At 60.1% G+C, this 115,343-nt stretch carries 95 protein-coding genes and 2 pseudogenes (2 of these 97 running past the window's edge); 33 read left to right on the forward strand and 64 right to left on the reverse strand.

The features are described from left to right. Together RAD04_RS21735 and RAD04_RS21740 are read right to left on the reverse strand one after the other, a co-directional pair. Positions 1 to 756, reverse strand: a pseudogene (locus tag RAD04_RS21735) (flavin-containing monooxygenase); it reaches 710 nt to the left of the window's first position. 50 nt (positions 757 to 806) lie between these two features. Further along, complete coding sequence (locus RAD04_RS21740) at positions 807 to 938, reverse strand: hypothetical protein (RefSeq protein ID WP_461625384.1); 132 nt, start codon at positions 936 to 938, stop codon at positions 807 to 809. 229 nt (positions 939 to 1,167) lie between these two features. Here RAD04_RS21740 and RAD04_RS21745 point away from each other — a divergent pair, with 229 nt between their 5' ends. Both RAD04_RS21745 and RAD04_RS21750 read left to right on the forward strand, forming a co-directional pair. Next, positions 1,168 to 2,163, forward strand: a complete 996-nt coding sequence (locus RAD04_RS21745) for a fatty acid desaturase (protein WP_461625385.1) — start codon at positions 1,168 to 1,170, stop codon at positions 2,161 to 2,163. After that, positions 2,156 to 3,175, forward strand: a complete 1,020-nt coding sequence (locus RAD04_RS21750) for a methyltransferase domain-containing protein (RefSeq protein ID WP_461625386.1) — start codon at positions 2,156 to 2,158, stop codon at positions 3,173 to 3,175. Before RAD04_RS21745 ends, RAD04_RS21750 begins: the two co-directional genes overlap by 8 nt. A gap of 75 nt (positions 3,176 to 3,250) precedes the next feature. On the opposite strand, the gene ahcY is transcribed toward RAD04_RS21750, so the two are convergent. From ahcY to RAD04_RS21765, 3 genes are all read right to left on the reverse strand, one after another. Further along, the gene (ahcY, locus tag RAD04_RS21755) at positions 3,251 to 4,672 is read right to left on the reverse strand and encodes an adenosylhomocysteinase (RefSeq protein ID WP_461625387.1); all 1,422 of its coding nucleotides are present in this window, start codon (positions 4,670 to 4,672) and stop codon (positions 3,251 to 3,253) included. 124 nt (positions 4,673 to 4,796) lie between these two features. Further along, positions 4,797 to 5,993, reverse strand: a complete 1,197-nt coding sequence (gene metK, locus RAD04_RS21760) for a methionine adenosyltransferase (protein ID WP_461625388.1) — start codon at positions 5,991 to 5,993, stop codon at positions 4,797 to 4,799. Positions 5,994 to 6,055: 62 nt separating this feature from the next. Beyond that, positions 6,056 to 7,411 (reverse strand): hypothetical protein, encoded by a 1,356-nt coding sequence (locus RAD04_RS21765; protein WP_461625389.1) that lies wholly within the window; start codon positions 7,409 to 7,411, stop codon positions 6,056 to 6,058. Between the two features lie 193 nt (positions 7,412 to 7,604). Between RAD04_RS21765 and RAD04_RS21770 the strand changes: the two genes are divergently transcribed. Both RAD04_RS21770 and RAD04_RS21775 read left to right on the forward strand, forming a co-directional pair. Beyond that, positions 7,605 to 8,693 carry a TIGR02281 family clan AA aspartic protease gene (locus tag RAD04_RS21770; protein ID WP_461625390.1) on the forward strand — a complete coding sequence of 363 codons (1,089 nt, stop codon included), beginning with the start codon at positions 7,605 to 7,607 and terminating at the stop codon, positions 8,691 to 8,693. Between the two features lie 102 nt (positions 8,694 to 8,795). After that, a complete protein-coding gene (locus RAD04_RS21775) occupies positions 8,796 to 10,520 on the forward strand; it encodes a caspase family protein (protein WP_461625391.1) in 1,725 nt (574 codons plus the stop codon). Positions 10,521 to 10,676: 156 nt separating this feature from the next. On the opposite strand, the gene RAD04_RS21780 is transcribed toward RAD04_RS21775, so the two are convergent. The 6 genes from RAD04_RS21780 to RAD04_RS21805 all read right to left on the reverse strand — a co-directional run bounded on the left by RAD04_RS21780 (position 10,677) and on the right by RAD04_RS21805 (position 16,500). After that, positions 10,677 to 11,795, reverse strand: a complete 1,119-nt coding sequence (locus tag RAD04_RS21780) for a cobalamin-independent methionine synthase II family protein (protein ID WP_461625392.1) — start codon at positions 11,793 to 11,795, stop codon at positions 10,677 to 10,679. A 24-nt stretch (positions 11,796 to 11,819) separates the two neighbouring features. Continuing rightward, the gene (locus RAD04_RS21785) at positions 11,820 to 12,536 is read right to left on the reverse strand and encodes an ABC transporter ATP-binding protein (protein WP_461625393.1); all 717 of its coding nucleotides are present in this window, start codon (positions 12,534 to 12,536) and stop codon (positions 11,820 to 11,822) included. Continuing rightward, positions 12,529 to 13,284: an ABC transporter ATP-binding protein gene (locus RAD04_RS21790; RefSeq protein ID WP_212250633.1), complete on the reverse strand. Its 756-nt coding sequence runs from the start codon at positions 13,282 to 13,284 to the stop codon at positions 12,529 to 12,531. Before RAD04_RS21790 ends, RAD04_RS21785 begins: the two co-directional genes overlap by 8 nt. Further along, positions 13,281 to 14,309, reverse strand: coding sequence for a branched-chain amino acid ABC transporter permease (locus RAD04_RS21795; RefSeq protein ID WP_461625394.1), 1,029 nt, complete (start codon positions 14,307 to 14,309; stop codon positions 13,281 to 13,283). The genes RAD04_RS21790 and RAD04_RS21795 overlap by 4 nt, the downstream gene beginning before the upstream one ends. A gap of 8 nt (positions 14,310 to 14,317) precedes the next feature. Next, on the reverse strand, positions 14,318 to 15,187 hold the full coding sequence (locus tag RAD04_RS21800; RefSeq protein WP_212250637.1) for a branched-chain amino acid ABC transporter permease: 870 nt from the start codon (positions 15,185 to 15,187) through the stop codon (positions 14,318 to 14,320). A gap of 134 nt (positions 15,188 to 15,321) precedes the next feature. Next, complete coding sequence (locus RAD04_RS21805) at positions 15,322 to 16,500, reverse strand: ABC transporter substrate-binding protein (protein WP_461625395.1); 1,179 nt, start codon at positions 16,498 to 16,500, stop codon at positions 15,322 to 15,324. Between the two features lie 575 nt (positions 16,501 to 17,075). Between RAD04_RS21805 and RAD04_RS21810 the strand changes: the two genes are divergently transcribed. After that, positions 17,076 to 17,369: a hypothetical protein gene (locus tag RAD04_RS21810; RefSeq protein ID WP_461625396.1), complete on the forward strand. Its 294-nt coding sequence runs from the start codon at positions 17,076 to 17,078 to the stop codon at positions 17,367 to 17,369. Between the two features lie 70 nt (positions 17,370 to 17,439). Here RAD04_RS21810 and purU read toward each other — a convergent pair whose 3' ends face one another. Continuing rightward, entirely contained in the window at positions 17,440 to 18,303 is an 864-nt protein-coding gene (gene purU / locus RAD04_RS21815; RefSeq protein ID WP_104463655.1) for a formyltetrahydrofolate deformylase, read from the reverse strand. Positions 18,304 to 18,510: 207 nt separating this feature from the next. Here purU and RAD04_RS21820 point away from each other — a divergent pair, with 207 nt between their 5' ends. After that, on the forward strand, positions 18,511 to 19,350 hold the full coding sequence (locus RAD04_RS21820) for a uroporphyrinogen-III synthase (protein WP_461625397.1): 840 nt from the start codon (positions 18,511 to 18,513) through the stop codon (positions 19,348 to 19,350). Positions 19,351 to 19,355: 5 nt separating this feature from the next. Here the strand turns inward: RAD04_RS21820 and RAD04_RS21825 are convergent, their stop codons facing one another. From RAD04_RS21825 to RAD04_RS21840, 4 genes are all read right to left on the reverse strand, one after another. Further along, positions 19,356 to 20,801, reverse strand: a complete 1,446-nt coding sequence (locus RAD04_RS21825) for a DUF5939 domain-containing protein (protein WP_461625398.1) — start codon at positions 20,799 to 20,801, stop codon at positions 19,356 to 19,358. A 138-nt stretch (positions 20,802 to 20,939) separates the two neighbouring features. Further along, a complete protein-coding gene (locus RAD04_RS21830) occupies positions 20,940 to 21,620 on the reverse strand; it encodes a redoxin domain-containing protein (RefSeq protein WP_104463652.1) in 681 nt (226 codons plus the stop codon). Between the two features lie 21 nt (positions 21,621 to 21,641). Continuing rightward, positions 21,642 to 24,959 carry an adenylate/guanylate cyclase domain-containing protein gene (locus tag RAD04_RS21835; RefSeq protein WP_461625399.1) on the reverse strand — a complete coding sequence of 1,106 codons (3,318 nt, stop codon included), beginning with the start codon at positions 24,957 to 24,959 and terminating at the stop codon, positions 21,642 to 21,644. Between the two features lie 183 nt (positions 24,960 to 25,142). Next, the gene (locus tag RAD04_RS21840; protein WP_461625400.1) at positions 25,143 to 28,277 is read right to left on the reverse strand and encodes a CHAT domain-containing tetratricopeptide repeat protein; all 3,135 of its coding nucleotides are present in this window, start codon (positions 28,275 to 28,277) and stop codon (positions 25,143 to 25,145) included. Positions 28,278 to 28,651: 374 nt separating this feature from the next. Between RAD04_RS21840 and RAD04_RS21845 the strand changes: the two genes are divergently transcribed. After that, positions 28,652 to 29,914 carry an MFS transporter gene (locus RAD04_RS21845; RefSeq protein WP_461625401.1) on the forward strand — a complete coding sequence of 421 codons (1,263 nt, stop codon included), beginning with the start codon at positions 28,652 to 28,654 and terminating at the stop codon, positions 29,912 to 29,914. Between the two features lie 6 nt (positions 29,915 to 29,920). On the opposite strand, the gene RAD04_RS21850 is transcribed toward RAD04_RS21845, so the two are convergent. Further along, positions 29,921 to 30,595, reverse strand: a complete 675-nt coding sequence (locus tag RAD04_RS21850; RefSeq protein WP_038949013.1) for a Crp/Fnr family transcriptional regulator — start codon at positions 30,593 to 30,595, stop codon at positions 29,921 to 29,923. A 337-nt stretch (positions 30,596 to 30,932) separates the two neighbouring features. Between RAD04_RS21850 and RAD04_RS21855 the strand changes: the two genes are divergently transcribed. The 6 genes from RAD04_RS21855 to RAD04_RS21880 all read left to right on the forward strand — a co-directional run bounded on the left by RAD04_RS21855 (position 30,933) and on the right by RAD04_RS21880 (position 38,082). Beyond that, positions 30,933 to 31,754, forward strand: coding sequence for an ABC transporter ATP-binding protein (locus RAD04_RS21855; RefSeq protein WP_104463664.1), 822 nt, complete (start codon positions 30,933 to 30,935; stop codon positions 31,752 to 31,754). Then, the gene (locus RAD04_RS21860; protein WP_461625402.1) at positions 31,751 to 33,682 is read left to right on the forward strand and encodes an AMP-binding protein; all 1,932 of its coding nucleotides are present in this window, start codon (positions 31,751 to 31,753) and stop codon (positions 33,680 to 33,682) included. Before RAD04_RS21855 ends, RAD04_RS21860 begins: the two co-directional genes overlap by 4 nt. A gap of 118 nt (positions 33,683 to 33,800) precedes the next feature. Beyond that, positions 33,801 to 34,694 (forward strand): branched-chain amino acid ABC transporter permease, encoded by an 894-nt coding sequence (locus RAD04_RS21865; RefSeq protein WP_018317428.1) that lies wholly within the window; start codon positions 33,801 to 33,803, stop codon positions 34,692 to 34,694. Positions 34,695 to 34,697: 3 nt separating this feature from the next. Further along, positions 34,698 to 35,771, forward strand: coding sequence for a branched-chain amino acid ABC transporter permease (locus tag RAD04_RS21870; RefSeq protein WP_461621737.1), 1,074 nt, complete (start codon positions 34,698 to 34,700; stop codon positions 35,769 to 35,771). Positions 35,772 to 35,815: 44 nt separating this feature from the next. Then, positions 35,816 to 37,099, forward strand: a complete 1,284-nt coding sequence (locus RAD04_RS21875) for an ABC transporter substrate-binding protein (protein ID WP_028143366.1) — start codon at positions 35,816 to 35,818, stop codon at positions 37,097 to 37,099. A 143-nt stretch (positions 37,100 to 37,242) separates the two neighbouring features. Then, complete coding sequence (locus RAD04_RS21880; protein WP_461625403.1) at positions 37,243 to 38,082, forward strand: ABC transporter ATP-binding protein; 840 nt, start codon at positions 37,243 to 37,245, stop codon at positions 38,080 to 38,082. A gap of 4 nt (positions 38,083 to 38,086) precedes the next feature. Here RAD04_RS21880 and RAD04_RS21885 read toward each other — a convergent pair whose 3' ends face one another. Beyond that, positions 38,087 to 39,241, reverse strand: a complete 1,155-nt coding sequence (locus RAD04_RS21885) for an AGE family epimerase/isomerase (RefSeq protein ID WP_461625404.1) — start codon at positions 39,239 to 39,241, stop codon at positions 38,087 to 38,089. A gap of 86 nt (positions 39,242 to 39,327) precedes the next feature. Here RAD04_RS21885 and RAD04_RS21890 point away from each other — a divergent pair, with 86 nt between their 5' ends. Beyond that, complete coding sequence (locus RAD04_RS21890; protein WP_461625405.1) at positions 39,328 to 40,551, forward strand: phenylacetate--CoA ligase family protein; 1,224 nt, start codon at positions 39,328 to 39,330, stop codon at positions 40,549 to 40,551. Between the two features lie 145 nt (positions 40,552 to 40,696). Here RAD04_RS21890 and RAD04_RS21895 read toward each other — a convergent pair whose 3' ends face one another. Further along, positions 40,697 to 41,257, reverse strand: coding sequence for a hypothetical protein (locus RAD04_RS21895; RefSeq protein ID WP_461625406.1), 561 nt, complete (start codon positions 41,255 to 41,257; stop codon positions 40,697 to 40,699). Beyond that, on the reverse strand, positions 41,247 to 41,804 hold the full coding sequence (locus tag RAD04_RS21900) for a hypothetical protein (protein WP_461625407.1): 558 nt from the start codon (positions 41,802 to 41,804) through the stop codon (positions 41,247 to 41,249). Before RAD04_RS21900 ends, RAD04_RS21895 begins: the two co-directional genes overlap by 11 nt. A gap of 476 nt (positions 41,805 to 42,280) precedes the next feature. Here RAD04_RS21900 and RAD04_RS21905 point away from each other — a divergent pair, with 476 nt between their 5' ends. Next, a complete protein-coding gene (locus RAD04_RS21905) occupies positions 42,281 to 42,706 on the forward strand; it encodes a hypothetical protein (RefSeq protein WP_461625408.1) in 426 nt (141 codons plus the stop codon). 24 nt (positions 42,707 to 42,730) lie between these two features. Here RAD04_RS21905 and RAD04_RS21910 read toward each other — a convergent pair whose 3' ends face one another. Continuing rightward, positions 42,731 to 42,991: a helix-turn-helix domain-containing protein gene (locus RAD04_RS21910; protein ID WP_461625409.1), complete on the reverse strand. Its 261-nt coding sequence runs from the start codon at positions 42,989 to 42,991 to the stop codon at positions 42,731 to 42,733. 98 nt (positions 42,992 to 43,089) lie between these two features. Here RAD04_RS21910 and RAD04_RS21915 point away from each other — a divergent pair, with 98 nt between their 5' ends. The 4 genes from RAD04_RS21915 to RAD04_RS21930 all read left to right on the forward strand — a co-directional run bounded on the left by RAD04_RS21915 (position 43,090) and on the right by RAD04_RS21930 (position 48,127). Continuing rightward, complete coding sequence (locus RAD04_RS21915) at positions 43,090 to 43,890, forward strand: YqaJ viral recombinase family nuclease (RefSeq protein ID WP_461625410.1); 801 nt, start codon at positions 43,090 to 43,092, stop codon at positions 43,888 to 43,890. A 115-nt stretch (positions 43,891 to 44,005) separates the two neighbouring features. After that, positions 44,006 to 45,112 (forward strand): DUF968 domain-containing protein, encoded by a 1,107-nt coding sequence (locus tag RAD04_RS21920; protein ID WP_461625411.1) that lies wholly within the window; start codon positions 44,006 to 44,008, stop codon positions 45,110 to 45,112. A 418-nt stretch (positions 45,113 to 45,530) separates the two neighbouring features. Next, positions 45,531 to 47,204: a recombinase family protein gene (locus RAD04_RS21925; RefSeq protein ID WP_461625412.1), complete on the forward strand. Its 1,674-nt coding sequence runs from the start codon at positions 45,531 to 45,533 to the stop codon at positions 47,202 to 47,204. A 716-nt stretch (positions 47,205 to 47,920) separates the two neighbouring features. Continuing rightward, entirely contained in the window at positions 47,921 to 48,127 is a 207-nt protein-coding gene (locus tag RAD04_RS21930; protein WP_461625413.1) for a hypothetical protein, read from the forward strand. A gap of 547 nt (positions 48,128 to 48,674) precedes the next feature. Here RAD04_RS21930 and RAD04_RS21935 read toward each other — a convergent pair. The 7 genes and pseudogenes from RAD04_RS21935 to RAD04_RS21965 form a co-directional block, all read right to left on the reverse strand. Beyond that, positions 48,675 to 48,818, reverse strand: coding sequence for a hypothetical protein (locus RAD04_RS21935; protein WP_183232971.1), 144 nt, complete (start codon positions 48,816 to 48,818; stop codon positions 48,675 to 48,677). A gap of 120 nt (positions 48,819 to 48,938) precedes the next feature. Continuing rightward, positions 48,939 to 49,436 (reverse strand): hypothetical protein, encoded by a 498-nt coding sequence (locus tag RAD04_RS21940; protein ID WP_461625414.1) that lies wholly within the window; start codon positions 49,434 to 49,436, stop codon positions 48,939 to 48,941. Next, positions 49,381 to 49,944: a D-glycero-alpha-D-manno-heptose-1,7-bisphosphate 7-phosphatase gene (locus RAD04_RS21945; protein WP_461625415.1), complete on the reverse strand. Its 564-nt coding sequence runs from the start codon at positions 49,942 to 49,944 to the stop codon at positions 49,381 to 49,383. The genes RAD04_RS21940 and RAD04_RS21945 overlap by 56 nt, the downstream gene beginning before the upstream one ends. A gap of 46 nt (positions 49,945 to 49,990) precedes the next feature. Then, positions 49,991 to 50,519: pseudogene (locus tag RAD04_RS21950) on the reverse strand (NAD-dependent epimerase/dehydratase family protein). Positions 50,520 to 50,558: 39 nt separating this feature from the next. After that, on the reverse strand, positions 50,559 to 51,629 hold the full coding sequence (gene gmd / locus RAD04_RS21955) for a GDP-mannose 4,6-dehydratase (protein WP_461625416.1): 1,071 nt from the start codon (positions 51,627 to 51,629) through the stop codon (positions 50,559 to 50,561). Between the two features lie 1,224 nt (positions 51,630 to 52,853). After that, a complete protein-coding gene (locus RAD04_RS21960) occupies positions 52,854 to 53,876 on the reverse strand; it encodes an NAD-dependent epimerase (RefSeq protein WP_461625417.1) in 1,023 nt (340 codons plus the stop codon). 22 nt (positions 53,877 to 53,898) lie between these two features. After that, entirely contained in the window at positions 53,899 to 55,173 is a 1,275-nt protein-coding gene (locus RAD04_RS21965; RefSeq protein WP_461625571.1) for a nucleotide sugar dehydrogenase, read from the reverse strand. Between the two features lie 180 nt (positions 55,174 to 55,353). Between RAD04_RS21965 and RAD04_RS21970 the strand changes: the two genes are divergently transcribed. Further along, positions 55,354 to 56,334 (forward strand): GDP-mannose 4,6-dehydratase, encoded by a 981-nt coding sequence (locus RAD04_RS21970; protein WP_461625418.1) that lies wholly within the window; start codon positions 55,354 to 55,356, stop codon positions 56,332 to 56,334. A gap of 27 nt (positions 56,335 to 56,361) precedes the next feature. Here RAD04_RS21970 and RAD04_RS21975 read toward each other — a convergent pair whose 3' ends face one another. From RAD04_RS21975 to RAD04_RS22005, 7 genes are all read right to left on the reverse strand, one after another. Next, entirely contained in the window at positions 56,362 to 57,315 is a 954-nt protein-coding gene (locus RAD04_RS21975) for an NAD-dependent epimerase/dehydratase family protein (protein WP_461625419.1), read from the reverse strand. After that, on the reverse strand, positions 57,312 to 58,433 hold the full coding sequence (locus RAD04_RS21980) for a glycosyltransferase family 4 protein (RefSeq protein ID WP_461625420.1): 1,122 nt from the start codon (positions 58,431 to 58,433) through the stop codon (positions 57,312 to 57,314). Before RAD04_RS21980 ends, RAD04_RS21975 begins: the two co-directional genes overlap by 4 nt. 29 nt (positions 58,434 to 58,462) lie before the next feature. Next, entirely contained in the window at positions 58,463 to 59,236 is a 774-nt protein-coding gene (locus tag RAD04_RS21985) for a methyltransferase domain-containing protein (protein WP_461625421.1), read from the reverse strand. 83 nt (positions 59,237 to 59,319) lie between these two features. Beyond that, on the reverse strand, positions 59,320 to 61,254 hold the full coding sequence (asnB, locus tag RAD04_RS21990) for an asparagine synthase (glutamine-hydrolyzing) (RefSeq protein WP_461625422.1): 1,935 nt from the start codon (positions 61,252 to 61,254) through the stop codon (positions 59,320 to 59,322). Further along, positions 61,254 to 62,339: a glycosyltransferase family 4 protein gene (locus RAD04_RS21995; RefSeq protein WP_461625423.1), complete on the reverse strand. Its 1,086-nt coding sequence runs from the start codon at positions 62,337 to 62,339 to the stop codon at positions 61,254 to 61,256. The genes asnB (RAD04_RS21990) and RAD04_RS21995 overlap by 1 nt, the downstream gene beginning before the upstream one ends. 583 nt (positions 62,340 to 62,922) lie before the next feature. Further along, complete coding sequence (locus tag RAD04_RS22000; protein WP_461625424.1) at positions 62,923 to 63,798, reverse strand: class I SAM-dependent methyltransferase; 876 nt, start codon at positions 63,796 to 63,798, stop codon at positions 62,923 to 62,925. A 903-nt stretch (positions 63,799 to 64,701) separates the two neighbouring features. Continuing rightward, on the reverse strand, positions 64,702 to 65,499 hold the full coding sequence (locus RAD04_RS22005; protein ID WP_461625425.1) for a YdcF family protein: 798 nt from the start codon (positions 65,497 to 65,499) through the stop codon (positions 64,702 to 64,704). Positions 65,500 to 66,424: 925 nt separating this feature from the next. Between RAD04_RS22005 and RAD04_RS22010 the strand changes: the two genes are divergently transcribed. The 4 genes from RAD04_RS22010 to RAD04_RS22025 all read left to right on the forward strand — a co-directional run bounded on the left by RAD04_RS22010 (position 66,425) and on the right by RAD04_RS22025 (position 71,257). Next, the gene (locus RAD04_RS22010) at positions 66,425 to 66,664 is read left to right on the forward strand and encodes a hypothetical protein (protein WP_461625426.1); all 240 of its coding nucleotides are present in this window, start codon (positions 66,425 to 66,427) and stop codon (positions 66,662 to 66,664) included. 1,252 nt (positions 66,665 to 67,916) lie between these two features. Continuing rightward, positions 67,917 to 68,576: a hypothetical protein gene (locus RAD04_RS22015; protein ID WP_461625427.1), complete on the forward strand. Its 660-nt coding sequence runs from the start codon at positions 67,917 to 67,919 to the stop codon at positions 68,574 to 68,576. A 247-nt stretch (positions 68,577 to 68,823) separates the two neighbouring features. Continuing rightward, positions 68,824 to 70,275, forward strand: a complete 1,452-nt coding sequence (locus tag RAD04_RS22020) for an MBOAT family O-acyltransferase (protein WP_461625428.1) — start codon at positions 68,824 to 68,826, stop codon at positions 70,273 to 70,275. A 28-nt stretch (positions 70,276 to 70,303) separates the two neighbouring features. Then, positions 70,304 to 71,257 carry a hypothetical protein gene (locus RAD04_RS22025; protein WP_461625429.1) on the forward strand — a complete coding sequence of 318 codons (954 nt, stop codon included), beginning with the start codon at positions 70,304 to 70,306 and terminating at the stop codon, positions 71,255 to 71,257. Between the two features lie 99 nt (positions 71,258 to 71,356). On the opposite strand, the gene RAD04_RS22030 is transcribed toward RAD04_RS22025, so the two are convergent. Further along, positions 71,357 to 71,572 carry a hypothetical protein gene (locus tag RAD04_RS22030; protein ID WP_461625430.1) on the reverse strand — a complete coding sequence of 72 codons (216 nt, stop codon included), beginning with the start codon at positions 71,570 to 71,572 and terminating at the stop codon, positions 71,357 to 71,359. 685 nt (positions 71,573 to 72,257) lie between these two features. Here RAD04_RS22030 and RAD04_RS22035 point away from each other — a divergent pair. Further along, positions 72,258 to 72,578: a hypothetical protein gene (locus RAD04_RS22035; protein ID WP_461625431.1), complete on the forward strand. Its 321-nt coding sequence runs from the start codon at positions 72,258 to 72,260 to the stop codon at positions 72,576 to 72,578. A 625-nt stretch (positions 72,579 to 73,203) separates the two neighbouring features. Here the strand turns inward: RAD04_RS22035 and RAD04_RS22040 are convergent. From RAD04_RS22040 to RAD04_RS22070, 7 genes are read right to left on the reverse strand one after another with little or no spacing between them, the layout of a single operon-like run. After that, the gene (locus RAD04_RS22040) at positions 73,204 to 73,818 is read right to left on the reverse strand and encodes a class I SAM-dependent methyltransferase (protein ID WP_461625432.1); all 615 of its coding nucleotides are present in this window, start codon (positions 73,816 to 73,818) and stop codon (positions 73,204 to 73,206) included. Further along, positions 73,815 to 74,549, reverse strand: a complete 735-nt coding sequence (locus RAD04_RS22045) for a glycosyltransferase family 2 protein (protein WP_461625433.1) — start codon at positions 74,547 to 74,549, stop codon at positions 73,815 to 73,817. The genes RAD04_RS22040 and RAD04_RS22045 overlap by 4 nt, the downstream gene beginning before the upstream one ends. Next, positions 74,542 to 75,834, reverse strand: coding sequence for a glycosyltransferase family 4 protein (locus RAD04_RS22050; RefSeq protein WP_461625434.1), 1,293 nt, complete (start codon positions 75,832 to 75,834; stop codon positions 74,542 to 74,544). The genes RAD04_RS22045 and RAD04_RS22050 overlap by 8 nt, the downstream gene beginning before the upstream one ends. Further along, positions 75,831 to 76,889: a Gfo/Idh/MocA family protein gene (locus tag RAD04_RS22055; RefSeq protein ID WP_461625435.1), complete on the reverse strand. Its 1,059-nt coding sequence runs from the start codon at positions 76,887 to 76,889 to the stop codon at positions 75,831 to 75,833. The genes RAD04_RS22050 and RAD04_RS22055 overlap by 4 nt, the downstream gene beginning before the upstream one ends. Before the next feature lie 4 nt (positions 76,890 to 76,893). Beyond that, positions 76,894 to 78,144 (reverse strand): methyltransferase domain-containing protein, encoded by a 1,251-nt coding sequence (locus RAD04_RS22060; protein WP_461625436.1) that lies wholly within the window; start codon positions 78,142 to 78,144, stop codon positions 76,894 to 76,896. Next, entirely contained in the window at positions 78,141 to 79,142 is a 1,002-nt protein-coding gene (locus RAD04_RS22065) for an NAD-dependent epimerase/dehydratase family protein (RefSeq protein WP_461625437.1), read from the reverse strand. The genes RAD04_RS22060 and RAD04_RS22065 overlap by 4 nt, the downstream gene beginning before the upstream one ends. After that, a complete protein-coding gene (locus RAD04_RS22070) occupies positions 79,139 to 80,503 on the reverse strand; it encodes a nucleotide sugar dehydrogenase (protein WP_461625438.1) in 1,365 nt (454 codons plus the stop codon). Before RAD04_RS22070 ends, RAD04_RS22065 begins: the two co-directional genes overlap by 4 nt. Between RAD04_RS22070 and RAD04_RS22075 the strand changes: the two genes are divergently transcribed. After that, entirely contained in the window at positions 80,502 to 80,636 is a 135-nt protein-coding gene (locus RAD04_RS22075; RefSeq protein WP_461625439.1) for a hypothetical protein, read from the forward strand. The two genes, RAD04_RS22070 and RAD04_RS22075, sit on opposite strands and share 2 nt — an antisense overlap. A 160-nt stretch (positions 80,637 to 80,796) precedes the next feature. On the opposite strand, the gene RAD04_RS22080 is transcribed toward RAD04_RS22075, so the two are convergent. From RAD04_RS22080 to RAD04_RS22155, 16 genes are all read right to left on the reverse strand, one after another. After that, positions 80,797 to 81,354, reverse strand: coding sequence for an NUDIX hydrolase (locus RAD04_RS22080; RefSeq protein WP_461625440.1), 558 nt, complete (start codon positions 81,352 to 81,354; stop codon positions 80,797 to 80,799). A gap of 17 nt (positions 81,355 to 81,371) precedes the next feature. After that, entirely contained in the window at positions 81,372 to 82,928 is a 1,557-nt protein-coding gene (locus RAD04_RS22085) for an O-antigen ligase family protein (protein WP_461625441.1), read from the reverse strand. A 26-nt stretch (positions 82,929 to 82,954) separates the two neighbouring features. Then, on the reverse strand, positions 82,955 to 84,841 hold the full coding sequence (asnB, locus tag RAD04_RS22090) for an asparagine synthase (glutamine-hydrolyzing) (RefSeq protein ID WP_461625442.1): 1,887 nt from the start codon (positions 84,839 to 84,841) through the stop codon (positions 82,955 to 82,957). After that, a complete protein-coding gene (locus RAD04_RS22095) occupies positions 84,841 to 85,977 on the reverse strand; it encodes a glycosyltransferase (RefSeq protein ID WP_461625443.1) in 1,137 nt (378 codons plus the stop codon). Before RAD04_RS22095 ends, asnB (RAD04_RS22090) begins: the two co-directional genes overlap by 1 nt. A 108-nt stretch (positions 85,978 to 86,085) precedes the next feature. Next, positions 86,086 to 87,354 carry a glycosyltransferase gene (locus RAD04_RS22100; RefSeq protein ID WP_461625444.1) on the reverse strand — a complete coding sequence of 423 codons (1,269 nt, stop codon included), beginning with the start codon at positions 87,352 to 87,354 and terminating at the stop codon, positions 86,086 to 86,088. Beyond that, the gene (locus tag RAD04_RS22105) at positions 87,351 to 88,340 is read right to left on the reverse strand and encodes a class I SAM-dependent methyltransferase (RefSeq protein WP_461625445.1); all 990 of its coding nucleotides are present in this window, start codon (positions 88,338 to 88,340) and stop codon (positions 87,351 to 87,353) included. Before RAD04_RS22105 ends, RAD04_RS22100 begins: the two co-directional genes overlap by 4 nt. A 58-nt stretch (positions 88,341 to 88,398) precedes the next feature. Further along, a complete protein-coding gene (locus RAD04_RS22110) occupies positions 88,399 to 89,115 on the reverse strand; it encodes a class I SAM-dependent methyltransferase (protein ID WP_461625446.1) in 717 nt (238 codons plus the stop codon). Further along, positions 89,112 to 90,830 (reverse strand): hypothetical protein, encoded by a 1,719-nt coding sequence (locus RAD04_RS22115; protein WP_461625447.1) that lies wholly within the window; start codon positions 90,828 to 90,830, stop codon positions 89,112 to 89,114. Before RAD04_RS22115 ends, RAD04_RS22110 begins: the two co-directional genes overlap by 4 nt. After that, positions 90,830 to 91,525, reverse strand: a complete 696-nt coding sequence (locus RAD04_RS22120) for an acylneuraminate cytidylyltransferase family protein (protein ID WP_461625448.1) — start codon at positions 91,523 to 91,525, stop codon at positions 90,830 to 90,832. The genes RAD04_RS22115 and RAD04_RS22120 overlap by 1 nt, the downstream gene beginning before the upstream one ends. Before the next feature lie 28 nt (positions 91,526 to 91,553). Then, positions 91,554 to 92,711 carry a UDP-N-acetylglucosamine 2-epimerase gene (gene neuC / locus RAD04_RS22125; protein WP_461625449.1) on the reverse strand — a complete coding sequence of 386 codons (1,158 nt, stop codon included), beginning with the start codon at positions 92,709 to 92,711 and terminating at the stop codon, positions 91,554 to 91,556. Continuing rightward, complete coding sequence (locus tag RAD04_RS22130; RefSeq protein WP_461625450.1) at positions 92,708 to 93,706, reverse strand: N-acetylneuraminate synthase family protein; 999 nt, start codon at positions 93,704 to 93,706, stop codon at positions 92,708 to 92,710. Before RAD04_RS22130 ends, neuC begins: the two co-directional genes overlap by 4 nt. Positions 93,707 to 93,827: 121 nt before the next feature. After that, positions 93,828 to 94,634 (reverse strand): hypothetical protein, encoded by an 807-nt coding sequence (locus RAD04_RS22135; RefSeq protein ID WP_461625451.1) that lies wholly within the window; start codon positions 94,632 to 94,634, stop codon positions 93,828 to 93,830. 32 nt (positions 94,635 to 94,666) lie between these two features. Then, positions 94,667 to 96,109: an oligosaccharide flippase family protein gene (locus RAD04_RS22140; RefSeq protein ID WP_461625452.1), complete on the reverse strand. Its 1,443-nt coding sequence runs from the start codon at positions 96,107 to 96,109 to the stop codon at positions 94,667 to 94,669. A gap of 38 nt (positions 96,110 to 96,147) precedes the next feature. Continuing rightward, the gene (locus tag RAD04_RS22145; protein WP_461625453.1) at positions 96,148 to 96,948 is read right to left on the reverse strand and encodes a TylF/MycF/NovP-related O-methyltransferase; all 801 of its coding nucleotides are present in this window, start codon (positions 96,946 to 96,948) and stop codon (positions 96,148 to 96,150) included. Between the two features lie 93 nt (positions 96,949 to 97,041). Beyond that, positions 97,042 to 97,935: a hypothetical protein gene (locus RAD04_RS22150; RefSeq protein WP_461625454.1), complete on the reverse strand. Its 894-nt coding sequence runs from the start codon at positions 97,933 to 97,935 to the stop codon at positions 97,042 to 97,044. A 750-nt stretch (positions 97,936 to 98,685) separates the two neighbouring features. Further along, entirely contained in the window at positions 98,686 to 101,034 is a 2,349-nt protein-coding gene (locus tag RAD04_RS22155; RefSeq protein WP_461625455.1) for an FG-GAP-like repeat-containing protein, read from the reverse strand. 345 nt (positions 101,035 to 101,379) lie between these two features. Between RAD04_RS22155 and RAD04_RS22160 the strand changes: the two genes are divergently transcribed. From RAD04_RS22160 to RAD04_RS22170, 3 genes are all read left to right on the forward strand, one after another. Continuing rightward, the gene (locus RAD04_RS22160) at positions 101,380 to 101,538 is read left to right on the forward strand and encodes a hypothetical protein (protein ID WP_461625456.1); all 159 of its coding nucleotides are present in this window, start codon (positions 101,380 to 101,382) and stop codon (positions 101,536 to 101,538) included. A gap of 118 nt (positions 101,539 to 101,656) precedes the next feature. After that, a complete protein-coding gene (locus RAD04_RS22165) occupies positions 101,657 to 102,850 on the forward strand; it encodes a CaiB/BaiF CoA transferase family protein (protein WP_461625457.1) in 1,194 nt (397 codons plus the stop codon). Between the two features lie 533 nt (positions 102,851 to 103,383). Beyond that, positions 103,384 to 104,286, forward strand: a complete 903-nt coding sequence (locus RAD04_RS22170; protein ID WP_177237334.1) for an O-antigen ligase family protein — start codon at positions 103,384 to 103,386, stop codon at positions 104,284 to 104,286. Positions 104,287 to 105,728: 1,442 nt separating this feature from the next. Here RAD04_RS22170 and RAD04_RS22175 read toward each other — a convergent pair. Further along, on the reverse strand, positions 105,729 to 106,601 hold the full coding sequence (locus RAD04_RS22175) for an outer membrane protein (RefSeq protein WP_461625458.1): 873 nt from the start codon (positions 106,599 to 106,601) through the stop codon (positions 105,729 to 105,731). A 489-nt stretch (positions 106,602 to 107,090) separates the two neighbouring features. Between RAD04_RS22175 and RAD04_RS22180 the strand changes: the two genes are divergently transcribed. Both RAD04_RS22180 and RAD04_RS22185 read left to right on the forward strand, forming a co-directional pair. Beyond that, positions 107,091 to 107,267 carry a hypothetical protein gene (locus RAD04_RS22180; RefSeq protein WP_461625459.1) on the forward strand — a complete coding sequence of 59 codons (177 nt, stop codon included), beginning with the start codon at positions 107,091 to 107,093 and terminating at the stop codon, positions 107,265 to 107,267. 432 nt (positions 107,268 to 107,699) lie between these two features. Next, on the forward strand, positions 107,700 to 108,185 hold the full coding sequence (locus RAD04_RS22185; RefSeq protein ID WP_183232942.1) for a hypothetical protein: 486 nt from the start codon (positions 107,700 to 107,702) through the stop codon (positions 108,183 to 108,185). Positions 108,186 to 109,264: 1,079 nt separating this feature from the next. Here RAD04_RS22185 and RAD04_RS22190 read toward each other — a convergent pair. From RAD04_RS22190 to RAD04_RS22200, 3 genes are all read right to left on the reverse strand, one after another. Further along, positions 109,265 to 110,788 (reverse strand): tripartite tricarboxylate transporter permease, encoded by a 1,524-nt coding sequence (locus tag RAD04_RS22190; protein WP_461625460.1) that lies wholly within the window; start codon positions 110,786 to 110,788, stop codon positions 109,265 to 109,267. A gap of 11 nt (positions 110,789 to 110,799) precedes the next feature. Further along, positions 110,800 to 111,342, reverse strand: a complete 543-nt coding sequence (locus tag RAD04_RS22195) for a tripartite tricarboxylate transporter TctB family protein (RefSeq protein ID WP_461625461.1) — start codon at positions 111,340 to 111,342, stop codon at positions 110,800 to 110,802. 168 nt (positions 111,343 to 111,510) lie between these two features. Further along, positions 111,511 to 112,485, reverse strand: coding sequence for a Bug family tripartite tricarboxylate transporter substrate binding protein (locus RAD04_RS22200; RefSeq protein ID WP_165637466.1), 975 nt, complete (start codon positions 112,483 to 112,485; stop codon positions 111,511 to 111,513). Positions 112,486 to 112,803: 318 nt separating this feature from the next. Between RAD04_RS22200 and RAD04_RS22205 the strand changes: the two genes are divergently transcribed. Both RAD04_RS22205 and RAD04_RS22210 read left to right on the forward strand, forming a co-directional pair. Further along, entirely contained in the window at positions 112,804 to 113,157 is a 354-nt protein-coding gene (locus RAD04_RS22205) for a hypothetical protein (protein ID WP_179737568.1), read from the forward strand. Positions 113,158 to 113,412: 255 nt separating this feature from the next. After that, on the forward strand, positions 113,413 to 113,907 hold the full coding sequence (locus tag RAD04_RS22210) for a hypothetical protein (RefSeq protein ID WP_461625462.1): 495 nt from the start codon (positions 113,413 to 113,415) through the stop codon (positions 113,905 to 113,907). Between the two features lie 724 nt (positions 113,908 to 114,631). Here the strand turns inward: RAD04_RS22210 and RAD04_RS22215 are convergent. Beyond that, positions 114,632 to 115,343, reverse strand: partial view of a hypothetical protein gene (locus RAD04_RS22215; RefSeq protein WP_461625463.1) — the 3' portion only. 962 nt of this gene lie beyond the right edge of the window; only the last 712 of its 1,674 coding nucleotides appear in the window; its start codon lies off the right edge, out of view; its stop codon occupies positions 114,632 to 114,634.

The raw sequence follows: 115,343 nt of genomic DNA on the forward strand, positions 1-115,343 counted from the left end.
CCACATCACGTTGCGCCAGCGGATGACATGATAGGCAAGCCGCGTCGGCAGATTACGGCGGATCTTGTTGGCGACGGGATCCTGCGCCGGGCGCGACACCACGTAGGTCGGCGAGCGCTGCAGCATGGTGACCTGCGCCGCCTTCTTGGCGAGCTCCGGAACCAGCGTCACCGCGGTCGCGCCCGAGCCGATCACCACGACGCGCTTGCCCGCGTAGTCGATGTCCTCGGTCCATTTCTGCGGATGGACGATGCGGCCGGCGAAATCAGCGGCGCCCCTGAACTCCGGCGTATAGCCCGCCTCGTATTTGTAATAGCCCGAGCACATGAACAGGAAATTGCAGGTGAAGCACACCAGCTCGGTGGCGCCCTCGCCCGTGATGCGCTCGGCCTCAATGGTCCAGCGTGCGTCCGGCGTCGACCACGAAGCCCGCTTGACGCGATGGCGGAAGCGGATGTGCTTCTCGATGCCGTTCTCGGCCGCGGTCTCGCGCACATAGTTCAGGATCTGCGGCCCATCCGCGATCGCCTTCGGATCGGTCCACGGCTTGAACGAATAGCCGAGCGTGAACATGTCGCTATCGGAGCGGATGCCGGGATAGCGGAACAGGTCCCAGGTGCCACCGATGCGGTCGCGCCCCTCCAGAATGACGTAGCTCTTGGTCGGGCACTTGGTCTGCAAGTGATAGCCCGCGCCGATGCCTGACAGGCCGGCACCGACGATGATGACGTCGACATGTTCTGCGGCTTCGGCCATGGCGCTCTCCCTGGGCACAGCATGGGCAGCGCCGCGCCGAATTGCAACCGTCAGGAGATGGTCACACTGTAGACCCAGGTGGTGTCGAAATACTCGTGGAATTCACCGCCTTCCCGTCCTGGAAGCGCCAGAAATCGAACTTCGGCGTCTTCGCGACCTTTTTGGTCTTCTTGTTGGTCCACGCGCATTCCCCACGCGCCAACGACGTCGCCCCGCGCACGGCTCCAAGGCATTGGCTCGCTCGGAACCGGCTCCGACCGCGGAGCGGCTCGATCGAACGTCGATCCACGGTAAACGACAGACCAATCCGGCGATCGAGTCGATCTTTTGCGAGTAGAACTACTTTATATTCGCTTCCATTGCGGGTAGTACTTCGACCGCTTGAACGACCTGCGCTGGGAGCACCGTGAAATGTCGGTCCAGGCCTATTCGCCGTTTCGCGCTAATCTGATCACGCCGTCAGATCTCAGACGGCTCAATGAGATAAGACCGTGGGTTCCCGTCTTGGCGACGGTGGTCCACTGGACATTGATCGTAGCGGCCTGGACGATGGTCGCGCTGTGGCCGAACTTTGCCACAGCCGTCCTCGCCTTCTTCGTCGTCGGTGTGAATTTCTATGGCCTCTACATCATTATGCATGATGGGCTTCATCGCAGACTCTTTCGATCAGTTACCCTCAATGATCTCTGGAATGATCTGACGATGACCGCCTCGATCGGCGCGATCACGCGGATCAATCGTCGCAACCACATGACGCACCATCATTCAACGTGCCTCGCGGACGACCCCGATCGTTTCAAATATGTGCACGAGGGCAAGGATGTGGTCATCCCCTTCATGGCATTCCTAAGTGGCGTCAGTCCGCTTGTGACGGCCGTCAGGAATGTGTTTTTCAAACGATCGCCCCAGTCCGTTGCTAGTCCTATCGAACCCTCCGAGCGCTATCGGCTCCGAGACATCCTTCTTCTGGCCGCCTGGCAACTCGCTCTGATTGGTGGCCTGAGCTATTCGATCGGAGCGTGGGCTTATCCGTGCCTCTGGCTTGCGCCAACCTACGCCCTTGCCTATCGCGCCGATCTCGTGCGCGTATTCTGCGAGCATTCGATGATGATTGCCGATGAAGACGCAGACAGCTCGATGCGATTGATCACCTACGAGAGCAATTGGTTCGAGAAGCTGTTCTTCGCCCCTCACAACATGAACTATCATATGGCCCACCATCTTTGGCCGAGCATCCCGTACTACAACCTGCCCGAGGCTGATCGTCTGATACGCGCCTCGGAGATCGCAAGGAAAGGCGACACGCGGCTTGTGTGGCGAAAATCGTATGTCGGCTACCTGATCTCGTATGCCAATTGGCGGCGGAGCAACGCCGCAATTGTCATGCCCGAGCAATCCCATGCTTGAGCGAGGCATTGGTCTTCCGCCGAACTACAATGCGAACGCACCACTGATCGAGACGGTGCGCGTCAGTCATTGTCCCGTTTGTGGGTCCGATCATCGGCGCGAATATGCGCACGGGTTCGATTATGAAATCGAGACATGCCGCAATCTTTGGACCTTTTTCCAGTGCACCGAGTGTGAAGCGGTCTGGATTGATCCGCGACCGGCGAACGGTGAGCTGTCCACCATCTATCCGCCGACCTACTATGCCTACGACATGTCGGAAAAGCTGCCGGCCTTCATTCTCAAAGGCAAGGCGATGCTCGATCGCATCAAGCTTGCCGGAATCACCAAGCGGATGGGGGAGAAACCGACCAGCTATCTGGACGTCGGTTGCGGCGATGGCCGCTATCTCTACCAGTTCGCGGAACAGGGGATGTCGCGGGACCGCATCTATGGCATGGACTTGCCCTCGCCGGCGCTGCCCAAGCTTCAGAGCGACGGGTTCAGGGTTTGGGCGGGACGCATCGAGGATTGCACCGAGATCGAACCGGGCACGATCGATCTCATCACGATGTTTCACGTGATCGAACATGTGGAAGATCCGATCGCCGTGATGCGCAAATTTACGGAGTGGCTATCTCCCGGCGGAGTCCTGGCGCTCGAGACTCCGAACACCGACTCGATCGATCGCCGGCTCTTCTCCAATGGCTGGTGGGGCGGACTTCATATTCCCCGGCATTGGACTCTCTTTAACAGCAAGAGCATCGGGCGGGCGGTCGAGAAGGCCGGACTGGAGCCAGCGGGCATTTTCTACCAGACCGGACATTCCTTCTGGCTTCACTCGTTCCGCCATGGCTTGCGCTACAACACGGTTCTGCCGATGCCGAAGCTTGCGGAATGGTTCAATCCGATGAAGTCACGCCTCCCGTTGATGGCGATCACAGGCTTTGAGTTGCTTCGTCGCACGCTTGGCGCAAAGACTTCGGCCATGCTGGTCCTTGCGCGCAAGCCTGGAGGTCCGCCGGTCGCGTGACCGACAACAGCGTGAGGCCGAAAAAAAGCCCCGGATTGCTCCGGGGCTTCGCGCGTTCTTGACGGGCGCTGCGTCTCAGTAGCGGTAGTGGTCCGACTTGTACGGGCCTTCCTGCTTCACGCCGATGTAGTCGGCCTGGTCCTTGCGCAGCTCGGTGAGCTTGACGCCGATCTTGGCGAGATGCAGGCGCGCGACCTTCTCGTCGAGCGACTTCGGCAGCACGTAGACTTCCTTCTTGTACTTGCCGTCCTTGTTGTTGGCGAACAGCTCGATCTGCGCCAGGGTCTGGTTGGTGAAGGAGGCCGACATCACGAAGGACGGATGGCCCATCGCGTTGCCGAGGTTCACGAGGCGGCCCTCCGACAGCATGATGATGCGGTGCTTGTCGGGGAATTCGATCTCGTCGACCTGCGGCTTGATGTTGGTCCACTTCAGGTTACGCAGACCCGCGATCTGGATCTCGTTGTCGAAGTGACCGATGTTGCAGACGATGGCGCGATCCTTCATCGCGCGCATGTGTTCGATGGTGATGATGTCCTTGTTGCCGGTCGCGGTGACGAAGATGTCGGCGCGGGGAGCTGCGTCTTCCATGGTCACGACTTCGTAGCCTTCCATCGCGGCCTGCAGCGCACAGATCGGATCGACTTCCGACACCATCACGCGGCAGCCGGCCTGGCGCAGCGAGGCGGCCGACCCCTTGCCGACGTCGCCGAAGCCGGCGACCATCGCGACCTTGCCCGACATCATCACGTCGGTGCCGCGGCGGATGCCGTCGACCAGCGATTCACGGCAGCCATAGAGATTGTCGAACTTCGACTTGGTGACGCTGTCGTTGACGTTGATGGCGGGCCACAGCAGCGTGCCGGCCTTCTGCATGTCATAGAGACGATGCACGCCCGTGGTGGTCTCTTCGGACACGCCCTTGATGCTCTTGGCGACCCCGGCGAAGTAGCCCTTGGGCTTTTCCTTGAGCTGCTTCTTCAGCAGCGCGAAGAAGACTTCCTCTTCTTCCGAACCCGGCTTGTCCAGGAACGCAGCGTCGCCGTTCTCAGCGCGCAGGCCGAGATGGACATACATGGTGGCGTCACCGCCGTCATCGAGGATCATGTTCGGGTGACCGCCGCCGTGCCAGTCGAACAGTTTTGCGGTGTACTCCCAGTACTCGGTCAGCGTCTCGCCCTTGACGGCGAAGACGGGAATGCCGGCGGCCGCGATCGCCGCCGCAGCGTGGTCCTGCGTCGAATAGATGTTGCAGGAGACCCAGCGAATGTCGGCGCCGAGTGCGGCCAGCGTCTCGATCAGCACGCCGGTCTGGATCGTCATGTGCAGCGAGCCGGCGATGCGGGCGCCCTTCAGCGGCTGCTTCGGGCCATACTCTTCGCGGGTGGCCATCAGGCCGGGCATCTCGGTCTCGGCGAGCGAGAGCTCCTTGCGGCCGAAATCGGCGAGCGAAATGTCCTTGACGATGTAATCGGTGAAGCCGGGCTTCGCGTTCATGGGAGGTTCCTGTTTGTTTGGCTCGTCATTCCGGACCCGCTCGTGAAACGAGCGAACCCGGAATCCAGAGGTTCGAGATTCCGGGTTCGCCGCTGTCGCGGCGCCCCGGAATGACGCGAGAGAACTAGAGCGCGCGCTTGAGCTGCTCGACGAGGTCGGTCTTCTCCCAGGAGAAGCCGCCCTCGTTGTCGGGCGTGCGGCCGAAATGGCCGTAGGCCGAGGTGCGCGCGTAGATCGGGCGGTTGAGGTCGAGATGGCTGCGGATGCCGCGGGGCGTCAGATCCATCGCCTGCGCCGCCGCCTTCTCGAGCTGCTCCTCCGACACCTTACCGGTGCCGTGGGTGTCGATGTAGATCGACAGCGGACGCGCCACGCCGATGGCGTAGGCGAGCTGGAGCGTGCAGCGGTCGGCAAGGCCGGCAGCAACGATGTTCTTGGCGACGTAGCGCGCAGCATAAGCCGCCGAGCGGTCGACCTTGGTCGGATCCTTGCCGGAGAACGCGCCGCCGCCATGCGGGGCCGCGCCACCATAGGTGTCGACGATGATCTTGCGGCCGGTCAGGCCGGAGTCGCCGTCGGGACCGCCGATGTAGAACTTGCCGGTCGGGTTGATGTGCCAGATCGTCTTCGGCGTGATCCAGTCCTTCGGCAGCGCTTCGCGCACATAGGGCTCGACGATGTCGCGAATCTGCTTGGACGAGATGTCCTCGACCAGGTGCTGATGCGAAACCACGATCTCGCGCACGCCGACCGGCTTGCCGTTCTCGTACTGCACGGTGACCTGGCTCTTGGAGTCCGGACCGAGCACCTTCTCCTTGCCGGAGTGACGGGCTTCGGAGATCAGGCGCAGGATCTTGTGGGCGTAGAAGATCGGTGCCGGCATCAGATCGGGCGTCTCGTTGGTGGCGTAACCGAACATGATGCCCTGGTCGCCCGCGCCCTCTTCCTTGACCTCGCCCGGCTGAAGCGCATCGACGCCCTGGGCGATGTCGGCCGACTGCGGATGCAAGAGGATCTCGATGTCGCAGGTCTTCCAGTGGAAGCCATCCTGCTCGTAGCCGATGTCCTTGATCGCGCCCCGGACGACGCCCTCGATTTGCTCGTTGGTCACCGACTTCGGACCGCGGGTCTCACCGGCGATCACCACCTTGTTGGTGGTCGCCAGCGTTTCGCAGGCGGCGCGGATCTGCCAGGGGTCGATGCCGGCCTTCGGCCCTTCGCGGTAGAACAGATCGACGATCTCGTCGGAGATCCGGTCGCACACCTTGTCCGGATGGCCCTCGGACACGGACTCGCTGGTGAAGAGATAGGACGCGCGCATCAGTAACCCCTTGTTCCGCCGCTAAACCGGCGGGCGTTTGCGATGTTTACCTGTGGATGATGTCAATCACGCCGGCGCGAGATGACGTAGGATTCGTCGAGAAACCAGAGCCCATTGTACTTCCGCAGCACGTCCCTGGCGGCATCCAGAGTGCGGCCGCTTTGAGTCATTTCTGTCAACCGGTCGTCCTCAATCTGAGCGACATACACCGCCGCATTCCACGCTGCAAAGGCTGTCGAGGTTCCGATCGTCCCGGTTACCTCGTTGGGCAGCGCTTCCATATCATACCTGAAGATCGAGCGGTTATCCGCATATGCATTAAAATTTAAGTCGCGGCCCAACGAACCAAGTTCATACTTAACGGCGCGCAATAGCTCATGACGGCTCACAGCGAAAGGATTTTCTCCTGGCCAGATCGCCTGGATCATTTCCATGCCCGGATCCTGGCCGTGGGAGTGAATTCCGATCAGCCGCCCTCCCGGCCGAAGCGCCCGCGCCAGGGGCGCGATGATCCGCTTGGCCCGGAAATTGACCGAGGACAGGGCACGGTAGGGCTGGGACGCGATGACGAGGTCGAAATTGGCCTCGGTCTGGCCCGGTCGCGGAATGGTCGAATCCAGCAAGAACCTGTGGTCCTCGCGATACAGCACCAGGACGACCGGCCGCTCGTACAGCGGCATGGCGGTGCGTGGGCTGATCGCCGCGCGCCAGTTCTGCTCCAGGAATGGCCGGAGCTCCGCGATCTGCTGCTCGAACTCGCCTGACGAGGCGCCCCGCAGCGGCACCTCGTGCCAGACGGTCGCAGCCGCCGCCGCAGGCGATGCCGGCGTCAGCCAGGGCGCCTCCGAGTAGAACATGTTGGTGAAGACGAACACCGACGCCGGATGCTCGAAAATGCGATCCGGCACCTTCTCCAGCGTCAGGCGCAGGTCCTCCAGGCTGAGCTCCTTGCCGGCGACGTAGAACGGCATGTGCGGGTAGCGCTGGTGCGTCGCGCGCAGCACCCGCGCCAGCACCGTGCCGTCCCCGACGCCGGCGTCGAACACGCGCAGGGCCGGTGGGCGCGGATGGATGGAGGAAAGCTCCAGCGCGACCCTGTCGGCGATCACCCGCTTTTCGCTGCAGGTGTGGACGAACAGCAGGTATTTCTGGCGGTTCTCGAAGAAACGGAAATTGCCGCGTGGATCGCGCTTTTCGGGCGGCACCTGAAGCCCCCGCGGCGGCGGCACGCCGCCAGCCATCGATGCGGCCATATAGGCCTGGATCCGGTCCAGCGTATCGATGGTGATGCGCTTGCCCTCGCGCAGGCGATGCACCAGCTTCCCATCGTTCACCGCGCGCCGGCCGAACGTCGATTCCGCCATGTCCGCCTTGCGGCAGAACTCCGTGATCTGGCTCAGGATTTCGTCGTTTTTCATGGGTGGGAACTTGGTGGGCAGACCTGTTGGGCACTGTCCTCTAGCAAATTCTGCCCACTCAGGGAATACCCTGGAATTGCTCCACGCGCTGTCGATTGGCGGTGCTGCGCCGATTGGGGACACTCCCATCGTGCGTCTGGCCGTGCCTGCACTTATCGGTATACATGGCGAACGGGGATGTTCGGGGCTGGATATGTTCAGGTCGTTTTGGCTTGCAGCGATATTGCTCACTGCGCTCACAGGTATTGGTCGCGCGGGCTACCTGACCGACAATCCCGACGAAGTCTTCCAGTCCGTCTATGCGCGCATCGGGCCACTCCCGGTCGCCGCCGCGCGCGACCCGTCCGTCTGGCTGAGGCTGGAAGAGCTCAAGCGCGAGCCCTGCGACCAGAAGAGCATCGATGATCTTGCGCAGTGGCTCGACAAGCTCGGCTATCGGCGACAGGCCGCTGACGGACTCTTCAATTTCGTCAAGAACTGCGGAGCGCCGCTGACCGCACTGAACAAGGCAGTCAGCATCTACATAAGACTGACCGACTACCCGAAAGCCGTCGAAGCGGCTGACGAGTACGTCAGGCGCGCCCCATCCGACCAAACCGCGCGCTACCTGCGCGGCATGGCGCTGGATGGTGCCGGCGACTATCGCCGCGCGCTGACCGACTACTCCGACACGATCGAGCTTTTCGCCGGCGACAAGAAGATGGTGTCCAGCAGCGTGTTCCTGCGCATGGCCAACGCCTACGCCGCCTTGAAGCAGTTCTGCGAGGCGACAGCGCCGATCAACCGTTGGGTTGCGTTCGATCCCGCCACGCGCGACACCAGCAAGACCCAGAAGATCATCGCCGACTATGAGCGGCAGGGTAATTGCGTCTCATCGAACGAGCTCCGCAAGGAGAGCTTCCCATTGCAGGGACAGAGAGGTGTCGTCACCGCCAAGGCGGAGATCAACGGCGTGCGCGGGCTGTTCGTGCTCGACACCGGTGCGAGCTACGTGTCGGTGAAGTCGTCCTTCGCGAGCAAGGCCAAGATTGCAGACGGCGGTGCAAGCGAGATCACGCTGAACACCGCCAACGGGCAGATCAAGGCTAAGCTCACCAAAGCCGACAAGGTCGCGCTGGGCAAGCTCGAGGCGACCAACGTGCCGATCGCGGTTCAGAGCAGCGACGACAAGAGTTATGGGCCAGGCATCGACGGCCTCCTCGGCATGAGCTTCCTGTCGCGGTTTGAGGTGCAGATGGCGCGTGGATCGATGGAGATCCGGACCCGGCAGCCAAGGAAGTGACTTCGCGGCTGCCTGGCTAAGCCCGGGCGTGAACCGGGACGTAGGCCGGCGCGACCAAACGACTGAAACCACCGTCTAAATCCGCCTGTCGCCGAGGTCTGCTTGCGCCGCCTGCTGCTGATCCCCGCTCTGCTTGCCGCCCTGCTCTGGTCCGCGCCCGCCTTCGCGCAGGCGCGCAATCAGCTCGGGCCGCTCTGCACCACCGACACGACGCCAGCGGACAAGATGATCGACGCCTGCACCAAGATCATCGCGTTGAAGGTGTTTCGGGGCGAGCAGCTTGCGACGATCCATTTCTGGCGCGCGGTGGGCTGGAACAAGAAGGGCGACTATTCGAAGGTCATCACTGATGCCACCGAAGCGATCCGGCTCCAGCCGAGCCAGGCGGTCTACAACCTGCGGGGATCGGCCTATTACGACAAGGGCGACTACGACATCGCGATCGCGGACTTCAACGACGCGCTGAAGCTCGGACCGCCCAGCGGCATCATCTTCCACAATCGCGGCAATGCCTGGCGCGGCAAGAATGACTATGCCAAGGCAATTGCCGATTACGACATGTCGATCAAGGCCGATCCGAAATCGGCGTTCTCGTTCCAGAACCGCGGCATCTCGAAACAGGCGCTCGGCGATTACGACGGCGCGCTCGCCGATATCAACCAGGCGATCCGGCTCGACCCCTCGCTGCCGCAGCCGCTGATCAACCGCACCGCGATCTGGCGCGCCAAGGGCGATCTCGATCGCGCCATCGCCGACGGCAGCGAGGCGATCCGGCTCGCCAAGGAAAAGCCGCCGGTCAATATCATGACGCCGCCGAACAGCGTCCTGATCTCGGGCTACATCCATCGCGCGCTGGCCTATGAGGCCAAGCGCGACTACGCGCACGCGCGCGAGGACTACAAGGCAACGCTCGGTATCACCGCCTCCGACGCCGGCAGCAAGGCCAATCAGGCCACCGCAAAGGTGCGGCTCTCACTCGTCACCGAAGCGCCTGCGCCGGTGCCGCGCGACGCGCCGACATCGACCGCGCAGCAGCCGGGCACGCCCTCAAAGCAGCAGGCGACCGCAACGCCGGCGCCCTCGCCGTCTCCGCTCGCGAGCGGCCGCGGCAAGCGCATGGCGCTGATTATCGGCAACGGCGCCTATCAACACGTCAAGGCACTACCCAACCCGTCCAGCGATGCCCGTGCGGTCGCAAAGAGCCTGCGCGACATCGGCTTCACCGTATCGGAAGGCATCGATCTCGACCGCGCCGCGATGCAGAAGATGACGCGCGACTTTCTGCGCGAGGCCGCGCGGGCGCAGGTCGCGGTGGTCTATTATGCCGGCCATGGCGTGCAAGTCGACGGCCGCAATTACCTCATTCCCGTCGACGTGGAGCTCAAGCCCGGCACGGGTATGACCGAGGCGATGATCGACATGGACACGATCATGGCCGGCCTCGACGACCAGGTCCGCACCAACATTTTGATCTTCGATGCCTGCCGCAACAATCCGATGGCGCAGCAGGTCGCATCCGCCGGCGTCAATCGCGGCATCGAGGGCGCCTCGGGCCTCGCAGCGCCAACGAGTCTCGGCACCGGTGCGACATTGGGGGCCGGCACGCTGATCGCATTCGCAACCGCGCCGGGCCAGGTCGCACTCGACGGCGAAGGCGCCAACTCGCCGTTCTCCGCCGCCCTCTCCCGCCATCTCGGCACGCCGGGACTGGAAGTGCAGCAGATGCTGACACGGGTGCGGGCCGAGGTGGTGTCGAGCACGAAGAACAAGCAGGTGCCGTGGTCGAACTCGTCGCTGCTGGGTGAGGTTTACCTGGCGGAGAGGTGAGACGCTATCGTGCCCCGGACGCAGCGCAGCGCTTCTTCAGCGATGCGCTGCAGAGCCGGGGCCCATATCTCCTGAGAGCAAGTCAAGCAGCATGGGTCCCGGCTCTGCGCAGCAACGCAAGGGCGTTGCAGCGCGTCCGGGACACCAACAAAGGGCTCAATTACCCCACACTTCCTTCGCGATCTCGACCGCAAGGCTCAGCTTCGCCCACTGCTCTTCCTCGGAGAGGACGTTGCCCTCTTCCGTCGAGGCAAAGCCGCATTGCGGTGACAGCGCGAGCTGCTCCAGCGGGGCGAACTTGGCGGCTTCTTCCAGACGACGCTTGATGTCGTCCTTTTTCTCGAGCTCGCCGAACTTGGAGGTGATGACGCCGACCACGACGACCTTGTTGCCCTTGGGCAGGAAACGCAGCGGCTCGAAGCCGCCGGCCCGATCGCTGTCATATTCGAGGAAGTAACCGTCGTAGTTGGTGCCGGCGAGCATGGTCTCGGCAACCGGCTCATAGCCGCCCGAAGAAATCCAGGTCGAACGGAAATTGCCGCGGCAGACATGCGTCGTCACCACCATGTCGGCGGGCTTCTCGGCCAGCGCGTAGTTGATGATGCGGGCATAGATCTGCTGGAGACCGTCCGGATTGTCGCCGCGCTCGCGCGCCTTCTGCAGTTCATCCTGCGAGCAGAGATAGGCCCACACGGTGTCGTCGAACTGGAGATAGCGGCAGCCGGCATCGTAGAACGCCTTGACGGCTTTCCGGTAGGTCTTGCCGAGGTCTTCGTAGAAGGCCTCGAGATCGGGATAGATGTCCTTCGAAATCGACTTGCGGCCGCCGCGGAAATGCAGCACTGCCGGCGAAGGTATCGTCATCTTGGCGGTGACGTGGGCCTGGTCGGCGACCTTTTTCAGGAAGCGGAAGTGATCCAGCATCGGGTGGTCGTCGGGAAAGTCGAGCTTGTCGATCACCCGCACCGCGTCGTGCCGGGTCTGCACGCCTGCGAACTGGATGCCGGTGTCGGGATGAAACAGCTCGCAGCCGGTGAGCTTGGCCAGGAAGTCGAAATGCCACCAGGAGCGGCGGAACTCGCCGTCGGTCGCGAGCTTGAGCCCGATCGAGGCCTGCTTGTGCACGACCTTCTCGATCTCCATGTCCTCGATCTTGCGCAGATCGTCGGCCGAGATCTCGCCCCTCTCGAGCCGGCTCCGGGCTTCCTTGATCTTGGCCGGACGCAGGAGGCTGCCGACCTCGTCGGCGCGGAAGGGGGCTTTGGTTCGCTGCATGTCTTACTCCCTGGACATTTTAGTTTAGTGAGCCGCCGCCCCGGCGACGCCGAGATGGCGTTCCAGGACCGAGGGATCGGTTTTCAGCGCGGCGCTCGGAGCGTCGTGGACGATCGTCCCGCGCTCCAATATCACAACGCGGTCGGCCAGCCCCAGAATCTTTTGGGCATTCTGCTCGACGATGATCGAGCAGATGCCGCCTGCCCGCGTGATGCTGCCGATCGCCTTCAAGAGCTCTTCGACAATGATGGGGGCAAGGCCCTCTGTCGGCTCGTCCAGCAGCAGCACTTTCGGATTGAGGGTGAGCGCGCGGCCGATCGCCAGCATCTGCTGCTCCCCGCCGGAGAGCTGGTTGCCGAAATTGCTCCGCCGCTCCTTCAGCCGCGGGAACATCTCGTAGACCTTCTCGACCGTCCAGGGACCGGGCTGCGCCACCGCGGTCATGTTCTCCTCCACCGTGAGCGAGCGGAAGATGTTGCGCTCCTGCGGCACCCAGCCGATCCCGGCGCGCGCCCGCTGGTCAGGCCGGAGCAACGTGACATCGGTGCCAGCGAGCGCCACGCTGCCTGAGAAGCGGCGGGTGACGCCGACGATCGAATTGATCAGCGTGGTCTTGCCGGTGCCGTTGCGGCCCAGCAGCGCCAGCACCTGGCCCTCGGCGAGGCGCAAGGACATGTTGGGCAGCACCACCGCCTCGCCATAACCGGCGCGAAGTGCATCGATCGCGAGCAGGTCAGACATTGACCGCCTCCTCGCCGAGATAGACGGCCTTGACCTGCGGATCGCGCGCGACCTGCTCGGGCGGGCCCTCGGTGAGCAGCGCGCCCGAAACCAGCACGGAGATGCGGTCGGCGAAGGAGAACACGAGGTCCATGTCGTGCTCGATCAGCAGCACCGTGACGTCGCGCGGCAGGCTGCCGACGACCGCGAGAATGTCGTGGCGCTCGCTCTCGGGCACGCCGGCGGCGGGCTCATCGAGCAGCAGCACGCGCGGCTTAGCGGCGATGGCAACCGCGATCTCGAGCAGGCGCTGCTTGCCGTAGGGCAGCGTCACGGTCTGTTCGTTCATGACGTCGAGCAGATGGAAGCGCGCCAGCAGATCGGCGATCTCGCCGTTGACGTCGCTGCGCGTGCCCATCCGCCGCCACCAGTCGCCGCCATGGCCGAGGCGCTCGGAGACGGCGAGGCCAATGGTTTCGAGCGGTGTCAGGTCGGGATAGAGCTGGTTGATTTGGAAGGTGCGCGACAGGCCGCGCAGCACGCGCTTGTGCACGGGCAGATCCGTGATGTCCTGGCCTTCGAGCAGGATGCGGCCCGAGTTCGGCTTCAGCACGCCGGTGAGCTGGTTGATGACCGTGGTCTTGCCGGCGCCGTTCGGGCCGATCAGCGCGTGGCGGGCGCCCTGCTCGATCTTCAAGGACAGATCGCGGGTGACGCGCAGCCCGCCGAACTGCTTTTCGAGATTCTGGGTTTCGAGCACGATGGTCATGCGTCGCTCTCCGGCACGGCGACGACGGCCTTGCGTCCCGCAATCTGCCTGATGACCAGATTGGGCACGTACAGCACCCAGCGGTGCAGGCGCTGACGGCCGACCAACACGATCACGACCAGCACGAGGCCGATCCAGAACTGCCAGTATTGCGGGGTGATGGTGGAGAACACTTCCTGGAGCATGCGGAAGATCACCGCGCCAACCAGTCCGCCATAGAGGTAACCGGTGCCACCGATGACGAGCACGAGCATCAGATCGGCGGAGCGTTCGAAGGCAAACACGTCGAGCGAGGCGATCGCCGTGGTCTGGGTGAACAGCGCGCCCGCGACGCCGGCATAGAACGCCGCGAGCGTGTAGATCGCGATCAGGCGGCGGTTGACGGGAATGCCGATCGCGGCGGCGCGCAGCGGATTGTTCTTGATCGCGCGCAGCGACAGGCCGAACGGCGAATGCACGATGCGACGGGCCAACAGGAACAGCACGAACAACACGGCCAGCGAATAGAAGAAGCCGGCTTTGCCGAACATATCGAAGGGAATCTGGCCGAAGATCGGCTGCATCTCGATGCCCTGCAGGCCGTCGGTGCCGCCGGTGACGTTGGAGAAACGCTCGGCGAGCGCTTCCAGCAGCAGCGCGATACCGAGCGTCACCATCAGGCGCGTCAGGTCGACGCCGCGGATCACCAGGAAGCTGGTGGCAAAGCCGAGCACCATCGCGGCCAGGCCAGCGACGATCAACGCCAGCACGGGCTCGCTCACGATACCATGAAGCGCGAGAAGCCCCGCGGCATAGGCGCCGACGCCGAAGAAGGCAGCATGCCCGAGCGAGACGATGCCGGCATAACCGAGGATGAGATCGAGCGACATCGCAAACAACGCCAGCCGCAGGATGTCGGTCATGATCAGATAGCGCGTGGGAAATGCAAAGCCGCAGGCCAGCACGATTAGCCAGAAGGCGACTTCGCCGTAGTGCCAGCGCGCCTGGCGCTGGGCGTGATGACCGACGTCGGAGGAAGCGCTCATCGGCGAACTCAACGCGCGGCCGTGCGGCCGAACAGGCCGTTCGGACGCCAGATCAGGATCACGATCATCATGGTGTAGATCACGAAGGGGCCCATCTTCGGCACGTAATATTTGCCGGCGACGTCTCCGATGCCGAGCAGGAGCGAGGCCAGGAACGGGCCGGTGATCGAAGATGAGCCGCCGACGGTGACCACGATCAGGAAGTAGATCATGAACTTCAGCGGGAAATACGGATCGAGGCCGAGGATCTCGGCACTCAGCGCGCCGCCGAGGCCGGCGAGCCCGCAACCGAAGGCAAAGGTGAAGGCGAACACCTGCGGAACGTTGATGCCGAGGCCGCTTGCGGCGCGCGGGTCATCGACGGCGGCGCGCAGGCGGCTGCCGAAGCGGGTCTTGGCCAGCACCATCTGGAGCGCGATGGTGAGCAGGCCGCAGATCACGATGATCATCAGCCGGTAGCGGCCGATGCCGACGCCGAACAGGTCGAACTGCCCCTGAAGTGCCGCCGGCAGGTTGATGAAGACGCGCGAAGAGCCTTGGATGTAGTCGACGGCAGCGACCGACATGAAGGTCAGGCCGATCGTGAATAGCACCTGATCGAGATGACTGCGCGCATAGAGGTGGCGGTACAGCGTCCGTTCGAGCGCGATGCCGATCGCGGCAGAGGAGACGAAAGCGAGCGGGAGCGCTGCGAAGAACGGCCAGCCCATCCGGTTGACCAGCACCATGCAGACGTAGCCGCCGGCCATGGCGAAGGCGCCATGGGCGAGGTTGACGAAGTTCATCAATCCGAGCGTGACCGCAAGCCCGCACGCGAGCACGAACAGCAGCATGCCGTAGGCAACGCCATCGAACAGGTTGGTGAGGATAGAGGTCATCGTAGAGTGGGTCGATCCTGTAGGCGTTCGTCATTCCGGAGCAGCGCGTAGCGCTGGCCCCGGAATTTGGTTTCAACGATGTCGAGATCCCCGATGCGCGCTAAGCGCGCTCGGGGATGACCCGCTTTCGCGGGTCACTTCTTGGTCTTGCCGAGATCCTTGACGGCTTCGAAGGTCGCGAACTCGACATTGTAGAGCTCGCCGTCGACCTTCTCGACCTTGCGGATGTAGATGTTCTGCACGATGTCGCGGGTCTCGGGGTCGATCGAGATCGGGCCGCGCGGGCTCTCCCACTTCTGGCCCTTCATGGCCTCGACAAGCTTGGTGCCGTCGGTGTCGCCATTCGTCTTCTTGAGCGCCTCGTAGATCAGGTGGATGCCGTCATATCCGCTCACCGCCATGAAGCCCGGACGATTGCCGAACGACTTTTTGTAGGCTGCGACGAAATCCTTGTTCATCTGCGAGGGATGCGCCGCGGAATACAGATGCGCGGTGACCGTGCCGAGCACGGCGTCGCCCATGTTGTTGAGCAGGTCGTCGTCGGTGACGTCGCCCGGCCCGATCACCTTGATGCCGGCCTTGTCGAGGCCACGCTCGGCATACTGCTTCATGAAGTTGCCGCCCTGGCCGGCCGGCACGAACACGAAGATCGCATCGGGCTTGGCGTCTTTCATGCGCTGCAGGAACGGCGCGAAATCGGGATTGGCGAGCGGCGTCTTCACTTCTTCGACCACCTCGCCGCCGCCCGCGGTGAAGTTCTGCTTGAAGAAGTTCAGCGCGTCATTGCCCGGCGCGTAGTCCGAGGTCAGCGTCGCCACCTTCTTGATGCCGTTCTTCACCGCCCAGTCGCCGATGATGGTCGAGGACTGTGCCAGCGTGAAGCTGGTGCGCACGATATAGGGCGAGCGCTCGGTGATGATGGAGGTGCCGGCCGCCATCACGACTTCCGGGATCTTGGCTTGCGTCGCCAGCGGCGCGGCCGCCAGCGCGGCCGGTGTCACGCCGAAGCCCGCAATGAAGTTGACCTTGTCGTTGACGATCAACTCCTGCGCGGCGGTCTTGGTCTTGTCCGGGATCGCAGCGTCGTCCTTGAGGATGATCTCGATCTTCTTGCCGGCGACGGTGTCGCCCTTCTGCTGCATGTAGAGCTTGATCGCGTTCTCGATCTGCTTGCCGGTCGAAGCCTGGCCGCCGGTCATCGGCAGGATCAGGCCGACCTTGACGCTGTCCTCGGCCTTGGCAGGCGCAAGACCTGCAACGCCCGCGATGGCGGCTGCTGCGACGGTGCGTGAAAAGATTCTTCGTTCGAACATCAGATGTCCCTCCCCTTCATTCCTGACCTGTTATGCGCCAGACCGAGTACCCGGTCCTTGCCGCGCTTTAACCTACGGACGTGCCATGCCGCGCGGCCACATGGCGTCCTCTGCAACCCCATTGTCAATCGGACGTTGGGCGACCATTCGGCGCAAGCCGCGCGATCGGATCAACGGCGGGGGAGACATTTGTACGATTGTACAAATAAAATGGCCCTGTCAACAAAAAAGCCTGTCGCTGTACGAGCGGGGTCCTCCGGGTTGATGCCGCACTGTAGGAGCGCCTGGCGGCGACGTGGTTGGAGAAATCCGCCTCTGCTTTGCAGAATTCGAACATTCGCCCGGACGACGAGAGAACCCACTCAACCCAATTGCCCCTCGGGAAGAATACGGATTGTATACCGTACCACCTAATAGAAGCGGATCAACGCAAAAAATTGACTACCATTTTACCTTTTTGTATACAAAGAAAACAGTCGTGGAATAGGCCAATTTTACTTGTTGAGGACTAGAGTGCGCCGCTGGCGCCCATCGGGCGCCGGTCATCCCGCGCCCGGTCCAGATCGACCCAGAAAATGCTCATGCGTATCCGTATGCCTTCAATCACTGCCGTCGTTGCCTTGCTGGCTTCCAACCTTGCAGGCTGCGGTACCGTCAACGAAAGACTCTCCGCCGGCATGGGCGACTACGTCCCGCAATGGGCCGGCGGGCTGCCGGCCGATGCCCCGCCGCGAGCGGGCACGCCGCAATACGACGCCTACATGAAGGAGCGCGAACGCAAGCGGCTGCTGCCGGCGGCGGATCGCGAGAAGGAAGAGCAGGCGCAGAAAGGCGCGACGGGGACGACGTCGGCCGGCGCGGTGCGATAAGGGGCGAATGGCGAATAGGGAGTGGCGAGTACGCCCCCACTTCCATTCGCTGCTCGCCACTCCCTATTCGCTAATCCATGAACACCACGGTCTTGCGACCGTTGAGGATGACGCGGTCGTCGAGATGGTAGCGGATCGCACGCGCCAGCACGCGGCGCTCGATGTCGCGGCCTTTGCGGACGAGATCTTCCGGCGTGTCGCGATGGCTGATGCGTTCGACGTCCTGGTCGATGATCGGGCCTTCGTCGAGGTCGCGCGTGACGTAATGCGCGGTGGCGCCAATCAGCTTGACGCCGCGCTCATGGGCCTGGTGATAGGGTTTTGCGCCCTTGAACCCCGGCAGGAACGAGTGATGGATGTTGATGCAGCGTCCCGACAGTTTTGCCGAAAGATCGTCGGACAATATCTGCATGTAGCGGGCAAGCACGACGAGATCGGTCCCGGTCTTGCCGACGAGATCGAGGATCTGCGCCTCCTGCTCGCGCTTAGTCTCCTTGGTGACGGGCAAATAATGAAACGGGACACCGCCGAAATCGAGCCCAGCATAGACCTCGCGCGGATGGTTGGAGACGATCGCGGCCAAATTCATCGGCAGTTCGCCGGTGCGCCAGCGATAGAGGATGTCGACCAGGCAGTGGTCCGACTTCGAGACCAGCAGCATCACCTTGCGATGCGCAGCCCGGTCGCGCATCTGCCAGTCCATGCCGAAACGCTCGGCGATCGCGGCAAAGCCGGTCTGGAGTGCCGACAGTTCCACGGCGAGATCGGCCGCGGTGAACACCACGCGCATGAAGAACTTCTTGGTCTCGATGTCGTCGAACTGCTGAGCATCGAGAATGTTCTGTCCGTTGTGGGCGAGAAACGTCGACACCGCCGAGACGATGCCGGGACGATCCGGACAGGACAGGGTCAGGACATATTGATGATCGGGCATGTTGATGAACAGGCTTGGCTCTTGATGAAGGTTTGGGCAAATGATGCGGAACGACCCGCGATTTGCGCCCTGCTCTATCACCGACGTCCCCTTGCGCCAATCCCAAGACTTGCTTCGACCAAGACTTGCTTCGACCAAGACTTGCTTCGACCTGAAGCGCGGAGTCAGGATGAACGGACGATTGCTTTAACTGACCGGAGTACGCCCATGGCCGAGCGCTTGAACGGTTACCGCATCCTGATCATGGAAACGCGCGAGGAGGCGCAGTTCTCGAAGCTTCTGGCCGAGCAAGGCGCCGAGGTCGTGCAATGCCCGATGTTTACCATCCAGGATGCACCGGACCCTGCCCCGGTCGAGGCCTGGATCCGCCGCGCCATCGACAGGCCCCTTGACGACCTTGTGCTGATGACCGGCGAAGGCCTTCGGCGGATCATGAAACTCGCGCGGACGCGTGGGCTCGACGGCGCGTTTGTCGCGGCCCTCGCCGGATCGCGAAAATTCACCCGCGGACCGAAGCCCGGCAAGGCGCTGCGTGAGATCGGCCTCGAGGCGCAGCAGACCACGGAAAAGCCGACCACCGAGGGCGTGATCGAGATGCTGGGCAAGCTCGACCTGAAGGGCCGGCGCCTTGGCCTTCAGCTCTATCCCGACAAGGACCATAGCGCGCTGATCGGCGCCCTTGCCGCGCAAGGCGCGGAGGTCGATGCCGTGCTGCCCTATGCCTACGATTCCAAAGCAGCGGATACCAACATCATCACCGCCATCGACGACATGGCCGCGGGGCGGATCGATGCCGTCGCGCTCACCAATCTCGGCCAGGTCCGCCGCCTGATCGAGGCCGCCAAGGCGCATGGCAGCGAGGCGAAGCTGCGCGCCGGCTTCGACCGGACGCTGATTGCGTCGGTGGGCCCGGCGGTCTCGGGCGAGCTTGCTGCGCATGGACTGCGGACGGACGTCTCGCCGACCGATGAAGCCTATTTCATGCGGCCGCTGATCTCGGCCATGGCAGCCGCGCTCGCGAAGAAGCTGCCCCGGCAAGGGACGTAAGGGTCCTACCCGGGCACGACACGATACACGCTGGCATTTCCTTCAACGCCGCGAAGAGGAGCTTCACACACCGCGATTGCATGCCGGGAAAGGAGATCGCTCACTCCCGGCGCCGAATACAGCGCCTCCGAGATACAAATCTCGCCCGCGTCCGCCAGCGACTGTACACGAGCGGCAACATTTACGGTCTGGCCGAAATAATCCAGATTGTCGTTCAGGGTCACGGCGATGGAGGGGCCGCAATGGGCTCCAATCTTCAGGATGATGCTCGGATCGCCATGGTCGGAATTGTAGCGTTCGATTTCCCCCAGTATGTGAAGCGCCGCCGAAATCGCGTCTGTCGGGCGAGAGAAGACCGCCATGACTGCATCGCCGATCGTCTTGACGATGGCCCCGGAATGTTCCTGAACGGTCGCACCGAGCAAGGCAAAATGTTCGCGGACCAGCGCATAGGCATTGAGATCGCCGAGCCGTTCGTACATGGCGGTCGAACCTTTGAGATCCGTGAACAGCAGGGTCACCTGCCGGATACCCAGGCCCTCCTTTTCGTCCACGCGTTCTGACCGGAACAGGCGGCGAAACGTTTGTCTCGCGAGCAACATCCCGCCGGACATGTAGGGATCGAAATCAAGCGGCGGCTTGATCGCTTGAGCCAGAACCTCAGGCGGCCAGTTGATTAGGAGCAGGGAGCCTCGCGTGGATCCGCGGTTCTCCGCCTCGACAATGACGGGGCCGGGCGGCACGGCGGCCAGCGAGGGGGAAAAGCGCTGCCCATCGTATCCAACTCGCAAGATTGTCGGCGAGATTGTCGGCTCGCCGGCCACCGCAACGGCGAACGCAGCCTGGGTTTGAATATTGACCCCCGCCAGAGCGCCGGGACCGAGTTCGCAACGAATGGTCGTGGCGGAGCCTGGCGGCAAGAACGAAAGGCCGCGAACGAACGCATGCAAATAGTCGAGAAATCGGATTTGTTGGCCAGGTATTCGCGCGTCATTCAGAAATCGAAGCTTCCAATGGAAATCCTCGACCGAGAGGGAGGCAGGATCGTGAAACGGAAGCCGCCGAAGCTGGGGCGACACCGTAAACGTGACCTCTATGAAGTCGTCGAGATCGGTTTCACCAGTGACGTCGCACAAACCACAAACATAGTGGGTCTTGAGCGTGCGCAAGGCGCCGAAGCTATCGAGCACCATGCCGGATTGGGGACAAACAACATCCCAGCTCATCTCGAATAGCCCGCTTCTCGTCGCATAGAGAAACAGGTCGATGCTTTCCGGCTCTGCAATGGCGCGGTCGCGCGCGAATGCCAGCGGATTGACGCGGTAGAGCGATAGATCGGCACCGCTCCTGATGAGCGTTTCGAATTTGGAGATCACGCGGGGGCTCCAGGATCGGGCCCGCTCGATCTCGGTCATCTTGCTTTCGAGGAGCCTTTCCTGAATGTCGGTCATCGTGCGCTCGGATTAAGTGCGCTCGGATTAATCGTTCGTCACGCGCGAAGCGTGGCCGGGAAAACGGCGGCTGCACCTCGAGCGCACCGGCTCGTGCCTGCTGCGGTCAAGGGCACCACGCCAACCGCGCGACGATGTCTAGCCCGCCACCTGCGAGGCCGCCGACATCAACTCACCCGGGCTCGGCATCCCGAACATGCGCTGGCCGCCTTCCGGAACTTCTGTAAAGGCCCAGCGCACGACCCCTTCCCGATCGAGCAGGAACTGGCCGAATAGCTGGCCCTGGCCGGTTGCAGCCATGCGCTGATCGGCCTCCATCATCTCGTAGCCATCCTTGTTGTTGAGCTGCTCGGCGGCCGCCAAACGATTCATCGGCCCGGGCAATTCTCCGGGAATGTCCACTTGCATGCTCATGACCACATCCATGCCGACCTTGCGCGGCCACTCGGTTTCCTTCTCGGTGAACTCGAGATTGGGCAGGCCGAACGCGCGGTGCGAGACCCGCTCGGGATCGGACGCGGCAAGCAGATTGGGCAACGGGTGATAACGGAAGTAGAGCCGAGCGCGCTCGATCGGCGTATTGACGACCGTCAGACTTTCGACGCCCTTGTCACGCAAGGCCGCATCAAGCTGCGCCTGGGCCGCGATATGGCGGCGGCAGAACGGGCAGTGCAGGCCTCGAAACAGGCCGACCAATATCGGACTTTGCCCGCGAAAATCCTCGAGCGCGATCTTCCCTTCGCGGGTGATGGCGTCCAGCACGATGTTCGGTGCGCGATCACCCGGTTGCAGCGGTCCATCGACATGACGTTCTGACATGGTTGAACTCCTTCACATGACCTAGTCAAGAAATGGCAGTACAATCAGTCCGGCGGGATCAAGCCCGTGCCTGGTGCAGACGTCATCGGCCAGCGCGAAATACCGCTCGGCCTCGGGCATGTCGCCGCGATCAAGGTTCAGCGTCGCGAGACCATCATAGCACGGAAAAAGCTGCTGCGGCTCGCCGGTTTCGCTGGCGACCTTGATGGCCTCATTGTAGCAGCGGGCCGCCTGATCGGGCCGGAAATGGCATTGGTGGATTTGCCCGAGCACGATCAGGGGCACGGGGAGATGCTCGCGCTGATCGAGCGCACGGTCGATCTCGATTGCCTTTTCGGCAGCCGGCACACCTTCGTCGGTGCATTTGTCCGTGAAGGTGCAACAGGCAACGGCAAAATTGGCGAGAAGACGCGCCTGGAACCCGAGATCGCCAATACGATGCGCGACATCCAGTCCGCGCCGACAGACCTCCATGGCTTGCGTCGGGTCGACAATCGTGTAGAGCACGCTGAGATTGGTATAGCCGCGGCAGGCCACATTGAGAAGGCCGGCGGCTTCGGCTGCCGCGACACTTTGCTCCACTTCGCGCACCGCATCCTGGTGTCGTCCAAGCCGTGCCAGTGCAACCGCCTTGGTATTGAGAGCCTCGGCAATGGCGCGCGCCGCCTCGAGTCCGGCCTGCTCGTCCGCGTCCGCCGGGACGGATCGGGCGTAGCCAAGCGCCTCGTCCGCCCATGTCGCGGCGGCCACGTGATCGCCCATGCGAAACGCGAGACGGCCGCGCTCCTGCAAGAGGTGCGCCCGTTCGATCGGCGCATCGGTCCCTCCAAGCAGGTCAGCCGCCTCGGCGTAATGCCTCTCTGCGTTGATCCGCTTGCCGGCGTCCCACAACAACCTGCCAAGCTTGCGAAGGATTCGCGCTTGGCCAATGCGGTCCTCTGCGGCGCGGTGCCCCTCCAGCGCGCTCTGGTAGTGCTCCTCGGCCGTGTTGCGGCGGCCCGCCGCGGCGCAGAGGTCTGCGATCCGCTCGTACAGAACCAGGCGTTCCGGCTCGCGCTCGGCGCCGGTCAGCAACATGGCGAGGGCCTGCTGGTAGAGACGGATGGCATCGTCATTGGCATAGGTCGCGCGTGCGCGATCGCCGGCCGCGCGCAGATAGCGCGCGCCCTTCGACTTGTGCGCGCTCAGGCCAAAATGATGACCGAGCAGGATGAGGTCCTCGAGCCGTTCGGGCTCGCTGCCATAGAGCCGCTCCAGCGCGGCACCAATCCGTCCATGGAGCTCGATCCGCCGCTGCAAGAGCAGGTTTTGATAGATCACGTCCTGCAGCATGGTCTGCGTGAAACGGTAGGATCGCAGCGAGATCGAGTTTGCGCCCGCAACCTCCTCGACAATCTCGGCGTCGCACAGAAGTTCGAGGCCCACTTCGACCTTCGCCGGCCCGGTTGCCGTCGCACCGAGCAGAGCCGCGTCGAAGCGCGGGCCGATCACCGCGGCCTCCTGGGCCAGCCGGCGCACCTCATGCGGCAGCCGGTCCAGCCGCGCCAGCAACAGCGCCTGAATGCTTGCCGGGATGTCGGCGGCGGCCTCATCCGACTTTATCCGCCACTGCGAGCCGTCACGCTCCAAGGCGCCGGCCTCGATGAGACCGCGGATGATTTCCTCGAGGAAAAGCGGATTGCCGCTCGCGCGCTCCAGGATTCGACTGAACAGATTTCCCGGCGGCTCGCGCCAACCGTGACTGAAATAAGCCGCCAGCAAGTTCTGTCCGTCGGCGTCACCGAGCGGAAGCAATCGAAGGGTCGTGTGGCTGATCCGGCCCGAACTGAACTGATCCAGCTCCAGCATTGGCCGATGCGTAAACAACAGCATCAACCGCGTGCGCTCCAGCCGGTCCATCAGGAACCGCAGCGCCTCAAGGGAGACGGCATCGGCCCAGTGCAGATCCTCGACGATGATCAGAAGCGGTGACAAGGCCAGGCGCCGTTCGAAGACGGTCCGGATCGCAAAGAATATCTGCCGCCGGAGTTGTTCGGGCTCGACGTGCTGCAATGCGGCGTCCGGGCCGCCGAGGCCAAGGACATGGACATAGAGCGGCATCAGCCGCTCTGCCTCTTCGGCCGGAAGGCCAAGCTCCGACAGGGCCTCAGCCAGCCTGGCCTCAGCCGCCGCAGCGCTGGCCTTCTGCGCGATGCCATAGGCGCTGCGCAGCACCGCGGCGAGCGTGCCGTAGGATTGTTCGCCGAGGGGCGAGCAGGCGGCCTGCCGGATCGCCACACCTGCGAAGCGCTCCTCATCGCGGATGCGGGCAACGAATTCGTTCACCAGGCGCGTTTTGCCGATGCCCGCCTCGCCGACCAGCCGCACCAATTGCGCCGCACCGCCGCACGCGCGATCGAGGCTGCCTATCATGCGGGCAAGCTCGACGTCGCGGCCGATCAGCGGCGCACTGAGGCCCAGCGTGTCGAGGCCTCGTGCCGCACGCGGCGTGTCGAGCGGTCCCTTGAGACGATGGACCAGGACACTGCCCATCTTGCCCTTGAGCGAGACCTCTCCGAGCGATTCATACGAGAACGCATGCCGGGTCAGGCGGTAGGTCAAGGGCCCGACCAGCACTTCGTCCGGCGGCGCCATCGACTGCAATCGCTGCGCGGTATTCACCGTGTCGCCGGTTACCGAATAGGACTTGGCAACGCCCACACCCAGTCCGCCCGCAACCACGTGCCCGGTATTGATGCCGATGTGGAGCAGCAGCGGTGCGCCGGCATAGACCTTCGCACGCTCGCTGAGCTGCTCCGTCCGCTTGATCATGTCGAGTGCAGCGCGGACCGCCCGCTCCGGATCGTCCTCGTGCGCTGCTGGCGCGCCGAACAGCGCCAGCAGCGCATCGCCGATGAATTTGTCCACGAAGCCGCCAAAGCTTTGCACCGCTTCCGTCAGCTCCTTGAACAATTCGTTCTGAAGGGCCTGCATGACCTCGGGGTCGAGGCGCTCGCTCATCGCGGTGAAGCCGCTGAGATCGGCAAACAGCACGGTAATGGTGCGGCGGTTGGCTTCGTTGTCCATCCTGTCCGGCTGCGGTCGAAAAGCCTGGTGAGGGTCGACCGCCGGCGCCAGCGGCGGTGACGACGCTCTGACCGGCGCTGGCGGCCGGCTCGGCTGCGCCTGTCCCCCGGCTTTGGGGGTCTCACTGACGAGGGCGCCGCATTTCGGGCAATACGTGAAATCCGGTGCGCATGCATAGCCGCAGCCGGGGCACGCGTTCGGCAGCTTCGTGCCGCACTTCGGGCAGAAAGCAAAGCCGCTCTGAACCTCGGAACCGCAGCAAGAGCAGTTCATGGGTCAAGCCCCCGCGGAAGCCGCGATGACGCGGTCTACTGGGCCTGTCCGATGGGCCCAGGAACCTGGCAAGCATGGGCTCGTCGTGCAGGAAGAGCAAGCGATGGTTGGTTAACGGCCGCAAGCGCGGCTTCACTCATCCCCGCAACCAGCCGGTTCAGCGCGCGGCGGCGCGCTGAACCGCTAGATGGCGCCGGCCCCCACCAACACGAAGGGCGCCCAAGTTGCGGGCTGTGCGCTCTCGCCGCCCTTGGTGATCAGTGCCGAGATCGAGCGACGCAGCGCCTCAGCTCGGCCGATATCGGGATGCGTCTTCATCGCGTCGATCGTGCCGGTGGTGATGGCGACCGCGGCGTCGGAGTTCACCGCCCAGTGCGACACCAGCAGCGCGCGCGTGCCGGCATAGAAGAAGGCCCGCGCAAGACCGGAGAAGGCCTCCGAATTGGCGGCCTGCCCGCCAGCGGTGTTGCAGGCCGACAGGATCACCCAATCGGCATCGAGCTTGAGGCCGGATATCTCCGACGACGAGAGATAGCCGTCATCGGTGGACGTCGGCGCCGCTGGCGGGCTGAGGATCAGTCCGGGCTCGATCGATCCACGCACCTGCCCCGCAAGCGCGCCATGGGTCGCAAAATGCAGGATGCGGTATTTCGCGAGATCGCCGCTCTGGCCGAGCGTCTTCATCCTGGTCTCGGAGGCGTCTCCGGCGAGGACGACGTCGCCCTTGACGGGCGCGAAGGTGCTGGCCACCGCGCACAGTTCGAGCGCGGTTTCCGGCAGCGGCATCTGCCGCCTGAGCTGCACGATGTCCGCGGTGCCGCCCGACAGGGCGTCGACGGCACGCAAGCTCCGTTGTGCGACCTGGGTCGCCTGCGTCGGGAGGGCGGCGCAGGTCTGGATCTGGCGCGCCAGCTTGGCACGCGCCATCGCGACATCGCTGCGGCCATCGCCGTCGAGCACGGGATTGCCGACGCCGAGAAACGGTTTCGACGCCGCGCTCTTGCGTGCGACCTGCCGCAATGCCTTGAGGCTGGAGACTGAAGGCAGCACTGTGGTGGCAAATCGCTTGACCAGCCAGGGCGCCGTCGCGAGATCCTGGCCGGCAGCCGGTTTCTCGGTCAGCAAGACCTGAAAGGGCAGCGTCGCCAGCGGGCCTGACGGCACCAGGATCAGCTCCTTGCCGTCGATGTCGCGCGCGACAGGCCCGAGCAGCGCCTGGTAGAGCGCAAAGGCGCGCTCCTGGTCGAACGGCAATGGCTCGTCCGCCCCAAGCGGGGTCTTGCGGCCGAGCTTCTGCGGACATGTGGTCGCCTTGTCCAGCCATGCATCCGTATCCAGACCGCAGCGCAAGGCGCCGACGGCCTCAGCGAGTTGCTTTTCGCCGAGATCCGCCGAATGCCAGCGCACGTCCGAGCGCGTCACGGTCCAGACGAAGGTGGCGCGCGACGTCGTCGTGAACAGCAACATCGCCTCGTTGGGACGAAGCTGCTTCTGGGCATCCTCGATCGCAATCGGCGCCTTCGTTACGAGCGCTGCATAGTCCGGAAACTGCGCAGCGATCGTGCGATCCAATTCCCGGATTTGACCTGAGATGGCCGAGGCTCGGGCACGAAGCGCCTGCTCCGCCGCCGGATTGCGCGCAGCATCCGCCTGCGAGATCGCCGCCACGAGCATATTGTCGGTCGCGACTGCTTGCGCGCCGAGATCCTGCCGCTCACGGACGCGCGCGGCGAGATCCCCGCTGCCATCGGCGATGCGGGCCGACATGCCGGCAATCGCCCGCGCAGCCTGCTCGTCACCGATCCATTGCGCCGCCTCGAACGCCTGCGATCGCAAGGCGCCGGCCTGCCCCGCATTGGCGCTCGCGAGGTTATAGGCGGCTACGATCAGTCCGGGATGGGGATTGGTCTCTTCATGGACCTTCACATCGCCGCGGCTCTCCTGCTCGGCGGCGCGCCGGCCGTTCTGGATCGCGACCGCGCGCGCGAACGCGTCGCGGGCCTGCTGCCAATCCTTCAAATCGATATGATGGGCGCCGAGATTGGCGAGGCTGTTGGCAACATCCGGATGCTGCTCGCCGAGAGCGCGCAGGCGGATATCCAGCGCGCGCTTCAGCAGCGGCTCGGCCTCCTGCGGCCGGCCGGTGCTGTCCAGAATGACGGCCAGATTATTGAGACTGTTGGCGACCAGCGGGTGAGCCTCCCCGAGCGCGGCCTCGCGTATCGCAAGGGACCGGCGCGCGAACGGTTCGGCCTCGGCGTAACGATCGGCCTCGCTCATCAGCGTGACCAGATTGTCGAGCGCGATCGCGACATCCAGATGCGCCGGACCGAGCGCCTTCTCGCGGATCACCAGCGACTTGCGGAACAGCTGCTCCGCCTCCTGCTTGCGATTGAGATGGGCCCAGGCCTCCGCAAGGTTGTTCAATGCCGTCGCCACGCTCGGATGCTCTCTCCCGACGGCCTTCTCCTGAATCGCGAGCGCGCGGGTCAGCAGCCCCTCGGCCTCGGCGTCCCGGCCCTCGCGCGAGAACACCAGGGCCAGATTGTTGAGGCTCGCGGCGACATCTGGATGATCAGGTCCGAGCGCCTTCTCCCTGATGGCCAAGGTCCGCCGGGCCAATTGCTCGGCCTCCGGAAGCCGTCCCTGCGCACGGCGGAGCTCGCCGAGATTGTTGAGGGTCGCTGTCAGATAGATGCTGTCCGGCCCATGCTGCTTCTCCTGAAGCACAAGCGCTTCGGCAAAACTCGCCTCGGCCTGCTGTAACCGGCCTTGCGCCCGATTGACCTCCGCGATGTTGTTCAAGGTGACCGGGATCATGATGTCAGCCTGTCCCGGAGACTTCCTGAACACCACGAGGGCACGATTGAACAGATCGAGCGCCTCCGTCTCCTTCATCTGGCGGTGACGGAGATTGCCGAGCTGCATCCGCGCCAGCGCCGTGGTGAGATGGTCAGGGCCCAGCACGCTCTCGTCGATGGCGATCGCGCGCGACATGTCGCGCTCGGCATCGCCGAGCCGGTTCTGGCCGAGTTCGATCTGGCCCAACGTGGCGAGCACGGCTGCGACATCGGGATGATTGGGACCAAGGCTCTTCTCGCGAATGACGAGGGCCCGCCTCAGCACGCTTACGGCCTCAGCGGTCTCGCCTTTCGTCTGGAGCGCCTGACCCAGCACGACGAGCGTGGTCGCGGTCAGGGGCGATTGTCGCCCCGCGCTTTTCTCGGCCTCAACGACGAGCTTCCTGGCAAAGCCGACCGCCTCGCCATAGCGGCCCTCCTTCGCCAGCGCCGTAATGCGCTGCATCAGCGCCAACATGTCTTGCGACCCCGCCTGCCCCGGCGAGACCATGACGCTTACGAGAAATAAAAAACAAAAAGACTGCGCGGCAAACCTCGGCCACCGTACCCACATGCTGCGATCGCTCCGATTCCCCGCGCCCGCGACCTGTTGGGCCACAGCAAGATGAAGACACTATGACCGCCTCCTGCGTCCATGGACGAACCGATCGCAGAAACCAGGGGACGACATTCGCACGGACCGGTCACGCGCCTGCAGCGGACGTGCTGATGCAGCCATGCATGGCAGCATGCGGCCGGTCCGATTGACACGCGCGTCGCCAACGCTACGTTGCTGATCGGAAAGAAGAAACAACAAGGCAAGGGATTCGCCGTGACACGCGTCATCGCGTCTTGAGCGCAGCCGCGCGGCCGTCGGCGCTCGCGCCATTCCGCATCCGCAATTATCGCTTCCAGTGGCCGTCCGATCTGCTCACATCCTGGGCGTTCGAGGTCGAGACGCTGGTGCTGGGCTGGTACATCCTGGTCGAGACCGGCTCGGTGCTGCTGCTCACCGTGCTTGCCTCGCTCCAATTCGTCGGGACCTTGGTCGCGCCGGTGTTCGGCATGATCGGCGACCGCATGGGTCATCGCGATCTGCTGGTCGCGATGCGTCTTGCCTATACGGTACTCTCTTCAACCATCATGGTGCTAGCGCTGACCGGTCATCTGTCGCCGCTGAGCGTCATGATCATCGTCGCGGTCATGGGCCTGATTCGCCCTTCGGATCTCGGCGTCCGCGGCGCGCTGCTCGCCGAGATCATGCCGGCCGAGCAGCTGGTGGGTGCCATCAGCGTCGCGCGCACGACACAGGACAGCGCCCGCATCGCCGGAGCGTTGACGGGCGCCGGGCTGTTCGCCGTCCTCGGTATTGGCCTCGTTTACGTGGCGATTGCCTGTCTTTACTTCGTGGCCGCGCTTCTCATGCTGTGTCTGACCCGGCCCAAGAGGACCGTCATCACGAGCGATCTTCCGGCGAATAGCCATGCCATCTCGCGGCTGCTCGGCGATCTGAAGGAAGGGATCGTTTACGCCTGGAGTGGCCCGGGAATGCGTGCGGCGCTGTGCGTCGCCTTCCTGGCCAATCTCACCGCATTTCCCTTCACTGGCGGATTGCTGCCCTACATCGCCCGGGAGATCTTTCATACCGACCAGACCGGCCTCGGTTACCTCTCGGCGAGCTTCGCGGTCGGCTCGCTGATCGGCTCCATCACGCTGAGCCTCGTCAGCGGCGTGCGCATTGCCCGGCTTCTGATCGGCGCGACGCTGGCCTGGTACGCCATGCTGCTGGTATTCGTCGAGATCAGGACCATGCCGGTGGCGATGGCCTGCCTCATGCTCGCCGGCATCGCCCAGAGCATGTCGATGATCTCGGCGGCCGTGATCCTGATGCGCACCGCGAGCGCGCACCTTCGCGGCCGCGTGATGGGCGTCCGCATGATGGTGATCTACGGCCTGCCGATCGGATTGCTCGCGGCCGGCAGCCTGATCGACATCATTGGTTATTCCGCGACAGGCTCGCTCTATGCCGCCGCCGGCTTCATCGCGATGCTGGCGATCGCGATCCGCTGGCGCGCCGACCTCTGGCCGGTCCATGCACCCGCGAATGCGCGATGACCGCGCCTAATCGCCATACCCGCGCAGCCGCTCGATATCGAGGATGGTGACGCCGCCATATTCGAGCCGCAGCAGTCCCTCCTTCTCCAGCCGGTTCAGCGCGCGGTTGGCGTTCTGGCGGGACATGCCGGAGAGCGCACCGATCTCCTCCTGGGTGATCTCCAGATGAGCGGTCGATTCCGGATAGAGGATCGGGTTGAATAGTGAGGCGATGCTGCGGGCGAGGCGCGCAGTCGCATCCAGGGTGCGGTTGACCTCGAGCATGCCGATGAACTGGCCGAGCCGTTCGTTGAGTTGGCGCACCAGAAAGCGGTTGAAGCCGACGCTGTTCTCGAACAGCCACATGAAGGCGCTGCGTTCCATCAGCGCGACGCGGCTGTCGCGTAGCGCGACCACGTCATAGCGGCGCGGCTCGTTCTTGAGCACACTGCCCTCGCCGAACCAGGCCCCCGCCGTCAGCCCGGCGAGGCTGGTCTCCTTGCCGTCCCTGGAGACCCCGCCCATGCGGGCAAGGCCGCCCACCATGCCGGCCCAATAGGCAAAAATATCACCGCGCATGAACACGGTCTCGCCGGTGCCGTAGGACCGCTCCGTGATTCCGGCGCGCGCGACCTCGATCTCCGCCTGCGTGAGCTCGCGCGACCAAGCGGCGACGCGCTTCAGTTGATCTTCTGAAATCATGATCTCGCGGCCAGCCGCACCGTTTCGTCACTCCGTCTTCTGCTGCATTGCAGCATGATGATTCCAACCGCCATCCGACGAAAGATGAAGGCCGCCGCCGCCCGGCAAACTTTGTCGCAGAATTGTCAGCCGCGAGACATTTCAAAATAGCGCTTTCCCCTATTGAGGACCACCTCGGACGATGCGGCTTTTGATCCCTGACGGGAACGAGAGTGGCGCGGCTCCGGTCGAGACCATCTGCTGCATGGCCTCACCGGCACCGCCGTACTAGGATCGCTGGGCAGGAACGGACGAAGAGCGCCACTAAAAAGCGCCATCACCGGGAGGGTTTCGTTTGGTGGCTACAAGTCTTGAAGTGCGCGACGTGTCCCTGCGATTCGGCGGCGTCCGGGCGCTGACCGACGTCGGCTTCTCCATCAGGGAGGGCGAGCTGTTCTCGATCATCGGCCCTAACGGCGCCGGCAAGACCTCGATCGTGAACTGTATTTCCGGCCGCTACAAGCCGACCGAAGGCCAGCTGTTCTACCAGGGCCGCGACATCACCGCCCTGACGCCGAACGCACGCGCCTCGCTCGGCATCGGCCGCACCTTCCAGAATCTGGCGCTGTTCCACCACATGAGCGTGCTCGACAACATCATGGTCGGGCGCCATCACCTGCTGAAGAACAATTTCCTCACGGGCTCGCTGTACTGGCTCACCGGCGCGCGCAAGGAGGAGCTCGAGCACCGCCGCAAGGTCGAGGAGATCATCGACTTCCTCGACCTCCAGTCGGTGCGGAAGGCCACCGCCGGCACCCTCTCCTACGGCCTGCGCAAGCGCGTGGAGCTCGCCCGTGCCATGGCGCTGGAGCCGCGTCTCATTCTCCTCGACGAGCCGATGGCCGGCATGAACTTCGAGGAGAAGGAGGACATGGCCCGCTACATCGTCGATCTCAACGAGGAATTCGGGATGACGGTGGTGATGATCGAGCACGACATGGGCGTGGTGATGGACATCTCCCACCGCGTCATGGTGCTGGATTTCGGCAAGAAGATCGCCGAAGGCGATCCGGCGACGGTGCTCGCCGATCCCCACGTCAGGCGGGCCTATCTTGGCGAAGAAGACGAGGTGCTGGTCGATCCGGATGACGCTGCACCCGCGCAGGAGAGCGCGGCATGATGGATTACGCAGGCCGCGTCGCACAGGCCGACACCTATCCGAAGATGCTCCGGCTCAATGCGAAGGAGCATGGCAACGAGATCGCATTGCGCGAGAAGGATCTCGGGCTCTGGCGGCTGTTCACCTGGAGCGACTACCAGACCCGCGTGCGCGACTTTGCGCTCGGTCTTCTCGAAATGGGCCTTGGCCGCGGCGACGTCATCGGCATCATCGGCGACAACCGGCCGGACTGGGTGGCGGCGGAAGTGGCGACGCACGCCATCGGCGGCCTCAGCCTCGGACTCTATCGCGACGTGCTGGACGAGGAAGCCTCCTATCTCCTCAACTATGGCGAGGCGCAGCTCGTCTTCGCCGAGGACGAGGAGCAGGTCGACAAGCTGCTCACCCTCGCCGACCGCGCGCCGAAGCTGAAGCACATCATCTATTCCGATCCGCGCGGGATGCGGAAATACGACGACCCGAGGCTGATGTCGGCGGAGAGGTTTGCCGAGCTCGGCCGGGCCCGTGCCGCGCGGGAGCCGGAGCTCTACGACAGGCTGGTCGATGCCACCAAGGGCGAGGACGTCGCGATCCTCTGCACGACGTCTGGCACCACGTCCCATCCCAAGCTCGCGATGCTCGCCGCCGGACGCGTGCTCGGCCACTGCGCGACCTATCTTGCCTTCGACCCCAAGGGCCCGGACGACGAATACGTCTCGGTGCTGCCGCTGCCGTGGATCATGGAGCAGGTCTACGTGCTCGGCAAAGGCCTGCTCTGCCGGATGAAGATCAACTTCGTCGAAGAGCCCGACACGATGATGAACGATCTGCGCGAAATCGCGCCGACATTCGTGCTCTTTGCCCCAAGGGTTTGGGAATCCATCGCCGCCGACGTCCGCGCCAAGGTGATGGACGCGACGCCTCTCAAGCAGCGCCTGTTCGAAGTCGGCATGAAGAACGGCCTCGCCGCGCTCGAACACGGCAAGCGCTCGGGCCTTGCCGACGCCATCCTGTTCCGCGCGCTGCGCGATCGCCTCGGTTTCACCAGGCTGCGCTCGGCTGCGACCGGCGGCGCGGCGCTCGGGCCCGAGACCTTCAAGTTCTTCCAAGCCATGGGCGTGCCGCTGCGCACGCTGTACGGCCAGACCGAGCTGCTGGGGGCCTATACGCTGCATCCCGAGGGCAAGGTCGATCCCGACACCACGGGCGTGCCTATGTCCGACGAAGTCGAGATCCGCATCGACAATGCCGACGTCCACGGCGTCGGCGAGATCGTGGTGCGGCATCCCAACATGTTCCTCGGTTACTACAAGAATCCCGAGGCGAGCGTCGCCGACATCAAGGACGGCTGGATGTTGTCGGGCGACGCCGGCTATTTCAACGCGAACCAGCAGCTCGTCGTCATCGACCGTATCAAGGATCTCGCCGAGACCTCGCGCGGCGAGCGCTTCTCGCCGCAGTTCATCGAGAACAAGCTGAAGTTTTCGCCCTATATCGCCGAAGCCGTGGTGCTCGGGGCCGGCCGCGATGCGCTCGCGGCGATGATCTGCATCCGCTACTCCATCATCTCGAAATGGGCGGAGAAGAATCGCCTCTCCTTCACGACCTACAGCGATCTCGCCTCCCGGCCGGAGGTCTATACGCTGCTTCAGAAGGAGGTCGAGACCGTCAACGCCACGCTGCCGCCGGCCCAGCGCATCTCGCGCTTCCTGCTGCTCTACAAGGAGCTCGACGCCGACGACGGCGAGCTCACCCGCACAAGAAAGGTGCGCCGCAGCGTCATCAACGAGAAATACGAGGGCATCATCGATGCCATCTACCGCGGCGATGCCGACATCCCCGTCGACACCGTGATCCGCTTCCAGGACGGCACCACCCAGCGCGTGCGGACGACACTGCGCGTGGTGGACCTCGGCGGGCACGGGCACATGGCGGAGGCTGCGGAGTGAAACAAATGGTCGTCATGCGCGGGCTTGACCCGCGCATCCATCCTCTTCCGAACAATCTTCCTTCCGCATCGATGGATTGCCGGGTCAAGCCCGGCAATGACGAGCTGGGTCAACCGACATGAACACCGCCTTCCTCATCCAGCTCCTGGTCAACGGTCTCGTGGTCGGCACGCTCTATGGCGTGGTCGCGATGTCGTTCGTGCTGATCTACAAGGCGACGCAGGTCGTCAACTTCGCGCAAGGTGAATTGCTGCTGGTCGGCGCCTGGGTGTGCTGGGCTCTGCTCGCCAAATATCAGGTGCCGTTCTGGATCGGCATGCCGATGACGCTCGTGTTCATGTTCGTGTTCGGCATCGCGGTCCAGGTGCTGATCCTGCGGCCGATGATCGGCGAGCCCATCATTTCCGTGATCATGGTGACGATCGGCCTCTCCACCGTGCTCCAGGCAACGCTGAAATGGATGTTCGGCGTCAATCCGCAGCCGTTCCCGCGCGTGTTCGAGAGCCAGTCGGTCAGCTTGCTGGGCTTACAGATCCAGACCGTCTATGTCATGAGCCTGGTGGTCTCCGTCGCCATGATGATCGGCATGGCCTGGTTCTTCCGTGCCTCCAAATACGGCCTTGCGATGCGCGCCACCGCGTTCAATCAGCAGGTCGCGCAATCGCTCGGCATTTCCGTGAAAAGCGTGTTCGCGATGGCCTGGGCGATCTCGGCGACGGTGTCGGCGGTCGCGGGTGTCGTCGTTGCGGTCGTGAACGGCGTGTCCTCGGGCCTCGCCGCCTATGGCATCAAGGTGTTTCCGGCGGCGATCCTCGGCGGGCTCGACTCCGTCGGCGGTGCCGTGCTCGGCGGCATCATCATCGGCCTGCTCGAGAATGTCGCGCAATATGTCGACAGCGAGTACCTGCACTGGGGCAATCTCTACGAGATCGCGCCGTTCTACGTCCTCATCATCGTGCTGATGATCAAGCCTTACGGGCTGTTCGGCACCCACGACATCGAGCGGATCTGACCCATGGCCGGCCCTGCCCTCATTCCTGCTGGTGATTTCCGCACCTCTTATGCGGCCGACACCACGATCTTCCCGACCACGACCAGCCGCAACTTCGCCATCGCAGGCGTGCTGTTGCTATGCCTCGCGCCGCAATTCTTCAGCGGATACTGGCTCAGCATCCTGATCCAGATCGGCATCTTCTCGATCGCGGCGCTCGGCCTCAACATCCTGGTCGGCTTCACCGGCCAGATCTCGATCGGGCATGCCGCCTTCTTCCTGCTCGGCGCTTTCACCTCGGCTTACATCTCCAACAACGCGCCGATCCCGGTGTTCTTCGCGATCCCGCTCGCCGGAATCGTCACCGCGCTGGTCGGCCTGATCTTCGGCATCCCGGCGGCGCGGCTGAAGGGGCTCTATCTCGTCATCGCGACGCTGGCCGCGCAATACATCCTGCTCGACTTCTTCTCCCGCGCCGAATGGTTCACCGGCGGCTCGGTGCCGGCGAGCGCCAACCCGTTCTCGATCTTCGGTTACACGCTGCGCGGCGACAAACAGTATTTCTACGTTGTGCTGGCCTATGTGCTACTCAGCTACATCCTCGTCACCAACCTGATGCGCACCCGCGACGGCCGTGCGCTGGTGGCGATCCGCGACCATTATCTCTCGGCCGAGATCATGGGCATCAACCTCACCAAATACCGTACGCTGTCGTTCGGGCTCGCCGCCTTCTTCGCCGGCATCGCCGGCGCGCTCTACGCGCACTACCAGCTCGTGGTGTCGCAGGAAGGTTTCGGCATCGAGCGCTCGATCCTGTTCCTGGCCATGATCATCATCGGCGGCACCGGCTCGATCATGGGCACGCTGATGGGCACCGCCTTCGTGGTGCTGCTGCCCGAAGGGATGGAGTTCATCAGCCATTATTTGAAGGGCGGCGCGATCGACAAGGCGCTGTCGCTCAACACCAACATCACCTTCCTGCGCGAAATCGCGATCGGGGTGATCATCATCGCCTTCCTGATGTTCGAACCCGACGGGCTCGCGCATCGCTGGCGGCAGATCAAGGCGTATTGGAAACTCTACCCGTTCTCGCATTGAGCGCGGGCAACTTCACTTAAACAATAAACAGGAGGAACCGACCCATGACGATGAAATCCCTTTTGAGCACCGCATCGCTCGCCGTCGCGATCGCCGCATTCTCGGCCGGCGCACAGGCGCAGATCGCGATCGGGCACCTCGCCGACTATTCCGGCGGCACCTCCGACGTCGGCACACCCTATGGCCAAGCCGTCGCCGACACCTTCGCCTGGGTCAACAAGAACGGCGGCGTCGGCGGCAAGCAGCTCAACGTCGACACCAACGACTATGGCTACCAGGTGCCGCGCGCGATCGCGCTCTACAAGAAGTGGTCGGCGCCGGACAGCAAGGTCGCCGCGATCATGGGTTGGGGCACCGCCGACACCGAGGCGCTGACCGGCTTCCTCGCCCAGGACAAGATCCCCGACATGTCCGGCTCCTATGCTGCCGCCCTCACCGATCCCGAAGGCGTCAGCGGCAAGGCCAAGCCCGCTCCCTACAATTTCTTCTACGGCCCGAGCTATTCGGACTCGCTGCGCGCGATGCTGATGTGGGCGGCCGAGGACTGGAAGGCCAAAGGCAAGTCCGGCAAGCCGAAATTCGTGCACATGGGCGCCAACCATCCCTATCCGAACGCGCCGAAGGCCGCCGGTGAAGCGATGGCGCAGGAGCTCGGCTTCGAGGTGCTGCCGCCGCTGGTGTTCGCGCTCGCGCCGGGCGACTACAGCGCGCAGTGCCTGAGCCTGAAATCCTCGGGCGCCAACTACGCCTATCTCGGCAACACCGCGGCGTCCAACATCTCGGTGATGAAGGCCTGCAAGACTGCCGGCGTCGAGATCCAGTTCATGGGCAATGTCTGGGGCATGGACGAGAACGCCGCCAAGACGGCCGGAGATGCCGCCAACGGCGTGATCTTCCCCTTGCGCACCGCGGTGAGCTGGGGCGGCGACGCGCCCGGCATGAAGACGCTGATGGAGATCTCGAAGATGTCCGACGCCAGCGGCAAGGTCTACCGTCCCGTGCACTACGTCGCGGCGGTCTGCTCTGCGCTGTACATGAAGGAGGCGATCGACTGGGCTGCCAAGAACGGCGGCGCTACCGGAGACAACGTCGCCAAGGGCTTCTACCAGAAGAAGGATTGGGTGCCGGCCGGCATGGAAGGCGTCTGCAATCCCTCGACCTGGACCGACAAGGACCACCGCGGCACGCTGAAGGTCGATCTCTATCGCACCAAAGTCTCGGGCGCGACCGACGGCGACCTCAACGATCTCATGGCCAAGGGCACGATCAAGCTCGAGAAGGTCAAGACCGTCGAGCTGCCGCGCAAGCCGGAATTGCTGGGCTGGTGAGGCACGCTGTTTCCCTACACACAACTGTCATCCCCCGCGAAGGCGGGGGATCCAGTACGCCGCGGCCTCTCGGGGAACGTCAGGCGTCTCTGGAATACTGGGTCGCCCGGTCAAGCCGGGCGACGACAGCGGAGTTTTGAAGCATGAGTCAGATCGCAGAAGCCACTCGCACCACTCCCACAGCAGTGCCCGCCGCCGCCCTCCTCGCCGTGCGCAACATCGAGGTCGTCTATGACGACGTCATCCTGGTGCTGCGCGGCCTCAGCCTCGATGTGCCCAAGGGCGCGATCGTGGCCTTGCTGGGCGCCAACGGCGCCGGAAAATCGACGACGCTGAAGGCGATCTCGGGGCTGCTCAAGACCGAGGACGGCGAGGTCACACGCGGCGAAATCGTGTTCGAGAACGAGCGGATCAACGGCATCGACCCCGACAAGATCGTCCGCCGCGGCATCTTCCAGGTGATGGAGGGCCGGCGCATCGTCGCCGACATGACCTCGCTGGAGAACCTCAAGCTCGGCGCCTTCACCCGCAGGGACCGCGAGGTCGATTCCGACCTCGACATGGTGTTCAACTATTTCCCGCGCCTGAAGGAGCGCACCGGCCTTGCCGGCTATCTCTCCGGCGGCGAGCAGCAGATGCTCGCGATCGGCCGCGCGCTGATGGCGCGCCCGAAGATGATCCTGATGGACGAGCCCTCGATGGGCCTGTCGCCGCTGCTGGTGAAAGAGGTGTTCTCCATCATCCAGAAGATCAACCGCGACCTCGGCGTCACCATCCTCCTGGTCGAGCAGAACGCCCGCGCCGCGCTGTCGGTGGCGAGCCACGGCTACATCATGGAGCAGGGCAAGGTCGTGCTCGACGGCACCGCCGACGAATTGCGCGACAACGAGGACGTCAAGGAATTCTACCTCGGCGGCGCCGGCGACCAGCGCAAGAGCTTCAAGAACCTCAAGAGCTTCAAGCGGCGCAAGCGGTGGCTCTGAACTTTTAGGGTTCGAGCACCTGCTCCGCTTCCGTGACCGCGCAGAGAACATGATAGAACGACGACGCAGGAATGGTGTCGATCAGCGATTTGCCGTCGCGATCGAACTGGTCGTACCAGCCGCCCCTCACGGGATGGCTGAGATAATGCCGTTCGAGCCGCACCAGCGCCGCACGCGCTTCGTCCGCTGCGCCCGCCTCGCCGGACTCGGCCTGCGCGATCCACGCCTTCGCGATCTCGGTCTGCGGCCACAGCCGGCGCGTGCCGCGGCGGATGTGGCCGATGTCGTCGCCCTCGTCGACCAGGCAGCCCGTGACCTCGTCGCGATAGCGCATCGAGGTCGCAAGCAACTCGGCACGGCGCTGACTGGTCGGGCATCCCGTGATGCGCTCGAACCCCTTCAGCAGCCAGACCCATTCCGCCTGGTGGCCGGGCTCGACGCTGACCGGCTCGATCTTCGACCAGTCTTCCTCGAAATACTCGCCGAGCGCACACTTCCGCTTGTCGTAGAGATTGGCCAGGAACAGCGCGAAGAACTCGCCGGCACGGTTCTGGAACGACAGGTCGTGGGTCGCGTCGAAACACGCGATCATCGCCTCAAACAGATGCATGTGCGGGTTCTGTCGGCGCGGCAGCGACACCGGAAGGCCTTCGTGCACGCCTCCATGCGGCGAGCGGAGATGGCCGTCGAGGAAAGCGAGCAGCGCGTCGATCTCGGCACGAACCTGCGCATCCTGGTCGAGCGCGTAGACGGTCGCGAGCGCAAACAGGATGAAGGCGTGGTCGTAGGCATCGCGCCGGCCGTCCAGCACCGCACCTTCAGGCGTCAGCCGGTGCACATAGCCGGGCCGACCGTCGGGCGCTTTGGCTTTGCCGAGCAAATGCTCCAACCCCTTCAGCGCGATGGCGCGGCCCTCAGGGTACCAGCCCATCTGTGCGGCCTTGGCGTAGCAATAGATCTGGCGGGCCTGCACGAACACGCGCCGCGGCGCGGCCGCATCCGCCGTGCCGTCGCGGTGCAGCCGGTCGATGAAACCGCCTGCGGCAGGATCCCAGCCGACGGTCGACCACAGCGGCAGCGCCTCCTCGATCATGCGGCGCTTAAGGCGCGCGACGACGTCCGTCGCCTCCTCTGCCGCAATGATTTCTTCGTCCGCCATCGCGTCCTCTCCAGGCCTCGCCAATGGCCGTCTGATACCCACGCCAGCGGCGGCGCGCAACGGATGCCAACACGGAAAGAACAGCCATGACCGCCCACTACGATGCCCGCGAGACGCGCGAACAAGCCGCCCGCGAGGCCGATCTGTTCTCCCGCCTGCCGGAGGTGCTGCGAGCCGCGATGGCCGCCCCGGCCTATGCCGAGCGGCTGAGAGGTCTCGATCCCGCCGCCGTGACCTCCCGGGAGGCGCTGGCGGGCCTGCCGGTATTGCGCAAGTCGGAACTGCCCGCCCTGCACAAGGCCTCGGCGCCCTTCGGAGGCTTCGTGGCGGCGGCGCCGGGGTCGTTTGCCCGCCTCTTCACCTCCCCAGGGCCCATTTTCGAACCGGAGGGGCGGCAAGCCGATCCCTGGCGCGGCGCAAGGGCGTTGTTCGCGGCCGGGTTCCGACCCGATGACATCGTCCTCAACACCTTCAGCTACCATCTCACCCCCGGCGGCTTCATTTTCGATGCCTCGGCGCGGGCGCTCGGCTGCGCCGTGATCCCGGCAGGGCCCGGCAACACCGAGCAGCAATTCGAGCTGATCGAGGCCTACCGCCCGGTCGGCTACAGCGGCACGCCTGACTTCCTGAAGATATTGCTCGATGCCGCAGCGAGTTCGGGACGGGACGTCTCCTCGATCAAGCGCGCACTGGTTTCTGGCGCGGCGTTCCCGCCCTCGCTGCAGGCTGAGATCAAGGCGCGCGGCATCGATGCCTACCAGGCCTTCGGCACCGCCGACCTCGGCCTGATCGCGTTCGAGACCGAGGCGCGCAAGGGCATGGTCGTGAACGAGGATCTGATCATGGAGATCGTCAAGCCCGGCACCGGCGATCCCGTTGCGCCGGGCGACGTCGGCGAGATCGTGGTGACGTCGCTCGATCCGCACCATCCCTGGATCCGGCTCGCCCTCGGCGACCTCACCGCAGCGCTGCCGGGCCCAAGCAAGTGCGGCCGCACCAACATGCGCATCAAGGGCTGGATGGGCCGCGCCGACCAGACCACCAAGGTCAAGGGCATGTTCATCCGTCCCGAACAGATTGCCGAGATCGGCAAGCGTCATTCTGCGCTCGGAAGACTGCGCCTCGTCGTCACACGGCAGGGCGAGACCGACGCAATGACGCTGAAAGCGGAAACGGCGGCCACGAGTGACGCCCTGCGCGAGGAGATTGCGACCAGCTTGCGCGCCGTGACGAAACTCGGCGGAAGCGTCGAGTTCGTCAGTCCCGGCGCGCTGCCGAACGACGGCAAGGTGATTGCGGACGAACGCTAAGAGGCCCCCTCAAAACCTCAACTCCCCTGCGAACACAGTTTTCTGCAGGAGGGATCACCGCCTCAGCGGGTTCATGGCGCAGCACCCCATCTCAACGGCCTGATTTATTGACTTGATTGGGTTCGTTCTGCGCAAGCATGTGCTTTCATGGTGCAGGATGCTCCCTTGCCGTGTTCAGGTCCGCGACCTCGGACAGCGCCCGATCCAAGCTCGCATAGGTCCGTGACTCATAGCGGTTGAGCTTGCGCAGCTCTGGCAGCAGCCGACACACGATCTCGACCTGGCGCTCAGCTTCCGAGGGCATGGATACCGGTTTGAGCCGCTCTGGTTTCTGCCATTGCCGCCGCAATAGCGCTTGCAGGTAGCGCGACTCGGCCAAGCGCGCACGCATGAGCTCCGGCCCCACGGCGCCGAACTCCAGCATGCGCTGGATGAGGTCGGCTTTGATCTGACGGATACGGGCAAGTTCGAGATAGGCGCGCGCCGCGCTGCAGGCCGATTCCAGAAGCGCTGGAGCGCTGCTGCCCGCAAGGATAGCTAGAGCCAGGGATTTCACGGCTTCATCATCCGCAGCGCTGCCCGTGACAATGCTCAGACCATGGCGGTGGGCGTTGCCTGCCGCGCGCCGCTTACCCGCCACCGTTCGCGGCCCCGTGCTCTTCTGCGCGTTCCGCCTGTTGGCCGCGATCTGACGTTCAGTTGCCATCGTCGCGACTCATCATGACAGCGGTGCCTTCGGCCGGATGCGTTGGCCTCGCCATGCCGGCCCGATAGTCCTCAAGCAGCTGCAGGTTTTTGTCGCGGCGCGAACTCAGTTCAGCCAACCGGCGATTGATCTCACCCAGCTCAACCAAGCAATGGCGAAAGGCCTCCGCATCGATACTGGCCTCCGACATCCCGTGTTTGCGTAAGATGTTTGCGACCTTCTTGCGCACCCCTTTGTTGGTAAGGGACCGCTCGGCCAAATCATCGATGTCGACAGAGCCGCTGGCATTTAGCGCGATGCTCAACAGGTTTTTCAGTGCCGGACCGCGGGCGGAAGTAAGGATCAGATCCTTGAATCCCCGAAGTCGCTGCATTTCCCATTCGCCATGGATGATCTCGCCGATCCACATCTGCTCAATGGCGCACCTCGGTTTGAGCTCTGCAACAATCGCTTGACGCATCATCCCAAAGTGGGCCTGGGATTCAGACGGCAGCAAGCGCGGCTCATAGATGAGTGCGAGCTGGGCACCCTGATCCGATCGGCTCATCGGCTCATCCTCCGCTCGGTTGAACGCATGGCGACACTCGCCGGCCAACACCTTTGAGGGCGCAACGCCTTGAAAACATTCCCGATGAATTGGTCAGCCCAGTCGGTTCTTCGCTGTAGGCTTATTCCCATGCTCTTTTAACTCCTTCGCGGGACTTGCTCGCCGGCGTGGCCTGTCGTCCCGGCCGCCGCGTAAGCGGTAGCAGGCGAGCTCGACTTTCTCTGCGCGTTGCGGCGCAAGTCCGAGGACAAACAGGAAAAAATAGCAGGGACAGGAATACTGCCGTAGCGGAAAAAACCCGGCACGCAAAGGGATTCCGCGGCCCAGTTAAAAAAAATTTGCATCCTCGGAAATTCAACCCAACTAACAGAGGGCAGCGACAGCACGACAGGCGCTGTCGGGAGGACTTGGTGCCGAAGCGAGCATTGCCGAAACGGTCGTCAACGAAGCCGAACCCTTCCTTGCGGAAGCCGTCATTGCCGAAACAAGCCCTGCCGAAGGCGTCCTTACCGACGCCATCGGGCCAATCATCCACCAAAGCTTTCAGCTTCCGCCCATCCATAACGCCAACGATGATTGGAAAAGACTTCGCGGCTCCCGATCCGCTCGCACGCCTGCTCGAGTTCATGAATGATGAGCGTCTCCCGCGAATGACGCGCGAGAGGATCGCCGCAAAGATCGCGCCGTATTTCCATCCTAAGATGAAGCCCATTCCGGCGAGCGCTGCCCCGGATTATTTTGGACCAAGCGCCCCATACGATCAGGCTGACTCTTATGAGAACTCCGCTCAATCTGCGGAATCTCTTGAGCGATATCGATTGAAGTTTGCCCGCTTGCGCGCCGAACTGGCGCTCGATCCCGGCCTCGCAAGCGCGAGCAAGGCTGGCCGGCGGCGCTTCTGACCATTTGAGCGGGTTCAGGGCTCCTCACCCGGGATCGCGGCGACCACTGCGCAGCTTGACACCGACGCCGCGGCCATTCTCGTCGATGAAGTCGACGCCGGCCGCCTCGAAGGTTCGCCGCACGACGATCAGGGTCGCGCGCCGCGGCTGAGTGAAACCGGCCTCGAGCTGGCGGACGGTGACGATCCCGACCTGCGCCTCGTCGGCCAATCGTTGCTGGCTCCAGTCCAGCAATCCTCGCGCGGCCCGGCATTGCTCCGGCGTGATCATCGGCGTGTCACCCAAGCGTTGTTTTCGAATCTTTCTGTCGAAAAAAGATTGATTTATCGTTACTGTCTGATAAGATCGTTTCTGTTTAAAAAAGATATTTTTGGAGGATGTTTATGAATGGCCGAGCATTTCCGCCAAGCCGCCGCGCTTTCATCGGCGGCTCGGACGCAAAGATCATCATGGGCGTCGATGAGGCCGCCTTGCTGCGGCTGTGGCAGGAGAAGCGCGGCGAACGGGACCCCCAAGACCTGGCCACTGATCTGGTGGTGCAGCTCGGCTCGGTCACCGAGCCCCTCAACCGGCACTGGTACGAGACCCACACCGGGCACAAGGTGAGCGAGGTGCAGCGGCAGTTCTTCCATCCACTTCACCGCTGGATGGCCGCCACGCTCGACGGCCGGATCGAAGCCACGGGCGCGGTGTTCGAGGCCAAATTTATGCTGCCGTGGAATTTCTCGGAAGAGCTCGCGGCCGAAAAGCACATGCCGCAGCTGCAGCACAACATGTGGGTAACGGCATCGCGGACGGCGGTGTTGTCGATCATTACCGGCGGTGGCAAGTGGGTGGAGATGACGGTCGGAGCCGATCCTCTCTACCAGCACCTGCTGCTGACCGCTGAGAAAAAATTCTGGCGCTGTGTGGAGAGCGGAGAGCCGCCCCGGCTGTTCGGCATCGAGCCGCCGAGAGCGCGCCTGCAAGCGGTGCGCGCGGTGGACATGAGCGCCTCCAACGCCTGGGCTGCTTTGGCGGAGGTGTTTCGCCGCACGCGCGACGCGGCGATTGACCATGAGCGGGCGAAAAGCGAACTGAAGGCCCTCGTGCCGGAAGATGCCCGTGAAGCAACCGGCCACGGGGTACGTGCCAAGCGGTCGAAATCCGGCGCGATCAGCTTTGAGCTGACCGCGCGTCCATAGCTGGCGCGTGAGGACGCCACAGCGCCGCCTTGGGTGTTTGGCCAAACGGTGAGAGCTGCGGCCGAGCGCGGAAAACCGCTTCACCCCACTGCCTTGAGCTAACCGACGCAGAACCATGTATCGATCAAGCCAGAGCATCAATCAGGTCGCCGCCGCGCTCGCCCGCGCACAGGCCGAGCTGGAAAACCCGGAAAAGTTACTCACGGCGACCCTGCCTGGGCCCTTTCCCAACGGCGAATGCCACAGCTTCCGCTATGCCTCGTTGGCGCGCGGACTTGAGATTGTGCGCAAGAGCTTGAGCAAACAGGAGATTGCCACGGTGCAGGCCACGGCACTTGAGCCGGAGAGCGGGCTGATCCGGCTCACCACCGCCCTGCTCCACAGCTCAGGCGAATGGATTGCGTCAGACTGGCCGGTCTGCACCATCGCCGACATCGCAGCGCCGCATCGGATGGGCGCTGCGCTGACCTACGCGCGGCGGTACGCGCTGTTCACGTTGATCGGGATTGCCGGCGAAGATGATTTCGACGCACCGGATCTTGCCATCAGGCCCGGATCCAACCCACCGGCCGATGAATTTGGATCTCCTCCCGGAGTGGCCCCGCCTGGCTCGCCTCTGCCCACGGCCAAAGCCAACGCGCCCTGGCGCGCAGAAACGAAACGTGCTCCCGCCAGTCAGGCCGCGGCCTCCGCAGCGGAACCCAAAACTTCTGAAGCGATGGCCGCGCGCCTGCTCGCCGAGCTTCAGTCGCTTGCCAATGTGGAGGACATCGACCGCTGGGCACAGCGGGTGTGGCGGCAGGCGAACACACTCACAGTCCAGGGGGCCCAGCGGCTTGGCGAAGCTCTCGAGGACCGGCTCACCCGGCTGCAAGCCTCCGAACAATCCACGCCAACGCCGGACGCGGCGGACAAGGATGGCGCAGCCGGCTGGGCTCGCGTGGGAAAATTGCAGCGGCGCCGCGATCGCGAACACCTGCGGTTCGTCGCCAAGCAGCCCTGCCTCGCTTGTGGCCGGAGCCCGTCCGATCCGCACCACCTGCGGTTCGCGCAGCCCAGGGGCCTTGGCCTGAAGGTGAGCGACGAATTCACCGTGCCGCTCTGCCGCGTCCATCACCGGGAGCTGCATCGGGCAAGCAACGAAGTCGAGTGGTGGTTGCGGTTAGGCATCGAGCCGTTAGAAGTGGCCCGCAGGCTTTGGCTGACAACGCACCCGTTGTAGCCGCACCTGCACGAGCTTTAGAGCTGCCGATCGTGCTTGTTGGCGATGGACGTCGCCGAGCTCGCGCAGAAAGCTCGCCAAGCGCTTCGAGTCCCACGAATCCTGGTCGAAGACGCCTCTGCGCGATTAGGATCGGGTCTTCCACGCCTCGCAGGCCTCGGGCATCGATACTGCGCGCAAGCCTCTGCGCCAGTGCAGCAGCCGGCGGCCCTAGCAAGCGGCGCATTGCAATCTCTATCAACCGGGCCGGCATGATGCGGCTGCGCTGCTCGGCCGAATGATCGCGACCGACCGCTAGAAACGAACCAACCCTTCGCAGGCGCAATACGGGGGCGACACTTTTCCAAGAGATCCTTCTTGAAGAGCTGAATCCTGAGGAGTTCTATGTCGCAGTAACCTGCGTCGGACGAAGGTGAAAATGAGTAATGCGCTCATCCTTCACAAAGCCCATCTGCCCAAGTCGCTCCTCGGCGTACGGGCAGCTCAATATGTCCGCATGTCAACCGACCGGCAACAATACTCGATTCAAAATCAGGCCGCCGTCATCGCGGCGTACGCGCACGCCCATAACTTCACGCTTGTTCGCACTTACAAGGACGAGGGCGAAAGCGGGTTGTTGATCAAGAACAGGGCGGGCCTGCTTCAATTGCTGGAGGATGTCGAGAGCAACCAAGCCGATTTTGGCCATCTCCTAGTCTACGACGTCAGCCGATGGGGCCGTTTCCAGGATGTTGACGAAAGCGCGCACTACGAGTTCGTTTGCAGACGCGCTGGCATCAAGGTTGCCTATTGTGCTGAGCAATTCGAAAACGACGGCAGTATGCTTGCGAGCATCGTCAAGAACATCAAGCGGGTGATGGCGGCCGAGTACAGCCGCGAGCTTTCAGCGAAAGTCTACGCCGGTCAATGTCGGTTTGCGCGGCTTGGCTATAAGCCCTGCGGTCGTGCCGGCTACGCTCTGGTGCGAGAGCTCGTCGATGAAAAGATGCAAACCAGACGAGTGATGAAGGAGGGAGAGCGAAAGTACATCCTGACCGACCATATCCGCATTAGACCCGGTGACCCGAAGGAAATCGCGGTCGTGAAGTGGATATTCGACAGATTTTTGGAGGTCAGATCCGAGACGGTCATCGCTTGGGAGCTCAACCGGAAAGGGCTCGCCTCGAGCACAGGCGTGCCATGGACCCGCGCTGCCGTCGGCATTGTTCTTAGAAATGAGAGCTATATCGGAAACCTCGTCTTCAACCGAAAGTCTCAAAAGCTACGGCAGGTGGCAGTGAGGAATCCGCCTGAACAATGGATCAGAACCGAGGGTTGTATCGAACCCATCATCGATCGCGAGGTCTTTTTCAGAGTCAAGAAGATCATCGAGGAACGCCGCGTTGATCTCTCCGAGCAGGAGATGCTTGTCCGGCTGCGCCGAACCCTACTCAAAGAAGGCCGTTTGACCCCGGCCATCATCGATCGAACGCCGGGATTGCCCTGCTCGGCGACCTGTCAAATACACTTTGGCAATTTTCGAAATCTCTATCGATTGCTCGGTTACACACCGAAGCGGAGTTACGAATTTCTCGACGCTCGTCCTGTCTGGTCCGAGTTGAGGTCAAAGCTTGTCGAACAGACCGCCGCCGCGATTAAGGCGGCAGGCGGGCGCATCAGTTCGGGCGGCTGGAGCGATTGCCTGCGGGTGAACGGGATGGCCTGTCTCTCCGTTAGGGCGGCCCGCTGGACCCCTGGTCGAAAGCCAAGCCATGCCCCCCACTGGAGCATCCAGCGCGAGGCGTGCCTCCCTGACGGCTGGATTGCCGCTATCCGGCTAGCCGAGCACAACAAAACCGTACTCGATTACGTATTGTTGCCGACCGACGGCAAAGTAAGACGCACGATCCGCTTTTCCGAATCAGCGCGAGCGCGGCGGGGAATTGCGCGCTTCAAGACGATCAATGGCCTCGTCCAAGCCATCGCCCGACGACTAACAGAACCGGATTTCACGTCCCACGCCCAGAAGCCGAGGAGCGGGCGGCCGAAAGCGCCGCCACTCAAAACCAGCAACATCCACCGACGACGTCGACGTCAGGCAGACCGCATTTGAGAACTTGTGCCGACGCTCAGGGTCAGTTTTGATGCTCGCATTTAGGATATGCCTCCTATGAGTGCCAAGTATGAGTGTTAAGCCAATTGTCGCGAAAATCCTAAGGGACGAACTCACCTCTTTGGGTATCCGGTCGCTGACTGTCCAGGAGTCGGAGAGGATCGCTGCTCGCATCTTCGAGCGGATCACTGAGCTCGAATTGGAGCTTGCCGCTCGTGATTTCGCCGCCCTAGGCCCAGGTCGCGACTAGCCTCCTCTCGAGGTGCTGCTTCGACGAGCGGCCAAGCAAGTATTGGGGCGCCACCGAGCCGGCCCGACCTTCGTCGGCAAGTTGCAGAGCGCGGATCGCGTCAGGCTCGAAAGGGCGGGTGGTACCGACCGGGCTGCTGCCGGGTCAGCAACCTCAGCTTCGGCTGCTGTAAACCACAACGCCGTCGTCGCCGGCCGCAGACCGTGCATGGATGAGCAAAAAACGGGCAAGCCCCCCCGTTTAACACTGGCAAGCCGCCGTGCTATGGACAGCAGGCGACCACTAACGCGGTCGCAATCTCAGTTAACTCCCGCCGGCTACCAAGTCGGCGGGTTTTTCCATGAACCTTAAGACCGATGAGACGCCGGTCCGGACTGGCGGGATATTAACTTGGCTTTAACACCTGTTGTGCAGCGGCGCCGGCTCATATAGATAAGGCCTTCAGCGTCAGTTGCGTTTGAGAGTCATGATTACCTACAAGCAGTACCACATCGAGCGAGTTGAGCACGGTCCGCGTGGCTGGGTTGCCCGCATCACGCGGGCGGATGGCAAGAACATCCGCACCATCCTGCCGGCCTCTGAATATCCTTACCTTGATACGAAGCCCACCGCCTCCGCCGAGGAAGCCGAGAAGCTCGCCAAGGAAGGCATCGACTTCGGCGGGGTGGTTTAGCCGGCTCCCGCATAGCTTGCGTCACGGCTTTGCACGCGACATCCCGCGGAAAATCGTGGCCTGGTCGCGAGTTGCGCCGGCCCTTTGCGATCCGATTGCCCCGGGGAGGGCAGCGAAGGCCCTTAAGCGCTGCCAGATGGGCATTGCCTTATTTTGGGGAGCCCGGCGGCTTATAGGAGCATACCCCGCTTCCCGAGCCACGCCAGTACCGTCGAGCACGCGGCCGAAAGCAATGCAGTCCAAAACCAGGAACGCCCACGGGCGGCGCTGATTGAGCGCAAATACAGGAACGCTCCGAGGATCTTTCCGTAATTCCTTCGAAATTCTCCGTTAAGCTTAGCTACTTGCGGTAGATCGGATAATGGCTTGCATCCGTCGGCCATTGCGCTGGGCTCCATTTGCGGCTGAACCAGCACCCTATGAACCACTGTTTTGCCCGACGACGCAAGCTCCATTTCGGGTTTTTCGATACGCCACAGATCGCCGCTAGACGCCTGGTATAGAGTTAGTCGCCAACCAAAAATGCCGACCCAAGTAGCTCAGTCGCTTATCTCAGACTTGAATCGGGCCAGCGAGGAAGCTCATCGGCGGGCCGGGATCGACGCAGACGCAGGTTCGGCCGCACCATCGCGTAGAGCAGGAAAAGGCCGATGGTGATGGCTACCGCCAGCAGGGGAAAAATGTCGTTCATGCCGCCTCCAAGTCCTCGAACTAAATGCTAGCAGTGATGCATCTACCCGTCCAATCGCGATGATGTTCTCCGGCTTGAGCCCGAACTGTTGAAGTCCTGCTTCGATAGCCACTTTAGGTTTTATTGGTTGTTCCGCTTCATGCGTTTGAATCCTCGCCGCTGCCGGGACAGGGCGGCCTTCTCATAGCGTTCCAAGCTCTGCAGAAGTCTCATTTGTTTCGAGTCAGCGCTCTCGATCACCAGACCTAGCCGAAGAGCTCGCAGGCGCCGCTGTCGATTCCTGGCTTGAGCCAGATCTTGAAGCGCGATCTCCGTACCCGCGCCTTTGTGCAAAAGCTGCATCGCAGCCGGCGAAAGCAGAACCATCGGAATCATCCCAACGAGATAAACCGTGCCGATAAGCGTGCGGCTCGATATTGCTTTCCCAGCACTTGTTTTGCGGGCCGGTACTCTTCGCTGCGTTTGCGCGATTAGCTTCAATCTGTCGCTTAGATGCCAACTTCCCTCCTTGATTTCGTTAGCTAGCCAACCGATCGAACTTCTGATTGCGAAATCGATGACATCAATCCTTCGTTCCCGCGCCGCCATGATGCGACAGTGGTTGACGCGGAGGATCATGGGACCAAGCCGTTAACAGCGGAGCGATAAAGGTATGGAGGTTAGACCCATTGAACAGATAGGCTGCGATGCCGGCCGCCTGCGCCGCGGCAAGGTCGCTCTGATTGTCCCCGATCATGAAGCTAGCATCGATATCCACCGGGTATCGCTCAAGCAGAGCTCTAATCATCCCCGGCTGCGGCTTGCGACAGCTGCAGAGGACACGGTATCGCTCAATCAGCCCATCGGGGTGATGTGGGCAGAACTCGAACGCATCGATATGCGCACCCACGATAGCAAGCTCACGCAACATCCATTCGTGCAAATTGCGAACATGCCGCTCCTCATAAAAGCCCCGCGCAATTCCTGATTGGTTCGTTACGACAAAGGCAAAATACCCGGCGTCATTGACTGCCTTTACGGCCTGTTGGGCTCCTTCCACCCACCGGATCTTGTCCGGATTAAAAGCATAGCCGTCGTCCTCGTTGAGGACGCCATCACGATCAAAGAAAACTGCTGGACGCCTCAAAGGTCACTCACCCACGTTGGGAAGAATACCGCCGATCTTCCGACAATCATTGCTCCATTTCAACAGATGCCGCGGCTAAAAGGTGGCTCAATTCGGGATGATAATTGTCGCCGGGCCCGTAGAGGTTGGTCGGCATCACGCTGATGAAGTCGCTGCCATACTGGCTGCGATAGGCTTCCGCCATCTTGATGCCGGCGATCTTGGCGATGGCATGGGGCTCGTTGGTCGGCTCCAGCGGGCCCGTCAGCACCGAGTCTTCCCGCAGCGGCTGCGGCGCCAACTTCGGATAGATGCAGGACGAGCCGAGAAACATCAGCTTCTCGGCATGGTTCACATGCGCGGCGTGGATGACGTTCGCGGCGATCGCGATGTTGTCGTAGATGAACTCGGCGCGCAGCGTGTTGTTGGCGAATGCCGCCGACCTTGGCGGCGGCGAGGAAGATCACCTGCGGCCGCACCTTCGCGAGCCAGTCGAACACTTGCGCCTGGTTGCAGAGATCGAGCTCGCGACGCTCGAGGGTGACGAGATTCACATCCTCCCGCGCCAGCCGGCGCACGGTCGCGCTGCCGACCATGCGCGATGGCCGGCGACGTAGACGCTTTTGCCCTTCAGCTCAAACGGTACGCTTGCCATGAGCCGCTTCCCGTTTGGCCTCGGCCACATCGCCCGTCATCATCTCGTCGACGAGCTGCGCAAAAGTCCGCCTCGGCTTCCAGCCGAGCACCTTCTGCGCCTTGCTGGCATCGCCGACGAGCAGATCAACCTCGGTCGGGCGGAAATAGGTCGGATCGATCTTCACCACCGTCTTGCCGCTGATGGCATCGACGCCGGTCTCGTCGACGCCCTTCCCGCGCCATTCGATGCGGCGGCCGACATGGGCGAAGGACAGCTCCACCATCTCGCGCACCGAGCGCGTCTCGCCGGTGGCGAGTACGAAATCGTCGGGCTTGTCGGCCTGCAGGATCATGTGCATGCCCTCGACGTAATCCCTGGCATGGCCCCAGTCGCGCTTGGCCTCGAGATTGCCGAGATAGAGCGTCTGCTCCAGCCCAACCTCGATCCGGGAGACGCCGCGGGTGATCTTGCGGGTGACGAAGGTCTCGCCGCGGATCGGGCTCTCGTGGTTGAACAGGATGCCGTTTGAAGCGAACATGCCGTAGGCTTCGCGGTAGTTCACCGTGATCCAGTAGCCGTAGAGCTTGGCTACGCCGTACGGCGACCTCGGGTAGAAGGGCGTAGTCTCCTTCTGCGGGATCTCCTGAACCAAGCCATATAGCTCGGAGGTCGAGGCTTGGTAGAACCGCGTCTCCTTCTCCATACCAAGAATGCGGATCGCTTCAAGCAGCCGCAATACGCCGATCGCGTCTGCATTGGCGGTGTACTCCGGACTCTCAAAGCTGACGGCGACGTGGCTTTGTGCGGCGAGATTGTAGATCTCGGTCGGCTGGATCTGCTGCACCAAGCGGATCAGGTTAGTTGAATCCGTCATATCGCCGTAGTGCATGAGGAACGGCACCTCGCCGACATGTGGGTCCCGATAAAGGTGATCTACGCGCGCAGTATTGAACGAGGATGAACGCCGCTTGATGCCGTGCACGACGTAACCCAGCGACAGCAGATGCTCGGCAAGGTAGGCGCCATCCTGGCCAGTCACGCCGGTGATCAAAGCAATACGCCTGTTCATTTCTCAGTGCCCTCTTGAAGATACACAAAATTTGCTGTCACGTTGGTAAGCAGCAAGCGGCGGTAAGGACCGATTCTCTCGCAGAATCCAAGCTCAATCGTACATGGAGGCTGGGATCGACGGATCCTAGCCACTCGATATCTGCAGCGCTAACATAGTCAGAACCGTTAGAGCTTCGGTTGTTTCTAACGCTCTTCGCCGGCAACTGCCACGCAATGTTCGCTTCCACAGCTTCCTCGACGCCTCATTGATCAAAAAGGCTACCGAAACTGAGCGAGATGGAGGACGACAAAAAATACCGCCATTAAAAGCGGCTCAGAACGTTGCAGATCGGGCACCGAGCCACCATGCTGCGCTCATTAAGACGGCCAGGACGACTAGCTTCGGCGGAAGCCACGATCCGACCTCGTAATAGCTGCTGCCAAGACGCAACACGATACTGCCTATTCCCACAACTACAGCAAGGGCCATTAGCCAGAACGCACCTCGATCGTGTCCACCGACGAATAGAAAGGTGGCAACGAGTGCAATCAACCATTCCATCGTTGCCTCACCTCGCTACGCAAGATGGCTACTTTGCAGGGGTGCCGGACAGCCAAGTTTGCGCACATGACCGTAATACATTCGTTCCGCCAAGTCAGCCGAGTGTTGAAGGGAGCCAGTTTGGGCTACCCTCCGTCTCATCTGCGCCTTTGCCTCGTCGTGCAGATGTGCTAAGAAAGTCAAGGAGACACCGAGATCGATGTAATGTGGATTCCAATTGTCGGCGGCCTGCTCCTAGTAGGCGGGGCAGCTTTCATCGGGCTTGTATTTGCCGCCCAGCTTAAAGCTACAAAATTCCAGGACAATGAGCATGAGTAGGAACTGGGCTCGTTCTCAGGAGACCTGCTGCCAGAGGCACTTCAATCGATCTGTTCGGAATTTTTGACATCAAATCTCCACAGCTAGGTTCTGGATCATCAGCGTCGCCAATGGGCCAAAATCAGCAACTCTGCTTATCCCAAGGTCTTGTCCGTTTCGAAAGCCAATTCGATAGGAGCAAAAAACAGCAGCGATCGACGCAATTAGCAGAAATAGAAGACTGTGAAACTCTCATGCGTTCTTGTCCGTATGACAGCAAACCTATGAGAATATCCGGTAAATCCAATTCATTTTTGACAGGAAGTCCTAGTTAGGGCCTCATCGGCTACTCAGAAAGGTGGATCGCCGCAGCTCTCGCTCCAACTAAACTTTGTGATATCCGCGATACCATTGGACAAACTTGCTGATCCCCTCCTCGGCGCTAGTCGAGGGCCGGAACCCGACGTCGCGCATCAGATCGTCGACATCAGCGTATGTGGCCGAAACGTCGCCGGGCTGCATCGGAAGCATTTCCTTCGCTGCAACACGACCCAACTCCTTCTCAAGCAGGGAAACGACGTGCATGAGCTGCTCGGGCCTGTTGTTCCCTATGTTATAGATCTTCCAAGGTGCTGCGCTGCGGGACGAATCCGGAGCATCCGCCCGAGCCTGCTCCCCGGAAGCGGGGGCAGGCGGTCGATCAATTAGTCGGACGATGGCCTCCACGACATCGTCGACATAGGTGAAGTCACGCGACATCTGCCCGTGATTGAACAACTTTATGGGCCGACCTTCCACAATCGCCTTTGCAAATATGAACATTGCCATATCGGGCCGCCCCCACGGTCCATACACCGTGAAAAACCGCAGGCCGGTGGTCGGCAGGGAGAAAAGATGGCTGTACGCATGCGCCATCAACTCGTTCGCCTTCTTGGAAGCCGCGTAGAGGCTGATTGGATGATCGACGCTGTCATGGACCGAGAACGGCAGCTTCTTGTTCGAGCCATACACTGAAGATGAAGAAGCGTAGAGCAGGTGCCGACATTGCGCATGCCGACAGCCCTCAAGAACGTTCATAAAGCCTTGCAGGTTCGCGTCAACATAGGCATGCGGATTCTCCAGTGAGTATCTTACACCGGCTTGAGCCGCTAAATGGATGACATGGGAAAAGCACGACTCGGAAAAGAACGGAGCGATTGCGTCGCGATTGGCGAGATCCATTCTGACAAAGCGGAAGGATGGAAGCCCCTGCAAGAGGCGAAGGCGGGCTTCCTTCAGGCTTGGATCATAATAGTCATTGACGATATCGAGACCAATGACTTCCCGGCCAGCCGACGCAAGCCGATGCGCTACATGAAAACCTATGAATCCGGCGGCGCCGGTCACTAGTATCTTCTGATCAATCATTGCGCCGGTTACCTCTTAAGAGCTAGAGTCGCCAAAGTTCTATCTTGGCCGGCTTGCTCGCCCGGTCCAGTCGGGACTTGACATCCAGGACTAGACCCTGCCCCTCTTTCAGGAGCGACTGCAAGAATGGCCAGCCCAGATTGACGAAAGTGTCGTGAGCGACGGCGAGTACGACCGCGTCGGCAGGTTGCTGCTCATTGTGATCAGAGAGCTCAATTGCATACTCGTGGAGGGCCTCGGAGCGGTCCGCCCAGGGATCGCTGACCTGAACCTTGATGCCGAACGATTCCAGTTCCCGGACAATGTCGACGACCTTGGAGTTGCGCAGGTCTGGCACATTCTCTTTGAACGTCACGCCCAGCACGGTGACAACCCCGCCGCGCGATCCCCTCTTCAAGAGACGCCGAATGCACTCTCGCGCAATCCGCGCGCCCATGTCGTCATTGATGCGCCGCCCAGCAAGGATGACTTGAGGATGGTACTTCGCTATCTCGGCGCGATAGGTCAGATAATAGGGATCGACCCCTATGCAGTGTCCGCCGACCAGACCCGGCTGAAACGGAAGGAAATTCCACTTGGTGCGGGCAGCCGCCAGGATATCCCCGGTATCTAGATCAAGCGCATGAAAGATCTGCGAGAGCTCATTCATAAAGGCAATGTTGAGATCTCGTTGAGTGTTCTCGATCACCTTGGCCGCTTCAGCGACCTTGATCGAAGGCGCCTGATAGATGCCAGCCCTCACGACCGCGCCATAGACATCGGCAACGATCCTGAGCGAATCGGCGTCCTGCGCGGATACCACCTTTTGGATTGTCTCGAAGCGATGTTCTTTGTCTCCGGGATTGATCCGCTCAGGGGAATATCCGACGTGGAAATCAACGCCAGCCTTGAGTCGGGAGGCGCGCTCGAGCACCGGCACGCACTCCTCTTCGGTCGCACCGGGATAGACCGTCGACTCGTAAACGACGATGTCTCCCTTCTTCAAGGCGCCGCCGACGGACTTGGATGCGCTCAACAGCGCGCGGAGGTCGGGCTTGTTTGCGCCGTCAATCGGCGTCGGAACCGTGACGATGAAGAAGTCGGCCGCGGCCAAACCTGCCGGCTGGTCCGTATATTCGATGCGTGCCGCATGCAGATCGGCCGTCTCGATTTCGCGCGTGCGATCTTGACCTCGACGCAGCTCGGCGATCCGCTCCGCGCTGATGTCGAATCCGATGACCCGATATCCGGCCCGGCCAAACGCCACCGCCACTGGAAGGCCGACGTAGCCAAGGCCTATGACGCCAATGTTTCGGATAGTTGACAAACCGGTCCGCTCCCGCCTGAACTACGCTGCACGCCTCGTTAGCTACGAAGCACCTCTGTTGCAATAGCCTATCTTTCGGCGACGGGGCCCGCTAAGCAGCTAGCCCTTGAGGCGGCCTACCTTTAAAGCTAGCTATGGTGTCGCAAACCTCGGCTCGGAAGTCAGTTCGCCATGTCCCAAAAAGCCCTAATTTTCGGAATATCCGGACAAGACGGCTCGCTGTTGGCTGCACATTTGCTCAAGCTCGGCTATTCGATCCATGGAACGTCTCGCGACAAGGAACTCGGCATCTTCACGAACTTGCAGCGGCTGGGCATCCGCGATCGGGTGACACTCCATTCCGTTGATCCTGCCGATTTCGGCAGCGTCCTGCGCGTCATTTCCGAAACGACTCCCGACGAGATCTACAATTTGGCGAGCCAATCTTCCGTCGGCCTGTCATTTGATCAACCGATCCAGACTCTGGAATCCACCATTTTCAGTACTCACAACATAGTCGACTCCGTTTATCGACTGAAATTGAGCTCGCGCGTCTACAATGCGTGCTCGAGCGAGTGCTTCGGCAATACTGATTTGCCTGCCGACGAATCTACCCCGTTTGGTCCACGAAGCCCCTATGGCGTCGGAAAGGCCGCGGCATTTTGGACCGTAGCGAATTACAGAGATGCACACGGGCTCTTTGCGTGCTCGGGGCTCTTGTTCAATCACGACTCGCCATTGCGTCCGCAGCGCTTTGTCACGCGAAAGATCGTATCGGGTGCCGCAGATATTGCGGAGAAGAAGACGGACAGTCTGCGAATTGGGAACCTGCACATCTCCCGGGACTTCGGCTGGGCGCCGGAATATGTTGAAGCCATGGCGATGATGCTCCAGGCCGACGCGCCTGAGGACTTCGTGATCGCAACAGGACAAACGAATACGCTCGAGAGCTTCGTTCGCGAGGCATTCAGCTATTTCGGACTCGATTGGCAAGAGCACATCGACTTCGACGAAAGCCTGCTCCGTCCGATCGACCTGAAATGCAATTCGGCCAACCCCGCCAAAGCGAAACGAATACTCGGCTGGGAAGCAAAGGTCTTCATGAAGGACGTCGTCAGGCTGCTGGCAGACGGCGAACTCGAATACCGCCGCGCAGCGAAGGTGAGACCATAGCGCTTCACTGGCCTCAATCCGCCTGTGTTAGCGAGACACTAGAAACGCTCGCGCAGTGCGCTGCAATTCCTCGTCAACGCTGATGGGCGGTTGCCACCCGAGCATCTTGCGAGCCTTCCGACTGTCGACACAGAGCGAGAGACAGAGCCGTTGCGCCAGCGCCCTTTGGCCTGCCAATGCGGCCACGCCCTCCAATAGACTTACGGGAACGGGCAGCAAGCGGGCCGTGGTGTCGAGAGCCACCGCCAGCCTTTTCAGAAGCTCCGGTGTCGATAGGTCTTCATCATCGCTGGCCATAAAGACTTCTCCTGCCGCCGCAGGGTGTCGTAGACAGGTGCAGATTAGGTCGACCATATTCCCGACACCGATCAGGCTGCGGCGATTTTCGATGCCGCCAAGCGGCAGCGGAAGTCCGCGCCGCAACCAACGCATCATCGATAGAAAATTTGCACGTACACCCGGCCCGTAGATCAAAGGCGGACGCAGGACGACCACCTGCATTCCGCTCGCGCGGCTGAGCTCGAGCAAGCCACATTCGGCTTCGAGCTTCGACAGCCCGTACGGGTCTTGCGGGTGCGGCGTTGCTGTTTCAACGAAAGGCACGTCCGGAGCTGTAGATTCGCCGCAGACCTTGACCGAGCTGAGAAACACGAAGCGGCGAACGCCGGCAGCGGCGGCCTGCCGTGCGAGACGTAGAGTCCCGTCCACATTGACACGACGATATGCATGCAGCGCATTCGCACTGCTTTCGCGCATCACATGCACCCGCGCGCCCAGATGCGCGACGGTGTCACATCCCGCGAGCGCAGATGTCCAATCGAAAGGGCCTTCGAGATCAGCATTCTCGGCAACATCGATCGCAGCCGGGAGGTCTCCGCGATTGCGATGGACACCGGCCCGAAGCGGAATTCCATCGGCAGCGAGTCGACGGACCAGATGCCCGCCGACAAACCCTGAAGCGCCGACCACCAGGACCTTCATTGCGCCATCAGCTCGGAATAGATCGCAAGTGTCTGCGCAACGACGATCTCCTGGGAGAACTCCGCCTGGACGAGCTTTCGACCTTGCGCTCCCATACGACGCCGCTGCTCCGGGTCTGCGAGCAATTGCGCAATGACCTCGGCGAGCCGACCGACGTCGCCGGCCGGGACGAGCATACCGTTGACACCATCAATCACGATCTCCCGGCAGCCCGGCACGTCGTAGGTGACGATGGGGCATTCGCCCGCGGCGGCTTCGATCAGGGTCTTGGGGATCCCCTCCCCGTACGTGGTCGGCAAACAGACGATCGCCGCCTTACGGATAATCTCGGGAATATTGTCGCGATGTCCCCACCACTCGACGAGACCATCGTTATGGTATTGCCTGAGAACGGCTTCAGGAATGGAGTGCGGGTTTTCGGGGTCGGGCGCACCCGCAAGGACGAACCTTGCAGCCGCGTTCTTTTTCCGCAGCTGAGCCGCGACTCGCACGAAATCCTCGACCCCCTTCTCCTTGATCATCCGGGACGCCAGGAGAACGATGGGGGGGGAACTCTCCCGGCGTATTTCGGAGAACTGTGCGAGATCGACACCCGATCCCTTGACGAGACGTATCTTCTCCGATGCGACGCCAATGTCGTCGGACAGTACCCACGCGTCATCCCTGTTCTGGACGATCGTCAAGGCCCGCCGCTGCCTCAATGCATACCTCAATAGCGGAGCCATCAGGCAGCGAAGGGTCTGCGCATACACCCCCTTGGACGAGAACACGAAACCCAATCCCGCGAGGTTATTGACAATTGCGGCCACGCCCGTGAGCCGTGCCGCGATCGAACCGTACAGGACGGGCTTCACAGCCACGTGATGAACGATGCTCGGGCGATAGCTTAGGTAGAGCGTCACCAGTTCAGCGATGCTCGCCAGTTCGCGGAACGGATTTCGGCCGGAGCGCCGCATGCGCTTCAGGCCGATGGGCACGAATCCTTCGCGCGTGATCGCATCGGCCTTCTCGCCAAGCCGCGTTGCCACGAATACCTCGTAGCCGGCGGCCAACGCCGCGCGGGCGATCGGCAGGCGGTGGGAGACAAAGTACCAGTCCTCTGTCACGACGAACAGCAATCGCTTCCGGTCGAGAACGGGGGCCTCCCTCACACCGGCCTCATGATCACGCGAATTTCGCAAACCATGAAGTCCTCATCGGCAAACGGTCGAAATTGCGGCGCCATTCGATCACGAGGCAACGGCAGTTCCGGCCATCGCTGCTCCGAGATGACCTCCACGCTGAAGCCGCCCTCCCTCATCAGACCGATCATTTCCTGCGGCCGGATGCGATTGGTGTAGAAGCCGGAGGTTCGGAAAGCCTGAGTCTCCCATACGTCATCTCCAAAGCGCAGATTGTTGAGGCCGCCTCCAAGGTGATCGCGGAAATCGATGCTGTGAACCCCGATCCCGTCGGGCGCCACAACCCGGCGCAGTTCCTTAATCAGGGCCGGAAATTCGTCCCGATAGATGTGCTCAAGCACGACCTGGGACCAGACGAAATCGATCGACTGGTTGGGGATTTTCTTGAGCGAATTCGTGCCTTCCGTCAGATAGGCGATATCGTACTCCTTCATCGCATCCGGAAGGGTTGCCGACTTCAGCGGCGCAACGGCCCGCCCGTGCGAAGCAAGCAGCTCGAGAAGTGCGCGGCATCCGGCGATGTCGGTTTCCGCGAAAGGCCCTGCATCCGCGAGCCAGGCCTTCTCGGCACCGAACGCGCGGGCGACAAAGCCCGACAGGACCGAGTCTCCCGGTCCAAGCTCAAGGGAACGAAAATTCGCAGGAAGTTGTCCATGCTGTACGGCCGACCGGAAATGGCTCTCGAACGCGGAGATTGCACGCTCCGGAACCATCATCTCGCCATGGCGGAACAGTCCCATGCGTTTCCAGAGAGCGTAAGGGACAGGCAGACGCGCGAGCCCAAGCTTGATCCCCAGTTTGGCCCACCACGGCACGCAGGAACTCAGACCCATTGCCTTGCCCGCTCAAGCCACAAGTCGAACATCAGCACGGTCCAAAGCTGGCCACCGCGGTTCACCCGACCGATCTGATGTTGCCGCCAGTTGTCGCCGATGGCTTGACGGTCGAAAAACTCGTCATTGCTGGAGGACAGCCAATCCGATGCCCAGCCCTTCAGCGGGCCACGCAACCAGTTATCGATCGGGACGCCGAACCCCATCTTCGGACGTTCGAACAACTCACGGGGCACATACCGCTCCAGCAAACGCCGAAGGACGTATTTTCCGGAATGATTCCTGAATTTCAAGGAGATCGGGATCTCCCAGGCGAATTCGACCATGCGGTGATCTAGGAGCGGCACGCGAGCCTCGAGCCCGACACGCATGCTTGCCCGATCGACCTTGGTCAGGATGTCGTCCACGAGATACGTAGACATGTCCCAAGCCATTTGCTCCGCGGTTGCAGGAACGGCGGGCAACAGGGGCGGGGGCGCAGGTCTTGCAATAGCGACGCCGTCCGACCGAACCAACACGGTTTCGGGGTTTGCCCATTGCGACACCAACCTGCTCTGCAGTTCGTACAAGGTCGATGATGCGAGCACGGACGCGACCTTGTGGATCTTCTGCCCTGGCAGCGCGGGCTGCAGATGGGCCGGCAGGACGTAGCTTAGCGGTCGAAAAGCAGCGTCCCAACTCGCGGGCGATGCCGAGGCCAGACCGGACGCCGCCATGCGGCGTAACGCATGGGGAATCCTGGTCAGACGTCTCCAATAATCGGAGACGAACAAATAGCGGTTGTAGCCGCCAAACAGTTCGTCGCCACCGTCCCCGGACAGCGAAACCGTCACCTGCTGTCTCGCCAGCTTCGAGACAAGAAAGGTGGGTATCTGCGAGATATCCGCAAAGGGCTCGTCATAGATGTCCGGTAGCGAGGGAATGACGGCCATCGCATCGGCGTCCGAGACGTAAAGCTCCGTGTGATCGGTCTGAAGATGCTTCGCGACGTCGGCGGCATATCTGGCTTCGTTGTAATTTGGATCGTGAAATCCGATCGAGAATGTCTTGGTGGATCCACTGCCCACGGCCTGCATAATGGCCGTGACCGAACTGGAATCGATGCCGCCGGACAGGAACGCTCCCAGCGGCACATCTGAGATCATATGCTCGGCGACGATACCTCGCAGGCGCTGGTCCAGCTCTTCAAGCACCTCCTCTTCGTTCGGGCGCTGCCTCGACATGCCGCGCGCGACGACCTCCGGAATTGACCAGTAGGCTGTCGGCTCGCTTGTTTGACCGTCGCGAAACCTAAGGGTGGTCGCGGCGGGCAACTTGTACACGCCCTCGAAAATGCTGAGGGGCGCAGGAACGTAACCGAGACGCAGGTATTCGGACAAAGCCGGTAGTGAAACCGCAGGAAGCTTTCCGCGCTGCACCACGATCGGGCGCAGCTCTGAGGCGAAGATAAGCGTTCCGTTTATAACGCTATAGTACAGCGGTTTGATGCCGAGTCGGTCGCGGACGAGCACAAGCGTGCGTTCGCGTTCATCCCAGACTGCGAGCGCAAACATGCCGGCGCATCGCGAGATCGTCTCATCAAGGCCCCAATGTTCGAAGCCCGCAACGACGACCTCGGTATCGGAGTGACCGTGGAATTGATGTCCTTTGGCCTCGAGCTCGCGGCGCAGGTCGCGGTAATTATAGATTTCGCCGTTGTAAGTCAGCGCATAGCGCCCGGACGTCGAAATCATCGGCTGCGCACCGGCGGACGACAAATCAATGATCGAAAGCCTGCGATGGCCGAATCCGGCGCAGCCGTCCTTGCTGATCCAGTGGCCTTCGCCGTCCGGGCCGCGATGCGCAAGCGCATCGGTCATGCGGCCCAGAATCTGGCGATCTATCTGGCCTGTCTTGTTGCTCGCAATTCCGATGATGCCACACATTATTGCGCTTCGGACTTCTGGCGTGGGGTGATTGACGTCAGAATTGACGCGAACTTCGCGGCGATGGCGGACCACGACAGCTCGCTCATGGCGTGGGTTTTCGCCGCCGCCCCGCAACGCAGCCGCAAGGCCTCATCATCGACGAGCCGGCTGAGTGCAGCAGCAAGTGCGGCCGGCGTCGAATCTGCCGCGACCAGTCCGGTCTGCTCGTGCAGGACCTGCTCGGCAAGCCCCCCGACCGGAGTGACGACGGCCGGAATTCCGGCCGCGCCTGACGTCGCAAGCACGGCGGACTGGCTCGCTCCGCGATATGGAGCAACGACGATATCAATTCCCTCGAAAACCGCGCCGACATCCTCTTCGGGGACCCATCGATTATCGACGAAGACGTCCTCAAGCCCGGCGATCTGCGCCCGATACGGCTCGATATCTCCCGGACCGATGATGCGCAGTCCGACATCCTTGCGCTCGCACTTCATGATTTTGTAGGCGTCAAGAAGGATATCCAGTCCCTTATACGGCAACAGGCGTCCGAAAAACAGCAGTTGGACCTTGCGCCCAGTTCGCATGGAAGTCGGATTTCTGTTTTCAGCGTAGGGGAAAACTCCCAGCGGGGCGATCCACACCCGTTCGGCGGGAAAACCGTTGTTCGTCGTGACCGACTTCTGCGTGTAGTCGGTCAGCGCAACGATGCCGTCGCTTGCGGCGATTTCGGTGTCGAGCATCCATTTGCGAATGGCGATGTCATCTCCGGCGTGCGGCTTTGGATCGTGCAGGACGAACACATAAGCGACGTCCCGCGGCCTGCGCCACAGCGTCGGCACGTTCCAAAGATGGCTCATCGTGCAAACCACCACGGAGATGTTGTGCTCGCGCACATATCGCCAAAATCGATGTCGAACGATCGGCACACGCAGCATGGCGAGGATGGCCGACGAAACGTTCGTGTAGGTGTCTATGTGATAACCTGGCAGCCCAAGCTCGTCGAAATCGGCGATGATGTCTCCTTGTCGTGATAGCGAAAGATGCAGCTCGAGCTCCGAATGCTTCTTGAGTTCGCGTACCAGCTCGTAAGTGTACCTCACCCCGCCACCCCTTCGTCCCCAATGCCAAATCAGCACCTTGCGGCGTGTTGAGAGAGACGGCCTTGGTTCCAATAAGCCGGTCTGCGTCGATAACGTCTCAGTCATTGTAACATTATACCGCCACACTGCGGCTGCGAACGACCGACATGGGCAATACCCCTACAGAATGGTTGTGCGGCCAGCCCCTTGACCGGTGGCGCCGGCTTCCCCGCAGAGCCTCAATATTCGACCATGGGCCGCGAGTCGATGAGGAGGTTGAGCCAGCAGAGAAGTAGGGCCGGCCGCGTACCGAAATCGCGCCGCTTATGTTGGGCCTCCGAGCCTCCACTAGACACACGAGTCCGTGAGGAAGTTAAGAAGAATACTGTGTTTCCGCGAGACTCGGCCGAATTCAGCGCCGCAACATCAAGACTCGTTGCCGAAACGCCGGTGAATGCACAGATCTGGACCGTTTCGGAGGTTGCCGACGAGCAGCGGACGCCACCCGCCGCGCCGGCCCAAATGCCAGACTAGCACGTTCCGAAGTGACGTCACCGCGACAAGCGGCCCCGTTCCCGACATGGCGGCCGGCGTCGGCTAGGGCTCATGATTTAGTTCCGGAATAGACACTGTGAATGCAGGCCGGCACCAACAACGCCTCGATCCGAAACTTCTCAAGCAGATTGGCCACTTTAACTAAGAACGAATTCGATGCCAACGCGGTCGGCACCAGCCTAAACAAGCGTGTAGAACCCTTGATGCCATGGCGCGCAAAAGCGCTTGCAATAGCTCCTCCGGTGACGAGGCGCTCATTGCCGTAAACGAACCGCTCGCCTGACGCTTTATCGATCTTATCGATGATCGTGTTGAAGCCGCGGATGCGAAACATCTTGTACTGAATCGCAGGATTCCAAGCGTTCGGTTCGACTATCACGATTCTGCCGCCGGGTGCCAGCAACGACGCGATCTTGGCAACGATCTGATCGCGCGGCTCCAAATGATGAAACGTATCCTTCATGTAGATGAGGTCGTATTGGGCACCAGGGAGATCAAGCAGATTGATACGCTCGATCCTGACCGTTACCGGCCTGATCTTGTCACGGACATGCTGTGTCAGTTCGCGCGCAGCCTCCGTCCATTCGGACTTCACATCGATACCGGTTACATCTGCACCACGCAGCGCCAACCAATGGAGGTCCGAACCGATGCCACAGCCGATCTCAAGGACGCGCAAGCCAGGACGAACGAGTGCGATCACATCGGACAGGCGCCGGTCATAGGCCCGCCAGAGATAGGGCGCCGAACTGCTGAAATATTGAGGGTAATTGGCCCGAAATGGTACTTTTTCCTGATCGACCGAATGAAGACACCACTCGAAAAATGCCGCCGGGGAAGAGACTACCGATTTTGCGACAGAGTTCATTTTTGGATCCCAAATCCACGGTAGCAGCTCGACCTTGGTGATGGAATAGGTCGCCACTATATCTGCTCCTATAAAGCCGTTGAGGCAGCCGAACAAGCGAACAGGCACGGGCCGGATGCCGGTCTATACGGAACCGCCGGTGGCTCAAACGCTCGCGCACATCGGTACTGATGCAACCATCACCCCACCGGATGCCCGCAGACGACCTGCGTCGATGAAATGGACGGCGTCGCAGAACTGAAAACGCGCCTTGCGAAGCAAAAACAACGCTACCACAAGACTACAACCGGCGTTGAACTGTTCACGAAGGTGCGTCCTACGATCTTGGCCGCCAGGCGCAGCCGGCTGGAGGCCATTCAAGGGGCAGGATGCTGTGGGACCGCGCGGCAATGGGGGTCCGACATGGGAGCTAGCAGAGGTCCTGGTTGGTCACTCCGGTCCCCAAACGGCCCAGCTAACTTATCGAGGCAACGAAGCCGCCATCGATACCTGGAGCCTGCCGGGACCAAGCAATCCGACTGAATATTTGATCGGGATGGGGCCGCGGTCGGTTGAAAGGTTCGCTTCGCAGTGCCAGCGACCATCGCTCATATCACCGGTCTGACCACTTATTCCGCTCACGATCAGTTGGGGCGATGACTGGCCGACATTCGTTTTCACGATGTCAGCCACGACGCTGGCATCACACGTCGGCAATACCGGTCGTTCTGTGGTCAATCCAAGCGCCGCCCCCGTCATTCCAATCCCGACGACGCCTCCGATTAAGACATACAGCCTCACCATCCGCCTCCTACGACAACAAAGCATCGAAGTATGCCGCGAGCAGATCACCTGCTGGTTAACGAAAAGTTAATGGGGCAAGGGCGAAGCATTATCGGCAGCTTGCCGTGTCCAGCGGGCGCGACAAGGAGACTAGCCATCGCGTCAGGCTTTGTACTGCCCCGCATCTCTGGACTGCAATCAGGAGGGTGTTTGGCCAGGCAGGAGTGCGTCCGTTTTGCCCAGGGCTCGATAGACCGCAAGACCGATCCACTCTCGCGTTGCGATGTGCACAAGCAGAAGCGAGGAAGCAAAGTTGCCAAAATCGAGCCAGGACGTGCTGCCGGCGGTAAGCCAGCCCGTGGGGACCGGCTGTACCGGGAAGCCAGCTTTCCGAAAGAGCCCCACCGCTCGGGGCATATGATAGGCGGACGTGACAAGCATCCAACGATCGCTGGAAGTGGGTGAGGCAAGGGCCTTCGAAAACAATGCGTTCTCAGCTGTGTTCCGTGATTTGTCGTCGATCTCGACGCGAGCTTTGGGGATGCCCAGATCATTCAGGAGCTGCAGAGCATAATCGGCCTCCCGGAGATTGTTCGGCCAGAGCTCAGGACTTCCCCCAGAATAGATGATGCGCGCCTTTGGGTAATGGCGGGCCAGCATCGCGCCGGTGATCAGCCGATCGATCCCCATGTCCGAAACAGGGAGGCCTCGTAAGGCAGAGATCTCCGGCTTTGTCGTTCCACCCAGAATAACAACGCCGGTAGGAGGATCCGCCGTCGGCAACCAAGGCGGGAAGCGATCTTCGAGAGGTTTGAGCAGCAGGCTCCCCACCGGCGTGAACCCACATATCGCCAAGGCTAGCACAGAAAAGGTGGCTAGCTTCCGGCCAGCAGGGACGAAGCGCGTCTGGAGCAGCAGACAACCAAACAGGCCAATGGTCGCCAAGAGATTTGGCAAGATGCTCAGGGCGCCGAGCGTCTTTGACAGCAAGAACACGGGCGAGCGCGAGGCTAGTTCCGGTCTTTCGAAATCCCGTTTTCGTACTCTTTAACTTGATCGATATTGACCTTCAGGACCACCCCACAGCAGATCGCAAATGCGATCCATCCGATTGCAGCAAGTTTCACACCCGCCTCCATTCTCACCTCGGCCCAATCTGAGGAGCAGGTCAATTGTATCGAAACAGTGGCGACCGCCGCTATGGCACTGGATTGGGTGCTCGAAAAGTGTCGCGCCTCTGCTCAGCTCAGAGCCAGATATATCTTCAACCGCAGCTTGGTCAACATCTCAGATGCGGCGCCTTGACCCGGCTGCGGTAGGCACGGGACCGAAGCCTCACGCTCCATGCCATACGTCGACCCACGCCGACGGCGGCCGCTCAAGATCGCCTTCTCTCAATCTGTTCGATTGTGGCTCAATTCACACATCGCGCGCTAAGCCATCCCAAAAACTGCGCGATCACCTCGGCGTAAATGCCTAGGATTGCCACCGTGAAATAGATGTAAATGCACCAATTCATCAACGCGGAGGGCACGAGTTAATTCCTTGAGTAAAAAGGTGAGCGAAGGGCCAACAGGCTGCCCGCCAACGTAGACCGGCCCGCTCACACGTGCCTATGCAGTCCCCAGAACGCAATTAAGAGAAGGGCTACGGCTCCAACTCCAAGAAGCACGAGAACAGCTTCCAGCATGACGAATCAAGCTCCGCCCCGGTTAAGCCTACACCCGGGCTGGAAATCCGTGCCATCAGAGCGTCAAGCTAATCGGTCAGAAAATAGCAGGGCGGCAAGAATGCCGACGACCATAAGGGGAATCAGCCAAAGTTCCATGGTTCCACTATGGATCGGCGGCCGGGCTTGCGCTAGGGGCAGAGGCGAACCGCAAGTGTGAAGCGACAAGCGATTTCGCTTGGAGGGAGGGCGATGGACTGGGTCCTCGGAATGGTCGCGGTATTTTGCTACGCTGCAGGTCTTAACACGCTTGCATTCGCGATTCTGGCTACAGCTCTGATCATCAGTTTCGGCACCATCGCGCTTAGATTGAGAAGTCGCGTGCAAGGGTCCTTTCCGGACGATAATTGGATAGCGCCGAAGCTGTTTACTGCCTTGGTTCTGTTGGCCGCGATCTGGTGCGTGGCGGCGCAGGTATTTATCAACCCGTAGGATAAGGTGCGGGATGGAAGCCGCCTGCCCTAGCGCGGCACTCTGTCTCTCGCCGCCTTCAGGTCAGCCTTGACCTCTGGGACTATTCCACGGTGGGCTGGCTCCCGACTTGGCGGCCGCTCGTTGAGGTCGCGAGCCCACGGCGCCCCGGACGGTCTCGCTGACGGTGGCTGGTCACTTGCGCATGCAGAGATCAGAAGACCGACGAGGATCAGCGAGCCTGCCCATATCATCGCTTGGATACGCATTTCGATCCACGGAGGGCTCCGAATAGAGCTCGTCCACCTCAGCGTGGGAGAGCCGCATAATGGTCCCGTACACTCTCTCGTCGACGTCGGGCACCAGCGTAGCACGTGCGCCGAGCGTTAGCTTGAAACCATTGACGTTAGCCTGCCGCACGTGCGATGGCCGCAGCCCCTTAGCCTCGAGAGCCTCCGGGTCCATGAAAAGCCCGTAGAAGAAAACAGTCACTCGCTGCGCCATAATAGCGTGCTCAAAGGAAAGGCCAACCTCGGCATTGGCGCTTTTTCAAACCCCGGCGGAACCACGTCATCAAGCATGGGGTACTTCTTCAGGCAAAGACCGACCGTCGGTGAAGTCCCGCACTTGGCACCGTCCGCACTCCCTCCACTTGGGCAGAAGACTGCCATGCACCGCGCGGATGTTCACGGGTGCCGGATCGCCTTTGTCTCCCTTGTTGCCTTTTGGTCCTTGCGGGCCCTGAGGCCCTTGCGCGCCGGCTGGGCCCCTGTGGCCCCGGTACCCCTTGAATCCCCTAGGCACCCTGCGGGCCGGCCGGCCCCTGCGGTCCTGGATCACCCTTCGGTCCAGGCTCTCTGCCACATGCTGCAAGTACAAGCACGGCCGTCATAACGGCCGCCGTAATCACTTTTTGCATTGCGATCCTCCCAATGATCGAGATCCTTAAACTGATCGCCTGAGGGAGCCGAAAGAGAGAAGCCCGCTAGCGTAAGCTGGCGGGCGCGGACCAGAGCGGTACCGCGACAGATTCTCGAAGGACGGCGGCGTAGAAGGATACTATGCTGGGACGACAACGGGAACCGAGGCCAACTCATCAGATTAAGATTCTCGCCGGCTCGCCGCATGAGCTGGCGGAGCGCGGCCCCCGCCTACCCCAAAAAAACTCCGCGAAGCCGGGGCAGTCTCTCCGCGAAGCGACAGTTTCGGAGTAAGCGTATGCGTTCGTCGCCGTCGATCGTACCGGCCGACATCGCGATATCTACTTGGTTACTTGGATTTCGGCGCGCGTGTCGGCTGCGCCTGGCGCGAGACAGAAGAGGCCGACACGAACCTCGAGACCGTCCTGAGGACAGCCTTTCCCGGCCAGTACGCCTATCCCCTGCGGATCGTCTGCTTCAATGCCGTCGAGGGCTGGGCGCGCGATGCGACCTCGGACATCCCCGACGCGCTGGCCGAGCGCGCAGCCAATACCGACGCGGAGATCTCGCCGGCGCTGCAGGACTTCATCAGCGCCAACGCGACGCCGCGCATTGACGTGCAGCTCGCGCTGTCCCCCAGCGCGGCGTCGGCTGATGGGGCAGCCGGCAAGCCCCGCGGCTGGACTGCGCAGGAGCAACGTGAGCCGACGGCAAACGTGACCTCACCGTCAGCAGACGTAGGCGCCATAGGGGCCCCGGTAGCAATTCGGATCGGTGCTGCGACCAAATTGGTCGATGCCATAAGACCGCCGGTAACGGGGGCGCTCATATTCGTAGTAACTACGACGAGGCGGGCCGCCGCAGACGTACACTTGATTCGGTCCTCGATAACAATCCGGATCGGTGCTCCGGCCATACTCGTCCAAGCCGTAAGGATACGGGTACGCCCTCCGATAATAGCCTTGGGCGGCCGCTGGCAAAACCGAACCCGCAAGTGTCGATACGGCGATTAGGGTCGCCAACAAAAGCCTCACTGTCCTTCTCCTATTTGTTTTCGTTGCGATACCATGCCTTTAAAGGCAGTTGGGCATTTTGAATCTGAATGGCACGTGAGCGGCCAAGCGGCCCTCCAAAGCTACACAGTATCAACAACCGATCTGTTCTCTTTGCGTTCACATCATCCACGAGCATTCGCATAGTTGAAACAGTCGCATAGGACGACTATACGTCGACCGGTCCACAAGGGGCGGGCTGGGCGAGTTGCTTTTTAGCACCTACACATTCTTTGTCTTCTTGCTTGTCGTCCTGGCGGTCGGCGGTATTGCGCAAAGAGCGCGAAGTTCCATCCTGGTATGGCTGCTGGTCATTGCGTCACTCGCGTTCTATGCCAAGTGGGACTATCGGTATCTCGCGCTTCTGATCGGGTCGATGGTCTTCAACTATGCCATCGGTAACACCATCGCGGCGACGCGATCGAGGGCCGTCTTCGCCCTCGGCATTATCGTGGATATTGGGCTTTTGGGATGGTTCAAATATGCAAACTGGATCTTCGCCAACTTGTCGAACGTCCGGCTTTGGGATGAGCCATCACACATCATCCTGCCCTTGGCGATCTCGTTCTTTACCTTCGAACAGATCTCGTATCTCGTCGATTGTAGGAAAGGTCTCATACGGCCGGCGACAGTCGCCGAGTACGCCTTCTTCGTGACCTTCTTCCCGAAACTGATCGCCGGCCCGATCGTTCGTTTCTCGGAGCTGCAGCCGCAGATCGCTCGGATTCAGATCAATCTAACGTCTCTTTCGGCCGGGCTGACGCTGTTTGTGATTGGACTCGGCAAGAAACTTCTTGTTGCCGACTACATGGTCCAGTTCGTCACGCCGGTGTTCGACCACGCAAGACTTGGATTGGAAATCGGCACAATCGACGCTTGGCTAGGCGCGTTGTGCTACACTTTCCAACTGTACTTCGATTTCTCCGGCTATTCGGATATGGCCATCGGGCTTTCACTGATGTTCGGATTGTCACTGCCGCTCAACTTCTATTCGCCCTACAAGGCAACCAGCATTATCGAGTTTTGGCGGCGCTGGCACATGACCCTGTCGCGATTTCTGCGCGACTACATCTATTTCCCTCTTGGCGGCGGCCGTCGAGGGCCCGTCAGAAGGTACATCAACCTGTTCGTCGTGATGACGCTCGGCGGCCTTTGGCACGGCGCGGGATCGACGTTCATCATCTGGGGAGCACTTCATGGCTGTTATCTCGCAGTCAACCACGCTTTCCGGGCTATCGTTGCGGATTGGAAGCCGACATCGATCGTCACGCGTTTCGGCTGGCGGCTCGCCGCGTGGGGGCTGACATTCCTTTCGGTCGTCATTGGTTGGGTGTTTTTCCGGGCAGAAGGCGCGCCCGCCGCGGTGCACTTGTTGTCGGCAATGTTCGTTCCCAATAGAGGCCAACCAGCGATCGATCAGCCGATCGCGATGGTCGCAATTGCCGGAGCGCTCGCGCTAGCTCTCCTGACGCCGAACAGTAACCAGATCATGGGCGGGCAGGTGCTCGGGTCGGCCGTCACTGAATCGAGAGTCGTCGATGCGCCGAAGTGGATCGTCTGGCGACCAAGCCCATCATGGGCAGCCATCATGGGGGTCGCCCTGTTTGCCGTGATCACGGGCATATCGACCCCGCGGCCTTTCCTGTACTTCACGTTCTAACATGGTCACGCGATACCTAATCACGGTCATGGCCGTCGCCGCGGCTCTGCTCCTTGGATGCATGGCGACCCTTTCGGTCAAGTACTGGGGATATCGCGACCTCAATCGGAACGACAGCACGGTCGGTCAGGTCACGCGCCTTGCTGAAGAGAAGCTGGGCGCCGCTGACCTTTCAAAGCTCGACACCATATTCATCGGTGACAGCACGCTCGGATACGGGCTCGATCCAGAAGAGTTCGATCGGCTAGCCGGAACACGTTCGCTGTCGTTGCCCCTGACGGGTGCCCACGGGCTGCCGGCCGCACTCGTGCTGTTGCGTCAGATTGCCGTTCGCACAAACGACCCTCTAAACATCGTCCTCTATTTCAGCGTAGACGGCCTGGCGTGGGGCGAGAACCCGGATAGTCGCTTCTTCATGTCACCATCGCCTCTCGAGCCAGCCCTTTCGACCGGGGCGCAGAAGCGGCTGCTGCAGGTCTATCTCCGTCGACTGATCGACTGGCGCGAAGCCCTTTCATTCATTTGGGACAGGGTTCGTGGCATCGACCATGCCGCTCCGACAAAGGAGGAGAGAGAATGGGGATACTTCAAGTCGACCGGCAAGATTGATCCGTCATTGCGCGAGCACGCTTCCTATCGCATGCACAAATCTGTCGCGCCGGGCACGTCGGCGTGGCTCTCCGCCATCGGCCGGCTGTGTAGCTCTCATGCATTGAATTGCCTTTATGTGACGGGGCCATTGTTCTCCGGCGTCATTCATCATGATCAGGCTGAACGCAACTATCTCGCTGCTTCCAGGGCGATCGTGGAAGAGGCCGGACTGCGAATGGTCAACAGCGATCCGGTCCCCGTGTCGATGGATGATCGGGGCGACAGCCTATTCCATGTCGCTTGGGACAAGCGCGGCAAGTTCACGGCGATATATTCAGGCTTAATCGTTCCCTTCCTCAGAAGGAATCCCGGCGCATTCTCGCGTCCATAATCCTCAATCGCCGCGATCGTTGAAGGTGACGACGACGGAGGGCTCGCCCCGGCTGACGCCGCAGCCGTGTGCCAAACGGCAGGCAGCGATGCGCCGCTGTCACGCAGCATCGTTGAAGCGGGCGCCGAAGGCCGTGCGGCCGCCGCTCTCGCCGTGGAAAATACAACGCAAAGGCCGGCAAAGCAGGTGCTCGCAGGCGCCGGAGGCATCGCAGCGTGCACGAAAGGACGCGGCCCGCGCCGTGCCGACCGGCCCCAGCGCCAGCCAACCGATCGGAGTCGCAATGCCACGTCGCAGTTCGGACAGCGCCGCCATCCGGTGCGCAGCGCGACGATGACAGCCATGCCGATTAGGATCTCGATTGCGGCAGAGCCGAGCGCGACGCCATCGGCGGCATCGCGGAGGATTTGCGGCTCGAGCTTCATCGCCGCACCAGCGGCGTCAGAGCACCACGCTCGAGCGCGCGAACCCGCGTCTCGCGATCGGCCAGCAACTGCTGTTGCGTGGTCGACAATTGCCGCAGCGACTTGATCTCGCCGGCCTGCTAGATCGCCTGCTCTTTGATCAGATCGAGCTTTTCGCCGGTTATAGGCGATCGAGGACAGCACGCCCTTGCAGTCCGGACCGAGCTTCGACGCGCTTGGACAGTAGCACTCGAGAATAGCGAGATACCGTGGCAGATCGTGGTTCGCGAAGACATCGAGCGCATCGTCCCACGGGATATCGATCTGGCCGCGCGTCGCCTGGCAATAGCTGGCTGCCGAATCGCCATGCTTGCCGGCACCGCGCACCAGAACGCGCAGCATGGCCGCGTCGACCTTGTCGCCCCAATCGGCGGAGATCTGCGCGCGGCTTTGCATGCCGAAGTCATAGCCGATGGCACCGGTCGGCCCACTCTCCTCGCTCGGGTGCTCAAGCACGCGGCGATATTTCCGCTCGTAGACGGCTTGGCTCGTCACCTCAGAGGCGACGACGAGATGAACGCGTCGCGCGAAATGCCATGCAGGTCGAGCATGTGGGACCCCCTCGAAAATCTGTGGTTGTTTCAACTAAAATGGGAGCGGATGCCGCTTGGCCGTCAGAGGTCGGTCGTGCTATGGCTGCGCGGCCATTCACCGCCATGGCGAAAAAAGAGAGACAGATGCGTTCGTTACTGGGCTCCGCCTCTGCGCTGCTCTGGCTGGGCGGGATAATCTTTATGAGTTTGATCGACGGAAAGCAGGGCAGACGATATGCGATTGCCGGCATCAGCTGCTTTTCTCTGCTCCTCATCGTGCTATTTGTCGTTAACCGCCATCTACTGCTAACCGTCAGCGGCTGAACGCGCGCACCGCATTGCGCGAGCTAATTTCGGGTCAGCAAGAATGAAGCGGGCCAGGGTTGCGGCTGCGTGTCACTGAGTATTAGTTGTTTTCCACCCGACGGCACGCAAATGGCGCTGATCGCCATGATCGCCGGCGATGGCCCCCAATCGCTCGCTAGTTTCGGGAAGCTTGCGATCTTTTCGGAGATATTCGTGCAGTGGTAGTGTTGCCATTGACGCGAGCATCGCGCTGACGCCCAAAGCAAGGTTCTCCTCGAACCCCACCTGGCATTACGTCGCCTTGCATGACAGCAATCGACAACCGCGTTCAGCGTGTTGGCGCTGTCAGGTTCATAACCCCAGCCATAGTTAGTCAGGCCGCAACCGTCTATTGCGTTGGCACCAAGAATCTGGTGCTGCGGAAGATCAAGAGCATCGATGGCGACGGTATCTACGTTGGAGGTAACTCCAGCACAGGACGTCTTTCGCAGTAATTCTCGGTCGAGGATTGCTACGTCGAGGCGCCTGGCCGGAATTGCTACAGCGTCGTCGGAGCCTAATCGGTGCCTTTATCAACAGTGCGGCCTTCAACGCAACCTATGGCGTTGCACACGGCAATATCAGCGCACCGGAACGGTTCAGATTAAACTTTCGCTGCAGCACGGCAATCGAACATCGCCGTCGTACCGAACAGCTTGCCTCGACCGTACAGGAAGTCGATCGACACGATCTCGAAACCTGCAAGGCGGAGGAAATATCGCACCAGATGGTGGTTTGGCACGAAAATATGCTGATCGTAAAGCGGGTGGTTGTTGTTCCAGTTCGGACCGAAGAAACCGCTGAAACGGCCGCCGAGTGCATAGCCGACGATGCTACGCCAATTGTGCACGTTCGGGAAGGTCAGGATTAGGCGTCCACCCGGGACGGCCAGCCGCCGCAACTGGGTCAGAAACTCATAAGGATTGACCAGATGCTCCAGAACTTCGGTAGCGACAAGAACCTCGAACTTCTGGCCACCGATTCGATCGGCCCAGCCAGGATGACTGAGATCGACGTTCTCCATTTTGGCGATGCCTGCAGGTACATCAACCTTCCAGCCGACACCCATCAGCTGGCCGAAACCAAGCTCCACCAGGCGTTCCAACAATTCACCTTCACCGCACCCGATATCGGCGACGCGCGCAGCGCGGTCCGGCGATATCAGTAAGATTCTCTCGCTGACGCCAGCGCGAATCGCGAGACTATTTGGATCGTTCATTTTACCCGTATCCTCCACCAAATGCGGCGAATGGCCATGATGACGCTTACGAGCGTTGCAGGGATATTGTGTTTCTTGAGCACCATACCGAACTCACGCATGCTCCAATCGAGATTAGTAGCGGAAACGCCAGATTGTCGCATGACAGTCATATCGATGGATATGTGATTTGCCGGATATCGCTCGACCAGTCGCAAGATCATGTCGTGATCCGCGGCGACCCGGAATGTCGTATCGTATGCACCAACTTCTGCGTATTGCTTGGCGGATACAATGAGAGAGGGATGGGGCAAATAAGCGGAAAAATAAAGCGGCCACTTCTTGAAGTGGTATCGCTGAAGAACCCGCCTGCCATCCGGTTCGGCCCGGACCAGATCGCAATAGTTCACTGAATCTTCGACCAGACGCGGCACTATACGTGCCAAGACGTCATGCGCATTGTAATAATCGTCCGAATTCAGCAGATGAATCCACTTGCCCCGCGCAAGTCGGATTCCCTTGTTCATAGCATCATAGATGCCGCGGTCAGGCTCCGATATCCATCGAACAGCATCACCTGCCTTTTTGAGCATGTCGATCGTACCGTCCGTCGATCCGCCGTCAACAATAACGTGCTCGTAGTCACGGAAGCTCTGATCGCGCACGCTTCGTAGCGTATCCTGCAGCGTTGCAGCACTGTTGTAAGTGACCGTGACGATCGACAATACCGGACGCATTGAACGATCAGTCATTGTGACGAAACTCTCCGCGGCCGCTACGGCAACGGAGCTTATCGACAACGTCCCCCGCAACCGTCTCCGCCCTGAACCTCGTCAGATAGGTCTCCCATCCCGCGCTTCCAATGCGGTCGCGCAGTGCTTGATCCTGCCCTGCTCGCACGATTAGATCTGCGATATCGCCAGCGTCACGCCCGAGCAAAGCATTCTCTTCATGCCTGATTTCGGGCATTGACAGGGACACATCGCGGTGGGCGACAACGCAGGAACCTAGAGTCCAGGCGTGAAGATATCGGGTGTGGCCAACCTTGAATGGCGTCGCGTTATTCGTGCACAGGAACACATGCGCAGCCAGCATGGCCTCATCGATATCGGGGACGAATCCGCGAAACACGACATCCGGCCCTTCGAGAGGAGCGCGAATGCCCGGCTCAAGCTCTCCGGACCCGAGAATTTCGATCCTGAACGTCCCCGGCGCCATGCGCTTTCGTAACTCGGGGAGCACCTCGCGGCCGAGATAATCCAGCCCATAGCGGTTGGCGGTCCCGCCGAGCTTTCCGACATTGCCGATAATGACAAGAGGGCTAGCCTGCTCCAGCGCGCGCCGACGCTCGCGCCACCTCTCGCCGAAGCGGTCGATCCAGACGTTCTGGATATAGAATGCGTTCGGATGCCCACGCCGGGCGTAATACTCGGCATCGTTGGCGGCGACATCCCCGAGTATTTCGTAACGGCGCATGATCTGGTTATGCACCTGTTCGAGACGGGACAAACCAATGCGCAAGCGCACATAGCCAAGGCTCCAGCCATTTAGCCTTCGATCATGCAATGTGCGCATATAACCGGCTTTGTGGTCCGGATTTCCATAATAGGCGAACTTGAGAACAGGTACTGTGGAACAAGCGGCAGTTAGCCATTCGCTCCAAGGCACCATCAGCGCGTCGGCATTCCAGGATGCTAGCGCTCGTGCGATCGCGCCTCCATCATGATCAACATAGGGATAGAAATGTTCCGGCTTCGGTTTGAGCAATTTGACGAACGGCGAGCCCTGTGTCGTTCGTATCGGCAATACGATCTCCGGCAGAATGTCGACGCCAGCCTCGGCCAGAGCGGCAAGACCCGCGAGCTCTTCAGCGTCCGGCCCCTGCTCCCCTTCCAGACCGACACCAACCTTAAGAAACCCGATCGTCATTCCGGGCTGTGCGGCAAGCGCACGCGTAAGTTCAAATACGACCACATTGGCGGCACGCACGGTGTGCCCGGGAAACGGCCAGTTCGATGCGACGATGACGAGTCTCACACGGGCCTCCGGACGTCGATGGCTCGGTGTTCGAGCGCTGCTTGCCTGATGGTATCGACCAGCAGTTGCACGCGCGCCCCCTCGCCGAAACCTGGATGGCAGGTGGTGCCTGCCCGCACTGCTGCGACGAAACGCTCCGCGAGCCGCTTGAAAGGGGGCAGACGACCATCCCCATTGATGAGAGGCTCGGACACATCCAAGAGTGGCTCACCAGTAGCACTCGTCGCGACCAATCTGAACCCCCCCATATAGTCACGCGTGGAATTGTCGATGACTGCCGTTCCGGTACTGCCCACCACCGTCCATCGGTGCGTTGTTAGACCCGGATTGGCGTTTCCGATCGTGATCGACGTCACCGCGCCGGACGCGTGGTCAAACGTCGCATGGACGAGATCCTCTGCTGCGCGTGCATGGGCATTCGGCTTTAGCTGATCGGTAACCCGCGAATCCAAGCGTGCAGACAATGCGACAACGGGACCCGCAAGCCACTCCATGAGATACAGAACATGCGTCCCGAAAAGGTTCAGCACCCCGCCGTCGCGATCGGCGTCAGTCTTCCACGACCAGGCCCCGTTCCGATGCACCCAAGATTCGTTGAGCCAGGTGACCTGGATGTGCCTGAGATCTCCCAGCTTTCGCGCGGCGATCATTTCATGCAGCGCCAAAAATGTTGTGAGTTCTGCAAATTCGAAATCAAGCGCTGTCGTTAAGTCGCGGCATCTCTGTGCCATTCGCTGCGCGACCGGCATATTGGCACCGAGCGGCTTTTCACACAGCACGGGAAGTTGGTGCGCATGGCAGTGCTCAACGATCGCCTCGACTTGTCCCGGCGGCACTGCCACGCTGACCGCATCGAGGTCGAAGGAGAAAAAGCGCTCAGCGTCCGTCAACACAGGAATCCGAAGACGCCTTTCGACGCTTGCAGCCTTGTCGGCATTTCTCCCCAGCAGAGCAACGACCTCGACATCGGACAGCAGACCAAACGCGGGGACATGCACGTCGACACCGAATCCCAGACCGACAACGCCGAGCCTGAGCGCTCGATTTCTCACCATCAGATCACTCGATAATTCTCGGCTCGGGCAAAGGAACAATGAACCTTCCCTTATACCCACGCTTTCGGAGATTGGCGGCGAGTTCATCAGCGATGTGCCAAGAGAGTAGCAGCGCATAATCCGGCTGATCGTTATACAGTGCGGCCTCATCGATGACGGGAATTCTCGTGCCCGGAATATACTTGTCCAGCTTGTGCGAGCCCGAGACTTCCATCACGGAATTCATAATACCATCGTCGAGACCGACATAGTTGATCAGCGTAGATGCACGCGACGGAGCACCAATACCGACGATGCTGGTGTCATCCTTCTTCAACCCGGCAAGCAGCTTGTACAATTCCAGTTTGGAATGAACGACGCGTGCTGCAAAGGTTTTTAGCGCACTGCCATCGGCGAGACCGAAGCACTCCTCGTCCGCACGACGCTCAGCAACTGATGCCTGGATCTCGTACTGCCCTGGACGCGCGGCATAGACTCGAATGGAACCGCCGTGGGTCGGAATGCGCTTGACGTGAAACACCTCGAGTCCATGACGCGCGAACAGCGCTTCGAGCGCGCCCAGCGCGTAGTAACGAAGATGCTCGTGATAGACCGTGTCGTATTGAAGCGTCTCGACGAGATCGAGCAGATAGTGCGACTCCGAGATGAAGACGCCGTCCTCGGCGAGCCATTCGACAACGCCCTTCGTAACGTTGTGAACATCTCCGATATGCGCAAACACATTTGCCGCGGTGATGACCTTGGCAGCGCCGCGTTCGGCACGTAACCGGGCCGCGAGCTTCACGCCGAAATAGTCCGTCAGCGTCTCGATGCCACGCCCACGCGCGACTTCGCCAGCGCGCGATGGCTCAACGCCGAAAACACGGTGGCCTCCATCCTTGAAATTGATCAACAATGATCCATCATTTGAGCCAATGTCCACCACTAGATCATCGGCCGAAATCTTGATGAGCGATGACGCCTCGCGATACAGCTCCGCGAAATTCTCGCGCAGTATCTTGGTCGTACCGCTCAGATACGGATAGGAATATGGAAAGAGAACCTCCGCATCGACCTCCAGCCCGATCTGGACCAGACTGCATTCCTCGCATCGGAACAGCTCAAGCGGAAACGCAGGCTGCTCGAGCGCGCGTTCTCCCACCGGCGGCATGGTGTTCACTGGCGGGACGTAGCCGAGAAACAGCACCGGCTTGAGTTTTTCGCTCGCACAAATTTGGCACTCGAGGATGGGTCTGGATTGTGCTGTCGCTGTCATTTGCTGTCTCCTGAAACTCGTGATGGGCGCAGCTCTGGATGGTCCCGGTACCAGCGAACAACGGAGGGAAGACCGTCCTGCAGTGAAATTCTGGGAGACCAACCTAGCGCCTGGATCTTGCTGATGTCCGGACAACGACGCTGCGTTTCGCCAAAGGGCGCGGGACCAATCTCGAGGATCGCCTCCCGGCCGAAGCTTGCAACAACCAATTCCGCAACGCGTCGGATCGTCACTTCTTCGGTGGTTCCAATGTGGTAGACATTGAGGTGCGCGCCGCGTGTGATGACTGTCGCGAGACCATCCGTGAAATCGTCGACGTGAATGAAGGCGCGCGTCTGGGCGCCGTCTCCCTTCAAGGGAAAGGTCAAAGGCGATCCCGGCTTCGTCACCACGTCAGCCTCCGCTGCCCGGACAGAAAATTCGGGGACGACATGCTCGAACCCCATATCGGCGCCATAGACGTTGTGAGGTCGGAAGACGACCACGCGATCGAAATCCGTCCGTCCATAATTCAGCGCGATCAGTTCGGATGCGAGCTTCGACCCACCGTAGGAATATCGCGGATTTCGTACGTCAGGCACGACCAGCGGAACGTTCTCCGGAGTCGGAACCTGACTTGGCGACTGGTAGGCCTCGGAGCTGGACGCAACGATTAGTTCGCGCACCTTTGCGTCCCGGCATGCATCGATCACTGTCAGCATGCCGCGAATCGCGACATCCACCACGAGCTCAGGCTGCTCGTAAAAATACCGGGTGCCGTTGATCGCGCTCATATGAACCACGCAGTCCATACCATCGACCGCCCGGCGCACCACCTGCGGATCCCGGATATCGCCGATAAGCAGCTCTACACGATCTTCGATTCCAGCAAGCCGCCTTGGATTCCCCCGCCAGTTATTGTCCAGCACGCGCACACTATTCCCGTCCCGTACCAGCTTCTGAACCAGAGAGGCTCCCAGAAAACCTGTGCCTCCCGTGACGAGATATCGACGGCTCATAGACCCTCTACCTTCGGAAGTTTTGCTCTGCCATGGCTACCAAGAGCCATGTAGCCGACATGCGACGCCAAGAGCAGGTATTCGGCATTGAAGTTGTTCCAGAAGTCATAAAACATCGCAGGCGAAGCCATGCGATGGGACAGTGTCTCGATCGCCATGGAGCGGAAGCAGCTGTGATTGTTGGCAATGACAGCAATATTGACGTCATCAAGCGCTTTCTCGAGGGATGGGGCGGGATCGAGCCCGAAATCTCGAATAGCCTGCGGCGAGACCACAGGATCGAAAGCCCTGAACCGCGCATTCGGAAAATGGTGCTGTAACGCTGCCAGAATAGGGCGCGCCATCGTGCCACGCAGGTCATCCGTTTCGGGCGAGCCCTTGAAGGCAAGACCAAGCACGGTCACGATCGGTGCATCTGGAAAACCGTTGATGCGACCGGTCGCGTGCTTCAATGCTGCGATCGCTTGCTCGGGCTGAGCTTCATTGAGTTTGCGAGCTGTCAGAACGATTGCTGGCGACATGCCGCGGTGCTCAAGTCCCTCAGACAGGATATAAGAATCCTTTTCGAGACAGGGACCGCCGACCGGCCCTGGCATTGCGAGATTGGTACGCGGATATCCAAGCTTTCCGGCGGCAATCACATCCGCGGCGCTCACCCCGATCGCATCGCACATCGATGCCACCTCGTTGGAGAAGGCGAAGTGAACATCGCGCTGGGAATTATCTACCAGCTTGATCATCTCCGCCGTCTCGAGATCACGTACGCGCACTGTCGTTGGCGTCACGAACTGAAATAGCTGCCCGGCCCGTACCGTCGCATCTTCCGAACCGCCACCGATGATTTGCGGAAGGATGCGCAATTCCTGAATGGCGACGCCTTCGAGGGTCCGCTCGGGACAGAACGCCAGATCGTAGGACTTGCCGGCAGCATCAAGGATGGGGGCAACGATCGAGCGCGTGGTTCCCAATCGCACAGTGGATCTCATGACGACGAGTGCGCCTGCGGGCATCGCTGCAGCAACCTCGCCCGCCACGTGCTCAATCATATCCGTACGTACGCGCTTGTCTGCGCTGAGCGGCGTTCCTACCGTGATGATGAAAACCGTCGCGTCGCAACCCGGCGGCACCCTCGTGTCAACCGAGAGTGCGCCGCTTCTTAATGCGCGGTTCAACTGGTCGGCCAGTCCGGGTTCATGGAAATGCGGCTGTCCCTGCCGCAGCCCTTCCACCACATCCTCCTGGATTTCGACGCCCCAGACCCGGAATCCGACCGCAGCCATCGTCGACGCCAGGGTGAGCCCGACATATCCGAGGCCCAAGATGCAGACGGATCGGTCGGCGAAAGAGCGGGGAACGAGCATGGTCGAAGTCTTTAAACCCGTCAAAAGAGTCAATTTCTCGCCTCCAATAAACGATACCGCCCCTTGTGTCTTGCTGTTTGTTTATCCCGGAGCGGCGGATCGCGGCATCGGCGAGCTGCCGCCAAACTTTTGAAAGACTTAAACTTTCGTGCTTTCAGGGGTTCACTGCCGCAATCAGGACGGCGGTCCTTACTGTCCACTGGAAGCCAATGCTGGGGCGCAGAGGCCAAACGCGACCGATGGGGTCTTATGACCGGACCCGCCGTCGCCGTTACGAAATGAACTGGCGACGGCTAAATCAAGCCCCGCAAGCGGGCGACGGCAAACAGCGCTAGATGGGGGGCATGGTTGAAGGTGCCGTCTCGGACGAGGACGTCCAACTCCTTTACACTGACATATTCCACTTCGACCTCGGGTTCCGGCATCCAACCCTTGGCAGGAACAACGCCAGAGGCAAAAAACCCCCACAATCGATTTCCCAGTCTACCGGAGTCGGGAAGAAAGGCACCGAGACTTGTTGCATCGAGAGCCTCAAGCCCGGTTTCCTCAAATAGTTCGCGAATCGCACAGCTCTGCGGGTCTTCTCCGGCGTCAAGCAGGCCGCCCGGAAACTCCAGAGTCCATTGCTCAACCGCGGGCCGAAACTGTCGAACCAGTGGCACCTGTCCATCGGACGAAATCGCGATTATCGATATGTAGTCGGCAAGGGCTAGGCCGTGAAAGTTTCCCACGAGCTCCCCCCGGGAATCATGCACGGTCCGCTCGACCAGCGTTATCCAGGGAGAAACCTGAGTTGTCGCGCGTCGCCGAATCCGCTGATCGACGTCCATCGAGGCGAAGGCATCTTTCATGGTCAGGCTAGAGACCCTTAAGTTGAAGTAATTTCTACGGATTTTGGCATCTGCGCATGACTGCATAGTTCCAGCTGCTCAGTTCGAAAGGCACTGATTTTTGTGCTCGCAAGCAACAGGAGAACCATCACATATCCCCAGTAGTGTGGAGCATAGGTTGCATTCACGGCAGCAAACGACGCGATCGCAATTAGCAGGACCCACCCCTGATCAGCGCCGGGCGAACGGCTCAGGCCATACTTCGCCAATCCCCAAATCATAAGAACCATGAAACCTATCAGCGCAAGAGTACCAATAACGCCCGTCTCTGCCCATTGGTTGAGCAGCATGTTGTGAGGCGTCGGGTATCCGCTGGTTCGATATCCACCGGTACCAGGGCCGAAACCAAACAATTTGACGAAAGCGGACTCCTGAGCCATCTCTACAATGGTTTCCTTCGTGAACTCGATACGATCCGTCACAACAAAGAAACGATCGGACATATCCCGGCTCGGATCCACGTCTGTAGAAAAAAACCTGAAGATTGCCGGTGGAAGCGCCTGATATTGGAAGCCAACAATGTAAGCGACCAGAGCCGACGGAAGAAAGGCCAGCGTCCTCATCCTAGATTTCGGCAAGAGCAGCAACATGCCGATCATTCCGATCTCGGCGATGCGCGCTGTGCGGCTGCCAGTTGCCATCATGATCCACGGCGCGAATTGCAAATACAGTTTTGCAGGCCAGGACGACCGTCCCTTGCCGTCCATCCAGATCAGAAGCAACGGAACAGAGATCACGAAAAATATGCCAAGCGAGACCGGCCCCGAGAACGTTGATTTGTACTTGTCGAAATAGGCCAGTCCGAAGATGGTGTCGTTGCCAACTGTAAAAGAAGACAACAGCAAGAGCGGCAGAGCAACAACGGCGATTGCGCCTTGCGCAAAGGCGCCCCATACAAAACCGTCGAGCAAAGAACGAAAGCGGGCTTCCGCCTGTAGAGGCTGACAAACGATTGCAGCCATCACATATCCAAACCCGCCAAACAGTATCAGGAATGTAACGCCAACTTTAATCTGCCAAATGTTGTGCAGATGAACATAATTCGTGACAGCGGAAAAAGCACACGTCGCAATATAGGCAATGTATAGAGCGAGAAACATCGGCACATGAGAGATTGGTATTCGCTGCAAAAAGACCGGTGGCAGGATCAAGAGCCACGCCAGCACCGCGAGATGGGTGTAATCCCGCAAGAATGGGAGCAACGGCAGTAGCGGAACCGACCCCACTGCTGCAGAGAGGCCGACCAACCAGGAGAGCTGACGATCCTGCCTCAACGCAACCAGCACCGGGATGAGCAGCGCCACCAGAACGCAAGCCCTGATCCAAAGTGGTACGAGATTGTCGCCGACATCATCTCGCCCTCCTTCGAGATAGTGCGAACGGACCGAGCACCACGCGAGCATGACGAGAAACAGAAACGCCGTAAGGATGAATTTTCCGAGATTGCTCTCAAAAATAGCTTGAGCTACCGAGCGCACCGTGCCCTGATCGGCCGCCGGGCTCAGCCCCTCGCCATTGTCAAGTGTGTGCGTCATCCGCCACCTTCAACCGTCTCTAGGTCCTACGCTATCGCCGCCGCTTGTAAGTTGGATTTCTGGAAGAGTCTTTGTCGAGAACTCATCCATTTCAAAAACACATAACAAGACCAAAGCACCTGGGAGAAATCTTGGCGACCCGATGCATGTTGATTGATCCAACCTTTGATGGTCTGCGGATCAAGTAGTGTCTGCATATTCGCGATTTCGGACAGTTCGTCGCGCATTCGTCCGGTCTTCATCCACTGTCTGATGGGCAGCAGAAAACCGCTTTTCCTCCGTCTCAAAATATCTGCCGGCAGTTCGTCACGGAAGGCCTCTCGGAGTACGTGCTTACGAGCCCCGCCTGAAATCAGGAAAGCTTCCGGGAGGCTCAACGCAAACGCCACAAGCTCCGAATCAAGAAAAGGCAGCCGCACCTCGAGGCCATGTTGCATGCTGGCAAGATCTACCTTTTTCAGCATGTCTGCAGGAAGGTTGAATTTAATGTCGGTCGTTAGAATATCGCGCAGCGTCGTGAGCCTAGCGTCGGCGATATCCTCCGGAACGCGACCAGCATCTGCTTGCAAAAAACCGAGTCCCTCGATCTGTTCGGGCGACGCGTAAGTACGCCACGACAGATATTCCTCCACCGCATTCGGTTTCAGATGGAACCAAAAAAACGCCGCTGCTCTCAGCAGCGGATTTCGAATCGCCACGGGATTTTCATGCTGAGGCAATGCCTGCAGGCCTGCCTTGACCCACGGCGGAATTCGGCCGCTCATACGCATCGAGGCGTAAGTGCCGTAGCCAGCAAACAGCTCATCGGCCCCATCGCCGCCAAGAATCACCTTCTCGTCGACCTGAGAGCAGAGGAACGCTGTCGGGATAAGTGACGCATCCGCAAAGGGTTCACCGAGCAGTGACAGCGTCCGGTCCGTGAAATCGGCCAATCGATTCTCGGTTACGTCGAGAACCCGATGATCAATCTGCGGATAGCGAGCCGCGAGGGATTTCGCATAAGGTGACTCGTCGAAGGCAGGGTCGTTCGGAAATGCCACCGAGTAGCAAGCAATTCGACTTCCCACTTCCTGCACCGAGAGAGCTGCGACGATGGAGGAATCGAGGCCGCCGCTCAAAAATGTCGCGACCGGAACATCGGATGCGGCGAGGCGATGTCGGACTGACGCCGTCAGGCGCTGCCGCAGTTCGACTTTCGCTTCGTCAAATGATCCCTGAAAGGTTTCTTGTTTCTCGAAGGAATTGACGCTGTAGAAACTTCCTTCTTGCATATACCAGCGCGCAGGATCGAACTGCAGCCAATGTCCTGGGCGAAGCTGCTTCATTCCCTTGAAGGGACCATACGGCGCTGGCAGATATGAGAAGCGAAAAAATAGGGCCAGATTCGAGAGATCAATCTCAAGCTCTCTCCCGGCGAGAGCCTCAATCGCCGGAACTTCTGAAGCGAAGAGAAACTGGCTGCCATCGTCGAAATAGACAAGCGGCTTTTCGCCGTAGCGGTCTCGAGCAAGCGTAAAGCGACGCGCCTTGCGATCCCAAACCGCAAAGGCAAACATGCCTTCGAGATATGGCAGGCAATCGATCCCGTCGAACGTGAAGGCTGCCAGCAGCACCTCGGTATCGGATTCGGTTTGGAAAGTCCAACCTCTACGTTGTAAAGTGCTCCGCAATTCGCGATAGTTGTAGATCTCGCCATTGAAGACGATACTCAACGGCCCCGCATGCATCGGCTGCGTGGAACGAGAATCAAGGTCGATGATGCTCAGGCGTCGATGCCCAAGGAAAAGACCGGACTCGAAATGGTGTCCCTTGGCATCAGGACCTCGGTGAGCGATCGCCTCAAGCGCAGCAGCCGCAACTTCTGGGTCCACCCTCCGCGCGTCCCGCCAAAGGCCGCCTGTTAGCCCGCACATCAGCGCGCCGCCAGCAATTGAGAATAAAGTGCATGATAGCGTTCGAGATTGGCCGCGATCGAATAGTGCTGCTGAACCCTCTCCCTGGCTCTGATCCCCATGCGACGCCGAAGATCGGCATCATCAATCAGTGTAGCGATCCGCGTCGCCATCGCCTCCGGGCTACGGTTAACCACAAAACCAGTCTCGCCGTCGATATGACATTCGGTGACGCCGGGAGCGTCAACAACAACACTGGGCAAGCCGAGTGCCATCGCTTCAAGAACTGCATTGCTCATGCCCTCGACCTCCGAGGCATGAACGAAGATATCACTGTTCACAATCCAGCAGTTGACATTTGGAACATGTCCTATGAACTGAACGCAACCAGTGATGCCGAGCCTTCGAGACTGCTGCATCAGGTTTTCCCTTTCGGGACCGTCACCCGCAATTATCAGTCTTACGTTCGCCCGTTCCTTTAAGACCACCGCAAGGGTATCCAACAAAAAAGCCTGAGCCTTATGCTTCAAAAGCCTCGCAGACGAAATGAGCGTCGTCACTTCGTCTGGCTTTCGCCGTTCACAGTGGGACGCTGCATCGACAAGTTTCTGCCAGTTGATGCCGTTTTCAATTGTGATAACGCGCCCGCCAGACTTTGCCAAGGGTTCGAGAGAGTGGGCGGTCGCGACTGAAACACCTGCCATGACGTCATATGGGCGATAAAGCACTTTGAAAATCGGATGCGATCCAGCTTCAGACTTGGTCCCCCGGTGAACATATACGAATCGGATTTTCGACAAAAAGCAAGCGGCAAGCCAACACGCCGCCGCAGCCTGAACGCCATGAACAACACAAACCCGATACCTGCCCGTCGCAAGTAGATAGAATAACCGAATCTGAAGAATGGGTAGCAGGACGACCAGCAGAAGCATTTCATTCCGAAGTGACGGGAAGATTGGCGCCTCGATCGGTAGGATTGTCTTCAAGCGCAACGACGAGATCGTCTCGAAGAGACGGTCACACGCGCGATTCCGATACAGGGAGAAAAAAGTATTGTCATAGAGTTTCGGATCCTCAGCCGAAAAAAACTGCGCGAGCTGCCGCTCGCCACCGTGAACTCCATAAGTACGTAGAATGTGCGCGACTGGAACGGACATAGTCCCTGTTCTCATAGAGAATACGCGGAGGTATTACATGAAAGGAGGCAAAAAACAAAGGGCCATCGGCAGCTGCTGGCGGCTGCAGGCAGGCAAGTCTGATCTCGCTCAGCTTCTATGGAAAGCTAGTTCTTCGAACAACGCGCGATACCGCGTACCACAAACTCGGATATCAAACCTTGCTTCCGCCACGGCCCGAACCGTCGATCTCATACCGGTTTGACCGGCGCGGTCCAAGAGCCAAGAAACACCACGCGCGAGTTCCACGACGTCTTCGACGGGGGCAAGATACCCATTGCGCCCATGTTCAACAGCTTCGGAAATACCCCCCACGGCGAATGCCGCAACCGGCGTTCCACAAGCGATGGCTTCTAGCACAACGTTGGGTAGATTGTCTTCAAGAAATGGCGCAATAAACACGTCCGCTGCCGAATAGGCCAGCGCTAGCTTCTCTTCGCTGTTGATCCTACCCAGCTGATAGACGCGCAAGCCGGCGAGCGGCGCGCCGGGCCCGATACTGTCATTGCCAAAGATTACGCACGCAACATCCCGAGGGGCCTCAGCGGCGAGATGCTCAATTGCCCGTTTCAGGAACCTGAAACCCTTTCGAGGGTCCTCAGTCGCGCCGAGCGCACCAAACATCAGCAGGCGCCCCTCTGTCGGTAGCCCAAGCTGCCGGCGTGCAGTTGCCTGCTCATGAGGACGAAAGAGACGTAGATCGATGCCGGTGGGAATGTGCTCAATACGGCGCCCAGCAAACAGACGGGACTTACCTGCGAGATCGGCAATCCAGCGGCTGGGCGCAGCGATCGTCAGATCGAGGTTTCGATATCCCCGCTCGCGTTGTTTAATGCCAAGCCGTGACAGGTCGTTGACCGACGTGCTCCCAAGCTGCGGGCACGTCCCGCAGCTCTGCTCGAACCCGATACAACTCCCCGGATAATGGCACCCTCCACTGAATGGCCAAATGTCAGAAAGCCGCCATACAATTGGTCTGTCGATGGTGGTAAGTTGACCAGGACGCAAAAATGCACCCGCGATCCAGTGCAGACATACGACGTCAGACTCGGCTAACAGCCGGCGGCTGATACGACCGTAACTCAATTGCATGGGGGAAAACGGCGTTGCCATCCGATGAGGGTACGATCGCAGCGCCGACGCGTTCAAAAAGGCAGCAACGTCGCTCGCAAAAAGCCCAAAACCTGGAAAATGCGCGGGTACAACAGAAGGATCGTGCCCGTGCTTGCGCCCGACATGATACGTCGAACGAAGCCCAAGCTCCTGCAACGTCTGGTGAAGCCGGAAAGCCGCTTTGTTTGCGCCGCCCTCGGTGTCGGACTGAGCGAGGTGGAGGACGGACGGGACGGCGCGGCTCACCGGCGCCTCGCGTTCGCGACGACCCCGTTGCTTCCATAGAAAACGTCGATATCGTCGAGCTCAGGGATTTGCTGAACCATGCGACGCACTTCGTCAAGCGTGCGGGGGACGTCGTAACGTGCCGACAGCGCGTCGAACGTATCAAGGATCGCCCATTCCAAACGTTGCTGAGGGGTCAAGCCGCTCCGCAGGTAGTTCCAGCAGGGAATGCGCAGAAATCCTAAAATCTTTGGCCCTAAAAATGGGATGCGGCGGATGCTAGTATCGAACGGCAGCCAAAGCGGCATATAAGCACGGATAAACGAGAGCAGCTTATGCGGTTGCATATCGACCGTCCAGCGCCGCCAGAAGTACTTGGGCTGGTTGAAGGGGTCCAGTCGGTTGTGTTTCAAATAGTAATCAATGCTAATGCGCCCGCCAGGCCTCAGTTTGGTTATAAGCGACCGGAAAGCCTTGTCAGGATCGGGCGTGTGCTGCAGAACTCCATAACAGAACACGAAGTCGAATCGATCGTCGGCACAGGGGATATCGTAGATGTCCGCTTGGAAGAAAGTAACCTCGCCGCCCCCCCTGTTGTTTTGACAATTTGCTACGACGGCTTCACTTAGATCAAATGTCGCCACCTTGGCGCCTGCATCGAGCATTACTTCCGTGAAGCGTCCCGCACCGGAACCCGCTTCAAGAATATGCCTACCGTAAATATCCTTCGGCTTCCACTTCGTTCCCTCCCAGAACCGCTGGAATGAGAGCTTGCGCCCGGATTTGCTGTCGAGCTGTGTAGAGCGGAACGTATTCCATTGGAGACTGAACGTGTCGGCGTAGCTGGCCCCAGACACGAATCTCGGAATGCCATCAACGATCAACGCGTCAGTGTTTCCCATTCGATCGACGAGCCTACCACTCACGACATCGCCGTCTACCGCCACATTGACCTCGATTTCGAAGCGATGGCCAAACAGAGACTGTAGGTCAGAGAGCTGGACCAAAGTGAATCCCTAACGGTTCTTGCAGATGCAAAGGCTTTTTAAGGCAATAACGGGCCCTTCACCGGCGCGCCGTTGCAACAATCGACTGAGGTTTCTGTAGCCGACTGAGGAATTTGGACAAGAAGTATCTTGCCAGTGATACGTGTCGCGGACCCGCAGCAATGAAATTTCGCGTTTGGACATTCACGTCGCGAAAACCGCGCGAGGCGAGAGCGTCACGGAGCGTTGCCGCAGTCCAACTGCGCATGTGCTGCCAACGATGAAACGTCACATTTGCAACAGGACAATAGACTACGTTGTCCTCGAGCCGCTCCTCATTGGGGGTTGTCACGACTAAGAGCCCACCTTGGTTCAGAAGACGTCGCGCCTGGGTCAAAGTTACTTCAAGCCAATGATCGTCAAGATGCTCCACGACTTCGAGAAGAAACACAACATCGAACTTCTCGTCTTTCTGGAGAAGCCCGCTGACTGTATCGAAACCCATAAAGTTCTTGCGGCCCTGAACGTTGACAGCTGAACCGATCGTTTCCAAGGCGATATCTGCGCCCTTCACGACGAATCCAGCATCAAGAAGATGGGGCAAAAGATGACCGGGCCCACATCCGTAATCGAGGACGCCTGCCCCTTCTGGAATCAGATGGCGTACGAATTCAACTACATCGCGACCTTTCTGGTGACTAAAATAAAGTTCTGGAAATTGGGAATAATAAGCCCAAAAGCGCGATAGCGTTTCGTCATCCCACTTCAACGTTGTCGGCTGCGGAAGCGCTGTCATGTTGGACCAAGTTCCTTGAATCGGACATCACCTGACCACGCCCGCTGCGGAGACAGGTAGTCTATAGCGGTGGGATCAGTCGCCCAAGTTGCAAAATCGTCAAGGTCACCATTTCCGGTAATCTCGCTGTCTGTCCTAACTGTCGGCACCAAGTTCTGAAATAGCGGATCTGAAACGTCAGCGCCGATCACGGTTCTAAAGCTCTTGTAGATCCAGGGACGCCGCACAAACAGCGCGTGCGCGTGCACCCGCGCCCGACGAACCTGCTCTGCTCCGAGGCGCGCCTGGTCCTGTAAACGCGCCAAGACCCTCAAATAGCTTTCGCGCGTCTCGCAATCGCAAGTAAAGCCGAAACCAGAATAGCGGCCTGTGCCCGCAGTTACGACCGGCACGCCGAAGCACGGCAATTCGTAGCCAATGCTTCCTCGGACTGTGATGCCAGCATCTGCGATCCGGAACAGTGACAGCGTACTGATCCGTGTGCCCGGCAGCAATATCTTAACATGCTGAGGTAGCTCACCGATGTGATCGCGGATCAGACGCAGTTCGCCAAACTCATCGGTTGCCCCCGAGATCTTCCGTTTCCAAATGTTGGCGGGATGCAGTTTTACCAACCAGTTCAGCTTGGGATTGGCCGCCGCCGCTTTGACGGTCTCGACGAACCATTCCCCGTAGTTCTCAAATATGTCTTTCCCATAGAATAGATTGGCATCCCAAAGCACATGCGAAAATACCACCGCAATGGGCTTGGCAGGGTCGAGGACGAGAGTGTTACGAATTTCTTCCGCAGACATATCGACAGTGCCGGGCTGATTACGCGTCTGCACTTTCCAGACACCGCCATAGCGCTTCTCAAATTCCTGATCGAGCTGCCTCTCCTCACGCTCCCCCCATGGGGAACTCATGAGAAGATCGAGCATTCTGGCAGTGATCGAATTGGGATGGATTCGCCGCGTCTCGCGGGTGAGCTTTTTCTGCACCAACCCGTCTTCCCGCGAAGGTTGAGTAAAATGAATCGTCGGGATACCTCGCGCAATCGCTACGTCGACGAACGGGCCAAGTACGTGATAATTGGGCTCGTTGACAAGGATAAGCGCCGGTTTCGCGATCGCGAGATACTGCTCTGCAGCGTGAACAAAGCCAACCGATTGCGCGAGCTGCTCAAGTATTGCCTGTCGGATTTCCGGCTTCCGCGGATCTGGCGCGCCATCGAAATGTCGCCGCGATACTGAGGACAGCAATTGCGGGCCGATCCAGGAATCACGGTAACTCCATTCGAGGACTGACTGAAACTCCATAGGCTCTGCGGCACGACGCGCGACTTCGGACTCGACAAAATTCCTAGCGCTTTGACTAGCCGTCAGACGCTCGAACGCGATGAAGTCATCGATTCCATACGCTCGAAAAATACGTCTCGCGTGAGTGTAAATGTTGGACGTTAGGATCCTGGCCCGCCATCCTTTTCGGCGTAACGCCAGGATTTGCATACATTCGAGCTTGGCCGCATACGTATTGTTGCTCATGCTGAGCACGAAGACCAATGGCGCATCGGACGTCGCTGGAGGCAACTGCCTTGCGAAGGCAGCTGCTTCGTGAGTACGGCGCTCATCCTCCCGCAAGCGCCGATAGACATTAGGCGTCCTGGTCAATACGATCAGATCGGCGATCGGGCCCGCCAGCTTCGTCTGCCTTAGCCGCTCACTCAGAAAGCGCATCAAATATATCCTGTCCGAAGAAGATGATCGGCCAGGCGGAGGTCATCAGGCGTATCGATATCGATAGATGCGGCCTCGTCCATTTCGAAGCCAATGGTTGGATTGCCGTAAAGCACGCCCGAATCCAGCACTTCGCTTCGCACGACAAGGATCGCTGGCCCGTTGCGGCCAAAAAGAACTTCCTTGTCCTGACGGCGAGTTTTGCCGACGTCGCCTCCAAAATAGGGAACGAGCCCACCGTTCTCTTCTCGCATCTGAGCCTCAGGGACGAAGCGATGTGGTACGCGCACGATGCTTACCAGCGTCGCCGCGTCGGACGCACGGAACTTTCCGACCGCTTCGCGGACGTGGTGTGGTCGACGAAACGGTGAGGTCGGCTGTAGTAGGATCAGCGCATCGACAGCAGTTCCGGCACCGCGCAGTTCCGCGAGACAATGCCGCATGACGCCGAGCATGGGAGCTGCGTCGTCTGACAACTCCCCGGGTCGGCGGAATGGGACGTCGAGCCCGAGCGCGAGGCCAGCCTGTGCAATCTCATCGTCGTCGGTGGAAAGAATTGATCGATCGACGACACCAGATTTCAGAGCAGATTCGGCGGTCCAATCGAGCAGCGTCCGACCACCACAAAGAGCAAGATTCTTACGCAGAATGCTTTTCGAGCCGCCGCGAGCCGGAATGAGGGCCACCAATGTCATCGTCAGTTCACCGTGCGCCGATCATGCATCAGTAGGTTATGCACTTTTGGACACTTACCGTCTCACGTGCCAAGACATCTGCAATCTGCTTCCCTGCCGTGCCGTTACCATAGAGCGGATTCATAGGATAGCGGCCATGCTCCACCTGAGATGCGATTGCGCGCGCGATGTCCTTTCTCTCATAGGACACTTCAATGACGTTATCGCCTCGATCCCGCATATTTTGCCGCGTGCCGACATTTACGACCGGTGTACCGATATAAGCGCCTTCGCGAATGCCACTACTGGAATTACCGACAAGGCACGCAGTCGACCGCATCAAGTTGACGTAGACTTCGATTGGAAGATTCTTGAAGAAGTGCATCCTGTCGTCGAGTTTTCGCTCGCGCCATTTGCGAATGCCACGAGAGATGTCATCCGCGCCCGCATCGGCATTCGGCCACAGCACAATAGCCGCCAATCCCAGCTCACGCACCGCTTCAAGCGTCGCGGTGATCTGAGCTTCCCCACTACCGTATTCAGTGGTGACAGGATGCTGCGATACCAGGATGAACGGCTCCTCAACCGAAAAACGCTCTCCGACCCCGATATCGAACAGTTGGTCGCTAATCTTGCCTGTAGACTCGTCGAGAATTTCCGCTACCAAATCGATGCGCGGACAACCAACCATATGAACGTGCCGAGGCAATTCACCAAGCCTAATGATGCGATCACGTGCACCAGGGCTAGCCGGAAAGTGAATGTGCGCGAATTTCGTGACGGCGTGCCGGATGCTCTCGTCGATGGTGCCGCTGACCTCACCCCCCATCGTGTGAGCCACTGGAATATTCATGTAAGCTGCGGCCAGTGTTGTCGCCATTGTCTCGAAACGGTCGCCCACAGTGAGCACGACATCCGGTGCCAGTTGTTCGAAGAGTGTCGGAAGTTCGAGCAATCCAAGTCCGGTCGACTTTGCCATTGTCGAAGGGCTTTCGCCTTCGATCAACATCGTTACCCGTGCATGGGGCTTGAATCCGTCTTTTTCGATCAGCTTGATAACCGAGCCATAGCGGTCGAGCACTGCCGATGCAGCCACTATCAACTGCAACTCGAGCGCAGGATGCTGTTGGATAGCGCGCATCGCTGACTTAATCGAGCTGTAGTTGGCGCGGGACCCAACTACCACGCAGATCTTCTTTCTAGTCACGCGAGATCCTCTTGGGCGAACTTGTGATCGCGGGGCAATGATTTGATCACCCTTCGACCGATTAAATCCTGATAGTGCGCAGCTGGAATTCCATCGCCCGGCTTTTTGAAGGCGAGATGATGCCTTGCGATCTCTGTCCCTGCCGGCAACTCAATAGCAGCAACGACGCTCTTTTCGAAAATCAGCTTCATGTCGGACAACAACGATAGATCGTCCTTGTCGACGGGGCTCGCGACCACGCGACCCAGCTCCTTCAATTCCTTGCACAGCTGCTTGAATTCTTCGGGCTCCATGCTGTGCTTGGCGTCACTGCCGTACATCAGCCGGGAAAAGGCAAAATGCTTTTCAATGATGCTCGCGCCAAGCGCAACAGCGCCGATCGGCGCAGCAAAGCCCATCGTGTGATCTGAATAACCAACAGGCAAGCCATAACGCTCGCGCATCAGCAACATCACATTGAGGCCCACCCGCTCCGGCGGGCACGGATATGCGGACGTGCACTGCAGAAGAGTCAATGGTCCGCCATCTCTAAGTGACGCGACGGCTGCGTCGAGTTCGCTCCAGCTGCTCATTCCGGACGACATGATAACCGGCTTCTTCGTCAGGGAAAGGTACTCAAGCAAGGGAATGTTGCTGACTTCCCCCGACGGCACCTTGTAGGCGGTAACTCCGACATCTTCCAGCAGATCGACCGCCTCTTGCGAAAACGGTGATGAAAGAAAATCGACGTTCGCGGCCATGGCGACGGCCGCGAGGTCGCGCCATTGGTCCTTCGAGAAGCCGGTGCGCTTAAAATAAACTGACCGCGACTCGGCGGAGAAGTACGACGGTGACGGCGCATTCACGAGCGTCTCCGCTTCAGCGATATGTGTCTGGAATTTTACCGCGTCACAGCCGCATGCTGCCGCTGCCTCGATCAGACGACACGCATTGCCGAATGATCCGTCGTGAACGGATCCAATCTCGGCAATGATATATGGACTAGCGCGGCTCACAACTTAGGCTCCGAATTCAGGGGATTTATTGACATATCGGACTGCCCGGCTCCAATCAAGCTCCAGGAATACATCCGGCCACCCCCCTGACGGGCCCGTTATTGCCTTTGGGGCCGGGCAACTAGCGCGCCAATATCCGGTAAGAGAGCCCATAGAGCTTGGTGGCTGCTGCATACATCCCGCTAGCCCATAGCGTTCTGACAACAGCAGGTTGATGAAGGCCGAATTCCGTTCGCCACACCCTACGGAACTTCGAGCGGCGCGCCTCATCGAGGACCAAAACTCCAAGTGAGGATGCCTCAAGCGAACGCGCGGCCTGCGCCTTCGTGGCGATAGAAAGTTCCCGCTCCCGCAGCTGTCTCCAGCGCGGTCCGGGAGCGGGGATCGCTGTTTCATAGAAGATGTCGCTGCCACCACCCAACTCTTGAAGATAGCGGCGTTCTTGGCATCCGACGATCAAGTTGTGAAGCGCGACGACGCGGACGGACTCGGAAGTGGCCGCCGCCAGCATCGAGATAGCTGGCCATCCTTTCGGACCATCGGCGAGCAATGCAAGCTTGCGGCCGGCTTGTGCAGAAGCATGCCGTCCGAATTCCTCGTATGCACTTCCTTTGACGAGTTCGATCGGCCACTTCGCAAGCCTCTCTCTACATAAGGCGGCTCGCTCAGGCTCTAACTCAAGATCGATTGAAACAATCTTCTGACCACCGCGACTAGCCCAATCACCAAGGATTTCAGTTGAGTATCCATCCTGTCTTCCGGATTCAATGACACACTCGATATCATTCGCGATACAAGTCGCAATGAAGAATGCCATTTCGCAAGGAAATATGGCTCCCTCGACCCATCGCTCGACATGTCCGTTGAGCACGACGTCGGCGGCGACTTCGGCTGCGCTTTGAAGCCTTAATGCGCGATTAGTTGCCATTCTCTACTCCTCGAACTCTTCCCCAAATGCCATTAGCTCGTCGGTGTGAAGCCACGCATCAGCCCCAGGGTCGAAAGCAACTCACCGATGCGCCGGCGTTCGAAAATCACAACAGCCACAGCCAACACCAGAAACGCCGCCGAACGCGTTGTGAAGGAAGGGACGTATAACACGTCGATTAGCGACGTCGCCACGATCAGAAGGCATCCCCCAAAGGCCCAACCGTCTTGGAAACCATGAAGTTTCCCAAATTGCCTGGCCTTCCAGCGGATGTAAAACCTGAAAATTAGCGCCTCAAAAATCAAGAGCGCGACGGTACCGCTCAATCCTAACGAGAGGCCGATGCCTCCGACCTGTCCGACGACAAACGGAAACGAGGCTAGAACAATCAGCGCGATTGCGGCTCGAAAACGACTGGCGTCCGCTCCCGCACCATGGACGTAGATCATCGCATTCTGCGGTCGCCCGGACAGCGATATCAGCATCAACACGGCGAACCAGGGTACTATCGACGCAGCAGGCGTTAGACGATCGTTCGTTAAAATGAACAGCAGTTCTCGGCCGAAGCACACAAATCCTATGCCCATTACGGTAATTAGGATATGAACGGGTGTCCATGCGAGGTTGGTTGTTCGGAAGCCTGACGCCAAGTCACGGGCTTCCGCCAAGGACGTCGACCATATGTTGTGAGCAACTGCGCTCGTCGCACTGAGAAGCATGCCATAATAAAGCCGAGCGTGACTGTAGTATCCGACTGAAGCGATTGTTAGGTTCGCGGCAATTACGGCGTTTTCCCCGATTGCGCGGGCACCATCGGTGACACCGGCAAACGCCGCATATGGCGCGTGGTGACGTACGACCGAAAGCCATCGCATGCTCGGCCGTGCCCAAGGCATTGCTCCCAATGCTGCCAGCGAAACCACCACTGATGCAAGCTGGCCAACGAGAGTTCCGGCGAATAAGGACGCCGTACCGATTTCTAGACCGAAAAGACAAATCAACGTTCCAAGAAAGTTACCTATCGCCTGCACTGCGATCTGAGCGGCAATCGCATTGCCGCGGCCACTCACAGAGAAGATTGCTGTCGAGAGCATGGACGCCGAGCGCAGGGGAATGATCGCCGCGGCTAAGATATCGATCGTCCATGAGAAGGGTTGCCCATCAGCGTCAAGCACGCGGCCGGCAACCGGTACCCAAGACAACGCGAAGAGAACGGCCAGTGCCACGCTTACGGTAAGCGTAACCACAAAGAAGCTTGCAATCATGCGTCTGCGCTCGCCCTCCGATTCCGCAGCAAAATGCACAGGAAGCGCCAGCGTGCCGCCGCAGTCGCTCAGGGCGTTGGCGAAGGCAACGATCGACATCACCAGCGCAAGGTAACCGAAGTCGGCCGCAGTCAAGCGAAGGGTCGTGAGGGGCAAGAGAGCAATGGCTAACAGCATCTGCAGGCCGGTTGCGCCGAGGAACAGCAGCATCCGGCCCGCCAGCCGGCCGCGGACAACTGCCAAAAAACTCACGACACCGAATCTGGGTTAGTTTGAGCTATACTGGTGCAAACGAAAGAGAACTGCATGCCGGTCCCGACAAACGGCTCGAAGTGGAATTGCGGATGGGCCTCGCAAAACTCGCGCCAAGCCTTGCGCTCGCCCCTGTCAGGGTCACCGCAAAAGCAGTTCCAATCATCAAAGACGATAATCGTGCCGAGTTGAAGAAACTCGGCAATCCACGAAAGAACAGGAACCGTTGAGACGTAGAGATCGCAATCGATGTAGACTACCGCAGCTTTCTTCGGCAGCAATTCTTGCGCAAGTTTGGGCGTCAATGATTCGGAATAGAAGCCCTTCACCGTACGTAGCCGGTCGGCAGGAATTCCATGGCGACGACAAACCGTAACAAACGTCTCCTCTTCAGTCCTTAACTTTCCCTTCTGCCAAACTTCTTGCCGATCGATCTCCGCAATTTCGGGAAGGCCTTCGAAGGAATCGAATGCGACGTAGTGCCAGTCGAACAAATGATGAAAGCAGTCATAAGCCTTTCTCATGGTATTGGCTCCGTGACAGCCAAACTCCATATAGTAGCCTTCGATTGGTCGATTTACATTCGCGAACCTTGCGATACAAAGAAACAGATATTCCCACTCATTCGCGGCGTGAGCAGAGTAGACACTTTGAATCCATCGAGCTCGCCTCGAGAACAAAGGCCCTTGCAGAACACCGAACGTTCTTCTTGCCAGAGATTTCACGCTGTCCGGCGCGTCTTTATAGTAGGGCAGGAGCGCCTTCCGGAGTCGATCTTGCCAATTCACCGGTCCCATCGAACCACCTTTCGAACGATTGCTGCCGCGGAATCAAGAGCGAGAGTGGAATTCCGCTTTTCCTCAAGGGCTTGCATGTGAGGCGAGCCAGTCTTATGCGGCCAACGCACGGCGCGTATTCACCTCAATCAAAACCTGCGAACCGTCCTCGCTCGCGGCAACCACGCGCCAATCGTCCAGCTTGTAGAGTGCAGTGAACTCTTGCCATGCTCGGAATTCGTGGTTCGCTGAATAGAATTCGTCAAATAAAATAAGATAGCGGTAGTCTAGCGATCCGCACAGCGTATCGAGCACTGGTCGCGTTGAGATGTAGAGATCGGCATCAAAGTGGATCAACCGGATATCCTTCGGCCATCCGTCTTTCAAGAACAGCGGCACAGTCTCGCTAAACAAGCCCGTCATGATCGAAACGTTCGATTGCGGCGGCTCCGGGAAATGGATACCGCGCTCAGCGTCCGCCATCACCTTGGCACGTGCCACAGGATCATCGGCCCATAGCTCAGTCGGCGCACCAAAACCCTTGATAGACCCCGCCGGGAGTCCGTCCCACGCTTCCGGCAGGCCCTCGAAACAATCGAAGCCAGTGAAGGCTACGGTTTGTGGGAGCCGATCTACGAAATACTTCAGCCAGCCTCCATTGTTGGTCCCGAATTCAATGATTTGGCCTGAGCATGCGTTTGCAGTGAGCCAGTTGATCGCGACATTCCAGATGGGGTGCTTACCGAGCGTCTTGTTGAAGGTTGGCACGATGACAACACGCGAATCGGCTGTGATCTTCTCATTCCAGAATCGTTCGAACCGTAGTGTATTGGCAACGCGTTGGATTGTGTTTCCGAGCAGCTCGAGCCCATTAACAGCCGAAATCGGTAAAGACGCAGCACGCGCAATCATCCGACGCGCCCATCCTGGATGGCGCGGCCATTCACTCTTTGGGACAGTGACAACCGGAAGCGGCTCCCGCGCTGGACCTGGCAATTGTGCCTTCATGCTGCTAACTTCGGGTTGTGAGGGCGCGCGCACTTTCAGAAAACCAGCGAGACGAGAAGATCATCAATCTTTTCCGAACGTACGTTTCCGGTTCTTTGCCTTGCGAGCCAGCCCGTGACAAGTGCCTTTCTGACAACTACCTTACGCCCACAGGCTTCGAGTCATCATATTAGGCAGCCGTTCGGTCGGAGAAAAGGAGCTCATTCATGGCCCCCTCGCACCGGCGCAGTTCAACGCGGTACTGTACTTGGTGGGTCTCACATCTGGACGGATAGTGCAACTCTAGGCTCAGCCCCCAAAAATTGGGCAAATTCGGATGCTTACGCGCTCCTTGATGTGCCCCGGAGGTCCTGCTCCACAACTCGGACAGCCGTAGTGCAGATTTAGTAGTGAGTTTGCCGGCGACATTGGAAGCCCGTTTGCAAAACACTGCCGTGCGGTAGGGATACCAAAGCTAATTGGGAAACCTTTCGATTGCGGCCGCGGAATATCGGGCATTCGGCGCATTTCGGTTTGTGCTAGCCTTCACTGTAGTCCAAGCTTTGAACACCATAGCTTTGTCCAGAACATGGGGGATAGGCCAATTTCGCGGTGATGGGTTTCTTGGTGCTCTCCGGCTTCATTGTTTCTGAGGCAATCGACGCATTTTACCAGCGCCGAGCAACAGCGTTCCTGATCAATCGACTTTTGCGCTTAGTTCCGCCTGCCACATTCGACGCGCGGCCCAGGAACTCTACGCAAGCATACGATTTACAGGAGCATAAAATCATGCAGGTCAGCCGTGTGCTTGAGGTCATTTTCCTGCAGCTGAAAATTACTCTCGAGGAAGCCGTGTGTGAGGCTCTGCTGTACGATACTCTCGTCTGCGGTGGCATCAATCGATGAGGATTGGGCGCTCGCGCTTGGCGATTGAGCCGTGCTCGGCGAGGCAGATGAGGAGGCGAGTAAATTTGCCGAGCCGGCTGCTATACTTGAGATTTCGGTGGTGACTCCCGTGGCCGCATTCTGCATCAAGATCATGGGCCCGTTGACTGCATGTAAGTCCAACAGGCCGGCTACCTTCCAGTCGTGACCGGCGGTTCCAAGGTCCTTCCAGTCAAAAGCCAATCCTTCGTCGTTCACAAACCATTCGACTAGCCGACCACTGGTCTCATTTTGCCAAAGGAGGTCAACTCGGCCATCGTGATTAAAATCGGCTGTTGCTGCGACATCCCATCCCGGCCCCATGGTCCCAACACGAGCCCACGAAGTAGCCAAGCCGTTAGTAAAAAACCACTCAACTCCCTCGTTCGTAGCGGTATCCTGCCAGAGAATATCCGCCGTCCCATCGTGGTTCAGGTCATTGGTCGAGGCAACCTGCCAGTTCGTTCCCATTGTGCCAACATAGGCGTAACTTGGCGCTAGTCCGTTGTTCATAAACCATTCGAGCCCAACGCCTGTGGTCTGATTTTGCCAAAGCAGGTCGTCGGTCCCATCACCATTTAAATCAGCAGATGAAATCACGTGCCAATCAGCCGACATGACGCCCACATCCTGCGTTGAAACCGTATGGCCATTGACGAGAAAATATTCAGTCGCCTGCAAGGTAGTTGTGTTTTGCCACAATAGATCGATGTTTCCGTCATGGTTGTAGTCGCCATGACCAATCACAACCCATCCTTGACCGGGCGTAGCGAACGAAGCAGAGCCAACTACAGTGCCGTTGGAAAGATAGACAATTTCACCGGCTCCCGTCGCGGGTTGAAGCCATAGAATGTCATCGTTGCCGTCGTTATTGAAATCTTGCGCGATAGTGGCAACCCAGCCCGCTCCTGCAGGCTGCAGATTGTTCATCAGATTCGTGCCAGCAACCGTACCATCTCCGAATTGGAAGTTCTCCACATTAGTGACGGTGTCAGTCCCATCGGGTGAGCCGGAACGCTGATCGACAATGGTGAAGATCTGTGTCGTGGAATCATAGGATATGGCGTAGCTGGCTTTGTTCCCCGAATACACTACGGTATCGGTGCCCAAACCGCCGATGATGGTGTCGTTGCCCGCACCGCCAGTGATCTTGTCGTTGCCGCTGCTCCCGTTCAGCGTGTTCGCGATGGCGTTGCCGATGATCGTGTCGTCGCCGGACCCGCCGGTCGCGTTGTCGATGTAGGAGCGTGCGTCGCCGTTATAGAGATAGGCGTTGTAGACGTTGCCCGACGCGTAATGGCCGTTGCCCAGATACGCCAGTTGCACGGAGGAGAACACCGACGAGGCGCCGGGGTTGAGATTGATGCTCAGGTTGGTCGTGTAGTTCGACAGGTCGTAGGTATCGACGCCGCCGCCGTCCCAGACCGTCTCGTAGAGGCGGTTGGCGGAGCCGCCGACGCCGCCGCCCGGCGCGAGCTGCCCGACACCGTTGATGAATTCCTGCCCCGTGGTCGGGTTCCAGCTATAGACGGTGCTGGTGCTCTGTGTGGTGAAGTTCGCACCGTACATCGTTTGCAGTGCGAGGATATCGTTGGCCATATAGGTCTGCGAATATCCGTACGCCTCGTTGGTGTACCCGCCCGTAGTCGAAGCGCCGACATAGCTGCGATAGCTCATGACGGTGTATTCGCTGTCGTCGTGCGCGCTCGGCACTGCGACGTTGGCCGGACCACCGGCTTCCTGACTGTGCTTGAGACCAATGGCATGGCCGAGCTCGTGCAGCGCAGTCGCGAAGTAATAATTGCCGAGTTTAGCCTGCGAATAATTGTACTGAGTCCCGAACCAGATATCGCCGCCGGACGCATAATTGCCCGGATAGTAGGCGTAGGAGGTCGGGTTAGCCGCCGGCGACTGCGCGATCATGATGTCGGCGCCGTTCGTACCCGTGTACTGGATGTTGGCGTTGGTGTAGCCGTTGATCAAACCGATCGCATAGTTGATCGCCGCCTGCATTTGGGTCGGCGCCGAGGCGAAGCCCGAAGTAGTCGGCTCACTGCTGCCGCCGGCGTACGGATTGGGGTAGTCGCTGGGTGAATCCGGAAAGCTGTAGGTGATCGTGCCCGACCATTTGTACCCCGACAGCAGGCCATCGATGTCGGCGTTATTCGTCTTCGTGACCGTGACAGCGGTAGCCAAAGGGGAAACTCCGAATCAGCGAGCCCCGTCCTGTTCGAGGCGTTAACAGATGATTGTAGCTAGAGAGCTGAACGTTTGGTTTAAATGGGGCAAGACCATCGGGCCTCTACCCGCAAAGCGCTATTAGTCCATTCAACCCGTAATCTTACGGGACGCGAATAAGAATCTCGGCTCCCGGAACCTCGTAATTTACAGGATTTTATGGAACGACGTTTACTCCCGGCCGGTCTGTTTGGCGCCTTAATCGCGCTTGCTGGACCGCCCCATTACCCCCTCGGAGGACTGCCTGCCATGGCGGAGAGGGCCAAGGCCCACGATAACGGTAGCGGGGGGCGCGCGCCTTCCATGCCCATGGCCCGCGATCCCGCCACTGCGACGGCGGAGGAATACGAAGCCGCCCGCCGGAAGGGAACGCGGGAGGCTCTTGAGCTCTTCATCGCGCGGCACGGCGATGATCCCCTGGCCGAGCAGGCGCGTGCCGAGTTGAAGCGGCTGTCCCGCTGATCTCACAGCACCGCATCAGGCATGGTATTTCGGCAGACGGCATGGGCGCCGCCCCGGGCTTGCCGCTTGATCTTTCGGCACTATGGTAGGCCCGCAACCTGTTCCGGAGCCTTTCACGATGCCGTTCCCGCATGCCTCGGAAGCCCTGTCGCGCTTCACTGTGCTCGATCTGACCCGGGTCCGCTCCGGGCCGACCTGCGTGCGGCAGCTCGCCGACTGGGGCGCCAACGTCGTTAAGATCGACGCGCTGACCGAGGATGCCGGCGGCGAGCAACCGGGCGGGCCGCGGCGCGGTTCCGACTTCCAAAATTTGCACCGCAACAAGCGGGCGATGGCGCTGAACCTGAAGGACGAGCGCGGACTCGCCGTGTTTAAGCGACTCGCGGCCAAGGCCGACGTCGTGGTCGAGAATTTCCGGCCCGACGTGAAGAAGAAGCTCGGCATCGACTATGAGAGCCTTGCCGCGATCAACCCGCGCATCGTCTATGGCAGCATTTCCGGCTTCGGCCAGCATGGCCCCTATCACAAGCGGCCCGGCTTCGATCAGATCGCGCAAGGTATGGGCGGGCTGATGTCGATCACGGGCGCGCCGGGCGAAGGGCCGATGCGGGTCGGCATCCCCGTCGCCGACCTCACCGCGGGCTTGTTCTGCGCCATGGGCATCCTCACCGCGCTGCTCGAGCGCGAGGTGTCGGGCAAGGGCCAGTGGGTGCAGACCTCGCTGCTGCAGGCCCAGATCTTCATGCTCGACTTCCAGGCCGCGCGCTGGCTGATGGAGAAGGAGGTCGCCAAGCAGGCCGGCAACAACCACCCGACCAGCATCCCGACCGGCGTGTTCAAGACCTCGGACGGCTACATCAACATCGCCACCACGGGCGGGCGGATCTGGGAGCGCTGCGCGCAGGCGATCGGCGCACCGGAGCTCTATGCCCATCCCGACTATGCGACCGCCCCTGCCCGCTCCAAGAACCGCGACGCGCTCAACGCCGAGATCGAGAAGCGCACCGTGACGAAGCCGACCGAGACCTGGGTCCGCGAGCTCAACGAGGCCGGCGTGCCCTGCGGACCTATCTACGCCATCGACCAGATGTTCGAGGACGCGCAGGTCAAGCATCTTGGCATTGCGCAGGACGTGCCGAACGACGAGGACCGCCACATCCGCCTGATCGGCCAGCCCGTGACGCTGTCGCGCACGCCGAGCAGGATGGTGGCGCGGCCGCCGGAATTCGGCGAGCAGACCGACGAGGTGCTGAAGGAGTTCGGCTTCGGGCCCGACGAGATCGCAAGCTTAAGAAGAGCTTTTATCGTCTGAGGCGCTCTCTTGCTTGAGCTGCGATCTTGAGCGCGCTTGGAATCGCCATGCAAACCAATCGAGGGACTATGGACAGCGGGCTTAGCTCATTTACGGTAGACAAGAAGTGGTACAGTTGGGTCCGAGATTTCCGGCGCTTTCCGACGCTCTTGAGCTCAACAACAACCAGCGATGTTCTCGCCGTGATCGCGGTCGCATCGCTACCGTGGTCTACAACCGTCACCTCAATCTTCAGCGCTCTCTGGGTACTTAGCGTGTTCCCAAGGATCCGACTCGAAGAACTTGCTTATTTAGTAGGCCGTTCCAGAGCGGGTTTTGCGGTGGCCCTATTTGCGATAGCCGTGATAGGCACTCTGTGGGCGACTGACGTCTCTTGGACCGCTCGACTACGAGGCGTAAATCCCACGCTAAAGTTTCTTATGATGCCGTTCCTAATATACTACTTTCGAGAGTCATCGCGCTCATTTTGGATACTCTTGGCATTCCTTGGATCTTGCACTGTTCTCCTTGCCTTGTCGTGGGTCACAGCGTTTGTGCCGAATCTCACCCCGACGGCAAGTTTGCAGCCCGGTGTCCCTGTAAAGAATTACATCGATCAAAGCCAATCGTTTGCGTTGTGCGCTGTGGTTTTAGCTTGGCCAATTTCTGAGTTAATCAAAGACGGAAGGACCCATTTGGCGTTGCCTCTGCTCGCGCTATCAATTGTATTTCTTGCCAATCTGACTTTCGTGGTCCTCGCTCGGACAGCTCTAATATATGTGCCGATCATGCTGTTTGTTTTCGGAGCGTTTTATTTGCCGCGCTCACTTTTTTATGGAGCGATTGCATTTAGCTTATTGCTTGCGGGGTCCGCGTGGTTTGCCTCACCCAATCTACAAAATCGAACGAATAGTATCCTGCTCGAATATTCAAAGTACGGCGCCGGCAATGATATAACCTCTGCTGGATTGCGACTCGAGTATTGGCGCAAGTCTGTGGGGTTCGTTCGAGAAGCTCCTGTCGTCGGGCACGGCACAGGATCTACCCAAATGTTATTCGATCGCGCCGCACTGGGGCAAACTGGGCTTGGCGCGGAGACGATCAGCAATCCACACAATCAATCTCTCAGCGTAGCAGTGCAGTGGGGACTAATCGGGTGTGTCGCCTTGTACTCAATGTGGATTGGTCACCTTAGCCTTTTTCGGGGTGCGGGCTTTTATCCATGGCTTGGCTTCATTGTCGTGGTACAGAACGTAGTAAGCTCGCTATTCAACTCGCACCTGTTCGATTTTGTGCCGGGCTGGATCTATGTGATTGGCGTTAGTCTTGCCGCAGGGAGGATCATCCAGCAGAATGACGAATCTGCCGGACGATCGCTATCGAGAAGAACAGAAGACCAGAATGGAATGCGCGCTTTCTATTCCGAGAACGCGGGTCACGGAATCGTTCCTAGTTAACCGACCGCCGGAACTTAGATTCCAGACAGATCAGGAAAACTCGCTTCAAGCGCATTTGCAAACGCGAGAGCCTGTTCGCAGGACAGCGACGAAGCTTGTTTCTCCATGGGACAAGGCAAATGGTATAAGCGCTCTTCTTGACGCAGCCTTGAGTGGGCGGGGGACATGCCGCTGTTTGGATGACGTCACCATCAGGGCGAGCAAGTCGACTACGTACCGGATTGACGTTGCTTGCCTAAAGGATCTCTCAGCAGGCGAGAATGGCCAGTGCTCGGCATCATCACCAGCCCTGCGAACGCTGTATTTTTCCGCTGAGCTTGGAACGAACCAATTCATCGCGGCGGAAACTCGCACTGTCTGGAGTAACAAGTCTTCAATTTCTAGCCAGAAACGGGACGCGATCGCCGCTCTTCTGATAGTCCGCTGCTAGTCGCCATCCCGCGATGTCATGGGCTATACCGCACGCGTCGCAATGCAGCTTCTTTTCACCTAGCAACCGTTGCCCCCGCGCGAGAGCCGCTTCTGAGGCTGGCTCGAGACAGCTTGGACACACAAGCGGCAGACGCCTAGCTTTCCAACGATCTATGAGGTTAAACAAACCTCCGAAAACGAAAAGGTGAAAACGATCTATTCTCATTGTTTGCTCGGTTCTACGCGTGACCTATCGCCGGTTGCTCGGACAAGAGCTCATAGGTTGTAAGCCTGCAGGACTGGGTCCACACAGCAAACGCTCCCATACTTCGCCATTCATTTTTGCATACCTCGAAACGGGAGGTTCCGCGACAGAGAAAAGGGCCGATTGGAGCGATGTACAGACGATCAAACTCCCGCATCCTGGCGCGAGGCATTCTGGTCGATTTCATTTGGACGGCGACCTAACCTACCGCATAAGCCAGATCGATATATCTTGCGTTGCGAGACCTAGTCAGGCCTACGTGCTGGCGGTCGGCTGGGCGGCGGCTCGTTGATATCTCGGGCCCAAGGAGCACCAGTCGCAACTCTTGGTCTCGAAGAGATTTCGTCAGAACTCACACAGGATGAACTAAGAAGGCTTGCGGCGAGGGCAGCCATGCCACCTACAAATCTCGTTCCGTAGGTCAGCAGCAATCCCCTCGCTTGAACTGGAGCTTCCTTCATCACAAAGCACCACGCATGAGTCGGAGGACCAAAGTTATCATGAGGGTGCAAGTGTGTCGAGCTTGGCGACACCTTCCCGGGGTTCGCTCGGAGACTTGCGTCGAGCTGAAGAAACCTGGTTTCAAGCGACCACGCCGCCTAGCTGTGGTGGCGCGACCGCTGGAATGCCGCGATTAGGCGAGGTGCTGAAGGACTTCGGCTTCGGCGCGGACGCGAATACGAAGTTCAGGAAAGCGGAAGCAAGGCAGAAATGACAATGCCCGCCAAGATTGGCGGGCATTGAGGCGGTTTTGCGCCTGCGCAGCTCAGTATTTCGCAACAACGGGCGTTGGAGTGAAGGCATAGTTGAAGCCGGCGCGCAGCACGTGATCGCGGAAGCTTACGTCCGCCTGGTTGGCGGTTCCCACAAAGTAAGTCTTACTCCCGAAATCCATATAGAGATATTCGAGCTTGGCCGACCAGTTCCGGGTGAACTTGCGCTCGACGCCGGCACCCACCGTCCAGCCAATTCGGGTGTCGGTGCTCGTCACCCCGGCCCCGATCGGGAAGTTGAACGCGCCGAGCGGAGTGGTGCCGCCGAGGCCCGGTCCGAAGACCTGGATTCCAAGGGCGGTCGCCGACGAATATTTGAACTCGCCGACAGCGAGACCACCGGTCGCGTACCACAGGGTCTGTGGATCCGAGAGGACGCCGACGCGCCCGCGAAACGTCGCGAACCATTGCAGGTCATAGGAAAGATTACCAGTCAATGTGGCAATGGAGTTAAAATCTGCACCGCCCGGGATGCCGATGATGTTCGAACCGTAACGCGCGCTCGTCGTCGTCACCGTCCGCGACGACCGCTCGCCTGTCGCTTGAATGTCGCCCTCGAGGCCGACGACCCATTTCGGATCCACCTGCCAGTTGTAGCCCAGCTGTCCGCCGGCAAGCCAGCCGTCGACATTCTGACCGAACGAACCGAACTGTGGAGCCGGGAACGGCAGTGCTATCGGCGCTACGGTCGTCTCCGACCTGCCCCAGCTATATCCGGCGTTCAATCCGGCATAGAAGCCGGTCCAGCTCCAGACCGGATCAACGACGGCCGGGGCCTTCACATAGGGTTTCGCTGCCAGATCAGCGGCCACTGCGCTGCTCGCGACCAACGATGCCGCCACAATTCCCATTACAATCTGCTTCATCGCAATGCCCCGTGAGAAATTAAGGGGAGCATAAGCGTCAACGCTGGCCTGAGCTGTCGCACAACAGCAACATTTGGGAACAACCACTAGGCCTCAGCGACTGGACTATGGCGACGCAACGAAGCTAATACACTGATTAAGCTAACTTTTCATGGTGCAGCCGCTTTGCCTCGCCGGCCCCAGCCGACACGGCCGAGCAAGCCCGTCGACCACCGGCCAGAACAGCAGCACGATCTCGAGCGTCGTGCTCGAGCCGACTAGGCCGTTCGACCAGAACACCCCCAAGGGGTCCCGTTCAAGACCCTGACGGCTACATCAGCTAGCCACCACCGAGGTCGCGATTGCGCCCAGGCGATCGGCGAACCCGGAGCTCTATGCCCATCCCGATAGCCCCTGCCCGCTCAACGCGGCGTGCCCTGCGGGCCGATCTAAGCCAGCGACCAGACGTTCGAGGACGCTAGGTCAGGCATCTCCAGCATCGGCCAGGACGTGGCGAACGACGAAGATCGCCACATCCGCCTGGTCGGCCAACTTTTGACGTTGTTACGCACGCCGAGCAGGATGGCGTGGCCGCCGGATTTCGGCGAGCAGACCAACCAGGTCTTAAAGGAGTTCGGCTTCGGCTTGGACGAGATCGCAGGGCTCAGGGACGCTAAGGTGGTATGAGTTCAGAGAGAACCCAGCGCCCGTTAGACTTGACGGCTCAAGCTCTCGCTGCTCTTAAAGGCGAGCGTCAAACGAGGACCCGGTCGAAGATGATCCAAAATTGGCTCCTGGCCGTCTTTAGCGGCTTGATGGTTGCCGGGTGCTTCTTCACTGCCATCTTCGTCGATAGTATCTCCTTTAGGATAAGGGAACGACGATCCCGCCTCGCTGCTTCCCATCGCCGCACCTTCGGGACTCCAACAGCCGTGCGTTGAAACAAACGTCGGTGTCGATCCGAAGGCCTATCCTCGGCCAATCACCTCTACATCCTCTTTGCCGCGGGGGGTCCGAGGATGCTTTCTCGGCCAAACCACTGCACCTCAGAGGACAACGACGTGATCAAGATGCCATCGTTCCCAATGCCAAGCATCCCGGAAATGTATAGATAATCAGATGATTTTGAGCACCCATGCAATCGTCGGTGGCGCGATCGCCAGCCTGGTTCCATCACATCCGGCAGCCGCGGCGATCGCGGGGTTCGCAAGCCATTTTGCAATTGATGCAATTCCGCACTGGGACTATCCCCTTCGCTCAATAAGTCTAGGCAAAGGTGCTAACAATCGCCGCCTGTCCTTCAGCAGCGCGACGCTGAGGGATTTTGCAATTATCGGAATTGATGCGTGCGCTGGCCTCGGGCTTGCGCTTTGGATGTTTGCAACGGAAGGATCAATTTGGACGATTGCGGTCGGCGCCTTCACCGCAATGTTGCCAGACGCCTTGCAATTCGTTCATACCCTTTACCCTCGTGGCTTACTTCACGCCCTCCAACGCTTTCATTGGTGGATACACTCTAAACGCGCGTTGACGGGATTATTTGGCGTGGGCTCGCAGCTCGCATTCGCCGGAATGATCGCTGTACTCGCCAGAAGCTTCTATTGAATCCGGCAGGACTGTGACCCGCGTATGTCGGATCGTCATCCAATGAAGAATGCGGGGTTCTCTCGTGTCTAAGCGGACAAGTTGACGCTTCGTCTACCCTCCGGTTCGGGCCAAGACCGGCCATCGACAGGACGATGCCGAAGTCATGGCAGCCTGTTGTCGGGCACTCCCCATCATGCCAATGAGCCAACCACAAAAGAAGAAGCCAATTAGCGTAAGGAGATAGGTCCTTGCAGAGGGGCCGAGCGCGCCTTGAACGCGATCACCCTCAATTAGCCCAGCGCATAACCTCCTGCGCAGAATTGCGGGCAACAGCACTACAAAACCACCCCTGCTGATTCCCTCTATAGAAGCGTGCATCGACAGACGATGTCGCAGCATTCAAGGCGACCATGATCAGGCAGGCGGTGAGGAGGAATCGAGGCCGGAGTGCCAAGCGGGCCGACTCATTAACGAACCAGATGTCCAGACGCGTAGGTCAAGCATCTCGGCCTCAAAAGGGGAGGACCAAATCCGCTTAACGGGCCAGCCGCTTACGCTGCCACGGTCGCCGAGCAAGATGACGCGCCCGCCGAATTGGGCGGAAGAATTAGATTGAAGCGGCGGAACAGCGGCAGAAATTGACCGCCTATTGGCCTCCCGATAGCCTCACCCAAATACTACTTTGCAGCCAGAGCAAACGGCATCATGGCCGGTCGAAATGTCCCTTGTATGATCTGCCCGGTGTGCCAGTCCGTTTACCTACGTTCCATAAGAGCCTGTGCCAGGCCGGAAACGGGGCAGTTCTCATGTACCACTTGTGGCGAGATCATCGCCCGGTGGCATACGCCATACGTACCCATCTACACCACGAGCGACCAGACAGACTTACTTTCCACGAAGCCAGTTCGTAACACAAAGTTCGATTTTGCGAAGGCTATAGCGGACGAGATATGCGAACCGAGAACGAACGTAACGATTTTTAGCGCAAGCTTAGTTGACGATAAAGTATAGCGACTTTCTCGCCAGGGATAGGTTTCGACCCCGGCACAGGCATCGAGGCCTGTCGAAGCTGCCGCGCGCCAGCGAACATTATTTGGCTAAACTTGCAGGGACGTGGCTTTAGCTCGTTTCATCTGTCGAAAGCGCGTCAGAATCCGGTCAATAACCGGCCAGAACAGCAGCACGATCGCCAGCGTCGTGATCGAGCCGACCAGGCCGTTCGACCAGAACACCTTGAGGTCGCCGCCGGAGCCGATCATCGACAGGCGGAAGGCATCCTCGGCGCGGTTGCCGAGCACGAGCGCGAGGGTGAACGGCGCCAGGGGAATGCCGATCTTCTTGAAGACGTAGCCGACGATGCCAAAGCCGAGCATCAGCCAGATGTCGAACATCGCGTTCTGGATCGCATAGGCGCCGATCGCGCAGGACACCACGATCATCGGCGCCACCGCGGCAAACGGCACGCGCAAGATCGAGGCGAAGATCGGCACCGTCGTCAGCACCAGCACGAGGCCGACGACATTGCCGAGATACATCGAGGCGATCAGGCCCCAGACGAAGTCCTTGTGCTCGACAAACAGCAGCGGCCCCGGATTGAGGCCCCACACCATCAGGCCGCCGAGCAGGATCGCCGCGGTGCCCGAGCCGGGAATGCCGAGCGCCAGCATCGGCAGCAGCGCCGAGGTGCCTGACGCATGCGCCGCGGTCTCCGGCGCGAACACGCCCTCGATGCGGCCCTTGCCGAAACTTTCGGGATCCTTGGCGAAACGCTTGGCAAGGTTGTAGCCCATGAAGGAGGCCGCGATCGCGCCGCCCGGGGTGATGCCGAGCCAGCAGCCGATGAAGGAGGAGCGCAGCAGCGTCGACCAGTATTTCGGCAGGTCCCTCCAGACGCCGAGCACGACGCGGAGCGAAATGCTTGCGGCGTGGCCGCGCAGCGCCAGCCGCTCCTCCATCGTCAGCAGGATCTCGCTGATGCCGAACAGGCCGATCACGGCGACCAGGAAGTTGATGCCGCGGAGCAACTCCGGCGAGCCGAAGGTCATGCGGAGATTGCCCGACACCGTATCCATGCCGATGCCGGCGAGCAGCAGCCCCAGCGACATCGAGATGACCGTCTTGTGTTTGGCCTCGCGCCCCAATCCGACGAACGAGCAGAATGTCAGCAGATAAACCGCGAAAAACTCGGGCGGGCCGAACTTCAGCGCAAAGGACGAGATCATCGGCGCGAGGAACGTGATCAGCAGCACCGCGACCAACGAGCCGATGAAGGAGGATGTGAACGCCGCGGTCAGCGCCTCCGCCGCCCTGCCCTGCTGCGCCATCGGATAGCCGTCGAAAGTGGTCGCGACCGACCAGGCTTCGCCCGGGATGTTGAACAGGATCGAGGTGATCGCGCCGCCGAACAGCGCGCCCCAATAGATGCAGGACAGCATCACGATCGCCGAGGTCGGATCCATCGTGAAGGTGAGCGGCAGCAGGATCGCGACGCCGTTGGGGCCACCGAGGCCCGGCAGCACGCCGACGAAGATGCCGAGCACCAGCCCGACCATCATCAGCACGAGCGTCTTCCACGTCAGCAGGACGGCAAAGCCGTGAAGCAGGAGACCGAACGCTTCCATCGCGGGACCGCCTAGCGGCCGAAGGCCGCTTCGAGCGGCCCTTTCGGCATGATGACGTCGAAGGCGACATCGAATGTGACGAACATGATCGCCGTGAACACACAAGCGGTGAGCAGCGACTTCCACAACGCGATCTTGCCGACGAAGCGCATGAAGCCCGAGATCAGGAGGAAGCTCGCGACATAGAGGCCGAGGAACTGCATCACGAGGCAGAACAGCAGCGTCGGCACGAACACCGCCATGACGCGGCGGGCCTGTGCGCGCGTGACGAAGGTTCCGGACGCCGCACGCCGCGCCAGCAGCGCCACGATCAGGCCGTAGAGGCTGCCGCCGCCGAGGATGACCGAGAGATAGAACGGAAAATAACCGGGTTCGGGCCCGGTCGAATCCCAGGATGCGCCGGTGCGCCAATTGTCGTAGCCGAGCGTGACGGCCAGCGCGAGCAGCAGCAGGCAGACGACAATCTCGATCGTGCCGGACGAGACGACGGAGGGCGAGTCGTCTTCAGGCGCGGTCGGATCGTCGACGACGATTTCAAGATCGGTTTGGGACATGCTCTGTTAGGGACGGAGTGCGTTCAATTTCCCCTCTTCCCGCGCGCGAGGAGAGGGTTGGAGTGAGGGGGAGTCTCCACAAGGACGGTGAGAGCGGACTCGCGGAGAGAGCCCCTCACCCCAGCCCTCTCCCCCGTAAGAACGGGGAGAGGAAGAAGAAAGAGACGACTACTTCGCGACAAATCCGGCTTCCGTCATCAGCGACTTGTTGATGGCATCGTCCTCCTCGAGGAACTGCACCATATCCTTGCCGGTGAGGAAGATCGGCTTCAGCGCCTGCTTCTCCATGTAGTCCTTGTACTCGGCGGTCTGCGTCACCTTGTGGAACAGCTCGACATAGAACGCCTGCTGCTCAGCCGTCACCTTGCCGGGCAGGAACATCGCGCGCAGCATCAGATATTGCACGTCGACGCCCTCCTCCTTGCAGGTGGGGATGTCGGCCCAGGACTGGGTGTCCGTCACCTTGCTGGTGTAGGAGATGCGCTCCTTGTCAAACACGCAGAGCGGACGCACCTGGCCAGCGCGCCAGACTTCGAGATTTTCCGATGGATTGTTGACGTTGGCTTCGGTGTGGTTGCCGACCAGCTGGGTCGCGGCCTCGCCGCCGGACTTGTAGGGCAGATAGGAGAATTTTGCGCCGGTCTTCTGCTCGAGGAAGACGGTCAGCACATGGTCCTCGCGCTTGGAGCCGGTGCCGCCCATCTTGAACGGCGCGCTCGCCGCCTTCGCGGCCGCGACGAACTCCTTCACCGTCTTGGGGCCCGCGCTGTTGTCCCAGAGCACGAACTGGTCGAGCGCGACCACCGAAACCGGGGTCAGCTCACGCCAATTGAAGGGGATCTTGGCCGACAGCGGCAGCATGTAGATCAGCGAATAGGCGATCAGCACCTTGTTCGGATCGCCCTCGCTGGACTTCATGTACATCAGCGCTTCGGCACCCGAGGCGCCGCCCTTGAGCGAGACGACGATCGGCTGCTTCATCAGATTGTTCTTCTGGATCGCGGCCTGCATCATCCGCGCCATCTGGTCGGAGGCGCCGCCCGCACCCGCCGCCACCACGATCTCGACCGGCTTTGCCGGCTCCCAGCCGGCAACAGCCGGAGTGCCGCACAGCGCGACTGTCAGCGCAATCGCGGCCTTCATTCCATGTCCCACGGGCGTCTTCCCTATGTTCTTGTTCGGATTGGAAATTCAGAGATGAATTCAGGAGCATTGTGCTGGCGAATTCGCCCGAATTCAAGCCATCCGACGCCATCCCCGTTATGACTTTGGAATGAGATCTGAAATGAGACAAGCCTCGCCCTCCTAAGCTACAAGCGATCCGCGGAGCTCATAGACTCGGAGCAAGCAATCAGTGGCCCTGATCAGGGCCTAAAGTTATAAGGAATGGGCCCCTTCGATTAAGTGAAATTTCCGAAAATGCAAAAAAGCTAAAAGTAAGAAAGCTAAGAGTGACGAGTGATGCCGCGCCTGCTCTACATCAACGAAAAATTTGGCCACGATGCGACCATCATACTGGAGAGCGGAGACGCCTGCTGGATCTCGGTGGGCAAGAAGGGCGTCTTGGTGCGTTCGCACAAGCATAACTTTTGGGGCGGATTGCTGGGAGGCCTCTTTGGCCCGAAGCTCTACCAGGAACGAAACATCTACCAGGCACTAAGTGTCGCCCAAGCTCTCGCGTCAACGTTTCCGCCGGTTCCACAAATTCGGTGCAGAGACATGATGCTGAGGGCATTTTGTACAGCAGTCTGGCAGTGCTCGTCACCAGAACGTGTCAAGGCCATACTAAATGATCCGGAGTTGCTCGCCGCGTAATTGCTTCGCTTCACCGAGCCCATTTTGCGGCCACGCCGCGCTTGCAATTTTCTGATCTGACCATATTGCTGAAGTATGAATACGCGTAGAAAAGTAAGTTTAGACCTCGACCACGCGCGGCGGAGAACGCGGTGGAAAGTCCAGTGGGGAGTTCCCGCCCGAGCCGCTGGCGGCGCTGCAAGGGCAGCCGCCCTATCACATGACGAGCGCAGGGAAATAGCTCGGAAGGCCGCTAAAGCCCGCTGGGCGAGACACTTGCCGCAAGCGACGCATGAAGGCGTCCTTCAATTCGGAACCATCGAGATCGAGGTTGCGGTCCTCGACAACGGGCAGCGCGTGATCACTCAGAGTGGCTTCATGGTGGGCCTAGGCCGCATTCGCCCGCCCAAAGGACGTCAGTATTACAGGAGCGGCCCCAATCTCCCTGCTTTTTTGACAGTGCAGAGTCTCAAGCCTTTTATCGGCGAAGACCTTTTCGCGATAGCCGACCAGATCGAATTCCGCACCAAGCAGGGCGTTAAGGCGTTCGGGTACGCGCCGAACTTCCTCCCAAAGGTCTGCGATGTCTTTGCGCGCGCACAACATGCTGGAGTCCTAAAAGCCACTCAGCACGACATCGCCAACCGCGCCCAAATTATCGCTAAGCAGCTCGCACGCTCATGCACGAAGCGTCTCATAGATGAAGCGACGAGTTACCAAGAAATTCGCGAGACACAGACGCAGCAGAATATTTATCGGCGCGAGGAATGAAGCAAAGCTCCCCCACAGGTTCCGCGGCATCAATCTAGGATAGGACTTATTTAGTTTAGCGCTGAGCCATAGCCTGATTAGCGAACTGGAAGAGCGAGGCAGTTGGCGGTAAATTTGCCGTAGCGCGTCGCTATCCGATGATGTTGCTCGATCCGTTGAAGAACCGCTCAATTGATTGCCACCGCTATAAGGACCACGCATGAGCTTCCTTCAAGGCGTCCTTATTGTTTTAATGCTGGCCGGCGCAGGTACAGCCGTGTTCGCTAAGGGTGCGTCGCAGGATCCAAAACCTAAATCGCAATGCCTCGTGAATGCTTCCGAACTGCCGTCGGGAGCACCAAAGGTCATGTGTCCAACCCGCAGCTCACCGGGAGGCTTTTGCGTCTGTCCAAGATTCACTAAGGACGGCGAGGCGGACGGACACTTTGTTGGGACGGCAAGATAGCCAACCGCCTCCAAGGCAATGAACGCGCTCGGCGTTAAATTGGTGGCCGAGCCTATCGACGACCAGCAGAAGGTGGCTTGATTGCGCCGCACTACTCTCCCGCCTGCCACCGGCCGGAGACATCGAGGATTATCCTAACGCCCGCGCCTTGTTCGGCAAAAGCGGCTTGATCAAACGGTAGTGCCACTTTTGGTTTCCAATACAGCAGCGGCGGCGGCGGCGCGGACCAATGCTGAATCCCACGCCGCCGCGCAATCGGCTCTGCCGAAAATGCCTCCTTCAACGCGAAGTGACATCGACAAAATAACCACTCTTCAGGAACTCGAAGTCGTCATCCTTTGTCGAATAATGCGCATACCGGTGCTCAATTAGCGCCCGCGACCGGCAGTCATTATCCTCTAGGCTGCAAGTTACAGCAAAGCCGCCGACCAACAGTTCTTTTGCTACGTCACGACGAACATACATTCGTATGTTGTCAATGATGAGGGGTTCATATGACCGAGTAAACGACGCTAGCTTGTAGAGCATTGGAATCTCTGCCCACATCTCATGCGCCTCGATTACCTCGGGGCGCTCGGTAGATATGACGTCATCTAGTGCGCCGTACCCTTGATGGGCAAGGATTCGGTTCGCGAGAAGGCCTAAATCCACGATCCTCACGCGTGAGCAACAAAGGCCGACACCACCCACGTCGGGCGTCAGAAAGCTAATACTCGCCCTGCCTGTCAATTCCCGGATCCGATCCACGGCAAGTCCGGTGAGCCGGTAGGATGCGGGCGTTACACCGAATGGAGCAGACTGTGCCTGCGATCTGATTGTCAGATAAGCTTGCGAGAGCGGCGGCTTGGCGCTTGACCACCAGCTGACTACAACCGTTACTATTGCGGCAATCAAAACATATGAGCGTTGCAGTTCACTGCGAAACAACTCGAGTTTCTTAGACCAAAACCCGAGTAAAAGAAGTGCAAACGGGAAAGCGAGCGTTTGCATT

The organism is Bradyrhizobium sp. 25ACV (assembly GCF_054863005.1).

Excerpts from the sequence above, each read along its gene's own strand:
- RAD04_RS21870 (WP_461621737.1), top strand. The coding sequence starts at position 34,698 with ATGGCCGGCCCTGCCCTCATTCCTGCTGGTGATTTCCGCACCTCTTAT.
- RAD04_RS21780 (WP_461625392.1), bottom strand. The coding sequence starts at position 11,795 with ATGCAGCGAACCAAAGCCCCCTTCCGCGCCGACGAGGTCGGCAGCCTC.
- RAD04_RS22055 (WP_461625435.1), bottom strand. The coding sequence starts at position 76,889 with ATGGTGAGAAATCGAGCGCTCAGGCTCGGCGTTGTCGGTCTGGGATTC.
- RAD04_RS21865 (WP_018317428.1), top strand. The coding sequence starts at position 33,801 with ATGAACACCGCCTTCCTCATCCAGCTCCTGGTCAACGGTCTCGTGGTC.
- RAD04_RS21935 (WP_183232971.1), bottom strand. The coding sequence starts at position 48,818 with ATGAACGACATTTTTCCCCTGCTGGCGGTAGCCATCACCATCGGCCTT.
- RAD04_RS21800 (WP_212250637.1), bottom strand. The coding sequence starts at position 15,187 with ATGACCTCTATCCTCACCAACCTGTTCGATGGCGTTGCCTACGGCATG.
- RAD04_RS22060 (WP_461625436.1), bottom strand. The coding sequence starts at position 78,144 with ATGACAGCGACAGCACAATCCAGACCCATCCTCGAGTGCCAAATTTGT.
- RAD04_RS22035 (WP_461625431.1), top strand. The coding sequence starts at position 72,258 with ATGCAGGTCGAGCATGTGGGACCCCCTCGAAAATCTGTGGTTGTTTCA.
- RAD04_RS22095 (WP_461625443.1), bottom strand. The coding sequence starts at position 85,977 with ATGTCCGTTCCAGTCGCGCACATTCTACGTACTTATGGAGTTCACGGT.
- RAD04_RS22085 (WP_461625441.1), bottom strand. The coding sequence starts at position 82,928 with ATGACGCACACACTTGACAATGGCGAGGGGCTGAGCCCGGCGGCCGAT.
- RAD04_RS21835 (WP_461625399.1), bottom strand. The coding sequence starts at position 24,959 with ATGAACTGCTCTTGCTGCGGTTCCGAGGTTCAGAGCGGCTTTGCTTTC.
- RAD04_RS21900 (WP_461625407.1), bottom strand. The coding sequence starts at position 41,804 with ATGAGCCGATCGGATCAGGGTGCCCAGCTCGCACTCATCTATGAGCCG.
- RAD04_RS21915 (WP_461625410.1), top strand. The coding sequence starts at position 43,090 with ATGAATGGCCGAGCATTTCCGCCAAGCCGCCGCGCTTTCATCGGCGGC.
- RAD04_RS21930 (WP_461625413.1), top strand. The coding sequence starts at position 47,921 with ATGATTACCTACAAGCAGTACCACATCGAGCGAGTTGAGCACGGTCCG.
- RAD04_RS21970 (WP_461625418.1), top strand. The coding sequence starts at position 55,354 with ATGTCCCAAAAAGCCCTAATTTTCGGAATATCCGGACAAGACGGCTCG.
- gmd (WP_461625416.1), bottom strand. The coding sequence starts at position 51,629 with ATGAACAGGCGTATTGCTTTGATCACCGGCGTGACTGGCCAGGATGGC.
- RAD04_RS22110 (WP_461625446.1), bottom strand. The coding sequence starts at position 89,115 with ATGACAGCGCTTCCGCAGCCGACAACGTTGAAGTGGGATGACGAAACG.
- RAD04_RS21880 (WP_461625403.1), top strand. The coding sequence starts at position 37,243 with ATGAGTCAGATCGCAGAAGCCACTCGCACCACTCCCACAGCAGTGCCC.
- RAD04_RS22185 (WP_183232942.1), top strand. The coding sequence starts at position 107,700 with ATGATTTTGAGCACCCATGCAATCGTCGGTGGCGCGATCGCCAGCCTG.
- metK (WP_461625388.1), bottom strand. The coding sequence starts at position 5,993 with ATGCGCGCGTCCTATCTCTTCACCAGCGAGTCCGTGTCCGAGGGCCAT.
- RAD04_RS22115 (WP_461625447.1), bottom strand. The coding sequence starts at position 90,830 with ATGCGCTTTCTGAGTGAGCGGCTAAGGCAGACGAAGCTGGCGGGCCCG.
- RAD04_RS22160 (WP_461625456.1), top strand. The coding sequence starts at position 101,380 with ATGCCCATGGCCCGCGATCCCGCCACTGCGACGGCGGAGGAATACGAA.
- RAD04_RS22080 (WP_461625440.1), bottom strand. The coding sequence starts at position 81,354 with ATGAAAGATGCCTTCGCCTCGATGGACGTCGATCAGCGGATTCGGCGA.
- RAD04_RS22025 (WP_461625429.1), top strand. The coding sequence starts at position 70,304 with ATGGCCGTCGCCGCGGCTCTGCTCCTTGGATGCATGGCGACCCTTTCG.
- ahcY (WP_461625387.1), bottom strand. The coding sequence starts at position 4,672 with ATGAACGCGAAGCCCGGCTTCACCGATTACATCGTCAAGGACATTTCG.
- RAD04_RS21940 (WP_461625414.1), bottom strand. The coding sequence starts at position 49,436 with ATGATCCTCCGCGTCAACCACTGTCGCATCATGGCGGCGCGGGAACGA.
- RAD04_RS22040 (WP_461625432.1), bottom strand. The coding sequence starts at position 73,818 with ATGAACGATCCAAATAGTCTCGCGATTCGCGCTGGCGTCAGCGAGAGA.
- RAD04_RS22075 (WP_461625439.1), top strand. The coding sequence starts at position 80,502 with ATGGTCGAAGTCTTTAAACCCGTCAAAAGAGTCAATTTCTCGCCTCCA.
- RAD04_RS21750 (WP_461625386.1), top strand. The coding sequence starts at position 2,156 with ATGCTTGAGCGAGGCATTGGTCTTCCGCCGAACTACAATGCGAACGCA.
- RAD04_RS22140 (WP_461625452.1), bottom strand. The coding sequence starts at position 96,109 with ATGCTGCTGTTCCTCGGCGCAACCGGCCTGCAGATGCTGTTAGCCATT.
- RAD04_RS22205 (WP_179737568.1), top strand. The coding sequence starts at position 112,804 with ATGCCGCGCCTGCTCTACATCAACGAAAAATTTGGCCACGATGCGACC.
- RAD04_RS22070 (WP_461625438.1), bottom strand. The coding sequence starts at position 80,503 with ATGCTCGTTCCCCGCTCTTTCGCCGACCGATCCGTCTGCATCTTGGGC.
- RAD04_RS21925 (WP_461625412.1), top strand. The coding sequence starts at position 45,531 with ATGAGTAATGCGCTCATCCTTCACAAAGCCCATCTGCCCAAGTCGCTC.
- RAD04_RS21960 (WP_461625417.1), bottom strand. The coding sequence starts at position 53,876 with ATGATTGATCAGAAGATACTAGTGACCGGCGCCGCCGGATTCATAGGT.
- asnB (WP_461625422.1), bottom strand. The coding sequence starts at position 61,254 with ATGTGTGGCATCATCGGAATTGCGAGCAACAAGACAGGCCAGATAGAT.
- asnB (WP_461625442.1), bottom strand. The coding sequence starts at position 84,841 with ATGTGCGGGCTAACAGGCGGCCTTTGGCGGGACGCGCGGAGGGTGGAC.
- RAD04_RS21975 (WP_461625419.1), bottom strand. The coding sequence starts at position 57,315 with ATGAAGGTCCTGGTGGTCGGCGCTTCAGGGTTTGTCGGCGGGCATCTG.
- RAD04_RS21890 (WP_461625405.1), top strand. The coding sequence starts at position 39,328 with ATGACCGCCCACTACGATGCCCGCGAGACGCGCGAACAAGCCGCCCGC.
- RAD04_RS22135 (WP_461625451.1), bottom strand. The coding sequence starts at position 94,634 with ATGGCAACTAATCGCGCATTAAGGCTTCAAAGCGCAGCCGAAGTCGCC.
- RAD04_RS22195 (WP_461625461.1), bottom strand. The coding sequence starts at position 111,342 with ATGTCCCAAACCGATCTTGAAATCGTCGTCGACGATCCGACCGCGCCT.
- RAD04_RS22010 (WP_461625426.1), top strand. The coding sequence starts at position 66,425 with ATGGACTGGGTCCTCGGAATGGTCGCGGTATTTTGCTACGCTGCAGGT.
- RAD04_RS21850 (WP_038949013.1), bottom strand. The coding sequence starts at position 30,595 with ATGATTTCAGAAGATCAACTGAAGCGCGTCGCCGCTTGGTCGCGCGAG.
- RAD04_RS21820 (WP_461625397.1), top strand. The coding sequence starts at position 18,511 with ATGGCCGAGCGCTTGAACGGTTACCGCATCCTGATCATGGAAACGCGC.
- purU (WP_104463655.1), bottom strand. The coding sequence starts at position 18,303 with ATGCCCGATCATCAATATGTCCTGACCCTGTCCTGTCCGGATCGTCCC.
- RAD04_RS21790 (WP_212250633.1), bottom strand. The coding sequence starts at position 13,284 with ATGACCATCGTGCTCGAAACCCAGAATCTCGAAAAGCAGTTCGGCGGG.
- RAD04_RS21885 (WP_461625404.1), bottom strand. The coding sequence starts at position 39,241 with ATGGCGGACGAAGAAATCATTGCGGCAGAGGAGGCGACGGACGTCGTC.
- RAD04_RS21795 (WP_461625394.1), bottom strand. The coding sequence starts at position 14,309 with ATGAGCGCTTCCTCCGACGTCGGTCATCACGCCCAGCGCCAGGCGCGC.
- RAD04_RS22030 (WP_461625430.1), bottom strand. The coding sequence starts at position 71,572 with ATGGCGGCGCTGTCCGAACTGCGACGTGGCATTGCGACTCCGATCGGT.
- RAD04_RS21830 (WP_104463652.1), bottom strand. The coding sequence starts at position 21,620 with ATGTCAGAACGTCATGTCGATGGACCGCTGCAACCGGGTGATCGCGCA.
- RAD04_RS21825 (WP_461625398.1), bottom strand. The coding sequence starts at position 20,801 with ATGACCGACATTCAGGAAAGGCTCCTCGAAAGCAAGATGACCGAGATC.
- RAD04_RS22065 (WP_461625437.1), bottom strand. The coding sequence starts at position 79,142 with ATGAGCCGTCGATATCTCGTCACGGGAGGCACAGGTTTTCTGGGAGCC.
- RAD04_RS22190 (WP_461625460.1), bottom strand. The coding sequence starts at position 110,788 with ATGGAAGCGTTCGGTCTCCTGCTTCACGGCTTTGCCGTCCTGCTGACG.
- RAD04_RS22120 (WP_461625448.1), bottom strand. The coding sequence starts at position 91,525 with ATGACATTGGTGGCCCTCATTCCGGCTCGCGGCGGCTCGAAAAGCATT.
- RAD04_RS22045 (WP_461625433.1), bottom strand. The coding sequence starts at position 74,549 with ATGACTGATCGTTCAATGCGTCCGGTATTGTCGATCGTCACGGTCACT.
- RAD04_RS21895 (WP_461625406.1), bottom strand. The coding sequence starts at position 41,257 with ATGGCAACTGAACGTCAGATCGCGGCCAACAGGCGGAACGCGCAGAAG.
- RAD04_RS21745 (WP_461625385.1), top strand. The coding sequence starts at position 1,168 with ATGTCGGTCCAGGCCTATTCGCCGTTTCGCGCTAATCTGATCACGCCG.
- RAD04_RS21920 (WP_461625411.1), top strand. The coding sequence starts at position 44,006 with ATGTATCGATCAAGCCAGAGCATCAATCAGGTCGCCGCCGCGCTCGCC.
- RAD04_RS21770 (WP_461625390.1), top strand. The coding sequence starts at position 7,605 with ATGTTCAGGTCGTTTTGGCTTGCAGCGATATTGCTCACTGCGCTCACA.
- RAD04_RS21985 (WP_461625421.1), bottom strand. The coding sequence starts at position 59,236 with ATGGGACTGTTCCGCCATGGCGAGATGATGGTTCCGGAGCGTGCAATC.
- RAD04_RS21840 (WP_461625400.1), bottom strand. The coding sequence starts at position 28,277 with ATGTTGGCGCTGATGCAGCGCATTACGGCGCTGGCGAAGGAGGGCCGC.
- RAD04_RS22200 (WP_165637466.1), bottom strand. The coding sequence starts at position 112,485 with ATGAAGGCCGCGATTGCGCTGACAGTCGCGCTGTGCGGCACTCCGGCT.
- RAD04_RS21810 (WP_461625396.1), top strand. The coding sequence starts at position 17,076 with ATGCTCATGCGTATCCGTATGCCTTCAATCACTGCCGTCGTTGCCTTG.
- RAD04_RS21875 (WP_028143366.1), top strand. The coding sequence starts at position 35,816 with ATGACGATGAAATCCCTTTTGAGCACCGCATCGCTCGCCGTCGCGATC.
- RAD04_RS22175 (WP_461625458.1), bottom strand. The coding sequence starts at position 106,601 with ATGAAGCAGATTGTAATGGGAATTGTGGCGGCATCGTTGGTCGCGAGC.
- RAD04_RS22145 (WP_461625453.1), bottom strand. The coding sequence starts at position 96,948 with ATGGGACCGGTGAATTGGCAAGATCGACTCCGGAAGGCGCTCCTGCCC.
- RAD04_RS21805 (WP_461625395.1), bottom strand. The coding sequence starts at position 16,500 with ATGTTCGAACGAAGAATCTTTTCACGCACCGTCGCAGCAGCCGCCATC.
- RAD04_RS22150 (WP_461625454.1), bottom strand. The coding sequence starts at position 97,935 with ATGAAGGCACAATTGCCAGGTCCAGCGCGGGAGCCGCTTCCGGTTGTC.
- RAD04_RS21785 (WP_461625393.1), bottom strand. The coding sequence starts at position 12,536 with ATGTCTGACCTGCTCGCGATCGATGCACTTCGCGCCGGTTATGGCGAG.
- RAD04_RS21765 (WP_461625389.1), bottom strand. The coding sequence starts at position 7,411 with ATGAAAAACGACGAAATCCTGAGCCAGATCACGGAGTTCTGCCGCAAG.
- RAD04_RS22165 (WP_461625457.1), top strand. The coding sequence starts at position 101,657 with ATGCCGTTCCCGCATGCCTCGGAAGCCCTGTCGCGCTTCACTGTGCTC.
- RAD04_RS21860 (WP_461625402.1), top strand. The coding sequence starts at position 31,751 with ATGATGGATTACGCAGGCCGCGTCGCACAGGCCGACACCTATCCGAAG.